The organism is Nocardia sp. bgisy134, from assembly GCF_965341865.1.
In the GTDB taxonomy this organism is placed as follows: domain Bacteria; phylum Actinomycetota; class Actinomycetes; order Mycobacteriales; family Mycobacteriaceae; genus Nocardia.
Genome location: NZ_CBDQZP010000006.1, coordinates 165400 through 276088 on the forward strand (window position 1 = coordinate 165400; position 110689 = coordinate 276088).

The window sequence follows — 110689 nt, forward strand, 5'->3', positions numbered from 1 at the left end:
CGAGCTCGGCGGCCTCGACCGCGCTGCACCGGGTCAGCGCCATCACACCGGCCTTGGCCGCGGCGTAGTGCGCCTGCCCGTACTGCGCGCGCCAGCCGAGGACGCTGGCGTTGTTCACGATGACGCCGCCGTGGCCCGCCGAACGGAAGTAGGCCAGCGCGGCGCGGGTGCACCGGAAGGTGCCGTTGAGCGTGATGTCCAAGACGCGGTCCCACTGCTCGTCGGTCATGTCGACCACCGGCGTCTCACCGCCGAGGCCCGCGTTGTTGACCATGATGTCGATGCGGCCGAGCACTTCCGCCGCGCCGCGCACCAGCGCGTCCACCTGCTCGGTGCTCTGCACATCGCAGGCGATCGCGGCGACCCGGCGATCCGGGAACTCGCCCTTCAGCTCGACCTCGGTCTCGGCGAGCCTGCGCTCGTGCCAATCGGAGACGACCACGTCGGCGCCCTCGGCGAGCAGCCTGCGCGCGGTCGCCGAGCCGATGCCGGTCCCGGCGGCCGCGGTGACGACGGCGACGCGTCCGGTCAGCAGGCCGTGCCCGGCGACGGGCTCAGGGGCGACCGAAAGGGGCCGCGCCGTCACGGCCGGGCCTCGCGCGGCAGACCGAGCACGCGCTCGGAGATGATGTTGCGCTGCACTTCGTTCGAACCTCCGTAGATGGTGTCGGCGCGGGTGAACAGATACAGCCGCTGCCATTCGTTGAGATCGTCGTCCTCGTCGGCCACCAGGCCGCGCGCGCCGAGCACGGCCATGGCCAGTTCGCCGAGGCCGCGGTGCCAATTGGCCCAGAGCAGCTTGGCGACCGAGGCCTGTCCGCCGTCGTCGACGCCGGTGCCTTCCATGGTGCGCAGCGCGTGCGCGCGCAGCACCCGCAGACCCACCCAGGCCCGGTCGATCCGGTCGGCGATGAGCGGGTCGTCGGCCACGCCGATGCGGCGGGCCAGCGCCTCGATGTCGGCCAGTTCCCTGGCGAAGCGGATCTGCTGGCCGAGGGTGGAGATGCCGCGTTCGAAGGTCAGTGTGCCCATCGCGATGCGCCAGCCGTCGCCCGGCGCGCCGACGACCAGGTCGGCGGCGGTGCGCGCGTCGTCGAAGAAGACCTCGTTGAATTCCGAGGTCCCGGTGAGCTGGATGATCGGGCGCACCTCGATACCCGGCTGCTTCATGGGAACGAGCAGGTACGACAGGCCCTTGTGGCGGGACGAGCCCTTCTCGGTGCGCGCCACCACGAAGCACCAGTCGGCCACGTGGGCCAGCGAGGTCCAGATCTTCTGGCCGTTGATGGACCATTCGTCGCCGTCGAGGTGCGCGGCGGTGCTGATGGCGGCCAGGTCCGAGCCCGCACCCGGTTCCGAGTAGCCCTGGCACCACAGCTCGGTGACGTTGCGGATGCCGGGCAGGAAACGGTCCTTCTGCGCCTGGGTGCCGAAGGCGAGCAGGGTCGGGCCGAGCAGCTCCTCCCCCACGTGCGAGACCCGCGCGGGCGCGTTCGCCTTGGCGTATTCCTCGTGGAAGATCACCTGCTGACGCACGGTGGCCTCGCGACCGCCGTACTCCTTGGGCCAGCCGAGGCAGGTCCACCCGGAGGCGGCCAGGTGCCGGTCCCAGGCCAGGCGCTCGTCGAACGCCTCGTGTTCGCGGCCTGGACCGCCTAGTCCGCGCAGTTCGCGGAATTCTCCGTCGAGATTCTCGGCCAGCCATTCCCGCACTTCGGCGGAAAACCGCGCGTCCTGCGCGGCAGTGTCGGAATCTGAGGTCTGGATCGCAACCACGACGGTAGGATAACCTACCAAGCACTTGCTTTGTAGAGTGCATGCATAAGTACTCGCGTGAACGGTGAGGAACGCCCGTGACAACCCCTGCACAAACGACACCGATGGCCCTGCACGATGCCGCTCGGACGTTCGGTGCCGCCCCGGCGCTCGCCGACGGCGACGTCCGTCTCGACTGGACCCAGCTGTTGGCCGTGGTCCAGCAGACGGCGCGTGCGCTGATCGCCCGCGGCGTGCAGTCCGGCGACCGGGTGGCCATGTGGGCGCCGAACACCCACCACTGGGTGGTCGCCGCGCTGGCCGCGCACTACGCCGGCGCGGCGCTGGTACCGCTGAACACCCGCTACGTCGCCGACGAGGCCGCGGACGTGCTGTCGAGAGTCGACGCGAAGGCGCTGTTCATCGCGGGCGCCTTCCTCGGCCGCGACCGGCTGGCCGAACTGCGCGCCGCCGCGCCGGAATTGGCGATTCCGACGATCGTGGTGATCCCCGTCGAACCGGGCGGCGAGACGACGAGCACCGATCCGAGCGTGCTGAACTGGTCGGATCTCGCGGTGATCGCCGAGACCGTCCCGGTCGAGGACGCCGAGAAGCGCGCCGCCGCCGTCGACGCCGAGGACATCTCCGACATCCTGTTCACCTCGGGCACCACCGGCCGCAGCAAGGGCACGCTCGTCGCGCACCGGCAGGCGCTGTCGGTGGTGCGCGCCTGGGCCGAGTGCACCACCTTGAACAGCGACGACCGCTACCTCGTCGTCAGCCCGTTCTTCCACAACTTCGGCTACAAGGCAGGCATCCTCGCCTGCCTGGTCACCGGCGCGGCGATCATCCCGCAGGCCACCTTCGACGTGCCGCAGACGATGCGGCTGGTCGGCCGGGAGAAGATCACCGTGCTGCCCGGCCCGCCGACGATCTACCAGACCATCCTGGACTTCCCCGACCGCGGCTCCTACGACCTGAGCACGCTGCGGGTGGCCGTCACCGGCGCCGCGACGGTGCCGGTGGTGCTGGTCGAGCGGATGCGGTCCGAGCTCGAATTCGCCGTCGTCATCACCGGTTACGGCCTGTCGGAGGCGGCCGGGTTCGGCACCATGTGCCGCGCCGACGACGACGCCGAGACCGTAGCCAACACCTGCGGCAGGCCCATCGCGGGCTTCGAGCTGAAGCTCAGCGAGGCGGGCGAGGTACTGCTGCGCGGCTCGAACGTCATGCTCGGCTACCTCGACGATCCGCAGAGCACCGCCGAGACCATCGATGCCGAGGGCTGGCTGCACACCGGCGACATCGGCGCGCTCGACGAACGCGGATACCTCAGGATCACCGACCGGCTCAAGGACATGTACATCTCCGGCGGCTTCAACGTCTATCCGGCCGAGATCGAGCAGGCGCTCGCCCGGCTCGACGGCGTGGCCGAGTCGGCGGTCGTCGGCGTGCCCGATACCAGGATGGGCGAGGTGGGCAAGGCCTACGTGGTGCGCAAGTCGGGCTCGTCGCTCACCGAGGACCAGGTGCTCGCTCACGCCACCACCGTGCTGGCCAACTTCAAGGTGCCGCGCTTCGTCGAATTCCGCGACCAGCTGCCCTACAGCGCCGCCGGGAAAGTGCTCAAGCGTCAACTACGTGAGGAGAAGTCGTAATGTCAGACCAACCGGAGAACGGCGCCGTGCCGGACGAAGGCGAGGTCGTCACCTACGAGCGCCGCGGCCGGGTCGCGATCGTCACGATGAACCGGCCCGACTACCGCAACGCGCAGAACTCGGTGATGACCTACGCGCTCGACGCCGCCTTCCAACGCGCCGTCGAGGACGACGAGGTCGGCGTGATCGTGTTGGCGGGCAACGGCAAACACTTCAGCGCCGGGCACGACATCGGCACACCGGGCCGCGACCACCACGTGCGCTACGACAACAAGGCCGTCCTGTGGTGGGACCACGTCGACAAGCAAGGCGGCGACCAGCGGTTCGCCAGGGAGTCCGAGGTGTACCTCGGCATGTGCCGTCGCTGGCGGGAGATCCCCAAGCCGACCATCGCCATGGTGCAGGGCGCCTGCATCGCGGGCGGGCTGATGCTGGCGTGGGTGTGCGATCTGATCGTCGCCTCCGACGACGCGTTCTTCTCCGATCCCGTGGTGCGCATGGGCATTCCCGGCGTCGAGTACTTCGCGCACCCGTGGGTGATGGGCCCGCGCGCGGCCAAGGAGTTCCTCTTCACCGGCGATCGCTTCGGCGCGGCGCAGGCCAAGGAGTGGGGCATGGTCAACCGGGTGGTCCCGCGCGCCGAACTGGAGGCCGAGACCATGGCGCTGGCCGAGAAGATCTCCGCCATGCCGCGTTTCGGCCTCGCGCTCACCAAGAAGGCGGTCAACCAGGCCGAGGACCTGATGGGCATGCGCACCGGCATGGACTCGGTCTTCGGGCTGCACCACTTCGCGCACGCGCACAACGCCGAGGTCGGCGCGGACTCACTGGGCGGCATGAACGCCAAGACGATGAAGGCCAGTGCGAGCACGGCCGAACAGAACAGGACGACGTAGTGGATCTGGATCTGGACCAGGCGACCCAGGAATTCCAGCGGGAGGTCCGCGAATTCCTGGCCGCCGCGAAACCCTCGGCGCCGCTGCCTTCGATGGACACGAAGGCCGGGTTCGAGGCGCACCGCGACTGGGAGCGCACCCTGGCCGACGCGCGGCTTTCGGTGGTCTCCTGGCCGCAGGAGTACGGCGGGCGCGACGCCTCGCTGCTGGAGTGGGTGCTGTTCGAGGAGGAGTACTACGCCGCCGGTGCGCCGGGGCGGGTCAGCCAGAACGGCATCTTCCTGCTGGCGCCGACGTTGTTCGAGCACGGCACCGCCGAGCAGCTCGACCGCATCATGCCGCGGATGGCGCGCGGCGACGACATCTGGGCGCAGGCCTGGTCGGAGCCCGAGGCGGGCAGCGACCTGGCGGGCATCCGGTCGACGGCGCGCCGCACCGAGGGCGGCTGGCTGCTGAGCGGCCAGAAGACGTGGAGCTCGCGAGCGGCGTTCGCGGACTGGGCCTTCGGCCTGTTCCGCAGCGATCCCGAGGCGGAGCGGCACAAGGGCCTCACGTACGTGATGTTCCCGCTCACCGCCGACGGCGTCTCGGTGCGGCCGATCCCGCAGCTGGACGGTGAGCCCGGCTTCGCCGAGATCTTCCTCGACGACGTCTTCGTGCCGGACCGCGACGTGATCGGCGCGCCCGGCGAGGGCTGGCGGGTGGCCATGAGCACCTCGAGCAACGAACGCGGGCTCTCGCTGCGCAGTCCCGGCCGGTTCACCGCGACCGCGCGACGGCTCGCCGACCTGTGGCTGGACAGCGGCGATCGCACCAACACCGCCCAGCGCGATGCCGTGGTCGACGCGTGGATCCGCAGCGAGGCCTACCGCTTGCACACCTTCGGCACCGTCACCCGGTTGAACGAGGGCGGCAAGCTCGGCGCGGAATCCTCGATCACCAAGGTGTTCTGGTCCGAACTCGACATCGCCATGCACGAGACCGCGCTCGACGTGCTCGGCCCGGCGGCCGAGCGGTCCGGACCGTGGACCGACGGCTACCTGTTCTCGCTGTCCGGCCCGATCTACGCGGGCACCAACGAGATCCAGCGCAACATCATCGCCGAGCGCATCCTCGGCCTACCCCGCGAAGCCCGGCGGGAGAAATGAGCATGATCATGCAGGTGACATCCCTCGCATTGCGACACCGCGGGTACGCCCAACGTTTGGTTTCGAGCGAAGCGAGACCGAGCATCGCCGTTCGTGGCCCGGCTCGGCGTTCGGCTGCCGCCGCGTACGCGACGAAGGAGCAAGCGGCGGTGGCCGAACGCCGAGCCACCCGAGGGCCACGACGCGCCGCCGAAGGCGGCGCCATCGAACACAGGAACGGCCGATGAGATTCGCGCTGAGTCCGGAACAGACCGATTTCGCCGCAAGCCTGCGCAAGCTGCTGGACGCCGGGCGCACGCCGACCGCGGTGCGCGCCTGGGCGAGCGGCGATTCGCGGCCAGGCCGCGCGCTGATCGGGCAGCTGGCGGGCGCGGGCGTGCTCGGCCTCGCGGTCGACGAGGCGTACGGCGGTGTCGGCGCCGATCCGATCGACCTCGTGGTCGCGTTCGTGGAGATCGGCCGGTCCGCCGCGCCGGGACCGTTGGTCGAGACCGCCGCCGCGATTCCCGTTCTGCTCCAGTCGCTTCCGAAATCCGACGCGGCCGAGCGCTGGCTGCCCGGGCTCGCCGAGGGCACCGCGCTCGGCACGGTCGCCTTCGCCACCCCTGGACTCGATCCGGTCGCGCTCGACGCCGACGCCGCCGATGTGACGCTGCTCGTCGACGGCGGGCAGGTGTTCCTCGGTGAGCGCGGCGCGGCGATCCGCTCGGTCGACCCCGCGCGGAAGTTGTTCGCGGTGACGGCCGCCGAGCTCGTCGCCACCGACGACCGGGTGCTGGAGGCGGGCGCGGTCGCGTTCGACACCGGCGCGCTCGCCGCCGCCGCCCAGCTGCTCGGCGCGGGCCGGGCGCTGCTGCACGCGGCGACCGAATACGCCAAGCAGCGCAAGCAGTTCGGCAAGCCGATCGGCGAATTCCAGGCCGTGAAGCAGAAGCTCGCCGATGTGCTCATCGCGCTCGACCTGGCCGAGCCGCTGCTCTACCGCGCCGCGCTCACCATGGGCGAGCCGACCCGCAGCCGTGACGTGTCCGCCGCGATACTGGCCTGCGGCGACGCCGCGCACACCGCCGCGCGCGCCGCGTTGCAGGTGCACGGGGCGATCGGCTACACCGCCGAGTACGACCTGTCGCTGTGGCTGACCAAGGTCACCGCGCTGCGCGCCGCGTGGGGAGCGCCGGATCTGCACCGCGCCAGGATCGCCCGCGCCCTGCGCGACGAGGCCGTCCGGGACCGTGCGCTGCGAGGCACCGCATGACCGCCGCCGAACACCAGGAATTCGCCGCCTCGGTACGCGCGCTGCTCACCAAGCACGCGGGACGCGACGCGGTGCGCGCCGCGATGGACACCGAACTGGGCTACGACCCGAAACTCTGGCGGCTGCTCTGCGAGCAGATCGGCGTCGCGGCGCTGGCCGTGCCGGAGGAGTACGGCGGCTTCGGCGCGTCGCTCGTCGAATCCCTGCTCGTGGTGGGCGAATTGGGCCGGACGCTGGCGGGTGTGCCGATGCTCGGTTCGGCCGTGCTCGGCGCGCAGGCCGTGCTGCTCTCCGGTGACGAGGAAGCCTGCGCCCGGTTGCTGCCCGGCGTCGCGGAAGGCACGACCACGCTGGCGGTCTGCTGGGCGAACGCGACCGGCTGGGATACGCCTGGCGTCCACGCCGAGGGCGAGTCTCTCTCCGGCACGGCGCATTACGTGCTCGACGGGGCCCACGCGGACACGCTGATCGTGCTCACGCCGACCGGGTTGTTCGAGGTCGAGGCCACCGCGGCGGGCATCACCCGGCGTCCGGTCGCGACCATGGACCCGACGCGCAAGCTCACCGAGATCGGCTTCGACGGTGTGGTCGCACACAAGCTCGGCACGAACGATCCGGATGCCGTCGCGGCGCGGCTGCGCGAGATCGGGTGGGCCGCAGTGGCCGCCGAGCAGGTCGGCGCGGCGGAGCAGTGCCTGGAGACGACGGTCGAATACACCAAGTCCCGGGTGCAGTTCGGGCGAGTGATCGGCAGTTTCCAGGCGCTCAAGCACCGGATGGCCGATATGTACGTGCTGCTGGAGTCGGCCAAGTCCGCGTCCTACGCCGCCACCGCCGCGGTGGCCGCCGACCTGCCATCGGCCGCCGAGGACGTGTGGGTCGCGCGGGTGCAGTGCTCGGAGGCGCTCACCGAGATCGTGTCCGAGACCGTGCAATTGCACGGCGGCATCGCCATCACCTGGGAGCACGACGCGCACCTGTTCTTCAAACGCGCGCACGGCGACGCCCAGCTCTTCGGCACGCCCCACCGCCCCCTCACTCACAGCAACTGAACCAATCCCGAAGGCCCCGGCTGTCCGCCGGGGCCTTTGTCATTCCCAGTGGCTGCTCACCTCGGTTCGCACAGGCACTGTCCGTGTACGAAACCCGCGCGAGACCGGTGTGTCGGCGACGGTGGGCTATCTCACGGGTAATAGATAGTTAGCTTATGTAATAATATTTCCGTGCAGCATGCTCCCGTGACGACTTCAGACATCGTGGTCGATCTTCTCGTGACCGCGGGCAGGCTGACCCGGCTGGCCGGGGTGATCGGCGACGACGATCTGCCGCGCGCCGTCCTGCGGGCCCTTGCCGTTCTCGACGAGCGTGGCGCGGTGCGGGTCAGCGAATTCGCCAGGATCGACCGATGCTCCCAACCGGCGGCAACGGCGCTGCTCGGCAGGCTCGTCGAGGACGGATTCGCGACAAGGACCAAGGACCCCGAGGACTCGAGGGCGGTCGTCATCGACCTCACCCCGGCCGGACGCGAGCGACTGGCACAGGCGCGCGCCGCCTACGGCACGGCCATGGCCTCCCGGCTCGCCGAATTCGACGTCGAACGACTCGCGCGAATGGAAACCGATCTGAACGAACTGCTGGAAGCGCTGAAAAAGAGTGCGCCCCAGCACTATCCGTCGAGGGAAAACCGATGAACACCCTAGTGGACACCGGCGCCGCCACCGGCGCGCCAGCGTCGACCAAACAGCCCAAAGCGGTCTGGGCGGTCGCCTTCGCCAGCGTCATCGCCTTCATGGGCATCGGCCTGGTCGACCCGATCCTCGAGCCGATCGGCGAACAGCTGCACGCCTCACCGTCGCAGGTGTCGCTGCTGTTCACCAGCTACATGCTGGTGACGGGCGTGGCGATGCTGACGACCGGCGTGGTCTCCAGCCGGTTCGGCGCGAAGAAGACACTGCTGGCGGGCTTGGCCATCATCGTGGTGTTCGCCGCGCTGGCGGGCATGTCCGACACTGTCGCGCAGATCGTCGGCTTCCGCGCGGGCTGGGGCCTCGGCAACGCGCTGTTCATCGCCACCGCGCTGGCCACCATCGTCGGCGCGGCCAGCGGCGGCGTCGCACGCGCCATCATCCTGTACGAGGCGGCGCTCGGCATCGGCATCGCGACCGGCCCGCTGGTCGGCGGCGTGCTCGGCGGAATCAGCTGGCGCGGCCCGTTCTTCGGCGTCTCGGTGCTGATGGCCATCGCGTTCGTCTGCCTCGTCGTCCTGCTGCCCGAGGGCCCGAAGCCCGCGCACCGCACGTCGCTCGCCGCGCCGTTCCAGGCGCTGCGCCACCGCGGCCTGCTCACCGTCAGCATCACCGCGCTGCTCTACAACTTCGGCTTCTTCACCCTGCTCGCCTACACCCCTTTCCCGCTGGACATGGGCACCTACGCGATCGGGTTCATCTTCTGCGGCTGGGGCATTCTGCTCGCGCTGGCCTCGGTCTTCCTCGCGCCCGGTCTGCAACGCCGCTCCGGGACGCTGCCGATGATGGCTCTCGCGCTCGGACTGTTCGCGGCGGACCTGGCGGTGATGGCGCTGTTCGCGGAGAACAAGACGGTGCTGATCGTCGGCACCGTGCTCGCTGGCCTGTTCCTCGGCGTGAACAACACCCTGATCACCGAGGCCGTGATGATCTCCGCGCCGGTGGAGCGGTCCACCGCCTCGGCGGCCTACAGCTTCGTCCGGTTCGCGGGCGGCGCCGCAGCGCCGTGGCTGGCAGGCAAGCTCGGGGAGCACAGCATCGCGCTGCCGTTCTGGGTGGGCGCGGCCTGCACCGCGGCGGCCGTCCTCGTCCTCGTCGTCGGGCGCGCCGCGCTCGCCCACATCGACGACCACGATCCCGCGCCGCACTCGGTGGAGGAGGCGCAGGCGATCACCGTCGGCGACTGAATTCCGATACCTCACGGGCCCCGCTGTTCCGGCGGGGCCCGTGGGCGTTTCGCGATCCGACGCCCCGGAACCTGTCACCTGGTCGGCGTACCGTCGAGAATATGACCGAAGAGCAGCGAGGCCGCGTCAAGATCGCGACCAGCCAGAAGCGCGTCCGGGTGTACCTCGGCGGGCACCTGGTGGCCGATACGGACCGCCCGGTGCTGGTGTGGGAGATCCCCTACTACCCCACCTACTACCTTCCCGTCGCCGATCTGCGCGCCAAACTCGAGCCGAACGGCGAGACCACCCACTCCCCGAGCCGTGGCGAGGCCATGGTGTACGACGTGATCGTCGACGGCGTCACCGCGGCCGGCGGCGCCCTGCGCTACCACGATTCCCCGCTACCGGAACTGAACGAACTGGTGCGGCTGGACTGGGACGCCATGGACGAATGGTTCGAAGAGGACGAGCCGGTGTACGTCCACGCGCGCGATCCGTACTCGCGCATCGACATCCTCGGCAGTTCGCGGCACATCCGGATAGAGATCGGCGGCGTCGTCGTCGCGGACTCCCACACCCCGCGCATCCTCTTCGAAACCGGCCTTCCCGCACGCTATTATCTGCCCCTCACCGACGTCCGCCTCGACCTCTTGCACCCCTCCGACACCCACTCCCGGTGCCCCTACAAAGGCACCGCCGACTACTGGACCGTCCGCATCGGCGAGAAGGAATACCCCGACTTCGCCTGGATCTACCGCACTCCGCTACCAGAGAGCCAGAAGATCGCGGGCCTGGCCTGCTTCTACAACGAGAAGGTGGATGTCTGGATCGACGGCGTCCTCGAAGAACGCCCCCGCTCCCCGTTCAGCTGAAAACCTCGACGCCGTATATATCACCTGATATCTTCGATATACGCGGAGATATCAGGAGGTGCGTCATGGCACGGACAGTGATCGACCTCGATGACGAACTCGTCGCCGATGTCGCCAAGGAACTCGGCACCGGAACGAAGAAGGACACCGTCAACGCGGCTCTCCGGGAAGTCCTGGAAAACCGCCGCCGCGCACTGGCTCTCACCCGGCTGCAAGACGCCGTCGCGGAGGGTGCTTTCGATCTGGACATCCTCGAGAACAAGCGGAACTACCGGCGGTGAGCGCGGCGCGCTTCCTCCTCGACACGAGCGCACTGGTTCCGATCATGCGCCAAGACCCGGAGGCCTTCGCCTGGCAGCGCGCCGTCGCCGCGGGACTCGTCGCCATCTGCCCGATCGTGGAACTCGAATTCTTCTACACCGCCCGCTCCCACGCCGACCGCGAACGCACGATCGACGACATGCGCGTGCTCTTCGGCTGGGAGCCGGTCGACGACCGCGCCTACACGCGGGCCTGGGAAGTCCAGGGCGAATTGACCAAACGCGGAAAGCACCGCAGCGCAGGCCCGGTCGACCTCGTCCTCGCCGCGACCGCCGAACTCCGCGGCCTCACCCTCCTGCACCGCGACCACGACTTCGACCAGATCGTCGCGATCACCGGCCAAGACCACCGCTGGCTCGGCACCGGCGACAACGACCTGGACTGACCTGGCCCGGTATCAGCCCCGCTGAGGAATGCCTCGCCACCGCGATGCTCGGCGATGACCACCCTGGCGCCCCGGGAGAACCAGCGGCTAAACCCAGAGGAACCGGCGTGACAGCCGCACCCAGCTGACCAACTGCACGAGGTACAAGAGAACGCCGCCGGACCAGGCGAGCCAATGCCATACGGTCCGCAGGGTAGGCGCGGCCCAGATGAGGCCGACCAATGGCACGATCGGAATGATCAGCATGAAGGCCATACGCATAGGGAATTGGCTCCACCCGGTCTGGTAGACAGTCGCCCGGATATAGTCCTCCCATCCGAAAACACGCTCGTCCCCGGACTTTTCGACGATGACCGGACGAAGGCGACCGTTGATGTACTCGCCCATGTGCTGCGCGTGGATCGTGTAGGTCTGGTAGAGCAGGCCGAGGGCCACCGACACGTAGGGGATCGCCAGCAGCAGTTGCGGCGCACCCCGCTCCGACAGCACGAACGCGGCGATCGCGGTGCTGAGCGTGATGTTCAGATTCATAACGGTCCGCTGGCCGCGTCCGATTTCGTCCAGCTCGTTGCGCAACGCGACGAATTCGGCCAAGGCGGCGTCCAGTACCCGCCGCGCCGAATCGTCCCGAGCATTCGTGCCCATGGGATCTCCCCTCCCCGAGCGGGCGGCGACCCATTCGCACCGCTCACACCATGATGCCGGACAACTTCCCGACTGGGGTTCACTTTCCGCCCGCAGTCGTCGCCGAACAGCGAGCACGATGCAGGGGAACTGCTACCGCGGCATCACACGGCGATCGGGGGTTGGGTCGGGGTGTGGCGGTATTGGCCTGGGGCCTGGCCGTATTCGCGTTTGAAGGCTTTGGCGAAGGCGAATTCGGAGGTGTAGCCGACTCTGCGGGCGATGGTGTGCAGGGCGGCGTCGGTGTCGCGGAGGAGGCGGGCCGCGGTGAGCAGGCGCCAGCGGGTGACGTAGGAGAGCGGGGGTTCGCCGATGGTGGCGGTGAAGCGGCGGGCCAGGGTGGCGCGCGAGACGCCCGCGATGTCGCTGAGGTCGGGCACGGTCCACGGGCGGGCCGGGTCCTCGTGCACGGCGCGCAGCGCGGCGGCGACGGCCGGATCGGCGAACGCGCCCGCCCATCCGGTGGTGTGGGCGTCGGCCTGTTCGTCGAACCAGGCACGCAGGATGAACAGCAACATGGTCTCGAGGAGCGTGGCCACCGCGGCATCGCTGCCCTGACGGGGTTCGGCGATCTCGGCGAGGAGCAGGTCCACCGCGCCGCGCAGAGCCGGGTGGCGGCCGGGGCGGGCGGGCAGATGGATGAACTCGGGCAGTTCGTCGAGCAGCGGGTGCGATCGCTGCCTGCCGAGTTCGTAGGCGCCGCAGAGTAATTCGGACCGAACGCCGGGACCGGGAAGTTCGCGCGGCTCACCGGGCAGCGCGGTTTCGGTGACGGGCGAGTCGAGACTGTCGACCAGATCGTGATCGGCGCCGCGCGGCATGAACAGCACGTCGCCGACGCCGAGCGCCAGCGGCTCGCCGCCGGGCGGGACGAGCCAGCACGACCCGCGCAGCACGACGTGGAATCCGGCACCGGGCACCACCGGATAGCGACGGCCCCACGGCGCGTGCCGGATGAACAGACCGGAGGCGGGATTGCCCGTGCGAATCGCGGCGATGGTCTCGCTGAGAACGTCCACGACACAACCATACGCTCAAATAGTGAGCGTTTCAGATATAAGTACGAGCATCTAAGCCATTCATATGCTCACATTGCCGCAATAAGTTGTGAATCATGACAACGCAGACCAGCTCCCCCACCATCGCCGTCTACGGCGCCACCGGCCACACCGGCAGCTACCTGCTCGCCGAGCTGCACCGCCGCGGCCTCACCCCGATCCTGGTGGGCCGCAACGCCGATCGCCTGCGTGCCGCCGCCGTGGCCGCGAATCTTCCGGACGCCGAGATCCGCGTCGCCGAACTCACCGACCACGCCGCCCTTGTCGCCGCGTTCACCGGCGCCGACGCCGTGATCAGCAGCCTGTCGGCCTACGTGCGCAACGGCGAACCGGTGCTGGCGGCCAGCATCGCGGCGGGCGCGCACTACACCGACATCTCCGGCGAGCAGCTGTTCTTGAAGAAGGTCTTCGACGACTACGCCACGGCGGCGGAAGCGGCGGGCGTCACCGTCGTCGCCGGCAGCACCGACAACAACGTGCCCGCCGACCTGCTCGCCCACCTCGTCGCGCGCCGGGTGAACGGCCCGGCCGAGATCGTCGTCAGCCACCTGAGCAAGAGCAGGGGCAACGGCTCGAAGGGCAGCGCCAAGACCGTGTTCGCCAGCCTGGACTGGTTCCGCGACGGCGGTTGGCACTTCGCCGCCGGAGAACTCAGGACCGGCTCCACCGCAAAGCATTCCGAGATGACCTTCCCCGGCGAGTCGGCGCCGACCTCGGTCGGAAAATTCCCGCAGCCACCGGTGCTCACCATCCCGAGGCACACCGAAGTCGCGTCCGTCGAGGGCGTGCTGGCCGCGGACATCCTCGCCACCCTCGGCTCGTTCACCGAGCAGCTCATCGAGCAGATCCCGGATGCGCCGAGTTCGGACCTGCGCTACGAGGTGATCGTGGACGCCCACGGCACCGACGGCCGCGTGGTGCGCGGTGTCGTCGAGGGCGTCGACTCCTACCGCGACTCCGCGCTGCTCGCCGTCGAGATCGCGACCAGGCTTGCCGCGGGGACGACGAAGCCGGGCGCACTGGCGGTGGCCGAAGCGTTCGACCCCGCGGAGTTCCTGGATTCCCTGGCCCGCTTCGACATCACCTGGCGCATAGAGGAATTCTGACCTCAGGCCGTGGCGAGTTCCGCCAGAGCACGTGGAGTATTCGCTCACCGCGCTCGGGAAATCGTTGGAAGAACCGCTTGCCGCGATCTGCGTGTGGGCGGTCGAACACGGCGACGGGCATAGAGTCGGGGTATGACCGACGACCGGCCTGCCCTGGCCATCGCACTCGACCTGGCGCCACACCCCGAGGGGGGCTGGTATCGCCAAACATGGCGAAGCCCAGTGGAATTCACGCCACCCGGCTATCCGGGAGCGCGAGCTGCCGCCACGATGATCCATTTCCTGCTGATGCCGGGAGAACGCTCGGCCCCGCACACGGTGCGCTCGGACGAGCTGTGGCTCTGGCACCGCGGCGGACCACTCGCGCTCGACATCGGTGGCGAGGAAGTCGTCCTCGGACCCGATGTCGAGCGCGGTCAGCTGTTGCAAGCCGTGGTCCCCGGCGGAGTAAGCCAGGCGGCGCGGCCGCTCGGCGACGAGTACGTCCTGGTCAGCTGCCTCGTCGCGCCGGGCTTCGACTTCGAGGACTTCCGGCTCGACTGAGATTTACTTCGGAACGTCGATCACGCCCTCGTCGACCGCCCACTTGATGGTCTTCTCCAGCTGCGGGCAGGTGTCGGGACGACCCGGACGGCTGCCCGACGCGGCGAGCTCGGCGAAGACCGGGCAGTGCGTTTCGGGCGGCTCGGTCCACTGCACCGAGGTCTGGTGCGAGCTCGATTTGCGCACCAGCACCTCACTGCGGCAGGCCTGACACCGCAACGGCGTCAGGCCTTCCTCCAGATAGGTCTGCTTGTCGACCACGGTCTGGGCCTGCACCGCCGCCCGCCGCGCGGGCTGATCGGCGAAGTCCGGCGCCTTGGCCCAGGTCGCAGCCATCAGACGCCTGCCTCGGCTTCCTTCGTCGCCGCTTCTTCGGCTTCGTGCTTGCGCCGCAGATTCTCCGCGACCTCGGCCTCCCACGCCTCGTTCGCCTTGGTGGTGTCCACCTCGAACTCGAAGCGCTGGGTCATCTTCTCGGTCACGTCGGCGACGTCGACGTAGAACTGGTCGTACCAGCGGCGCAGCTGGTAGACCGGCCCGTCCTCCTCGCACAGCAGCGGGTTCTCGACCTTGGACTTGTGCTTCCAGATCTCGACGTCCTGCAGGAAGCCGACGCTGATGCCCTCGGTCATCTTCTCGGCCAGCTTGTCGGCCATCGCGCCGTCGACGCCCTTCGGCTTCTCCAGCGAGATGCCCCACTGCAGGACGAAGGAATCCTGTGTCACCGGGTAGTGGCAGTTGATCAGGACGCTCTTGACCTCGTAACCGCTGTAGATGTTGACCAGCGGGTTGATCATGTACGAGGGCCCGAAGTACGAGGCTTCCGACTTCAGCAGGGTGTCGCCGCCGTACTTGGAGGCCATGCCGATGTCGGGACGGCCCTTGGTCTCCAGGAACTGGGTGGCGATGTGTCCTTCGAAGACGTTCTTGAAGTACGTCGGGAACGCGAAGTGGATGTAGAAGAAGTGGGCCATGTCGACCACGTTGTCGATGATCTCGCGGCAGTTGGCGCCCTCGATGAGCATCGAGTTCCACGTCCAGTCGGTCCACCCGCTGTCGAGCTCGTCGGTCGGGTTGCCGTTCGCGTCGGTGTACGGACCCTCGATGTGCGGGATGGTGATCTCCGGCGGCGGCTCGTTGCCCTCGTGGTCGTGCCAGACGAACAGCTGACCGTTGCGCTCGAGCGTGGTCCACTTCCTGGTGCGCGCGAGCGGGGGGACGCGGCGCGCGTAGGGGATCGAGCTGCACTTGCCGTTGACGCCGGACCAGCGCCAGTCGTGGAACGGGCAGGCGATGTCGTCGCCCTTGACCTCGCCCATGCTCAGGTCGCCGCCCATGTGCCTGCAGTAGGCGTCGAGCACCCGCAGTTCGCCCGCGCTGTCGGCCCAGATCACCAGTTTGGTGCCGAACACGTTCACCGCGTGCGGCTTACCGTCCCGGTACGTCTTGGCCAGGCCGAGGCAATGCCATCCCCGTGCATAGCGGGTAGGCGCCGAGCCGACATCCAGCTCCCTGGGCTTGCCACCGCTCCCTTTGGGGGTAACTGCCATCGCGATTCCTCCTCCTTCTGTACTAGAACACGTTACAAAAATGTCGCGTTCCATGCCAGCGATTCGGGTCACTTCCTGCGCATGTCCATCCACGACCTGCGATGAACGCCGGTTCTCGACATAAATAAGAACCTGTTCTAGTCTCAGAGGCAAATGAGTACCGGTTACCAATCCGACCAGGCAGGAGCAGGTCCCGAGATGACGCAAGAAGTGACCGAGCGGGTCGAAGCGCTGTTGCCGACGCTGCGTGAGCGCGCGCAGGAGGCCGAGGACCTGCGGCGCATCCCCGACGAATCGATCAAGGCGCTCCAAGAGACCGGCTTCTTCCGGCTGCTACAGCCCAAGCAGTGGGGCGGATACGCCGCCGATCCGGTCGTCTTCTACGACACCGTCCGCAAGCTCGCCAGCGCGTGCGGGTCCACCGGCTGGGTGGCGGGCATCGTCGGCGTGCACAACTGGCACCTCGCGCTGTTCGACCAGCAGGCGCAAGAGGACGTGTGGGGCGAGGACACCGAAGTGCGGATCTCCTCCTCCTATGCCCCGATGGGCGCGGGCACGGTCGTGGAGGGCGGCTACATCGTCAAGGGCGCGTGGGCCTGGTCCTCGGGCTCCGACCACGCCACCTGGGCGGTGCTCGGCGGTCCGGTCATCAAGGACGGCAAGCCGGTGGACTTCGGCAGCTTCCTCATCCCCCGCACCGAGTACCGCATCGACGACGTATGGAACGTGGTCGGCCTGCGCGGCACCGGCTCCAATACCGTTGTCGTGGAAGACGTTTTCGTGCCGAAGCACCGGTTCCTCAGCTTCCGGGCGATGAGCGAGCTGAAATCGCCCGGCCTGGAGCAGAACCCGGATCCGGTTTACAAGATGCCGTGGGGCACCATCCATCCCACCACCATCTCCGCGCCGATCGTCGGCATGGCCTACGGCGCCTACGCCGCGCACGTCGAGCACCAGGGCAAGCGGGTGCGCGCGGCCTTCGCAGGCGAGAAGGCCAAGGACGATCCGTTCACCAAGGTCAGGGTCGCCGAGGCCGCCAGCGACATCGACGCGGCCTGGCGCCAGCTCTCCGGCAACGTCGCCGACGAATACGCGCTGCTGACGGCGGGCAAGGAGATTCCGTTCGACCTGCGGGTGCGGGCCCGCCGCGACCAGGTGCGCGCCACCGGACGGGCGATCGCCTCCATCGACAAGCTCTTCGAAGCCTCGGGTGCCACGGCGCTGGCGAACGGCACTCCGCTGCAGCGCTTCTGGCGCGACGCGCACGCGGGCCGGGTGCACGCGGCCAACGATCCCGAGCGGGCCTACGTCATGTACGGCACGCACGAGTTCGGGCTCCCGGTCACCGACGGCATGGTGTAGGCGGCATCGTGACCACCACTGCTGAACTCACCTTCGAATCGACCTCGCGTTACGCGCAGGTCCGGCCGGATCTGCGCCTGCACTACCACGAGGCGGGCAGCGGCAACGGGCCGACGATCGTGCTGCTGCACGGCGGCGGGCCCGGCGCGTCGTCCTGGTCGAATTTCGCACGGAACATCCCCGTGCTGGCGCAGAATTTCCATGTGCTCGCGGTGGATCAGCCCGGTTTCGGCAAGTCGGACAAGCCGGTCGATCATCCGCAGTACTTCGCGCACTCCGCGTCGGCGCTGAAGGATCTGCTCGACCACTTGCAGATCACCGACCGGGTGCACATCCTCGGCAATTCGCTCGGCGGCGGCGCCGCGGTCCGGTTCGCGCTCGACTACCCGGACCGCGCGGGCAAGCTGGTGCTGATGGGCCCCGGCGGGCTGAGCCTGAACGCCTTCGCGCCGGACCCGACCGAGGGCGTGAAACTGCTCTCGCGCTTCAACTTCGAGCCGACCAGGGCGAATCTCGAAGCGTTCCTGCGGATCATGGTCTTCGACCAGAAGCTGATCACCGAAGAACTCATCGACCAGCGCTTCGAATCGGCCAAGACCCCCGAGGCGCTGGCCGCGACCCGCGCGATGGGCAAGTCGTTCTCCGGGCCCGATTTCGAGCTCGGGATGCTCTGGCGCGACGCCTACAAGCTGCGCCAGCCGGTGCTGCTCATCTGGGGCCGCGAGGACCGGGTCAACCCGCTCGACGGCGCCATCATCGCCACAAAGATGATTCCGCGGGTGCAGCTGCACGTGTTCGGCGGCTGCGGGCATTGGGCACAGTTGGAGAAGTTCCACGAATTCAACCGGCTGGCAACGGACTTCCTGTCCGGATCCGGCAAGGAGAAGTAGATCATGGGCATTCGATCGCTCGGCTATCTGCGCATCGAGGCCACCGATATGGCGGCCTGGCGCGAGTACGGCCTCAAGGTGCTCGGCATGGTGGAGGGCAAGGGTTCGGTCCCGGACGCGCTCTACCTGCGAATGGACGAATTCCCGGCCCGGCTGGTGATCGTCCCCGGTGACAAGGACCGGCTCCAGGTCTCCGGCTGGGAGACCGCCAATGCCGAAGAACTGCAAGACATCCGGAATCGGTTGGACGCCGCGGGCGTGCCCTACAAGGAGGGCAGCGCGGCGGAGAAGGCCGATCGGCGCGTCTACGAGCTGATCAGCTTCGAGGACCCGTCGGGCAACGTGCTCGAGGCGTTCCACGGCGTCGCGCTGGAGCACCGGCGGGTGGTCAGCCCGTACGGGCACCGGTTCGTCACCGAGGAGCAGGGTCTCGGCCACGTGGTGCTCAGCACCTCCGACGACAAGGCCGCGCTGGAGTTCTACCGCGACGTGCTCGGGTTCCGGCTGCGCGACTCGATGCGGCTGCCACCGCAGATGGTCGGCCGTCCCGCCGACGGCGAACCAGCCTGGCTGCGGTTCTTCGGCTGCAATCCGCGCCACCACTCGCTGGCGTTCCTGCCGATGCCGACACCGAGCGGCATCGTCCACCTGATGCTCGAGGTGGAGAACGCCGACGACGTCGGCCTGTGCCTGGATCGCGCGCTGCGCAAGAAGGTCAAGATGTCGGCCACCCTCGGCAGGCACGTCAACGACAAGATGCTGTCCTTCTACATGAAGACGCCGGGCGGCTTCGATGTCGAATTCGGCTGTGAGGGACTGGAAGTCGACGACCACGACTGGATCGCCAGGGAGTCCACCGCCGTGAGCCTGTGGGGCCACGACTTCACGGTGGGCCAGCGCCAGCAATGACGGACGGGGTGAGCGAGCCTGTGATGGAGACGAAACCGACCGTCGACGCGCATCCGGTGATCGATGCGCGCCAGTTCCGCAATGTGCTCGGGCAGTTCTGCACCGGCATCACCGTCATCACCGCCTTCGGCGACGACGCGGCGCCGATCGGCTTCGCCTGTCAATCGTTCGCCGCCCTGTCCCTCGATCCCCCGCTGGTGCTGTTCTGCCCCACCAAGGCGTCGCGCTCCTGGGCGGCGATCGAGAAATCAGGACGCTTCTGCGTCAACATCCTCGCCGAGGAACAACAGCAGCTGTGTGCCCGCTTCGGCTCCCGCGAACCCGACAAGTTCGCCGGAACCCCGTGGCACACATCGGAACTGGAGCTCCCGGTACTGGACGACGCGCTGGCCACGATCCAGTGCACGGTGGACAGCGTCGTCGACGGCGGCGATCACTACATCGTGATCGGCCGCGTGCAGGTCCTGTCGGAGTCCACGGACTCCGGCAGGCCCCTGCTGTTCTATCGCGGTCAGTACACCGCCATCGAGCCGGAGAAGACCGTGCCCGCGCCGTGGCGCGCCGATCTCGACCACTTCCTCACCACGACCACGCTGGACACCTGGCTGTGAGGCCGGTTCAGCGGTAGGGCGTACCCCCGGCTGCGCTAATAGACGGTTCCCTCCACGGTGGCGGCGTATTGCGCCCACTTCTGCACGCCGTCGGCGTGGTCGGGGCAGGTGTTGTCGCCCGCACGGAAGCCTCGCGCCACCTTGCCCGGCAAGGGAAGCCGGACGATCCGGCGGGGGCGCGACCGCTCGGCGCGCCACACCTCCGCCAGCTCCGCCATGGTCAGTACCTCGGGGCCGCCGAAATCGGGGGCGCGACCGAGCGGCGGCCCTTGGATCAGTTCGGCGATGCGCGCCGCGACGTCCACCGTGGCGACCGGCTGGAACCGGAAGTCCAACGGCAGCGGGGCGATCGGCAGACCTTCGACGCGCTGCAGGATCTCGGCGATCAGTTCGTGGAACTGCGTCGCACGCAGAATCGTGTGCGGCACGCTGCTTTCGGTGATCACCTGCTCGCAGGCGAGCTTGTTCCGGTAGTAGCGGAACGGGATGCGGTCGATGCCGACGATCGAGACGTACAACAGGTGGCCGACGTCCTTCGCGGCCGCGAGGAGATTGCGGGTCTGCTCGATATCGGGTCCGCCGAATTTGCGGAAATCCGAGGCCGCGTGCACCACGGCGTCCACACCGGCCACGGCCTCTGCCACGCCTTCCCCCGTTTGCAGGTCGCCCACGTGCGTGCCCGCGCCAGGGCGGCGCGAGAGGACCCGCACGTCGTGCCCCTCCTCGCGCAGCAACGACACGATGTGCCTGCCCAACGCTCCGGTTCCTCCGGTCACAAGAATGCTGCTCATGACTGACGTCTACTCCGCAAACATGGGGCGACACAAGGTCCCGGCCGCGCGAGTTCGGTAACAAACTGCTCAATCGGTGAGCGCTTTAGAGCGGATGATCGACAGGTGAGACCACCCCTCGCACCCTGGGAGACCACGATGAACCAGCTCACCGAGATCCACGCTTTCGCCGACTCCGCGCAGTGGGAGTCGTGGCTCGCGGCCAACCACGACCGGTCGACCGGGGTCTGGCTGAAGATCGCGAAGAAGCACACGGCGGGCGCCGCGATCTCCATCGCCGAGGCGCTCGACGGCGCCCTCTGCTACGGCTGGATCGACAGCCACCGCCGCGGTCTCGACGCGGACCATTACCTCCAGCGCTACTCCCCGCGCCGCCCGAAGAGCCCGTGGTCGCTGGTCAATGTCCGCAAGGTGGAGGCGTTGATCACCGCGGGACGCCTGCGCGATCCTGGCTGGGCGGCGGTTCGCGCGGCGCGCGCCGACGGACGGTGGTCCGCCGCCTACGAACCCCAGCGCAGCGCGACAGTTCCCGCGGACCTTTCGGCCGCACTGGCGCAAAACCCGCTGGCGCGCACCAGGTTCGACGGTCTCGGCCGGTCCGAGCAGTACGCGCTGTTCCTACCGTTGATGAAGGCGCGCACCGACGCCGAACGCGCCGCCCGACTCGGGCGCGCGATCGACGAACTCGGTCGCGCCGCCGACTGACTCCCTCGGCGTGTGTCGGCCAAGGCGTCGACGCGTACGCGAACGGCGATCAGCCGCTGCTCGGCACCGGCACTCGAACACGGCGTCACTCCTCGGGCGGTTCGAGCAAGAACGCCGACGCCCGGGCGACCACCTCGCGACGACTGCGATCACCGTGATCGGCGGCCAGGAGGTGTTTGCCGACCGCGAGGCAGAAGGCGAGCATGCTGCGTGCCTCGATCTCGTCGGGGTCGGTGCAGTAGGTGCCGAACAGCCGGCGCAGATAGCCCATCCGTTCGTTGTCCACCCGACGCAAGCGCGCGGCGACCGCCGCGTCGCGCCGGGCCCAGTCGCGCACGGCGAGGTCGATCGGCCGCAGGCGATCGTCGGAGAAGGTGAGCAGGCCCGCGCGCTGGATCTTCGTCCGCGCGTCGCCGCCCTCCTGTTCGACCTGCTCGATCACCGCCTCGGTGCTCTCTCGCTCCCAGGTGTCGAGCATTTCCTCCAGCAGGGCGTTGCGGTCGGCGAAGTGCCCGTAGAACCCGCCCTTGGTGACGCCGAGCGCCGTGGCGAGGTTCTCGATCCGCACGGCGTCCGGGCCGCCCGCCGCGAGAGCGGTGAGCCCCTGCTCGATCCATCGGCTGCGGGGTGTCCGTGTGACGGCGACCATGCCTTCAGTATCGCCGAGGGTGTCGACACCGCCTCGCGAGCGGTCTACTATCGATTATGTACGCCATCGTATATTTGAAAGCTGTTGCGGCATAAGTCGATTGACGATGCCGTCGGCTGTCGTGAGAGGAGGCCGACATGACGGTCGGCATGTGGACGTCGCCTTCGACGCCCAGGAGCGACGCCCGCGCGAAATCCTGAGACTCCGTTCCCTGTCCTGAGAGCGAGGCCCGAAATGAAGATCCCCAACACCGCGCACACCGAGCGCCCATGGCGCATCCATGAGATCGCCCCCGATTTCGTTGTGGAGGATGTGTGGGCGCTGCCGACACCGGGCGGTCCGGACGACCTGCCGCGCCTGGTGCGGCTCATCACGACCGATCACGACACCCCGCAACCTCTCGTCTTCCGCGTCCTGTTCGACATCCGCTGGAAACTCGGCGCGCTGCTCGGCTGGGACGACCCCGATTCGGCGGTGGGCGCGCGGGTCGTCTCGCTGCGCGAGCGGCTGCCCGACGACCTGCGCGACGGCCCGTGCGGTCCCGACAACGAGGGGTATCCATTCACCTCGGTGTATCTCACCGAGAACGAGTGGGCGGCCGAGATGGCCAACCGCACCGTCCACACGGTGATGCATATCGGCTGGGTGCCCGACGAATCCGGCGGTTATCGCGGGCAGATGGCGGTGCTCGTCAAGCCGAACGGGCTCTTCGGCAAGGCGTACATGGCCGCGATCGCGCCATTTCGGTACGTGCTGGTGTATCCCGCGCTCATGCGGATCTTCGAGCGCGGCTGGCAGCGGCAGTCCGCGTAGCTCGGTTCGCGATTCGGTCGGCGGACTCGCGGCGGGCCGCTTCGAGGAGGGAATCCAGCAGGCGGACGCGGCGGTCGAAGAACTGGACGGCGGCGACCGGCTCCTCGGCCTGCGCAGCGATGTCGCCGACCTCGACGACATCGACGCGCTGGCGGACACCCTCCGCGACCGCTACGGCCGCCTCGACGTGCTCTTCGCCAACGCGGGCGTCGCGGCCTTCCAGCCGACCGCCGACATCACCGAAGCCGAATTCGACAAGGTCGTCGACATCAACTTCAAGGGCGTCTTCTTCACCGTTCAGAAGACCCTGCCGCTGCTGGCCGACCACGCGGCCGTCGTCGTCAACGCCTCCTGGGCCCTGCACCGCGGCGTTCCCGGCGCGTCCCTCTACTCCGCGACCAAAGCCGCCGTGCACAACCTCACCCGCGCCCTCGCCGCCGAATTGGCCCCGAGGGGAATCCGCGTCAACTCCGTCAGCCCCGGCTACATCGAAACCCCCTCCTACCGCGACAACGTCTCCCCTGAGGCCAAAGCCGCCGCCATCACCGCCGTGGCCGCGGGCCGCCTCGGCACCCCCGAAGACATCGCCGACGCCGTAGCCTTCCTCGCCTCCCCCGAAGCCTCCTACATCAACGGCCAAGATCTCCTGGTCGACGGCGGCCTCATCACAGCCATCCCGGAACGCATGCTGTAGCCGGGGCCGCATCGCCCTCCGCGAAGGCCGGTGCGGTGCATCGTAAACAATTCGATTCGATGCACCGTCGGCACTGGATAGAGTTGAACCATGTCGCTACTCGGTCGCATCACCACAGACCCCGAGATCTGCCACGGCAAGCCCGTGCTCCGGGGGCTGCGGTATCCGGTCGAGATGCTGCTCGAGCTCTTGGCATCGGGGATGCGCCCTGACGAGATTCTCGGCGATTACCCGGATCTCGAGTACGAGGACATCCTCGCAGCGCTCGAGTACGCCGCCGTGGTGACGGCGCAGCGGACAACCATCCCCTTCGACGCCGCGTGAATTTCCTCGTCGACGCACAGCTTCCCCGCCAGCTCGTCACTTTGCTGTCGCCTGCTGGCCACGACGCCGTGCACACCAGCGACTTCCCGCTGGGAAACCGCACGCCGGATTCCGTGATCGCGACCCGCGCCGACCGAGAGGGCCGGGTTGTCATTACGAAGGATCGCGACTTCTGGGTCAGCCATGTCATCAAGAAGTGCCCCAAGCCGGTACTCATCGTCGCGACAGGCAACACGACCAACAAGGCACTCTTGGAAATCTTTGCCGTGCACCTCGGCGAAGTGGTGGGTCTGCTGGAATCCTGCCCAGTCGTGGAGATGGGGCGAGATCGGCTGATCGGCCACGGATACCGAGACGAGCCGCGGCAAGACCTCGGCGAGTGAGGACCACTCCTGTCACGCGACGAGGCTGCGCTACTCGCGGATCGCGGGCGCGATCAATCCCGCATCCTTCCAGCTCTGAGAGCAGGTCCAGTCCGAGAGAAGCGTAGCTATCACAACTGCTCTTCTCGGCCTTCGCCTGGGTGGGACTCTCCGATACCCGAAGGCATCACCTCGTACGCAGGCGCGTGTCTACGGATTCGCAGGCGCGGGCACGTGCATCCGCTAATATAAGCTCCAACTTATCAAAGGAGGTTGTCATGCCCTTGTTGACTGATCCCACGGGGATCGCCGGGCTTGTGGTTCGTGAGGTTCGTACCGGGTCGAGGGGTGGGGAGACGACGCGGATCGCGGTGGCTCGGCGGAGTTATCCGACCGATCAGGCCGATCTGTGGGACGCGTTGACGAACGGGGAGCGGATTCCGCGGTGGTTCCTGCCGGTGAGCGGGGAGCTGGCGGTCGGTGGGCGGTATCAGCTCGAGGGGAACGCGAACGGGGTGATCGAGGAGTGCGAGGCACCGCGGCGGTTCGCGGTGACCTGGGAGATGGGGCCGCAGGTGTCGTGGCTGACGGTCACGCTGAGCCCGAACGAGGACGGGACGCTGCTGCAACTGGAGCACGAAGCGCCGGTGGATCCCGAATTCTGGGCGCAGTACGGTCCGGGCGCCGTCGGCGTCGGCTGGGATCTCGCGCTCATGGGTCTGGGTCTGCACCTGGCGAGTTCTGCGGTGCTCGACGCCGCCGAGGTGCTGACCTTCCACACGACTCCCGAGGGCATCGCGTTCATCCGGGCGGCGGCCGAGGGGTGGGCGGACGCGGCGGTGGCGGACGGCGACGACCCGACCGCGGCGATCACGGCAGCGAACCAGACGGTGACCTTCTACACCACCGAGCCCGAGGACGGCGCCGAGTCCTGATGGCCGCTTCTCCGGCGAAGATCTTCGAGGCGCTCGGCGATCCGATCCGCCGCTACATTCTCGAACTGGTCGCGGCGGGCGAGCAGCCCGCGGGCGCGGTGGTCGCCGCGGTGCAGCAGTACACCTCGATCTCCCAGCCCGGCGTCTCCCAGCATCTGAAGGTGCTGCGCGACGCCGAGCTGGTGAGCGTGCGGGCCGAGGGCACCCGCCGCCTGTACGCCCTCGACCCCGCGGGCGTGGACGCGGCCCGCGCCTGGCTGACCGCGCTGACCGAACCGCTCCACCAGTTCACCCAGCCGCTCGACGCCCTCGCCACCGAAATCGCACGCGGAAAAAGGGCCCGCCGCACCACCGCATCGCCTGGTGCCGAGGCGCAGCGGAATGCCGTCACGCCTGACGAACGCACAGCGGGATGACATCGCCGCCGATCGACCGGCGGCCAAGTGGAGCAGCGCTCGAATCAGTAGGCGATGAAAAGGATCTCGTCGCGCGAGTAATCGTGCCCCGGGTGGTTCTCCGCCAGATGCGCCTTCGTCTTCGCGACGAGATCGTCCTCGTCGGTCCCGACGATGGCCTCGCCGCAGGGGCAGTTCAGGTTTCGCTTCATCATCCGTCCTAGGTCGTAGTCGACAGGTCGCGCGGACTCGACGCTACCCGCCGCGTGCCGCCAACTGAATGAGCAATCGTGTGAACAGGGGCAATTCGGATACGAGATCTACGGCTTCCTGGCCAGGCCCGCGACGATGAGCTGCTCCCAGACCGTGAGTTCGCGGACGGCGGTCGGGCCTTGGACGGGCTCGGGCCGCCACTGCGAGACGGGGACGATGCCGGGCTCGAGGATCTCGAGATCACCGAACAGCGCGGCGATCTCCTCGTCGGTGCGCCAGCGCCCACGGCCGAAGGTGGCCTGCAACTTCGCCTCGACCGCCGCCGTCTCGGCGTTGTGCCCCGAGCGGAAGTGCGAGATGAATACCGCGCTGCCGGAGGGGATCTGGTCGCTCCAGAAGCGAACGACGTCGGCGGGATCCTCGTCGTCGTTGAGGTGATGCAGGATCGCGCTGAAGATGACGGCGACCGGCTGATCGAAATCGATCAGCCCGGTGACCTCGGGATGCTCGCGAATCGTCTTCGGGTCGCGGACGTCGGCCTGGATGACGACCGTCCGCTCGTCGGCCGCCAGCAGCGCGCGTCCGTGCGCGAGCACGATGGGATCGTTGTCGATATAGGCCACCTTGGCATCGGGAATGTGCCGCTGCGCGACCTGGTGCACGTTGTCGGAGGTGGGCAGACCGCTGCCGAGGTCGATGAACTGCCGCAGGCCCGCCTGTGCGAGTTCGCCTACGGCGCGCACCAATACCTGCCGGTTGGAGGTGGCGATCACCACCGAACCGGGGAGGTTGTTCTTGAAGTGGTCGCCGATCTCCTGGTCGACGGGGTAGTAGTCCTTACCGCCGAGCAGATAGTCGTAGACCCGAGCGATGCTGGGCTTGGACTGATCGATCGCGTTGGAGCTGTCGGTCACTTTCGCACCCCCGATTCACCGGACAATGTGTGCCCAATAGTAGGAGATGGCGACTGCCGTGACAGGCGCTCGGCGTCCGACTGTCCAGAACCGCAGACGAATTCGACCGCCGAAGGCCTCGGCGAACCGAAGCGGGCGGTCGGGCGACCGGGCCCGCGAGCGATGGCGAACCACCCGCGGGCCGGTCGCTTCACTGGTCAGGCGGAGACGGCCTGCTGTTCGCGCTGCAACTCCAGCGCGATATCGATGAGCTGGTCTTCCTGACCGCCGACGAGCTTGCGCTTGCCCGCGCGCACGAGCATCTCGGCGGCGGAGACGCCGTAGCGTTCGGCCTGACGCTCGGCGTGCTTGAGGAAGCTGGAGTAGACACCGGCGTAGCCCATCATCAGGGCCTGGCGGTCCAGCAGGCATTCCTGCGGCATGGCCGGGCGGACGACGTCCTCGGCGGCGTCGGCGATGGCGAAGAAATCGATGCCGGTGCTGATGCCGAGCTTGTCGCACACGCCGACCAGTGCCTCGACCGGCGTGTTGCCCGCGCCCGCGCCGAAACGCCGTGCGCTGCCGTCGATCTGGGTGGCGCCCGCGCGGATGGCGTAGATGGAGTTCGCCACGGCGAGGTCGAGGTTCTCGTGGCCGTGGAAACCGACCTGGGCATCATTGCCGAGTTCCGCGACGACGGCCGCGACGCGGTCGGAAACCTGCTCCAGGACAAGAGCTCCCGCGGAATCGACGATGTACACGCATTGGCAGCCCGCGTCGGCCATGATGCGCGCCTGCGCGGCGAGCACCTCGGGCGGCTGGGTGTGCGACATCATCAGGAAGCCGACGGTTTCCAGCCCGAGTTCACGGGCGAGGCCGAAGTGCTGGATGGAGACGTCGGCCTCGGTGCAGTGGGTGGCGATGCGGCAGATGGACGCGCCGTTGTCCTGGGAGACCTTGATGTCCTCCTTGACGCCGACGCCGGGCAGCATGAGCACCGCGATCTTGGCCTGCGTGGCGGTCTCGGCGGCGATCTTCACCAGCTCCTGCTCGGGAGTCTTGGAGAAGCCGTAGTTGAACGAGGAACCGCCGAGCCCGTCGCCGTGGGTCACCTCGATGACCGGAACGCCCGCGCCGTCGAGCGCCGCGACGATGTCACGCACCTCGGTGGCGGTGAACTGGTGGCGCTTGTGGTGCGAGCCGTCACGCAGCGAGGTGTCGGTGACGCGGATATCGAGTTCTGCTGAATATGCCATGGGGAACGCTCCTTACACCCGGGCCGATCGTGCTGTGTCTGATTCGTCGCCTCGCTGCGCTCGGCTCACCTGCTTCGCGATGACCTCGCCGACCTGGGTGGCCGCGGCGGTCATGATGTCGAGGTTGCCCGCGTACGGCGGCAGGAAGTCGCCCGCGCCCTCGACCTCGACGAAGACCGAGACCTTCGCCAGGCCACCGGAAACCACCGACGGCTCGTCGAACTGCGGTTCGTTCAGCAGGCGGTAGCCGGGCACGTACTGCTGGATGTCGGCGACCATCCGGTGGATGGAGTCGGCGATCGCGTCGGTGTCGGCGTCCTCCGGAATGGCGCAGAAGATGGTGTCGCGCATGATCATCGGCGGCTCGGCCGGGTTCAGGATGATGATCGCCTTGCCGCGCTCGGCGCCGCCGATGGTCTCGACGCCGCGGCTGGTGGTCTTGGTGAACTCGTCGATGTTGGCGCGGGTGCCCGGCCCGGCGGACACCGACGACACCGAGGCGACGATCTCGGCGTACGGCACCGGTACGACGCGGGAGACGGCCGCCACGATCGGGATGGTGGCCTGACCACCACAGGTGATCATGTTGACGTTCGGCGCGTCCAGGTTGGCGCCGAGGTTCACCGGCGGCACCACGGCGGGGCCGACCGCAGCCGGGGTGAGGTCCACCGCGCGGATACCCGCCTCGGCGTACCTCGGCGCGGCGGCGCGGTGCACGTAGGCGGAGGTGGCCTCGAAAACCAGGTCGGGCAGTTCGGATTGGCCGAGCAGCCAGTCGACGCCCTCGTGCGAGGTCTCCAGCCCGAGCCCGCGGGCCCGCTTCAGGCCCTCGCTCTCCGGATCGATGCCGATCATCCAGCGCGGCTCGATGGCCTCCGAGCGCAGCAGCTTGTAGAGCAGATCGGTGCTGATGTTGCCGGACCCGACGATCGCGGCGGTTACGGTCCTGTCGGACACGGTTGGCCTCCTTGGGGATGGCGGCCGGCGAAGCCGGCGGGGGTGGGCTCTGGGGGTTGGCAGCCGGCGAAGCCGGCGGGGCGGGTGGGCTCTGGGGGTTGGCAGCCGGCGAAGCCGGCGGGGCGGGTGGGCTCTGTGGTGGACTCAGGTGAAATGCAGTCGGACCGAACCGAGTCCGGCGAACTCGGCGTGGAACTGGTCGCCGGGACGGGCGTCGATGGCGCGGGTGCAGGAGCCGGGCAGCACGACGTCGCCCTTTTTCAGCCGCACCCCGAACGAGGCGACCTTGCGCGCCAGCCAGGCCACCGCGATGACCGGGTCGCCGAGCACCGCGTCGCTGCGGCCCTCCGCGACGACCTCGCCGTTGCGGGTGAGCACCGCGTCGATGGCCTTGATGTCGATGTCCTTCGGCGCGACGCGCTCGGGTCCGAGCACGTAGCCCGCCGAGGACGCGTTGTCCGAGATGGTGTCGCACAGGCCGATGTTCCAGTCCTTGATCCTGGAATCGATCAGCTCGATCGAGGGCGCGTAGGCGACCGTCGCGGCGAGCACGTCCTCCTCGGTGCAGTCCGCGCCGGGCAGGTCGGCGCCGAGCACGAACCCGACCTCGACCTCGACGCGCGGGAACAGGTAGCGGCCCGCCTCGACCGGAACGTCTTCGAACACTTGCATTTCCGCGAGCAGATGTCCGTAGTCGGGCTCGTCCACGCCCATCATCTGCTGCATGGCCTTGGACGAGAGGCCGACCTTGTGGCCGACCACGCGCGCGCCGCTGTCGAGCCTGCGGCGGATGTTGATCAGCTGGATCTCGTAGGCGTCGACCACGTCGATGTCGGGGTATCGCGCGACCAGCGGGTCGATGGCGACCCGATCGTTCTCGGCCCGCGCGAGTTCGTCGGCGAGTTCGGTTCGTACCGCGTCGGTCAGCACGCTAGTTTCCTTCCACTGTTGCTTTTTCGAGGACGGCCTGTTCGCTCGCCGCGGACCGTCCCGCGCGGCGACCGGAGAAGACGCAGTCGGCCAGCGACAGACCGCTGACATAGGAGTCCGAGCAGATGCCGACGGCGGTCCGGCCCGCGGCGTACAGGCCGGGAATGTTGTCGCCGTCAGCGGTTTTCACCGCGCCCGTCCGCTCGTCGACGACCACGCCGCCGAGGGTGAGCATCGGGCACGGGTTGGTCAGGCTCGGTTTGATCCCCACATCCAACAGCCAGTACGGGCCGCTGCGCACGGGTTCGGTGAACTCGGCGGGCTTGCCGGCCGGATCGGGCGCGCCGTTCGCGATGGCGGCGTTGTGCGCGTCGACGGTCGCGCGCAGCCCGGCCGGATCGATGCCCGCCTTGGCCGCGGCGACTTCCAGCGTCGCGCCGCGCACCGCGCTGCGGCGCATCACCTCGAACTGGGCGCGCTGGAACCAGGTCGCCTGGGTGCGGATCTGCCGGATCGCGGTGCGCATCAGGTTCGCGTCGGCGAGCAGCCAGCCTTTGCCTTCGTGCTCGTTGATCAGCGCATGGCCGACCGCCGCGCCGTAGCGGGTCTCGTCGATCACCCGGCGACCGTGCGCGTCGACCAGCACCGAGCCGGTGAAAGCGCTGGGCGGCAGGATGAATCGCCAGGCCGAGACGTTGCCCATGCGGTCGGTGGCCGCACCGGCCGTGCGCGCCATCAGGATGCCGCTGCCGTCGTCGCCGGTGGTGCCGAGCGCGAGACCGGCGCGATACTGCGGGCCGTATTCGGCGAGCATGGCGCGGTTGGCGATGAAGCCGCCCGCGCTGACGATCACGCCGCGCCGCGCCTGCACGCGAATCGTCGTGCCGTACCGGCGATCGAGCACCTCGAGGCGCTGCTCCATCGACTTGCGCAGCGGCGGATAGTAGATGCCGGGCTTGGCGGCGAGCTTGGCCATGCGGCTGTAGCGTTCCCTGATCCGGCCGGGCGCATCGCGCAGCGACCGGCACTCGACGCCGATCACCGCGCCGTTACTGTCGGTGATCAATCGCGTTGCCGTGGTGAGTGTTTCGACGCGCACACCGCGACGCGAGGCCGAGGCCGCGAGCGGACCGGTGAGCTGCTTGCCCGAGGTGCCCTTGCCCTTGACGCGGTGGCCGCGCTGCGCGGGTTCGGCGACCTCGCGGCCGTAGCCGGAGACCTCGCTGCCGGAGTAGTACAGGTAGTAGCTGTCGTTCGGATACGAGGTCTTGTACGGGCAGAGCGAGGCTTCGAAGGGCACGCCGTGCCCCTTCAGCCACTCGATCATCGCCGGGCTCTCGTCCACGAAGCGGCGCAGGGTGGCCGGTGTGACGGCCGCGCCGACCTCGCGTTCCAGATACGCGAGCATCTGCTCCGGGGTATCGTCCACCCCGGCCTCGCGCTGCACCGACGTACCGCCGCCCGCGTAGATGATGCCGCCGGACAGCGCGGACGCGCCGCCGCCGGTGAACCGTTCCAACACCAGCACCTGCGCGCCCGCCTCCGTCGCCTCCAGCGCGGCGGACGCGCCCGCGGCGCCGTATCCGACGACGACAACGTCAGCGGTCAGGTCCCATTCGAGGCCCATGTACTTCACTCCGGTCCGAAACTGAAACAAGTTTCCTCGACAAATGGAACGCCGAGCAAGTCTTCTGCCACACAACATAGACCAATGGCGCGTCCATTCTATAACGTGTTCTACATGACAGATCCGGTTCTCGAGCCACACAGCTACGACGTGGTGGTCGTCGGCAGCGGCGCCGCGGGTATGACCGCCGCCCTCACCGCCGCTCACCACGGCCTCAGCGCGGTCATCATCGAAAAGGCCGCGCACTACGGCGGGTCGACCGCGCGCTCCGGTGGCGGCGTGTGGATCCCTGGCAACAAGGCGCTGCGCGCGTCGGGTCGCCCCGACGATCGCGAGGACGCACGCACCTACCTGCACAGCATCGTCGGCGATGTCGTGCCCAAGGATCGGATCGACACCTACATCGACCGCGGCGCCGAGGCCTTCGACTTCGTGCTCGACCACACCCCGCTGAAGATGAAGTGGGTGCCCGGGTATTCGGACTACTACCCGGAGGCGCCCGGCGGTCTCGGCGAAGGACGCTCCTGCGAGCCCAAGCCGTTCAACCTGAAGGTCCTCGGCGCGGAGCGGGAAAACCTGGAACCGCCCTACGCCAAGGCGCCGCTGAACGTGGTGGTCATGCAGGCGGATTTCGTTCGCCTCAACCTCATTCGCCGCCACCCGAAGGGCATGATGCGGGCGATGCGCGTCGGCGCGCGCACGTACTGGGCCAAGTTCACCGGCAAGCACATCGTCGGCATGGGCCAGGCCATCATCGCCGCCATGCGCAAGGGGCTGCTCGACGCGAACGTGCCGGTGCTGCTGAACACTCCGATGACCAAGCTCATCGTGGAGGACGGCGTGGTCACCGGCGTCGAGGCGATGCGGGACGGCAAGCCGGTCGTGTTCACCGCGCGCCACGGCGTCGTGCTCGGCAGCGGCGGCTTCGAGCACAACGCGGAGATGCGGGCGAAGTACCAGCGCCAGCCCATCACCACCGAGTGGACGACCGGTGCGACGGCGAACACCGGCGACGGCATCCTGGCGGGCATCGAGGCGGGCGGCGCGATCGACTTCATGGAGGACGCCTGGTGGGGGCCGACCGTTTTCAAGGGCGGCAGGCCGTGGTTCGCCCTGGCCGAGCGCAATCTGCCCGGCTGCGTCATCGTCAACCACGACGGCAAGCGATTCGGTAATGAGTCCGCTCCTTACGTCGAGGCTGGGCACACCATGTACGGCGGCGAATACGGGCAGGGTGAAGGTCCCGGGGAGAACATCCCCGCGTGGCTGGTGTTCGACCAGCGCTACCGGAACCGCTACATCTTCGCCGGACTACAGCCTGGTCTGCGCTTTCCGTCCCGCTGGATGGAAAACGACAACATCGTCAAGGCCGACAGTCTCGAGGAGCTGGCCGCCGCGATCGGCGTGCCCGCCGAGAATCTGAGCGCCACCGTCGCGCGGTTCAACACCTTCGCCGAGACGGGCACCGACGAGGACTTCGGTCGCGGCAACAGCCACTACGACCGGTACTACGGCGACCCCACCGTGAAGCCGAACCCCTGCCTCGCCGGCCTGGTCCAAGGGCCGTTCTACGCGGCCAAGATGGTGCCCGGCGACCTCGGCACCAAGGGCGGTCTGGTCGCCGACTCCGCCGGCCGGGTGCTCCGCGAAGACGGCAGCACCGTCGAGGGCCTCTACGCCTCGGGCAACTGCTCGACACCGGTCATGGGCCACACCTACGCCGGGCCCGGCGCGACCATCGGCCCCGCCATCGCCTTCGGCTACCTCGCCGTCCTCGACATCGCCGAGCGCAAACAGGACCAGCCCGCCGCGGCGACCTCCGAGGCGTAGGGCAATGCCTTTGCCACACGGGTCTCACACGGTTCACACAGGCAGCGCCTCTGCGAACCGTGTGCGCCGTCTGTGGCAGCCACCCTCTCGCCTGGGGCGAAACCATGTCGTGTCCTCGCAGACGTTTCGCACGCTTCGCACAGGTTGTACGCCCTGCGAAGCGTGCGGAGGGTCTGCGAGGAACTGATCGGGGCCGGCTCCGTGGTAGCCGGGGTCGCTCGGTTACAGGCGGCGGGCCGCTGTCGCGCTGCGCGGTGGCCGGGCGTGGTTCGGTTCCGTTCGAGGGGCCGCTGTCCCGGCGAGTGGGTATGGCATTGCTAGAGAGGCGCGCCTGGCCGCAGGATCGATTCGTGGGCCGGGCGGCCGAATCCGTCCACAACCATGCACAAGGAGAACTGATGCCCATCGACCCGAAGATCGCACTCGGCGCGGAGCTGCCGAGCCGGGAGTTCGCGTGGACGCCGTCGGATGTGCAGCTCTATCAGCTCGGGCTCGGCGCGGGTGCGCGGTGGACGGAGGCGGACGAGCTGCGCTACCTGGACGACCGGGAGCCGCAGGTGCTGCCGACGTTCGCGACCGTGGCGCAGACCTTGCACGAGACCGAGCCGCCCAAGGTGAGCTTCCCCGGCATCGACATCGACCTGGCGAAGGTGGTGCACGGACACCAGGAGGTGGAGGTGCACCGGCCGATCCCCGCCGCGGGCAAGGCGACGAGCACCGGGCGGATCAGCGAGATCTGGGACAAGGGCTCGGCCGCGGTGGTCGTGCAGGAGCACACCATCACCGGCTCCGACGGCGCGCCGCTGTGGACTACCCGCTCCTCCATCTTCGCCAAGGGCGAGGGCGGTTTCGGCGGCGAACGCGGGCCGAGCACCAAGTCGGAACTGCCCGATCGCGCCCCGGATTTCGACGTCACCACGCGCACGCTGCCGCAGCAGGCGCTGCTGTACCGGATGCTCGGCGACCGCAATCCGCTGCACTCCGATCCCGAGTTCGCTCGCGCCGCCGGTTTCCCCAATCCGATCCTGCACGGCCTGTGCACGTACGGAATCGTCTGCAAGACCGCCACCGACACCGCCCTGGATTCCGACGCGACCCGCGTCACCGGTTTCCGCGCGCGCTTCGCCGGTGTGCTCTACCCGGGCGAGACCATCCGGACCCGCATCTGGCGCACCGACGGTGAGCTCGTCATCGCCGCGACGGTGGTCGAGCGCGAGGACGCCCCGGTGCTCGCGGACGTCAGCCTGAAGTTCAGGTAGACGCCCGCGCGGCTCGTTCGGACGCCCGCCGTCGCAAACCTTGCGATCGCGTTCGGTGCCGCCGGGCGAGCCACTTCGGCCGCCGTCGCGTGGGTACGCACGACGGCGGCCGGGGCAAGGGCCGGTCGATGCCTGTGACCGACCCAGCCGACGGCCCGACTACCGCGAACGCAGCGGATACCGACGACTCAGCCAGCCGGCGGTCCGACTATTTCCTCGACCCTGTTGCGGCGGGGCCCGAGTCCTTGGATCACCAAGGCGTACAACATGATTACGACGACCGGCGCGATCGCCGGGGCCCAGGCCAGACGCAGCGGGAGCAGGGCCGCGCCCACCGCGCAGGCTGCGAAGCCGACGGCGCCGACGACCGAGGGCAGGGTGGTCGGGACGACGCCGATCGGTGCGGTCACGGTGGCCGCGTTCAGCAGGTAGGTGGTGGCGACCAGACCCGTTGCGGCGGCGGCGAGTACGCCGGTGTCGGCCCAGGCGAGCGCGCCGATCGCGACGAGGACGGCGGCGACCGCGGCGGGTCTGAACCACCAGCCCGCGACCACCAGGATCAGCGCGGGAATGCCCGCGAGCGGCGCCATCAGGATCACCGAGGCGACGAGCAGGACGCCGGCGAGGACGGCGAGGAATCTGGTCATCGGCGCACCCGCACGGTGCGACGGTGTTCGGGCAGCAGGCGCATGATCTCGTCGAGCCTGGCGTCCTGCGCCCACGGCACGATGTCGACGCCGACCGTGCCCATGTCGCGGTACATGGAGGCGCGTTCCAGCTGCCACATGCGGGCCAGCGTCGGGTCGAGGCCCTCGCGAAACGGCGTGCCGCGCAACACGTCCACCACCACCACGACGTGCCCGCGCTTGCGCAGATCGATCAGCGCCAGCGCGAACTGCGTGTCGAGCAGCGTGGTGAACGCCACCACGATCGCGCCGACCGGCACCGCGGCGTGCGGGGCCAGGGTGCCGGTGGTGGGGATGTGCTCGTCGCCCACGTCGAGCACGGTGTCGACGATGCGGTAGAACTGACGCCGCCCGATGTCGGGGCGCAGCCAGCGCGGACGCTGGCCGAGGCAGACCACGGCGGTCCGGTCGCCCGCCTGCAGAGTGGACTGCACGACCTGGGCCGCGCCGCGCACCGACAGCTCGAGCGAATCGGTCGCCGGGCCGGGCGCCTGCTGCGAGGTGTCGACCAGCACGACGACGTCGGCGGACCGGTTGGTCAGCCGCTCGGTGACATAGAGCCGACCGCGCCGGGCGCTCACCGGCCAGTTCACGATCCGCAGCTGATCGCCCGGCGCGTAGGCGCGGATGTCGGCGTACTCCACGCCGGGCCCGTGGCGACGGGTCAGGTGGGTGCCGAGCCGTTCGGGAAGTTCGGTGCGCGGCAAACGCATTCGCTGTGGATCGGTCACCGGGTAGACGAACAACTGTCCCGCGGGCAGCGTCGCGGTGGCGATGGCAAGTCCCGCCGGGCTGAGCGCGGACACCCGCACCGACACCGGGTAGCGGCCCCAGCGCCGGGCCTCCAGCGCCAGCCGCAGCCTGGCGGGCGCCGCCCCGGAGTCGCTCGCCTCTTCGATCTCGACCCCGAGCTCTGGTGCCGCCTGCGGTTTCAGGCGCAGCAGCGCGTGCCCCGACTCCACGAAGGCGGCGACGGTGAGCACCACCTCCTCGGTCTCGAAGCAGCGCAGGGTGCCGCCGCCGTCGACCTGAATCCTGGTCCGCGACTGCTGCCACGACGCGGTCGCGAGCACGCCGAGCAGCGGCGCGGCGAAGACCACCAGCTGCCAGCGCGCGGCGATCACTGCGACCACCAGCGCCACCGCGGCGCAGCCCGCCAGCATGTACACCAGAGGCGCGGGACGCCACCGCAATTCGGCCTCGACGGTGGCGCTCGCGTCGCGGTGCCTGGAGCGGGTCATGTCTGGGTGGCGCGCGGGACCGGCAGGCGGCGCAGCAGTTCGGCGATCACGTCCTCGCCGCGGATCCGGCGCACCCACATCTCGGGGCGCAGTGTGATCCGGTGCGCCATGGCCGGAATCGCGAGCGCCTTGACGTCTTCCGGGATGACGTAGTCCCGGCCGAGCAGCAGCGCGCGGGCCCGCGACATCTGCACCAGATCCAGTTCGGCGCGGGGACTCGCGCCCACCTCGACCTGCGGATGCCCGCGGGTCGCGCCGGCCAGGGCGACGACGTAGCCGACCACGTCGGGGTGCACCGTGACGTATTCGACCGACTGCCGCATCTCCAGCAGCCCATTGGCGTCCACCACCTGCCCGACCTGCGGCGGCGTCGCGCCGCGTTCCAGGCGCCTGCGGATCATCTGGGTCTCGTCGTGCTCGGAGAGATATCCGAGCCGCAGCTGGATGGCGAAACGGTCCAGCTGCGCCTCGGGCAGCGGGTAGGTGCCCTCGTATTCGATGGGGTTGTCGGTGGCGAGCACGATGAACGGCTGCGGCAGCGGGAAGGTCTCGCCGTCGATGCTGACCTGTCCCTCCGCCATCGCCTCCAGCAGCGCGGCCTGGGTCTTCGGCGGGGTGCGGTTCACCTCGTCGGCCAGCAGCACGTTGGTGAACACCGGACCGCGACGGAAGTTGAACCGCCCCGAGTTCATGTCGTAGATGGTCGAGCCGAGCAGGTCGGCGGGCAGCAGGTCGGGAGTGAACTGCACCCGGGTGAAGTCGAGGCCGAGCGCGGCGGCGAAGGACCTCGCGATCAGTGTCTTGCCGAGTCCGGGCAGGTCCTCGATGAGGACGTGCCCACCGGACAGCACAGCGATCATGATCAGCTGCATTTCGTCGCGTTTGCCCACGATGACGCGGGACAGCTCCCGCAGCACCGCATCGGTGCGCTGGACGGTCACGTCCAGTGGCATCGTCATTTGTCTACTCGCACTTGCTCAACCCATTTCACATTCTCTGCAGACGGCGCAGGATCTCGTCCAGCGCCGCCCGACCCGGTGCGCGCGTCGTCTGATCGCGCAGTGCCGAGTTCGCCGGATCCACCCAGCGCCACAGTTCCGGTCCGAACTGCAGAATCCCGGCCGTTTCGGTCGCCCTGCGGTTCTTGGCTACCCGCATGCCCGTGGACAACTCGAATTCTTTGGCAAGTAGTGGACGCAGGTGCCGATCCCAGTCGGCGCGGCTGCCGTCGGCCCGGTCGGCCAGCATCTGCGCCCGCGCCTGCCAGCGGTTCAGCATCTCCAGCGGGCCGTTCTCGATGTCGTCGGCATGGTCGTCGCGCTCCGCGTTCTCGCGCTCGCGCAACGTCCAGATCAGCTGGAAGAGCGCGAGGGCGACCGGGACGGCGGCGAGCAGCAGCATGGCGCCGCGCGCTTTGCCGAACGCGATCAGTTCGAGCACCACCACCGCGAGTATCGCGGCCGCGGCGATCCCCGCCCTGTTCATTCGGCCATCACCTCCCCTTGCAGATCGGCGAGCACGATGCGCAGCAGTTGTTCGGCGCGCATGCGCTGCCACTCCAGCATCGAGTGCGGGCTGAATCTGGCCTCCTCGAACAGCGAGACCAGCTCGCGCGCGGAGGCGTCGTGCAGCGCGCCGCGCTCGAACGCGCGCGCCAGCACTTCCATCGGGGTGTCGGAAGCCAACGGGGCGGCGGCCCGGTCGACGGTGAGGCCGCGCTCCATCGCGACGTAGCAGGCGATGATGGCGGTGCGCGGGTCCTGGCCCGGCGCGTTCATCGCGGCCAGACCCATTTCGGCGGCCCTGGCCAGCGAGTCGACCACGGTCGCCGGGGTGGGAGCCTCCGGCGGCGGCGCGGGGACGGGCTTGCGACGGGCCGTCGCCGCGACCACCACGAGGCCGACCAGCGCCACGCCGAGCAACACACCAGCGGCGACGATCGTCAGCACCAGGCTGGTGCCGGTCAGGCTTTCCGCTCCGCCTGGCTGGGGCGGCGGTGTGGTCGGAAGGTGTTCGGGCGGCGCGCCCTCCCCAGTGGCGGGCGAGGGCTCAGCGGGCTGAACTTGCCTGCCCGCGCCGACGAAGAACACGGCGGAAGCCGCGGCGAGCACCAACGAGAGACCGGCCAGCGCCGCGAGCACCAGCAGGCCGACGCGACCGAGCTTCCACTGCCGACGCTCGCGCTCGCGATCCGGTTCGGGCATGGCGAGCGGCAGCCGGTGCTGGCTGGCGATCACACCCGCCAGCAGGATCACCACGGAAACCGTGAGCAGCACCGGCATCAGGGCCACGGCGAGCGCGTTGGGCCCCGAGCCACGATCGGCGGTCTCGACCGCGCCGGGGATGTGCCCACGCAGCGTGATCGCGGCAACGGCCAGCAGCGTGATCAGCACGATCACGCGCGATATCGCCGCTCGCGCCCGGACCACCAGCGTTACCACCAAACCTGAGTACTGCTCGAAACAGCCACATAGTTACATGCCGAGCGGTCCGCTCGGGAGGGAATCGAATACTTCGGATCGCCTCCGTTTTAACTGGGTTACCGGCGAGTCGCCGCAGGTCGGCCCACTACCAAGCGGCGGCGGTCACCGGTTGTGAGATCTCACAGAGACGGCTGGCGGTGCGCGAAATATCCGGAACGCCGACCACGCCGTCGACCAGCTCCGGCAGCGGCGCGGCGGCGCACAGCGTCAGTTCCAGATCGGCGTCGTAGAGCACGTCGACGAGGTTCGCCAGGCGCATCGCCCAGTCCGGCGGCACCTCCCGCAACCGGGGCACGTCCTCGATCGTCCAGCGCCGGAAACGCTGAGCCAGCAGCACGTAGTCGGCGGCCGAGGTGGCGGCGCCGCAGAGCGCGGTGAAATCGACGGTGATCGCGTCGCCGTCCACCGCGCGTGCCCGCAGCGTGCGGTCGCCGATCGGGACCTCGACCACGCCCTCGGTGGGCGCGCACCCGATCAGGTAGCGGCCCGCCCTGAAACCGCTCGCAGCGTCGCGCAGATGCAGCGTGCGGTAGTCGGTGGGTCCGTCCACCGAGATCACGTCCAAGCGCTCGACGATGCGCGCGATGGTCGGCAGGAACCGATCGTGGAACAGCGGATTCGGCAGCAGCTGCTCGGGCGGGTAGTTCGAGGTGAGCACGAGCGCGATACGGCGGGCGAACAGCGCGTCCAGCATGCGGGCGATGAGCATCGCGTCACCGATGTCGTGCACGTGGAACTCGTCGAAGCACACCAGGCGGGCGGCGCCGAGCAGGCGCTCGATCGCGGTGTCGATGGATCCGGATTCGTGTGCGGCGGTGTGTAATTCGGCGAAGAACCGGTGGAAATGGTAGCGCTTCACACGGTCGGGAGCGACGGTGGCGAGGAAGCGGTCCATCAGCATGGTCTTGCCGCGGCCGGGTCGTCCGTACAGGTAGACCCCGCGCGCGCCCTTGACCGGACGACCGCGCCCGTCCACCAGGCGAGCCAGCCGGTCGGCGGCCGCGCGCTGATCCGCGTCGAGTTCGATCGTCATCCGAGCCTCCCATCTCTACAGATGTAGAGTCCTCTACAGTTGTAGAGCACGGAGCGGGACTCGACCAGGGAAGGTGACGATGTCCACAACCGACCGGCGCATCCTGATCGTCGACGCGGCCATCGAACTGATCGCCCGCCGCGGGATTCGCGCGCTGACGCATCGCGCGCTGGACACGGCACTGGAGCTGCCGCCCGGATCGTCCTCGTATTACTTCCGCACCAAACGCGCGCTGATCGAGGCGATCGCCGACCGGATCTCCGCCCGTTCCCGCAGCGATTTCGTCGGGGCGGAATTCGCCGCACCCGAGACGGCCGACCTGCCGTCCGTCGCCCACGGCATCGCGGTCTGGCTGGACCGGCTCCTCCTCGAACGCCGCGACCATCTGATCGCCCGGCACGCCCTGATCGTCGACCTGATCGGCGATCCAGAACTGCACACTCGGCTGAGCAACAGCCTCTTCTCACTGGAAGGCGCGCGGGAACTGTTCCGCGCCAACGACTTCCCCGACCCGGACACCGCCGCCGCCGACTTCATCGCTGTCCTGGAGGGCGCGGTCTTCGACCGCTTCGGGGGCAACCGCAGCAGCCTCCCGCCCGGCACACCCGCCAGCGTCAGCCAGCTGACCACTCTCCTATCCACCTACCTCCACCGCTGACCTGCCACCTCGCAGACCCTCCGCACGCCTCGCAGACCGCACAACCTGCGCGAAGCGTGCAGAAGGTCTGTGACGTCGATGTATATGGGCCACAGCGACGCTTCGTCAGGCTCCGCTGCGACTGGCCACACATCTTTCGCACTCTTCACATAGGCACCGCCTATGCGGGGCGGGTGGTGGGTGTGTGGGAGCTAGACGGACCAGCCGCGTTGGGAGTAGGTGGCGCCGGTGAAGTAGGCGCGGATGCCTGCGGCGGGGTACTCGATGAGGTTATGGGGCAACGCGGTCAGGGGGAACCAGGCGAGCTCGTAGCTCTTGTCCGGCTCGCGATTGATCGGCTCGCCGGACCAGGTCACGGCTTCGAAGAAGAGGCCGATGCGGGCTTCTCGGCCCGGGGAGACGACGTGCGCGGTGTGGATGTGGCGCAGATCCGTGGGATCGACGACAACGCCGATCTCCTCCATCGCCTCGCGGGCCGTGGCCTCGGTGGCCGACTCCCCCGTCTCGAGCTTGCCCGCGGGCAGGTGCCAGCGCCCGTCGAACTCGTCCGCGCTGCGCCGCTTGCTCAACAGCACTTCGCCCGCGCGGACGAGCAGGATGTGGACGTCGACGATGTGCCGGTCGGTCATGAGACTCCTCCCGTGGCGGCGAGTGTGCCGCTCCAACCTACGGGTTGGACCCTCCGTCGTTCCGGCGAACGCCGGGCACCGGTGGGACAGCCGACGCCGTGGCGGGGCCGGACCCCGGCGTTCGGCGGAACGACGGAGGCGATCCGAATCAGTTGGCGCTGAGCACCAGACCGGAGGTCGGCACGCCGGTGCCCGCGGTGACCACGATGTTGCGCAGCGCGTCGACCTGGTTGACCGACGTGCCGCGAATCTGGCGCACCGCCTCGGCGATGCCGTTCATGCCGTGGATGTACGCCTCGCCCAGCTGGCCGCCGTGCGTGTTGAGCGGCAGCCTGCCGCCGAGCTCGATCGCGCCGTCCTTGACGAACTCCTTGGCCTCGCCCCGACCACAGAACCCGAGTTCCTCGAGCTGCATGAGCACGAACGGGGTGAAGTGGTCGTAGAGGATCGCGGCCTGCATGTCCTGCGGGCCCAATCCGCTTTGCGCCCAAAGCTGTTCGCCGACGAGGCCCATCTCCGGCAGGCCGGACATGGCGTCGCGGTAGTAGCTGGTCATCACGTACTGGTCCGCGCCGGAACCCTGCGCGGCTCCGGCGATCACCGCGGGCCGCTGCGGCAGGTCGCGGGCCCGCTCCACGCTCGTCACCACGATGGCCACGCCACCGTCGGACTCCTGGCAGCAGTCGAGCAGGTGCAGCGGTTCGGCGATCCAGCGCGAATTCTGGTGGTCTTCCAAGGTGATCGGCTTGCCGTAGAAGAAGGCGTCCGGGTTCACCGCGGCGTGCTTGCGGTCGGCGACGGCGACCCGGCCGAAATCCTCGCTGGTCGCGCCGTAGACGTGCATGTAGCGGCGCGCCACCATGGCGACCTGGGCGGCGGGCGTGCCGAGCCCCTGGGGATAGGACCAGCCCGCGTCGATGCCCGACGAGGTCGGCGCGGTGGCCAGCGCCGTGGAGAACTGGCCGAACCGCGACACCGAGCGCTCGTTGAAGGCGCGGTAGGCGACCACCACCTCGGCGACGCCGGTGGCCACCGCCATGGCGGCCTGCTGCACGGTCGCGCAGGCCGCGCCACCGCCGTAACCGATGTGGCTGAAGAACTTCAGCTGCGGAATGCCCGTCGCCCTCGCGACCGCCGCCTGTGTGTTGGTGTCCATGGTGAAGGTGGTCAGCCCGTCCACGTCGGCGGGCGTCAGGCCCGCGTCCGCGAGGGCGGCCGTGACCGCCTCGGCCGCCAGCCGCAACTCGCTGCGACCGGAGTCCTTGGAGAAATCGGTGGCGCCGATGCCGACGATGGCGGCGCGTCCCGACAGAGCCTCAGTCATTCGTACCCCGCAGAGCGATGACGACTTTCGCCGTGATGTGGTCGCCGAGGCTGTCTCGCCCGACGACGTCGATGTGGACGTCCTCGCCAACGACCGCGCTCACCGTGCCGGTGAGGGTCAACGTGTCGCCCGCGTACAGCGGCACCCCGAGGCGCAGCGCGATCGACTTCACGATGGCGCGCGGGCCCGCCCAGTCGGTGACGAAGCGCTGCACCAGGCCGGTGTCGGTGAGGATGTTGACGAAGATGTCCTTGGATCCGCGCGCGACGGCCTTGTCCCTGTCGTGGTGCACGTCCTGGAAATCGCGGGTGGCGATGGCCGTGCTGATCACGAAGGTCGGGTCGGCGTGCACGACCAGTTCCGGCAGCGTCGCGCCGACCTGCGCGGCGGTGGGCTCACCCGTCACCCGACCACCACCCCTCACCGAATCGCTTCGCGATGCTGTCGTCATTTGTTCACCGTCCAATACGGCAGGACGGCCTCGTCGTCGAGCTTCTCGAACTCCACCCGCACCGGCAGGCCGACCTCGACCTCGGCCGGATCGATGCCACGCAGTTCACCGAGCATGCGCACGCCCTCCTCCAATTCGACCAGCGCGACCACGAACGGCAGCTGCCGCCCCGGCACTTTCGGCGCGTGATGCACGACGTAGCTGAACACCGTGCCGCGCCCCGAGGCGACCACGTACTCGGTCGGCTCGGACTTGTCCTGCCACAGCGCGGGGACCGGCGGATGCCTCAGCGTGCCGTCCGGCAGCTTCTGGATCCGCAGTTCGCCGAGCTTCGTTCCTTCCCAGAAGAATTCGGTGTCGTGCGAGACCAGCGGCTTGACCCGCTCGCCCGCGGGCTGCGCCGGAGCGGCAGCCGTGCCCGGCGCGAATTTCAGGATCCGGAACAGCATTTCGGTGACGAGCTCGTCGCCCACCCGCCACGAAGTGCGGAAGGTGACGAACCAGCCGTCGCCGAGCCCGGTGCGCTTGGGTCCCGTGATGGTCTCCAGCCGACTGGTGACGGTCACCTGTTCGCCGGGCACCAGGTAGCGGTGGTAGATCTGCTCGCAATTGGTGCCGACCACCGAGGTGAAGCCCGCCTCGTCGAGCAGTTCGGTGGTGGCGCCCATCGGATCGTCCTCCGGGCGAACACCGTTGAGCCCGAACATGGTCCACACTTGCGCCATCGCGGGCGGCGCGACGATGCCAGGGTGGCCCGCGGCGCGAGCGACGGCCTCGTCGACGTAGATGGGGTTGGTGTCGCCGATGGCCTCGACCCAGTTGTTGATCATCGGCTGATTCACCGGGTCGCGCGCGAGGCGCGGCGCGCACTCGCCCGCCGCGATGATCTTCTCGGCGGCGGCGACGATCGCTTCCGGCGTTGACGTGTCCGGCACGACGCGGCTCCTTCTTCCTATCGGGGTACTCGCGGCAGGTTCAGTCCGGCGGTGGCGACGAGCTCGCGCATGATCTCGTTGACGCCGCCGCCGAAGGTCACCACGAGGTTCTGTTTGGTGCGCCGGTCCAGCCAGGTGAGCAGTTCGGCGGTGGCGGGCTCGGCCGGATCGCCGTGGCGGCCGACGATCTCCTCGGCCAGGCGGCCCGCTTCCTGGAGTGACTCGGTGGAGAACACCTTGGTGGCCGAAGCGTCGGCGATGACCTGCGACTGGTCGCCGTCCGGGCTCTTGTCGGCGGCCGCGACCTGCCAGTTCAGCAGTTCGTTCAGCCGGACCATGGCGTGCATACGGCCCAGCGACCGCTGCACGTCGGATTCGACGAGCAGCCCGCGCGGTCGCGCCCAGTCGCGCACCCGGTCGTAGAGCTGTTCGATCTTGCCGGACGGGCCGAGGCTCACCCGCTCGTGATTGAGCTGGGTGGTGATCAGCCGCCAGCCCCGGTTCTCCTCGCCGACCAGCATGTCGGCCGGGACGCGGACGTTGTCGAAATAGGTGGCGTTGGTGTGGTGGGCGCCGTCGCAGGTGATGATCGGCGTCCAGGAGTAGCCGGGATCCTCGGTGTCCACGATCAGGATCGTGATGCCGCGGTGGCGCGAGTCCGCCGTGCCGGTGCGGCAGGCCAGCCAGACGTAGTCGGCTTCGTGCGCGCCGGTGGTGAAGATCTTCTGCCCGTTGACGATCCAGTCGCCCGAGGCATCGCGGACGGCGCTGGTGCGCAGCGAGGCCAGGTCGGTGCCCGCCTCCGGCTCGGAGTAGCCGATCGCGAAATGGATATCGCCGGAAAGGATTCCGGGCAGGAACTTCTGCTTCTGCGCGTCGGTGCCGTAGGTCTGCAAGGTCGGTCCGACGGTCAGCAGCGTCACCAGCGGCAGCGGGACGTCGGCCCGTACCGCCTCGTTGAAGAAGATCTGCTGTTCGACGGGCCCGAAACCCTGCCCGCCGTATTCCTTCGGCCAGCCGACCCCGAGCCAACCGTCGCGGCCCATGCGCCGCACGACGGCGCGGTAGGCGTCGCCGTGCCGGTTCACCGCCATCTCGGCCTCCTCTTCGGGAGTGACGAGATCGGCGAAGTAGGTGCGGAGTTCGTCGCGCAGCGCGCGCTGCTCGGCGGTCAGATCGATGAACATCTTGCTCCTAAGCGATCCAGACGGAACGACGCGCCGCCGAGCCAGCGGGCGATGTCCTTGGCCTGGGAGTAGTAGCGGTGCATCGGATGGGTCACGTCGACGCCGAGACCTCCGTGCAGGTGATGACACTTCTGCATGGCGGCGGGCAGCTCGGAGGCCACGGTATAGGCGAGCACGTCGAGGTCGTCGTCGACGCGCTCCAGGTGCGCGGAACCGGTGTCGGGCTGCGAAAGCGCCCAGTTCGCCGAGACGGCCGCGGCGTGCAGGGTGCGGGAGACCACGTACAGGTCGGCGATCTGCTGGGCCACCGCCTGGAATTCGGCCAGCGGCCGGTCGAACTGGCGGCGCACCCGCAGGTGTTCGGCGGTGAGCACCAGTGCGCCCTTCAGCAGGCCGTCGGCGACCGAGCCGATGCTCGCGACGGCCAGCCGGTGCAATCGCGGGAGGCCGCCGGGGAGCAACTGCTCGGCCGGGATCTCCACGTTGTCCAGCAGGACACTGCCCTCGGGCAGGCCGCCCGAGGACGGTGAGGGCGTCACGGTCAGTCCGGCGGCATCGCGGTCGACGAGCGCGATGCCGGAATCGGTGGGGATCAGCAGCCAGCGCGCCTGCTCGGCATAGGGCACCGCGACCTTGCGCCCGCTGACCCGCACGACGGACCCTTCGGCGACCGCGGTCGTCTTCGGTGTCGCGGCGAACGGCGCGCCGGGTTCGCTGAGCGCCGCGGTGAGCACCGCGCCCTTCGCGACCTCCGGATAGATCCGTTCGGCCACCGCGTCGGGCAGCACGGGCAGCAGCGCGAGCAGCCCGAAACCGAGCGTCGGCAGGGCGGGCACCGCCACCGCGTCGGTGGCCAGCTCGGTGAGCAGCACGGAGATCTCCGGCAGGCCCATACCGTCGCCGCCGAAGCGCTCCGGCAGCGCGACCCCGAGCAGGCCCGAGTCGACGAGGCTCGGCCACAGCTCGATATCGCGTGCGGATTCGCGCTCCAGCAAACTCACTACCACTTCGGCGACGGCGTCCTGGCCCTCGTCCCTGGTGAAGTCCACGATGTTCTCCAGTTAACTCGGTATCGCCCGGTGATTCCTTGGGGGGTGGTCGGGCGACGGGTGGGCTCGTCGACTAACTGTCCGCATCGCGAGGCAGCCCGAGAATCCGCTCACCGGCCACGGTGAGCAGGATCTGCTCGGTGCCTCCCGCGATGGAAAGACAACGGGTGAGCAGGAATTCGGTCACCTCGTCCGAATCCTGCGCACCGTTCGGTCCCGCCGCCTCGACGGCGAACTCCGCCACCGCCTGGCGGTGCCGCACACCCACCAGCTTGCGCACACTGCTCTGCGCGCCGGGGTCGGCGCCCGCCAGCATCGCGACGGCGGCCCGCTGCTCGAGCAGCAGCCCGGCGATGGCCTCGGCGACGAAGCCGCCGAGCCGGTCGTTCCTCAGCTCCGCGCCGGGCCCGGTGGCGGGCAGCTTGGCGATGAGCTCCTCCAGCACCGGCCCGATCCCGTTGCCGCCCATCGCGACTCGTTCGGTGGACAGCGTGGAGCGGGCGATCTTCCACCCGTTGTTCAGCGCACCGACCAGGCAGTCGTCCGGCACGAAGACGTCGTCGAGGAACACCTCGCTGAATCGCGCCTCGCCGGTGATCTGCACCAGCGGCCGGACCTCGAGCCCCTTGCTGCGCATGTCGACGAGGAAGTAGGAGATGCCGCGATGCTTGGGCGCGTCGGCGTCGGTGCGCGCCAGGCAGATGCCCCAGTTCGCCTTGTCGCCCAACGAAGTCCAGACCTTCTGGCCGTTCAGCACCCAGCCGCCGTCGACCCGCTTGGCGGTGGTGCGCAGGGCGGCGAGGTCGGAGCCCGCGCCAGGCTCGCTGAACAGCTGGCACCACACCACCTCGCCGCGCAGCGTCGGCCAGGCGAAGCGATCGATCTGCTCCTGGGTGCCGTGCTGCAACAGCGTCGGGATGGCCCAGCCGCCGATGGCGAGGTCGGGCGCGGTGAGGCCGGCGCGGCGCAACTCCTCGGAGATCACGAGGCCGGTCATCGGATCGGCGCCGCGACCGTAGGGCGCGGGCCAGTGCGGCATCGCCAGTCCCGCGTCCACCAGGGCGTCGCGCCGCTGGCCGACCGGGAGAGCCGCGATCGCGGCGACCTCGGCGGCCAGGTCGGTGGCGGCCGAGCCGTCCACGCCCTCGGCGGCGAAGACCCGGTCGGCGCCGGTGGTGCGGCGCATGCCCGACCGCGTCAGCTCGGTGACCCTGGCCCGCCAGCGGGCCGAGCCGCCGAGCAACTGGCGCAGCGCCGTGGCCCTGCGCAGGTAGAAGTGGGCGTCGTGTTCCCAGGTGAAGCCGATGCCGCCGAGCACCTGGATGCAGTCCTTGGCGGTCTCCACCGCGGCGTCCAGCGCGATGGCCGCGGCGATGGCGGCCGCGATCGGCAGTTCGGCGCCGCCCTCGTCGACGGCCGCGGCGGCGTCCAGCGCGACCGAGCGGATCAGCTCGGTGCGGCACAGCATCCACGCGCAGATGTGCTTGACCGCCTGGAAGGAACCGATCTTGCGGCCGAACTGCTCACGCACCTTGGCGTATTCGACCGCGGTGTCGAGGCACCAGCCCGCCAGACCGGCGAGCTCCGCGGCGACGAGTGCCACGAGCAGATCTTCGACCCGGTGCGCCGAGGCGAACATCCGCTCGGCGGGCACCGCGACCTCGGCGCAGTGCACCCTGGCCAGCGGGGTGCTCGGATCGGCGGAGGCCAGTACCTCGATCCGCAGCCCCGCGGCGTCCGGCGGCACCAAGCACCAGCGCGGACCGTCGGGACTGTCGACGGGAAGCAACACGGCGGTTCCCGTGGCGGCCCCGAGCACGAATTCCCAGACACCGGTGAGCAACACCTCATCGGCGCCTGCGGGTACGCTGACACCCGTCACGGACGAAATGTCCGGACCGGCAACGACGTCGAGCGCGATACCGCACGGCAGGTCCTCGGCGAGGGCGCCCGCGGTGACCAGGTTGGCCAGGGCGGTGCTGAGCACCGGCCCGCCCACCAGATCGTGCGCCGCCTGCTCCAGCAGCACGGCGAGATCGGCGACCGACCCACCGGCGCCACCCGCGTCCTCGGCGACCGCGACCCGGAAGATCCCGAGTTCGGCCAGCGCGGGCCAGTACGCGCGCCAGAACCCGACCGGCTCGGCTCGCATCGTTGCAATCGGACGGACCGATCCGGCCCAGCCCCGCATCGACTCCTGAACGGCTTTATGCTCGTCAGTGGTGGCGATGGTCACACTCCAACCCGCCTTTCCGGCGTGACTCCCACACCTAGAACATGTTCTAATATCCTTGCCGTGCGGAAGTCAAGAGACGGCCATCCGTATCGGTCAGCACCGCGCGCCAGGCCGACGTACGACGTTCGAGGAAAGGACCCTTTTCGATGGCCAGCCCCTCCCGCTCGCAGCCCGCCGACGCGAGCGCCGCCCGCCCAGCGACCGTCACGACGCTCAGCGAGGACGATCTGAGCTCGGCCGCGCAGCGCGAGCGACGCAAGCGCATCCTGGACGCGACGCTGGCGCTGGCCTCCAAGGGCGGATACGACGCGGTGCAGATGCGCGCCGTCGCCGAGCGCGCGGATGTGGCCGTCGGCACCCTCTACCGGTACTTCCCGTCCAAGGTGCACCTGCTGGTCTCGGCGCTGGCCAGGGAGTTCGAGCAGATCGAGGGCAAACGCAAGCCGCTTGCCGGAACGACGCCGCAGGAGCGCATGCACCTGCTGCTCACCCAGATCACCCGGATGATGCAGCGCGACCCGCTGCTCACCGAGGCCATGACGCGCGCGTTCATGTTCGCCGACGCCTCGGCCGCGGCCGAAGTGGATCGCGTCGGCAAGGTGATGGATCGGGTTTTCGCCCGCGCCATGAACGACGGAGAACCGACCGAGCGGCAACTGGCCATTGCTCGCGTCATCAGTGACGTGTGGCTTTCCAATCTGGTGGCGTGGCTCACTCGACGGGCTTCGGCGACCGATGTCACAGACCGTCTCGAACTGACCGTGGATCTTCTGCTCGGAGACCAAGCGGCGAAATAGCCGGATGCGATAACTCGCTCCCTCTGAATCGGATCGACGAGTCCGGTCGCCGGGCAGACTGCCCGCGACCGGACTACCGTGGTGTTATGCCGCGCTTGCCTCTGCACGCGGAGCAGACCGCGAACCGTCATGTCCGACAAAGCGACTCATATCCGGCCGATCCGCCGGAAGGAAACGGCTCGGCCGTGACGGCCCTCGTGATCGCCGTGCGACCCGACTCCGCTCGGGTCCGCGGAAAGTTACTTGCTGGTTACCTGTGCGTTAACTGGGCAAATCCCGATAACCGGGTTGCAATCGTGCGCACGCATACCGGCGCACTGCGGTGCGGTGAATTCAACCCAGTATTGTTTTGCCCGCCCCTGAAACAACTCCTCCGATCACTAGGTTGGATGCGTGAGCGCACAGGATCTGCCACAGGAACTTCGACGAGCTTTGTCGACGGTCGCGCGCGAGCCACGGCTCTTGGTCGCGTCGGACTACGACGGGACATTGGCCCCGATCGTGTCCGACCCGACCAAGGCGTATCCGCACCGAGAATCGGTGAGCGCGCTACGCGCTCTCGCCGGACTCACCGGGACGACGGCGGCCGTGATCTCCGGCCGCGCGCTGCGTGATCTCGCGGCACTCTCCCGGCTTCCGGTCGAGGTGCAACTGATCGGTAGCCACGGTTCGGAGTTCGACGTCGGCTTCGTGCACGCGATCGACAACGACGCCAAACAGCTGCTCCAGGAAGTGCAGAACTCCCTGTCGCAGATCGCCGCGGGCAATCCGGGCGTCACCGTCGAGATCAAGCCGGCCAGCATCGCGCTGCACGTGCGCAACGCCAGCCCCGAGATCGGCCGCAGGGCGCTGACCACGGTGCGCCAGGGTCCGGCCTGCTGGGTCGGCGTACAGGTCACCGAGGGCAAGGCCGTCATCGAGCTGGCCGTCGTCCCCACCGACAAGGGCAACGCGCTCGACACCATCCGCCACCAAGAGGGCGCGACCGCCGCGGTGTTCTTCGGCGACGACGTCACCGACGAGAAGGCCTTCCGCGTGCTCTCCGGCCCGGACGTCGGCATCAAGGTCGGCGAGGGCGACAGCATGGCCAAGTACCGGGTGGCCAGCACGGAGGCGGTCGCGTGCGCGCTGGCCTTCCTGCTGGAGGAACGGCGCACCTGGCTGGCAGGCGCGAGCGCGCCGCGCATCGAGCGACTGACCATGCTGTCCAGCCCGCGCTCGTTGGCGCTGCTCACCCCCGATGCCACGGTCACCTGGTTCTGCCACCCGGAGCCGGATTCCGCCGCGGTGTTCGCGCACCTGCTCGGCGGACCGCAGGCGGGCCACTTCACCGTCGCGCCGGAGCGGCCGGGGCTGCCGCTCTCGCAGCGCTACGTGGACGGCACCATGACCGTCGAAACCCGTTGGGCCAGTTTGCAAGTCGTCGACTACTTGCCGCACGACGTGACGCCGAACCGTACCGATCTGACCCGGGTGATCTCGGGCGTGGCCAAGGCGGTCGTCACCTTCGCGCCGCGGCCGGAATTCGGCCAGGTGCCGGTGTCGCTCGAACCCGATCCGGCGGGCCTGCGGGTGCGCGGTACCAACGACCCGATGGTGCTGCGCTCCCCCGGTGTCCGGTGGGAGATCGAGAGCGACGGAACGCACGATGTCGCACGCGCCGTGGTCGACCCGGCGAACGGCCCGATCGTGCTGGAACTGCGCTGCGGCACACATGATCTCGCGCCCGCGATGACCGGCGAGCCGGAACGCCGCAGGGAGGCGCAGCGGTATTGGTCGGAGTGGTCGAGCGCGCTGGAGCTGCCGCCGCTGAAGCCGGATCTGATGAAGCGCTCCGCACTCACCCTGCGCGGGCTGGTGCACGCGCCGTCCGGCTCGATCCTCGCCGCGGCCACCACCTCGCTACCCGAGGACATCGGCGGCATCCGCAACTGGGACTACCGCTACTGCTGGCTGCGCGACGCCGCGCTCACCGCGCAGGCGCTGGTCAACCTCGGCTCGCTCGCCGAGGCCGAGCAGTTCCTCGGCTGGGTGCACCGCGTGCTGGAGACGCTGCCCGGACCCGAGCGGCTGCACCCGCTGTACACCATCTACGGCGAGACGCTGCCGCCCGAGGCCGTCATCGACCAGCTCCCCGGGTACGCCGGGTCGCGCCCGGTGCGCGTCGGCAACGCCGCGAACATGCAGGTGCAGCTGGACGTCTTCGGACCGATCGTCGACCTGATCGCGACGCTGGCGCACGCACGCGAGCGCAAGGGCGTCACCGATCCGGCCAAGGCGCTGCCGGACGCCGACTGGGAACTGGTGCACGCCATGGTCTCGGCGGTGCAGCGTCGCTGGACCGAGCCCGACCACGGCATCTGGGAGATCCGCGGCAACCCGCGCCACCACGTGTACTCGAAGGTGATGGGCTGGCTGACGGCCGACCGGGCGCTGACGCTGGCGCAGAAGTTCGACCGGCAGGTCGAGCCGGAGTGGATCGAGCTGCGCGACACCATCGCCGAGGAGGTCAAGACCAAGGGCTGGAACGACGAGGTCCAGTCGTTCACCGCGGCCTACGACGGCACCGACCTGGACGCGGCCACCCTGCACATCGGCCTGAGCGGGCTGATCGATCCCTCCGACCCACGCTTCGCCGCGACGGTCGTGGCCACCGAGGCCGAGCTGCGCAGCGGGTCGACCGTGTACCGCTACCACCACGACGACGGCCTGCCGGGCGGAGAAGGTGGATTCCACCTGTGCGCGGCCTGGCTGGTCGAGGCGTACCTGCTGATCGGCAAGCGTTCGGACGCCGAGGCGCTGTTCGCCCAGCTGGTCGACGTGGCGGGACCGACCGGGCTGCTCAGCGAGGAGTACGACCCGGTGGCCGAGCGGTCGCTGGGCAACCACCCGCAGGCCTACAGCCACCTCGGTCTGCTGCGCTGCGCGCAGCTGCTGGCACAGCCCGTGGAGGTGCTCGTCTAGAGGTCACGGACCGGCCGTCGAGGCCCGCGGACCATCCGGTTCGCGGGCCTCGGCGTTTCCCGGGGCGGCTTTCGGCAGCGATGTGGCGGTGGCCGGGCGGTGGCCGGGTTGCACGGGGCTGATAAAGTCAAACGGTAACGATTTCCATTATGTTCTGGAGCACTCATCCTGCTCTGTTCGTATCGCCAGGAGTGCTTCCGCGTGAGTAGCCGAATTGCCTCGAAGTTCGCCGGCATCGCCGTGGGGGTGGCGACCGCCCTCGCGCTGACCGCCTGCGGCAGCTCCGATGACTCGGGCAAACCGCAGGTCGTCGCCTCGACCGATGTGTGGGGCGATATCGCCGCCACCGTCGCCGGTCCCGACGCGACCGTCACCTCGATCATCACCGACCCCGCCGCCGACCCGCACTCGCACGAGACCTCGGCGGTCGAGTCGGCGAAGATCAGCGACGCCGACCTGATCGTCTACAACGGCGGCGGCTACGACGAATTCATCGAGAAGGCCATCTCCGGCAAGGGCAAGCGGGCCGTCGACGCCTTCGAGTCCCGCGCCGACAAGAGCGACGAGAACGAGCACGTCTGGTACGACGTGGCCACCGTCGGCACGGTCGCCGACATGATCGCGGGCGCGCTCGGCGAGATCGACTCCGCGCACGCCGCCGACTACACCGCCCGTGCCGCCGCCTTCAAGTCGCAGCTGGGCGGGATCACCGCGGCCACCGGCGCGCTCGCCGCCCAGCACCCGAAGACGCCGGTGTTGCAGACCGAACCGCTCGCCTACTACCTGCTGCGCGCCGCCGGCGCGGAGGACCGCACCCCGCACGAGTTCCAGGAGGCGATCGAGCAGGAGACCGATCCCGCGCCCGCGGCCGTCGCGGAAACCCGGGATCTGCTCACCGGCAAGCAGGTTCGCGCGCTCGTCTACAACGTGCAGACCCAGGACAAGATCACCCGCGACCTGCGCGAGCTGGCCGTGACGAACGGCGTCGCCGTCGTCGAGGTGACCGAAACCCTCCCCGAGGGAATGGATTACATTCAGTGGCAGACCAAGAACACCGAAGCGCTGGCCGAAGCGCTGGGCTGATCGACGAGCAGCTGATCGAGATGTCCACGAGCAAGGGAGCCGCGCTGACCGAGCACACCGCACCGGTGCGTCCGCGGCTCGTCGACACCGACGGGACGGCGGCCGTCCGCCTCGACGACGCCCGGCTGTCGTTCGGCGACCGCACCCTCTGGCAAGGGCTCGATCTCGAGGTGGCTCCCGGCGAGTTCATCGCCGTGCTCGGCCCCAACGGCTCCGGCAAGACCTCGCTGCTCAAGGTGCTCCTCGGCCAGCTCGCCCTCGGCTCCGGCCGGGCGTTCGTCGCCGGATCGCCTGCGCGCGCGGGCAATCCCGATATCGGCTATGTGCCGCAACAGAAGACGATCGACGCGGGCGTGCAGCTGCGCGGCGTCGACCTGGTCGGCCTCGGCGTCGACGGGCACCGCTGGGGCCTCGGCCTGCGCGGGCGGGCCGAACGCAAACGCAAGGTGGACGCCGCCATCGCGGCCGTCGGCGCGGAGAAGTTCGCGAACGCGCCACTGGAATCCATGTCGGGCGGCGAGCAGCAGCGCCTGCGCGTGGCGCAAGCACTGGTCGGCGACCCGAAGGTGCTGCTCTGTGACGAACCGCTGCTCAGCCTCGACCTGGCCAACCAGCGACTGGTCGCCGAGCTCATCGACCGGCGCAGGCGCAGCCACGACACCGCGGTGCTCTTCGTGACCCACGAGATCAATCCGATTCTGCCGCTGGTGGACCGGGTGCTGTACCTGGTGGACGGCCAGTTCCGGATCGGCGCGCCCGACGAGGTGATGACCTCCGAGGTGCTCTCCGAGCTGTACCAGACCGAGGTCGACGTGCTGCGGGTGCGCGGGCGGCTGGTGGTGGTCGGCACCGGTGACACCATGGACGCCCTCGGCGCGGCAGGCGCGCAGCACTGCCACGCCGAACCCGATACGAGAGGGGTTCGGGCATGAGCGAACGCAGTGAGCGAATCATGTGCCAGCGCGCCTCGCGCATGCTGGAGCCGAGCGTCAGCGAGGCGAAGGCATGAGCGAACGCAGTGAGCGAATCATGTGCCAGCGCGCCTCGCGCATGCTGGAGCCGAGCGTCAGCGAGGCGAAGGCATGAGCGAACGCAGTGAGCGAATCATGTGCCAGCGCGCCTCGGGCATGCCGGAGCCGAGCTTCAGCGAGGTTCGGGCATGACCGGCAAACTCGCCGATGTCTTCTCGAAGATGTTCGACCTGTCCACCACGGTCGATCTGCTCTCCTACGACTTCGTCCAGCAGGCGGTGCTGGCGGCGGCCCTGCTCGGGCTGCTCGCCGGGGCGATCGGTCCGCTGATCATCAGCAGGCAGATGTCGTTCGCGGTGCACGGCACCAGCGAGCTGTCGCTCACCGGCGCGGCCGCGGCGCTGCTCGCCGGGATCGGAGTCGGGCTCGGGGCGATCATCGGGTCGGTGGTGGCCGCCGTGCTGTTCGGCGTGCTCGGGACCCGTGCGCGGGAACGCGATTCGGTGATCGCGGTGGTGCTCTCGTTCGGGCTCGGGCTCTCCGTGCTGTTCCTCTGGCTCGGGCCGGAGCGCGCCGGATCCAAGTTCTCGCTGCTGACCGGTCAGGTGGTCAGCGTCGGATACAGCGGTCTCGCGCTGCTCATCACCTGCACGGTGCTGGTGCTCGGCGTGCTCGCGGTGATCTACCGGCCGCTGCTGTTCGCCAGCTCGGATCCGGAAGTCGCGGTGGCGCGCGGTGTGCCGGTGCGTGCCCTCGCGGTGATCTTCGCCGTGCTGCTCGGCATCACCGCGGCCTTCGGCGTCCAGATCGTCGGCGCGCTGCTCGTGCTCGCGCTGCTCATCACCCCCGCAGCGGCCGCCGCCCAGCTCACCGCCAACCCGGCCCGCGCGACGATCCTGGCGATCGTCTTCGCCGAACTCGCCGCGGTCGGCGGCATCCTGCTGTCCCTGGCCCCCGGCGTTCCGGTGTCGACCTTCGTCACGGCGATCTCGTTCTCGATCTACGTGGTCTGCCGGGTGATCGGCAACCGCCGCCGCCAGCTGGCGCGATTTCGCTGAATCGGTGCCGATCGGTCGGGTAGGCCGCCGATCGTGCACAGCACGTCGTATACGGCTTGATGCGACACCGCATCTGGTTCGACGGCCCCAGTCGGCGATCGGATTTGAGCCGATTTGTCACCGACCGGGGTCGCTGGCACGCTGTGAGGTGCCGACGGCATCCGAGCGGCGTGGGGGATGGCGATGACCACGGAGATGAACGCAGAAGCGCGCGCGGAGCGGGCCGAACTGGCAGACCTGTTGGCGAGCCTCTCCGACAACCAGTGGCAGGCGCCAAGCCTCTGTTCGCAGTGGCGGGTGCGCGACGTGGCGGCGCACGTGATCGGCTACGGCGAGCTGACGCCGATGAGGTTTGCCTGCCGCCGCGCCCGCGGCTGGTCGCTGGCTCGGATCAATGCGGCCGATGTCGCGAGATACCTCGACGCGAGCCCAGAGCAGTTGGTCGAGCTGATCCGCGCTCGGCAGCAACCAGTCGGCCTGACCGCCTGGTTCGGCGGGCGGGTCGCTCTTGCCGAGGCGATGATTCATCACCAGGACATTCGGCGGCCCTTGGGACTGGCGCGAACAATCCCGCCGGTTCGACTGCGCGCGGCACTCGACTTCGTCCGCTTCGCACCGCTGATCCGGGGTGCGTGGCTGGTGCGTGGACTGCGACTGGTCGCCACCGACATCGACTGGACCTTCGGCGCCGGGCCGGAGGTACGCGGCACCGGTGAGGCGCTGCTCATGGCGATGGCAGCGCGGCCCTCGGCCCTCGATGATCTGACCGGTCCCGGACATACGCGACTCGTGCGGCGCGTCTGAGTCCCCGGACAGGTCGACCGCCTCGTCGTGCCGCGCTGAGCTGCGGCCCGACATACCGTCAGCGGCGGCGCGCCTCATGGCGATTGCGCTCATCATGTCGTTTGGGCAATGCGGCCGTGGACGTTACAACGCCGGTAATGGGCGGGGCGTGGGTCACTGGTCGGTGAGGCCTACCGCAGTGCGGAGGCGGGCTAGGGCTTCGGCCCTCGGTAGGGTCGCGCCATGATGGAAGGCGGCTTTGTAGGTTTCCTGACCTAGTCGGTCGGTGAGGGAGTTCGCCAAGGTGGTGAGGCGGGGTTCGCCCGCGTCGAAGTCGCCGCGGAGGGACGCGCTGAGGCCGAGGGCTTCCGCGGCGTCCTCGGGGGCGTTCTCGAGTGTGCGCAGTTCGGCGAGCAGTTCGGCGACGTGGGCGGTGTTGGCGGCGTCGGCCCAGGCGAACAGGCCCGCGGCAGCGCGGGGAAAGAGCGCGCGGGCCGCGGTCGCATCGCCCTCGGCGAGACGGTTGGCCAGGCGGGCGGCGGTGACGAGATCGGCGGCCATGGCGTCCGGGAGGCCGAGCCGGTCGGCGATCGCCGCGAGCTCGTCGATCGTGCGGTCGGCGGCGGGCACGTCGCCCGCGCGACGGTGCCATTCGGCGAGCGCGAAGAGGGTCTCCGCGGCGCTGCGCCGGTGGCCTCGCTCGGTGGCCTGCCGTCGCATCGCCTCGATATCGCGCAGCGCGCCGTCCAGGTCGCCCGCGCGCATGCGTTCGGCGGTGAGCCGGGCGCGGCAGTGGAACAGATCGTCTTGGCCGCCGAGTTCGCTGCTGACCGCGACGCCCTTCTCGAAGACCGCGATGGCGTCGTCGTGTTCGCCGCGCAGCGAGTGATCGCGGCCGACAGCCAGCAGCGCCATACCGAGCCCCCAGCGATCGCCCACCGCCGCGAACCCGCGCAGCGCCGCGGCACGGTCTTCGGTCCCCGCACGCCGATCGCCCTGTTCTGTCCACACGTGATCCCGGGCCCAGTGCGCGCAGGACCGCACCCACGGGTCCGGCGCGGCCAGCGCCCGATCGAGCACGCGTGCGCCGAGGTCGTCGGCGCCCGCCGACGCGGCGAGCAGCGGAACCCAGAGCAACAGGGCCGGGTGGAAGTCGAGCGCGCCCGCCACCTCGCCGTCCTCGATCAACGTCCGCACCGCGACGCTTTCCGTGATCGGCGCGCCCGCGAGCAACTGGATCAGCCGCAGTGCGGCCCGCTCGCGCTCGGGCAGCGCGTCGTCGAGGCGCAGTACGGCGGCGAGGAAGGTCTCGAACTGGGTGCCCATGCCGCGGATGCCCCAGTACCAGAACAACGCGCCGACGAAACGCGATGCGCGCAGGCCGTCACCGTTGTGGAGCGTGGATCGCAGTGCGGCTACCAGATTTTCGTGTTCCGCGTCGAGAATCGCCATGGCGCGCAGCTGGTCTCGGGTGCGCAGCGACGGCTCGTGCCGCTCGGCCAGCGCCAGGTAGTGTTCGGCGAAGCGATCGGCGAGGTCGTCACCGGTCTCCTCCAGCCGGTCGGCCGCGTAGGCGCGGATGGTCGCGAGCATGCGATAGCGCGGCTCGGGGTCGCCGGAGACCGTGAGGACGGACTTCTCCACCAGCGCGTCGGCCACATACAGCACGTCCTCGCCGGGCAGGGTCGCATCGGCGCAGATCTCCTCCAATGCCTCCAGCTTCGCGCCGCCGGGAAACAGCGAGAGTCTGCGCGCCAGTGTCCGTTCCGGCTCGGTGAGCAGGTCCCAGCTCCAAGCCACCAGGGCGAGCAGCGTGCGCTGGCGCGGTTGTGCGGTGCGGCTGCCCGAGGTCAGCAGCCGGAAGCGATCGTCGAGTCTGCGCGCGATCTGCTCGACGCTCATCGAACGCAGCTTGGCCGCCGCGAGCTCGAGCGCCAGCGGCAGGCCATCGAGCTGACGGCAGATGTCCACTACCGGCCCGGCCGTCTCGGCGTCCAAGACGAAATCGGGGCGGGCCGCGATCGCCCTGTCCAGGAACAGCCGCACCGCGGCGGCATCGGCGACACCGGCGAGTTCGACTGCCTCGCCGGGCAATTCGAGCGGACCGAGCTGGTACAGCGCCTCGCCGGCGATGGCGAGCGGCTCACGGCTGGTCGCGAGAATCCGCAGCTGCGGAAGCCTTTCGAGGAGGCCGTCGGCCAGTTCCGCGGCGGACTCGATCAGATGCTCGCAGTTGTCGAGCACCAGCACCGCGGGACCGACGTCGAGCAGTTCGGCGATACGGTCGGGTCCGGTGAGCGGCTGCGTCGGCCGGTTGTCGGACACCCGCAGGTCCCAGGAACCCAGCGCGCCGAGCACGGTGTCGGTCAGCTGTTCCGGGGTACTCACGCCGGCCAGCGGGACGAACCAGACCCGGCCGCGTTCGTGAGCCCGGTGCCGGGTGACCGTTTCGACCGCCACCCGGGTCTTGCCCGCCCCGCCGGGGCCGACCAGCGTGACGAGACGTCCCGCGTCGAGCAACTCGGCGACCCGCGCCAGCTCGCGTTCCCGTCCGACGAAATTGGTGAGCGGCAACGGAATTCGGTTCACCGTCGGCTCCGGTCGCGGCGCGGGGCGATCAAGCTCGCCGCGCAGCAGGGCCAGGTGGACCTCCCGCAGTTCGGCGGACGGATCGACGCCGAGTTCGTCGCCGAGCCGCTCGCGAATCTGTTCGTAGACGGCCAGTGCGTCGGACTGGCGGCCCGCGGCCGAGAGCGCGCGCATGCGCAGCCCGGCCAGTCGCTCGGCGAGCGGGCGTTCGGCGGCGGCCGCTTCCAGGTCGGCGAGGACGTCGGCGTGCCTGCCGAGTCGGATCTCGATGTCGTAATTGTCCTCGGCGACGGTGGATTTCAGCTCTTCCAGCCGCGCGACCGCGAGATCGGCGAACGGGGCGTCGCGCACATCGGCGAGCGCGGGCCCCCGCCAGAGCGCGAGCGCGTCGGCCAGCGTGGCTCCCGCCGCCGCCACCTTGCCCGCCGCCAGGTCGCGGCGGCCGTCGGCGGCGATGGACTCGAAGCGGTGCGCGTCCACATCCTCGGGGCGCACCGACAGCCGGTAGCCGCCGGGACCGAGTTCGAGTGTGCCCGCGCCGCGTAAGGCCTTGCGCAGCCGGGAAACCAATGCCTGCAACGCACCGGCCGCTTCGGCGGGCGGCTGCTCGCCCCACAGCCCGTCGACGAGCGCGTCCACCGAGACCGGCCGTCCCGCCTCCAGCGCCAGCCTGGCCAGCAGCATTCGCAGCCGCACACCACCGAGATCGAGAGGCGACCCGTCGTCGGCGAAGGCGGCGATCGGACCGAGCAGAGCAACACGCACGGCGTCCAGCCTGTCAGAAATGTCCGGGGCTGGATGACACACACCTTCCGAACGCCTCACACAGGCGGTGCCTATGCAAGGCGTGTGCATGGTGTGCGACAACGTCAGCGGTGAGGTGGTCGGGGATTGACCGTGCGCTGCCGGCGCATTGCAACCCGCTACGGCGACGCCGGCCACCACGGTGGCCGACTGTGGTGGCGGAGGGAGCTGGCTTGGTGGGCGGAGGCGGAGGCTGGGGTCCTGGATGCGACGAAACCCGGTCCCGCGCAATGCGGAACCGGGCTTCGGGTCGAGGTGCGTCAGGCGGCGATCAGAGCGACGAGGACCAGGATCGAGCCGCCGAAGACGATCGCGTGGCGGGCGTTCTGCAGCCACGGCATCACCCAGCGCGGGAAGGCGTTCTCGGCGGCCGCGAGGAAGCGGCGGGCGTCGATGCGGGCGAGTTCCGGGTCGCCGGTTTTGGCGAAGGCGTGCTCGATGCTCTTGGCGGCGGTCAGGTTGCTGTAGAGGATGACGATGTTGACGATCACCACGAGCACCTGGCAGATCCAGGTCAGCGTCTGGCCCCACGGGACGGCGGCCAGGTTCAGTCCGGCCAGCGCGACCATGACCAGCGCGATGGACAACGGCGCCCAGGTCTCGTGGCCGCCCGCGTCGAAGCGCATGCCGTGTTCGGCGAGCACGCCGGGCCGGACGCCCTGGCGGTTCAGTTCCGCCTCGGCGGCGGCCTTCGCGGCGGCGCCGTAGCGGTGGCGCACCAGGGGGATGCTCACGAAGGCGGCGGCGATCAGCAGTTGGGCGATGGCGGCGACGGTCAGCATGGTGGTTCTCCTCATCCGGTTCTTCGGTCCTGCGGGGCGGGGCCGGTGGGGCCCGCGCTCTCGATGAACCAAAGATGCGCGGCCCGGCTGACAGGCCGCCGACATCGCGCCGACAGGGCTTGTCAGTGCAGGTAGACGGGTCGCGACGCGCTATCGAACCTCTGTGATGGCAGCCGCCTTCAGTCAACGGCGGCGGGTTTCGTATGCTCGGACTCACCCGCCGCCGAACGAATGGTGACCAACGATGATCGACTTTTCGATTCCCGCCGAACTCGCCGCCGAACGCGACCGCGTCCGCCAGTTCGTGATCGACAAAATCGTCCCGTTCGAGCGCGATCCGCGCCTGACCGCGCACGGGCCCACCGACGAACTCCGCCAGGAGCTGGTGGAACTCGCCCGCGCGGAGAAGCTGCTGACGGTGCAGGCCCCCGAGGCGCTCGGCGGGCGCGGCCTGAGCCACGTCGAACAGGCCGTCATCTACGAGGCGGCGGGCTGGTCCACCCTCGGCCCGATCGCGATGAACTGCGCGGCGCCCGACGAGGGCAACATGTTCCTGCTGTCCAAGGTCGCGAATCAGGAGCAGATCGACCGCTACCTGATGCCGGTGATCAACGGACACCAGCGCTCGGTCTTCGCGATGACCGAACCCGAGGGCGCGGGCTCCGACCCGGCGCAGCTGGCCACCGAGGCCGTTTTCGACGGCGAGAACTTCACCGTCAACGGCCGCAAATGGCTGATCACCGGCGCCAACGGCGCCAAGACCTGGATCATCATGGCCCGCCTCGCCGCCAACCCGCACCTGCCCGAAGGGCCCACGCTGTTCCTCACCGACGGCGACCAGCCCGGCATCGTCATCGAGCGCACGATGAACACGATGGACCGCAACTACGTCGCGGGGCACGGCGTCGTCCGGTTCGACAACCTGGTGCTGCCCAAGTCGGCGCTGCTCGGCGAGGCCGGGCAGGCGCTGCGCTACGCCCAGCTGCGGCTGGCACCGGCCCGGCTCACGCACTGCATGCGCTGGCTCGGCGCGGCCGAACGGGCACAGAGCATCGCGATCCAGCACGCCAAGACCCGCACCGCGTTCGGCAAGCCGATCGGCGAACACGAGGGTGTGTCGTTCATGTTGGCGGACAACGAGATCGCGCTGCACCAGTGCCGCCTGACCATCTGGCACGCCTGCTGGCTCATGGACCAGGGCGAGAAGGCGCGGCACGAGAGCTCGATCGCGAAGTCCTACGTCTCCGAGGAACTGTTCAAGGTCGCCGACCGCTGCGTGCAGGTGCTCGGCGGCATCGGCATCAGCGACGAGACGGTGGTCGAAATGATCTTCCGCGACATGCGCGCCTTCCGCCTCTACGACGGACCCACCGAAGTCCACAAGTACGCGATCGGCCGCAAGATCCTGCGCTGACACTCCACTGGTAGCGCGGCACGCCCAAGGACCCAACGCTGTGTCCTCCGCGCTCCCCAACCATCGCGAGGGCGAGTCTGACGAGCCCGTTCGCGGCCGTCTCGCTTCCCAGCGGCCGAGATGCATGCGCCGCAGGCGCGAATCTCGGCTGCTGGGACGCGAGACACAAGGGGCCGCGAACCCGCGCGCGCCAGCGCGCCAACAGCACAGTGCCAGCGCGCCGACAACACACCCGTTACCATCCTGTGGCATGAGTTCGGAATTGCTCGTCGATGTCTCTTCGGGCATCGCCGTCCTCACGCTCAACCGGCCCGCCCAGCAGAATGCCTTCACTCCGGCCATGGCCGCTGAGCTCGGTGCGGCGCTGCAACGCTGCGACAGCGAGGATGCGATCCGAGCGGTCGTGATCACCGGGACGCCGCCCGCGTTCTGCGCGGGCGCGGATCTATCGAATCGGGTGGGCGAGGTCAGCGCCACCATCGAGCCTGCGCCGTGGCGGGTGCGCAAGCCCGTGATCGCCGCGGTCAACGGGCACGCGGTCGGCATCGGGCTGGCACTGGCGCTGCAATGCGATCTGCGGTACATGGCGCGCGACGCGGTATACGGGCTGAACCAGGTGCGCCGCGGTGTGCTCGCCGACGGCTACGCGCACTGGACCCTGCCCAGGCTGGTCGGCATGGCCAATGCCGCCGACATCATGCTGACGGGCCGCACCTTCGACGGTGACGAGGCCAAGGCGATGGGCCTGGCCAACGCGTGCCTCGCGGGCAGCGAGGTGCTGGATACCGCGCTGTCGGTGGCGCACGATCTGGTCAACGGTTCGGCGCCGCTGCCCGTGGCGTTGTCCAAGCGCCTGCTCTGGGAGGGCCTCGGGATGAGCCCTGCCATGGTCGGTCAGCTCGAGTCGGAACTCAACGCCCACGTCGGCAAGAGCGTCGACGGCGGAGAGGCGATGGCCGCGTTCCGCGACCGAAGGCAGCCCAACTGGACCGGGAGCATCAGTTCCGAATGGCCCACCTGGGACAGCAGCGCCGACGCCGAGCGGCCGATCCTCGACTGAGCTGGGGCCGTGACGGACTACATCCGGCAGTCGCTAAGCGTTGCCGCCCAGCGTGATCAGTAGGAACGCGATCGCCATCAGGACCATCAGCACGGTGCCGACGACGCCGAGGATGTAGCCGACCAACACCTGGGCGCGGCCGCCGATCGCGCCGCCGGACTGCTCGATCTGGTCGAGGGCGCGCTTGCCCAACGCCCACGCCACCGGGCCGAGCGCCCCGCAGCACAGGATGCTTGCCGCGCCGAGAAACAACACGGCCGTGGCATTCGGATGCTCGACCGGCGAACCGATGGGCTGGTTGGGTATCACCACTCGCCGAATTCTACGGGGCTCCCAGGGATCTCCGCGTATTTTGCGGATCGCGCAAGGCACGGGGCGTTTCGCCGCGGCCTGGAAGTGGGCCATCCGGCGCGGTGGCCCCTCCTCCTCGAATCATTTGTCGCGTACGGGCTTTCGGCCCCGCGCGCGAATCGTCAAGCGCGGCGCTGACGAGCGATCTCGGCGAGCACGACGCCTGCCGCCACCGACGCGTTCAGCGACTCGACTGCCCCCGCCATCGGGATGCTCAGGATGCTGTCGCAGTTCTCCCTGACCAGGCGCGAAAGCCCCTTGCCCTCGGAGCCGACCACGATCACCGTCGGCGCGGTGCCGTCGAACTCGTCGAGCGTGGTGTCGCCGCCCATGTCCAGGCCGACCACCTGGAAGCCCTGGTTGGCCCAATCCTTCAGCGTGCGAGTCAGATTCGTGGCCCGCGCGACCGGGAGCCTGGCCGCGGCGCCCGCGCTGGTGCGCCACGCGACGGCGGTGACGCTGGCGCTGCGCCGCTGCGGGATGAGCACGCCCTGGCCGCCGAACGCCGCCACGGAGCGGATCACCGCGCCGAGATTGCGCGGATCGGAGATGTTGTCCAGCGCGACGAGCAACGCGGGCTCGGCCGAGCCGCGCACCCGGTCCACCAGATCGTCCGGGTGGGCGTAGCGGTACGGCGGCACCTGCAGGGCAACACCCTGGTGCATGCCGCTGTTGCTCATCCGGTCCAGATCGGTGCGCGGCACCTCGAGGATGGAGATGCCCGCGTTGGCGGCGGTCTGCACGCTCTCGGTGAGCCGCTCGTCGTTCTCGGTGCCGACCGCGACGAACAGCGCCGTCGCCGGGACGCCCGCGCGCAGACATTCGACCACCGGGTTGCGGCCGAGCACCAACTCGGGACCGTCCTCGGTCTTGCGACCCGCGGGGCGGCCCGCCGCACCCGCGCGACCGGTCGGGCGTCCCTGAGCCGCCGCCTTGGCCTGGGCCTTGGCGCGTTTGGCCGCGGGATGCTTGGTCCGCGCCTCGGCGGGCGGTGTGGCGCCGCGCCCCTCGAGCCCGCGCCTGCGCTTGCCGCCGGAACCGACGACCGCGCCCTTCTTGCTTCCTGTCTTGCGCACCGCGCCGCGGCGCTGCGAATTCCCTGCCATCAGTTCGCCTTTCCGCGCCCGCTGCCCAGTGACCACTGGGGTCCCTCGGCGGTGTCGGTCACCTCGATGCCCGCGGCGACGAGGCGGTCGCGCACGGCGTCGGCGGTGGCCCAATCCTTGTCGGCGCGGGCCTGTTGACGACGGTCGAGCTCGGCGCCGACCAGCACGTCGAGCGCCTCCTGCGCCGCCGAGTTGTCTTCCGGGCTGTACCACTGCGGGTCGAACGGGCACACCCCGAGGATGTTCAGCATGGCCCGCACCTGCCCGGCCAGCTCCCGCGCGGTGTCGACCGCACCCACCTCGAGCGCCTTGTTGCCCTCGTGCACCACGTGATGCACCTCGGCAAGCGCGCGCGGCACGGCCAGGTTGTCGTCCATCGCCTCGGCGAACGCGTCGGTCCACTTGCCGACCGGGATCTCGCCGACCCGCTCGGTGACCCGGTGGATGAACGCCTCGATGCGCTGGTAGGAGGCCGCGGCGTCGTACAGCGCCTTGTCCGAGTACTCCAGCATCGACCCGTAGTGCGCGCTGCCGAGGTAGAACCGAAGTTCAACGGGGCGAACCTTTTTCAGCACGTTCGGCACGGAAAGCACATTGCCGAGCGACTTGGACATCTTCTCGCCGCCCATGGTCACCCAGCCGTTGTGCAGCCAGTACTGCGCGAATCCGTCGCCCGCGGCCTTGGACTGGGCGATCTCGTTCTCGTGGTGCGGGAACACCAGATCCATACCGCCGCAATGGATATCGAATTCCGGACCGAGGTAGAACTCGGCCATGGCCGAGCACTCCAGGTGCCAGCCGGGGCGGCCGGGGCCCCACGGCGAGGGCCAGCTCGGCTCGCCGGGCTTGGCCGCCTTCCACAGCGTGAAATCGCGCGGGTCGCGCTTGCCCGCGCCCGCGCTCTCGCCCTGGTGCACGTCGTCGAGCCGGTGGCCGGACAGCTTGCCGTAGTCCGGGTAGCTCTGCACGTCGAAGTAGACGTTGCCCTCGGAGGCGTAGGAGTGCCCGCGGTCGATGAGCCGCTGCATCAGATCGACCATCTGGGTGATGTGGCCGGTGGCCCGCGGCTCCGCGGACGGCGGCTGCACGCCGAGCATCTGGTAGGCCCGGTCGAAGGCGCGCTCGTAGGTCGCCGCCCACTCCCACCACGGACGGCCCGCCTCGGCGGCCTTGTTCAGAATCTTGTCGTCGATATCGGTGACGTTGCGGATGAAGTACACGTCGTAGTCGTGGGCCAGCAGCCAGCGGCGCAGCACGTCGAACGCGACGCCGCTGCGCACGTGACCGATATGAGGTTCCCCCTGCACGGTGGCGCCACAGAGGTACACCGAAGCACGGCCGGGAACCAGCGGCGCGAAATCGCGCATGGTTCGGCGTTCGGTGTCAAAAAGGCGCAGTGTCACGGCAGCCGATCTTAGCCGGTCGTAGCAGGGCGTTCGTCCCCCGGCTCGACCAAACCCCGCTGTGGTGCTATATGCGGGCTTGTAGCAACGCGGTGGCGATCGAGGCGACACCCTCCCCGCGTCCGGTCAGACCGAGCCCGTCGGTGGTGGTTCCCGACACCGAGACCGGGGCGCCGAGCAGTTCGCCCAGCACCCGCTGCGCCTCGGCGCGACGCGGCCCGATCTTCGGTTTATTGCCGATGACCTGCACCGCAGCGTTGACGATGTCGAATCCTGCCTCGTCGAGCAGCCTGCGTACCTCGGTCAGCATCGTCGCGCCGGAGACGCCCTCCCACTCGGGGCGGCCCGTACCGAACACCGCGCCCACATCACCCAGCCCGGCCGCGGAGAGCAATGCGTCACAGAGCGCGTGCGCGGCGACGTCGCCGTCGGAGTGGCCCGCGCAGCCGTCGGCGCCGTCGAACAGCAGACCCGCCATCCAGCACGGACGACCGGGTTCGAGGGGGTGCACGTCGCTGCCGATACCAACTCGCATGGTCACGACGTTCTCATACGCTGCGCGCCGCGTTGCACACCGTCTCGGCGAGCATGAGGTCCAGCGGGGTGGTGATCTTGAAGGCCATCGGGTCGCCGGGAATGGTGCGCACCTCGGCACCGAGCCGCTCGACGAGTCCGGCGTCGTCGGTCGCGAGCACGTTCGTCTCGTAGGCGGCGTGCAGGAGCTCGGCGGCGAAGCCCTGCGGGGTCTGGATCGCCCGCAGCGCGGCGCGATCGGGGGTGCCGGTCACCACGCCGTCCGGGTCGACGGACTTGACGGTGTCGACGACTGGAAGGGCGGGAACCACCGCTCGATGACCCGCCCGCAACTCGGCCGCGACCCGGGCGATCAACTCGGGCGGGGTGAGCGCGCGGGCGGCGTCGTGCACCAGGAAATATCCCGCGTCCGGCGCGGCGGCGAGACCGGCGCGCACCGAATCGGTGCGCTCGGCGCCGCCGACGACCACGCGCACCGCGTCCGAGGGCGGCAGCAGGGCGACTGCGCTCTCGGCCAGTTCGGCGGGGACGATCACGATGATCCGGTCTACCGCCCCGGAGGCCAGCAGGCCGTCCACGGCCAGCCGGACCATGGGTGTACCGCCGACTGCGACGAACGCCTTGGGCATGTTCTCGCCCAAACGAACGCCGCGGCCGGCGGCAGGAACCAAGGCAACGACAGGACTGTCGCTGTCAGAGTTGTTCACGGTCAGGAAGCCGCTGCGAGAACCTCGTCGAGCAGCGTCTCGGCCTTGCCGTCATCGGTACCCTCGGCAAGCGCGAGTTCACCGACCAAGATTTGGCGGGCCTTCGCCAGCATGCGCTTCTCGCCGGCGGACAGCCCACGATCCTGCTCCCGACGCCACAGGTCGCGGACGACCTCGGCCACCTTGTTCACATCGCCGGAGGCGAGCTTCTCCAGGTTGGCCTTGTAGCGGCGAGACCAGTTGGTCGGCTCCTCGGTGTGCGGCGCGCGCAGCACCTGAAAGACCCGGTCGAGACCCTCCTGGCCCACGACATCGCGCACGCCGACATATTCGGCGTTTTCCGCGGGTACGCGAACAGTCAGATCGCCTTGGGCGACCTTCAGGACCAGATACTCTTTTTGCACACCCTTGATGGTGCGAGTCTCGATTGCTTCGATCAGCGCCGCTCCGTGGTGGGGGTAAACGACGGTGTCTCCGACCTTAAAAATCATGTGTCCCGTGCCCCTTTCGATGTTCACAGTTTAACATGCGACTCGATAACGGCGCGATCAACTGTGCAGGTCAGGGCCACAACGAGCGGACCGAGGGGGTTGACAGAACCCGGTCGTTGTGCATTACGTTGTGCCAGAACGAGTTATCCACCGGCGCCACCTTGCCCGTGTCCCGCCAGGCGCCTCCGCACTCGGCCCGCAACCGCACCGCCGGGCCACCGAACCGTTATGCAACGGATGCCGACCGTCGGCGGTGTCGCCGGGCCGAGATCCCGGCCCGACCGATGGGTCCCCTGGGTCGACTACTACGCTGCCTAGTTACTACTCTCCGTAGCGGAGTGATCCCGGTCGACATGGAGGACAACCCGTGACTGCCCTGAAAGCTGTGACCGCCTCGTCGGTGGCGCGGAAGCCCCGTCTCATGGTGACTGTCGCCGCACTCGCCGCGGGCGCGGCGCTCGCCCTGTCCGGCTGCGGCGCGGGTCAGGTCTCCCAGACCGCGAACCAGGCCCCGGCGGTCAACGGCAACAACGCCGAGGTCGAGGACATCTCGCTGCGGAACGTGCACATCGTGTACCCGTCCGAGGGCTACACCAACGTCAAGGGCGGCAAGGCGCTCATCGCGCTGTCCATCGTGAACAACAGCGAGACCGTCACCGACGAGCTCACCAGCGTCACCACCGACCTCGGCCCGGTGAAGATCACCCCGCCGTCGGGTCAGTCCGCGGTGAAGCTGGAGCCGCAGCAGACCGTCGTCGCGGCGTCCGCCCAGCACAGCGACAAGAGCGCGACCGACTCGCACGGCACCGACACCCACGGCACCGACACCCACGGTTCGGACAGCCACGGCGCGCAGCCGACCGGACAGAAGACCGCCGATCCCGAGGCCAAGCCCGCCACCATCGAGATCACCGGTCTGACCAAGGACATCACCCCCGGCCTGACCTACACCGTCTCGTTCAACTTCAAGGAGAACGGCACCGTCCAGGTCCAGGTGCCGGTCGACGCGGGCACCGAGGCCGAGCGCCACGAGTCCGACAAGTCGGGCCCGGCCGAAGGCGGCGCCCACGGCGGCGGCCACTGAGCCGTCCGTCCGACGCGGACCGAGAACGAAGGCTGTCGCACCCGGTGCGGCAGCCTTTTCTATACCCGCCACGTCCGGCGGGGATCTGTCGGGCCCGGTACGTAAGGTGCGCCTGTGGCAAAGATAAAGCCGATCTTCCGGTGCTCCGCCTGCTCGCACGAGGTGGCGAAGTGGGTGGGCAAGTGCCCGGACTGCGGGGCGTGGGGCACGGTGGACGAGGTGGCCGTCTCGGCCGCGTCGGCCGCTGCGCCGGGGAGGCGCGCCATGCTGCCGAGCACCGCGGCGGCCCCGATCTCCACAATCGATTCGAAGGTCACCAAGGCGAGGCCGACCGGTGTCGGCGAGCTGGACCGGGTGCTCGGCGGCGGGGTGGTCGCGGGCTCGGTGGTGCTGCTTTCCGGCGAACCCGGTGTCGGCAAGTCGACGCTGCTGCTCGAGGTCGCGCACCGGTGGGCGAAGCAGCGCGACGAGAAGTCGCTGTACGTGACGGCCGAGGAGTCCGCAGGGCAGGTCCGGCTGCGCGCGGACCGCACCAGCGCGGTGCACGAACGGGTGTACCTGGCCGCTGAGTCGGATCTGTCGATCGTGCTCGGACACGTCGAGCAGGTGCGGCCGACGCTGCTGGTGGTCGACTCCGTGCAGACCATGCTCGCGCCGGACGTGGACGGGGTCATCGGCGGCGTCACCCAGGTGCGCGCGGTGACGGCGGCGCTCACCTCGCTGGCCAAGGCGAGCGGAATCGCCGTGCTGCTGGTGGGGCACGTGACCAAGGACGGCAACGTGGCGGGCCCGCGCACCCTCGAACACCTGGTGGACGTGGTCTTGCAGTTCGAGGGCGACAGGAACTCCACGCTGCGCATGGTGCGCGGCATCAAGAACCGCTTCGGCAGCGCCGACGAGGTGGGCTGCTTCGAGTTGCACGAGGACGGCATCGCGGGCGTCGACGACCCGTCGGGGCTGTTCCTGCACCACCGCACCGATTCGGTGCCCGGCACCGCGGTCACCGTCGCGATGGATGGCAAACGGCCGCTGGTCGGCGAGGTACAGGGCTTGACGGTGAAGACCGAGATTCCGGCGCCGCGCCGCGCGGTCAGCGGGCTCGACTACAACCGAGTCGCCATGGTGCTCGCGGTGTTGCAGAGCCGCGGCCGGGTCTTCCTCGGCAAGCACGACGTCTACGCGGCGACAGTCGGCGGGATGCGGCTCGTCGAACCCGCCGCCGACCTGGCCATCGCGCTGGCCATCGCCAGCGCCGAATCCGACACCGCGCTGCCGCCGGGCTGGGTGATACTCGGCGAGGTCGGCCTCGCGGGAGAGGTACGCAAAGTGACCGGCCTGGCACGTAGGCTTGCCGAGGCTCAGCGACTCGGGTTCACCACCGCGCTGGTGCCGCCGGGGCTGGATCGAGTGAAGGGCGGGGGCATGAAGATTCACGAGGTGACCGACGTCGGCTCGGCGTTGCGGATCAGCGGTCTGCGGGCGCGGCGGGCGGCACGGACCGAGGCGGCCGAGTGATTCCGGGGCGGTGGGCCGCGTATCTGCTCGGCAAGCCGGCCCCCGTCGCGCCCCGTCCTCAGGTCCCGGTCACCAGGAACCGGCTCGCCGAGATCGTCACCAGGCTCGCGCCGGGCACGCCGCTGCGGGACGGACTGGAACGCATTCAGCGCGGCCGCACCGGCGGCCTGATCGTGCTCGGCCACGACGACGACGTCGAGCGCCTCTGCGACGGCGGCTTCGAGCTGGACGTCGAATTCGCGCCGACCAGGTTGCGCGAGCTGTCGAAGATGGACGGCGCGGTGGTGCTCTCCACCGACGGCGCCCGCATCCTGCGCGCCAACGTGCACCTGGTGCCCGATCCGAACCTGCCGAGCGCGGAATCCGGCACCCGGCATCGAGCCGCGGAACGGACGGCCGCCCAGACCGGCTACCCGGTGATCGCGGTGAGCAAGTCGATGCGCACGGTGACGCTGTACGTCGACGACGTGCGCCATCTGGTCGAGCCCTCGGCCACCATCCTGGGCAGGGCGAACCAGGCGCTCGGCACGCTGGAGCGCTACAAGGCCCGCCTGGATCAGGTGTGCGAGCAACTCTCCGAGAGCGAGATCGAGAACGTCGTCACCCTGCGCGACGCGTTGTCCGCGGCCCAGCGCCTGGAACTGGTGCGCCGCCTGGCCAAGGAGATCGAGCAGAGCGTGCTGGAACTCGGGGCGGACGGTCGCCAGCTCGCGCTGCAATTGGAGGATCTGGTCGGCGACAGCGCGTGGCTTCGCGAGCTGCTCATCCGCGACTACCTGGCGGACGAGCCCGCCCCGGCCACGGTGGATCGCGCGCTGGCGGGCCTCGACCTGCTCACCGACGCCGAACTGCTCGACCTCACCAATCTGGCCGCGCCGTTCGGCCATCCGAACACCATCGAGGCGCTCGACCTGCCGATGCGTCCGCGCGGCTACCGGGTGCTCACCCGGATCCCCCGGCTGCGCTTCACCCACATCGAATCGCTGGTCGACTCGTTCGGCTCGTTGCAGGGGCTGCTCGTGGCCACCGCGAGCGATCTACAGTCCGTCGACGGGATCGGGGTGCCGAGGGCGCGGCAGATTCGCGAGGGACTGACCCGCCTCGCCGAAGCGGGCGTGGACAATTCGTTCGACCGGAACCGGTGAAGCCGCTCAGGCGATGTTGAACGGCTCGGCCGCGCTGCGCACCGAACCTAATTGCGCGACAACCGAATACGCCCCTGGCGGGACCGGAACACGCTCGCCCGCGCAATTCGGTTGCGAGGTGGAGCCGGACCAGGTGACCTGGAACGCGGCCTGTTCACCGCGATTCATGTTGCGCACGTCGGGCTGACCGTCCGGGTAGCAGTCCGTGCTCGACCACAGCCTGCGGCTGCCGTCGAGGGTGTACACCGAGATCTGCTGCAGCCCGGAGCCGACATCGCGCGAGCAGGTCACCGAGGAGATGTTGGTGATCACGATGCCGAACACCGGCTGCTCACCCGCCTTATAGGTGGGCTGCTCGACGGTCACCTTCACCGCGAGCGATTGATCGGGGCACTGCCCCGCCGCCGCCGGAACCGCGCTCGGCACCGGACTTCCCGAAGACTTCGGCGCGTCGGCCGGGGACTTGGCCGCATCGCCCGACTTCTTCACCGACGAGGTCGAACTCGACGCGACCGGTTTGGCGTCACCGGGCGAGCCGCCACCGCGGACGGCCATCACCGCCAGCCAAATCACCAGCGCGAGCGCCACGACCAGGATCCCGATGGCGAAAACGCGACGACGCCAGTAGATCTCCGGAGGCAGCGGTCCAGTCGGTTCCAGCACGATTCAAACTTACGGGCAGCACCGGGCGCGGTGTCTCAGGACCTCGGCGTGTCGGATGGGACGACGCCACGGTGCCGGGTGTATGACACCCGGCACGCTGGGGAAACTCCGCACGGAACCGGTTCAGACGACCTCGCCGATGTTGCCGACGACACGCTGCAATTGGACCTGACCTTCGGCCAGTTTGTAAGTCACACAGGCGATGGCCAGCTCGCCGGTCGCGACCCGCTGGGAAATGATCATCGACCGCTGCATCAGCAGCCTGCTGGTCTCCACGACGTGCCTGGCCTCCATCTCGTCCACGCTGGAGAGGCCCTCGCGGCGGCCGATCAGGATGGAGGGCGACACCTTCTCGACGACGCTGCGGATGAATCCGCCTGGCACCTCGCCGCCGTCGAGCGCGTCGATGGTCGCTTTCACCGCGCCGCAGCTGTCGTGTCCGAGGACCACGATCAGCGGCACGTTCAGGACCTGCACGCCGTACTCGATCGAGCCGAGCACCGAACTGTCCACCACGTGGCCCGCGGTGCGCACGACGAACATGTCGCCGAGCCCTTGGTCGAAGATCAACTCCGCCGCCACACGCGAGTCGCCGCAACCGAACACGATGGCGGAAGGATGCTGACCGCCGACGAGCTTCGCCCGGTCGGCAGCCCCCTGACTAGGATGCAACAGCGTGCCGTTGACGAAACGCTCGTTGCCCTCGCGGAGGGACTTCCAGGCGCTGATCGGGTTTGAATCAGACATACCGACCATTGTGCACAACGCGTTCGCTACCAGCGAGTCGGTTTCGTTACGGGTCGGCAAATATGGACTGTCCGCCGAGCGGCGGAGACGGTGAGGGCAATGCGTAGCGGCACTGGTCGGGCCACCCCGGCCCGGCAACAACCCGGCGATCGCGGCATCGACCCCGACGCGCTGTTGGACTGGTACACCGAGACCGCCCGCGACCTGCCGTGGCGACGCCCCGGCGTCACCGCGTGGCAGATCTTGATGAGCGAGATCATGCTGCAGCAGACGCCGGTGGTGCGGGTCGAGCCGATCTGGCTGGAGTGGGTGGCGCGCTGGCCGGTGCCGTCGGCGATGGCCGCGTCCTCCCAGGCCGAGGTGCTGCGCGCATGGGGCAAGCTCGGCTATCCGCGGCGGGCGCTGCGGCTGCACGAGTGCGCGCGGGTGCTCGCGGCCGAACACGGCGACGAGGTCCCCGCCGACGTGGACGTGCTGCTCGGGCTGCCGGGCATCGGCGCGTACACCGCGCGGGCGGTCGCCTGCTTCGCCTACGGCCAGCGCGTGCCGGTGGTGGACACCAACGTGCGCCGGGTGGTCGCGCGCGCCGTGCACGGCCGCGCCGAGGCGGGCAACCCCGCGGCACGCGACCTGGCCGAGACCGAGGCACTGCTGCCCGCGAAAATCGACCGCGCCGCACGGTTTTCCGCGGCGCTGATGGAGCTCGGCGCGACGGTGTGCACCGCGCGCACGCCCGACTGCGCGCGATGCCCGTTGCCCGTCTGCGCCTGGGTGACCGCGGGCCGTCCGGTGTCGGAGGTGGTGCGCCGCACCCAGAAGTACGAGGGCACCGACCGCCAGGCGCGCGGCCGCCTGCTCGATGTGCTGCGCGCCGCGAGCGGCCCGGTGGAACGGATGCGCCTCGACCTGGCCTGGACCCGGGATCCCGGCCAACGCGACCGGGCGCTGGATTCGCTGCTGATCGATGGGTTGATCGAGCAGACGGCCGACGGGCTGTTCGCACTCGCCGGTGAGGGAGATAGTTAGCGGCGCCGCAGGTCGCGGCGCGGATCAGGCCAGAACCCGGCCGAGAAAGCGCTCCACCTCGGCGCGGTAGCGCTCCGGCTGATCGTCGTGGACCAGATGCCCGGCGTCCGGGATCAGCACGTACTCCGCGTTCGGATTGGTCGCGGCCATCTCTCGCATCTGCCCGGCCGGGGTGATGGTGTGCTCGCCCTCGATGAGCAGCACCGGGACGCGCACCGCCCGCCACTGCTCCCAGAAATGGCGGGTGCCCCACTCTTCGGAGATGTCACGGAAGGTCGCGACCGAGCCGTGCAGCCGGTACCCGTCCGGCCCGTGCTCGAAGGAGTTCAGGAAGTAGCGCCCGGCGACCGGCCCGAAGTACTCGAGCACCGACTCGGCGTCCGGGAACGGCTGCGGCCACGCCTCGATCATGGCGGCCCAGTCGGCGGCGGTGCGGCCGGTGAAATCGGGGGCGATGTCCTCGACCACCAGCGCGCGCACCCGCTCCGGATACTGCGCGGCGAAGACCCAGCCGTGCAGCGCCCCCATCGAATGACCGATGACCACTATCGGCTCGGTGATCTCCTCGGTGGCTTCGGCGAGATCGGCGACGAACGCCTCGGTGGTCAGTTCCTGCGGCGCCGGCCGACCATGGCCCGCCGCGTCGAAGGTGTAGACGTGCCCGTGGCGGCGCAGCCAGTCCAGCTGATCGCCCCAGGTGCGTGCGCTGCCCATCAATCCGTGCAGCAGCAGGATCGGGACGCCTGCTCCGCCTTCGTCGTACCACATCGGCTCGATTGTGCCCCCGGGCTCGTCCCGGCGCGCGCCCGCCCGCGCACGGGCGACGTATTGTCGAGGTCATGGCTGTTGTGAAGATCAACGCGATCGAGGTCCCCGAAGGCGCAGGACCCGAGCTGGAGAAGCGCTTCGCGCACCGCGCGCATGCGGTGGAGAACTCGCCCGGCTTCCTCGGCTTCCAGTTGCTGCGCCCGATCGCGGGCGAGAACCGCTACTTCGTCGTGACCCAGTGGGATTCCGAGGAATCCTTCGCCGCGTGGCGGGACGGTCCCGCGCGCGCCGCACACGCGGGCAGCGGCGACAAGAAGCCGGTCGCCACCGGCGCTTCGCTGCTCGAATTCGAGGTCGTCCTCGACGTCGCGGCCAAGCCCGCGTCCTGAACCGAACGGGTAACGACTCGCCCACACCGTGGTCAACAGGTTTCGATCGTGTTGACGACGGGCGCACGATGGTGTCACAGTTCGAGGTGACCAAGCGAGGGTGATGCGGTAATTCCGGTGTGATTCCGGAGCGGTCGCGCCACTGTGTTCCACGCATCGAGTCCGGTCCCAGCCGTGCAGGCCGGGGCGGGCGCGGTGCCGGAAAGCCAGACACCGGCACCGTCGCACCACCCATCTCACGGGACGCGAAAGCGTTCCCCCGGACGCGAAGTCCGGTCGGGACGTATCCCTAGGAGGACTCGAATGGCCATCGCGCATACACCGAGCCGGGCAACCGAATCTCTGGCAACCGTGCTCGTCACGGTAGGTGTCGTTCTTCTCGCACTGCTCACGCTGTACCTGGTCGGCTTCGATCAGGGCGCCATCTCGCGCAGCGGGATGTTCATGCACGAGCTGATGCACGACGGACGTCACTTGCTGGGTGTTCCGTGCCACTGAATCAACCCACCCCGCCGACTCCGTCGGCTGCCGTCCCCCCGGCAGATTCCCTCAAAACCCTGCTGCTGCGCGGCCTGCTCGCCGGTCTGATCGCCGGCCTGCTGGCCGCCACAGTGGGCTATTTCGTCGGCGAACCCAAGGTCGACGCCGCCATCGCCATCGAAGAGGCGAACGCGGCCACCGAGGAGTCGCACCACGCTCCCGAAGAACCCGCCGCGGGCCACTCCCACGGTGACGAGGAGGAGCCGCTGGTCAGCCGGTCCGGACAGAAGTTCGGGCAGTTCCTCGCGCTCGGCCTCAGCGGTCTCGCCTTCGGCGCGATCTTCGCCTCGGTCGCGCATTTCGCGCGGCGCCACACCGACCTGTCCGGTCCGAAACTCGCGATCGGACTCGGAGTAGCGGGTTGGGCCGCGATCGTCGCGGTGCCGTTCTTCAAGTACCCGGCGAACCCGCCCGCGGTCGGCGATCCGGAGACCATCAACGATCGCACCCTGCTCTGGGTGGCCTCGGTGCTGCTCGGCCTCGCGGCCGTGGGCGCCGCGGTGTACGCGTACAAGCTGCTGCGCGGGCAGCTGGACACCGTCCGGCTGATCGCGGGTGCGGCGGCGTTCGCGCTGATCACCACGCTGGGCTACGTCCTGCTGCCCGGTGTCGACGAGGTGGCCGCCGACTTCCCGCCGAGCCTGCTGTGGCAGTTCCGGGTCGCGTCGCTGGCCGTCTCCGCCACGCTGTGGGCGGCGCTCGGTCTCGGATTCGCGGCGCTCACCGAGTTCGCGCAGCGCACTAGCACCCCGGTACGGGGTGAGGTCGCTACCGCGGGCTGATCCGCGTCCAGAAGATCTGGGGCAGTGTCGGTTTCATGACCGGCACTGCCCTTTTTCGTTCCACCCGCGCTGTACCGCGTCCGGTGGCGCTGGCCGCCGCGGCTTTCGTCGTCGCCCTGCTCGCCGGGGTCGCCGAGGCGCTGGCGCGGGCGGCGATGACGCTCGATCGCCCGGACGCCGACGTATCGGGCCTCGCCCTCGAATCGGCTGTGCGCGGCGCGATCTACCTCGTCGTGTTCACGGTCGTGGTGCGGATGACGCGCGGCGGCCGGATCGCCAGGCTCGCGCTCGCGCTCGGCCTCGGCGTCCTCGGTCTGGCCTCGCTGCTCGTCGAACCGCTGACGACGCTCGCGGCCGACGGGCTCGACCTTTCTGTCACCGCGAGCTCGCTCACCCTCGGAACCCTGCGCGCGATCCACGTGCTCGCCGTGCTCGTCGCGATTCCCGCCATGTACGCACCCGGCGCTCGCGAGTACTTCGCCCGCCGCGCGACCCCATGACTCCCCGCACTTCCCGCCGACGCGAGAGGTGCGGAGAATCAAGCGGTCACGCCAGGGCGGCGTCCAGGCTGATGGTGTCCACGCCCGCCAGCGCCTTGGAGACCGGGCAGCCCGCCTTGGCGGCCTCGGCGGCGGCCAGGAATCCGGCGGCGTCCAGACCGGAGACCCGGCCGCGGACGGTCAGCTTGATCGCGGTGATGCGGAAGCCGCCCGCCGGGTCGGGGCCGAGGGTGACGTCGGCGGTCACGTCGAGGCTCTCGGGAGTGCCGCCCGCGTTGCCGATCTGCGCCGAGAGCGCCATGGCGTAGCAGGAGGAGTGCGCGGCCGCGATCAGTTCCTCGGGGCTGGTGGTGCCATCGGCGAACTCCGCGGAACGCTTCGGGAACGAGACGTCGTACTTGCCGACGCCCGAACTGGCCAGCTCGACCTGACCGGAGCCGTCCTGGAGACCACCGGTCCATGCGGTGCGGGCGGTACGTGTTGGCATCATTGTCCTTTCACCAAGTGAGCCGAACTTCGCACGCTAGAACCTACCCGCACACCCGAGACCACGGGCACCGCTTCGGCGAGCCAGCCGTCAGCCGATCGCGCCGAGCTTGCTGTCGAGCTGCTCGAGCACCTGCGGCCACGCTTCGCGGTGCCGGTCTCGGGCCGCCTCGCTCGCAAACCCGGCGTGGCGCAGGCGAAGCCGGATGCCGCGCGGTTGTTTGAGGAACTGCACGCTCACCACGGTCTCGGCGCCCTCGGTGCCGCCTTCGCCGGTGACCCAGGTCAGCTCGACGAGGCGCTCGGGCTCCAGCCGCAAGAAGCGCCCGTAGTGCGGGTTGCGCCTGCCCTCGAATTCGGTCTCGAAGAAGAACGGCTCGTTCACCTCGGGCCTCATCCGCACCGAATCCGGGGCGGCGAACCAGATGTCGAACCCCTGCGTCCACGCGGCGTAGAGCAGGCCGGGCGATGACTTCATCACCCGCTCCACGGTGAGCTCGTGGGGCCGTGTGGACAGATCCGGGAGGCGAACTGACTGGTCGACCATCACCGGACCATACCCGCGCGGCCCCAGCCCCCACAGCATTTGCCCCGTGACCGGCTGCGGTCACTCGGGATTGGTCACCCTCGCCAGCACGATGCCGCCGAGGATCAGCGCGAGCGCGAGCACCCGGCCCGCGCTGAGCGGGTCACGGTGCACGACGATGCCGAGACCGATCGCGCCCACCGCGCCGATGCCGGTGAACACGGCGTAGGCGGTGCCGACGGGCAATGTCTGCATGGACCTGGACAGCAGATACACCGCCAGGCTGCCCAGCGCGAAGCACACCAGGGTGGGCAGCGGCCGGGTGAAGTTCTCGGTCGGTTTGATGCTCTGCGACCAGACGATCTCGACCAGACCCGCGAGACCCAATGTCAGCCAGTTCATTTCAGTACATCCCGCCGAGCGATCGCGCGGTGTCGAGCGCCTTCGCGTAGGAGCCGTCGTGTTCGGCGCGACGGTCGGCCAGCGCGGGGTCCTGGCGCGAATTGGCCAGTTCGGCGTGCACGAAAACGGTGTCGGTCACCGCGAAGTGGCCCGCGAAGAAGTCGCGCAGATAGCGCTCCTGATAGTCGAAGGCTGCCTTGGGCGCACCGGGCGAATAGCTGCCGCCCCGCGCGGAGACGACCACGAATCGACGGTGGCCCAGCGACATTCGCGGGAAGGTGAGCTGGTCCAGCCAGGCCTTCAGCGCGGCGGGAATCGAGTAGTTGTACATCGGGGTGCCGATCAGGATCACGTCGGCGGCGAGCACCTCGTCCAAGAGCGGGCGAAGAACCTCGAGCGCCGCGGCCTGCGCCGGAGTCGTCACCAGTGCGTCGAGCTCGGCAGGGTCGAAGCCGCCGCGCGCGAGCACCGCGTCGCACAGCTCGGTCCACGCCTCGCCGATGAACGGCACGGGTCGCGCGGCGAGATCCCGGTATCGGTACTCGCCGTCCGGGTGTTCGGCCCGCCAGGCCGCGGCGAACTCCGCGCTCAGCTCCCGGCTGATCGAGCGCCGCCGGGCGCTCGCGTCGAGGTGCAACAAGGTGCTCATGATTCAACCCTTCAATCAAACGGACACATCGTCCAGTTGCGACGCTAACAATCAACCGGACAGATTGTCCACTTATTCCGGATTCGGCTAGAGTCGCTGTCATGGATGCCCGATCCGACCTGCTCACCGGCGCTCCGCTCGACCATCCGCCGAGCGAACGCGCGGACGCGGCACGCAACCGCGCCAAGGTCCTCGCCGCCGCCGCGGAGCTCTTCGCCCGGCGCGATCCCCGCACGGTGACCATGGACGACATCGCCAAAGCCGCCGGCGTCGGCCGCGGCACGCTGTACCGCCGCTACCCCGACACGAATTCGATCGCCATCGCCCTACTGGACGAGCACGAGCGCGCCCTCCAGGAGCGCCTGCTGCACGGCGACCCGCCGCTCGGGCCCGGCGCACCCCCCGCCGAGCGCCTGGCCGCTTTCTACGAGGCGATGGTCGAACTGCTCGACAATCACGCCCACCTGGCGCTCGGCGCCGAAACGGGCGGTGCGCGCTTCACCACCGGCGCGTACGGCTTCTGGTACGCCCACGTCCGCGCACTGCTGCTGGCGGCGAACATCGACGAACCAGACGCGCTGATCGATCCCCTGCTGGCCCCGCTCGCCGCCGAGGTCTACACCGCACAACGCGAGCGCGGGCTCACGCCGTCGGCCATCGCCCAAGCCCTGACCCACATCGCCCACGCACTCCTGAACAAACCCCGATAGACCCCGATAGACCCCGCCGCGCTTCGGCAGCGCGGACCTGGGTGGGCCGACTGTCGATGGAAGAACAAGCACGGCGCGTCGCACATCGAATACACGCCTCGCGGACCGTGGAAGGCCTGCGAGGCGCGGAAACCCTTTGCGAAGCTGGGCTTCCCGATCAGGTCAGGTCGCGGCGGTGGATGAGGGTGAGGGTGGCCGCCGCGAAGAAGACAGCGTAGAGGGCCAGCAGAGTCAGGGATTCGGTGCGGGACAAGGTGTCCAGGACGCCGGGGGTGGCCGGACCGCCTACCGTGCGCATGGCCCCGGCGAGGGAGCCCGCGGCGGTTCCGGGGAGGCGGTCGGTCAGCGCGGCGATCGGGGCGAAGATCGCGGACGTCGCGCGCAGGAGGTTCTCCACGACCAGCACCCAGACCAGGCCGAGACCGACGGCGAGGGCGGGGCCGCGGGCGAGCGCGCCGATCAGGGCGCCCGCGAGTGTCCACATGCCGAGAATGGCTGTGCCGGTGAGGAGTCCGTCGAAGACGCGGGCCGCGCTCGGCAGCGCGAGGGATTGCGACTCAGTGCTCGCGATCAGGGCGGCCACTCCGGTGTCCACCGCGAACGCCACGCACACCAGCGCGACGACCACCAACGCCAGGCCGATCAGCAGTCCGCCGACCGCCGCCGACCGCGAGGGCCCTTGGGTGAGCACGGTCTTCCAGGTGCCCCAGCCGTATCCGCTCCCGACGGCCAGCGCACCGAGGATCAGCATGAGCGCGCCGCCGAACATCGCCATGCCCTGGGTGAACACCTCGGGCACCGCCGCGGGCAACATCTGTTGCAGCAGCACGTCTTTCGGAAGCCCGTCGGACATCGCGCTCTGCTCGCCGGAGGTGTAGGCCAGATAGTTGAACAGGTAGGAGAACGTGAGGTTCAACAGAATCCACGTCCCCAGCACGATCCAGAACGCGGGCCAACCGCGCAGCCGCAACAGTTCCGCGCGGGCGCTCGCCACCAGGTCGGTCATCGCATCGCTCCTTCGGTGATCTCGAAGAACACTTCCTCCAGGGACCTCTCGTCCACGCGCAGCTCGAACAGATCGGCTCCGGCATCGATGACAGCGCGGGCGACCACCGGCGCGGCACTCGCGTCCACCTCGATGCGGATGCCCGCGCTGCCGAGCAGTGCAGCTGCGTCATCGGAAAGCGCCACCCTCCCCTCGCGCAGCGCAGATTCGCCGCGCAGCGCTACCTCACCCCTGCTCAGCTGCAATTCGCTGCCGCGCAGCGCTCTCTCGTCCTTCCGCAGCGGCAGTTCGTCACTGCGCCGCGCGGATTCGCCGCCGCGGGGCGCTATATCGGCAACGCGTAGCACCACCTCCGCGCCGAGCGCGCCCCGCACCGCCGCGATCGCCGATTCCATCGGCTCCGCGCGCAGCAACAGGGAAGCGGCGCCGCGTAATTCGGCCACCGTGGACTCGGCGATGAGCTTGCCGCCGGAGATGACGCCGACTCGATCGCAGATTTCCTGCACCTCGGTCAGCAGGTGGCTGGACAGCAGCACGGTGTGCCCGTCGGCGGCCAATTCCGTGATCAGCTCTCGCATTTCGGCCATTCCCGCTGGATCGAGGCCGTTGGTGGGCTCGTCGAGGATCAGCAGATCGGGGCGGCCGAGCAGGGCCGCGCCGACTCCCAAGCGCTGCTTCATGCCGAGGGAGTAGGTGCGGAACTTGTCGTCGGCGCGATCGGCGAGGCCTACGCGGTCCAGCGCGTCCGCCACCTCAGGGCGGCCGAGCCCGCGATATTTCGCGAGAACTCGCAGGTTGTCGCGGCCGGAGAGGTACGGGTAGAAACCGGGGCTCTCGATCAGGGCGCCGATCCGGCGCAGCACCGCGGGGTCGCCCGGTGCGCCGCCGAGCACGGTCGCGACGCCCGCGCTCGGCCGGATGAGCCCGGCCAGCATGCGCAGCGTGGTGGTCTTGCCCGCGCCGTTCGGGCCGAGGAAGCCGTAGATCTCCCCCGCGGCGACGCGCATGCCGACATCGTCGACGGCGAGGTGCTCTCCGTAGCGTTTGGTCAGCCCGGAGGTGACCACGATGGAATTCGTCATGCCTCGAGAATCCCGCGCTGAGCTGGTGCGACGCATCCGTCGCGCGGCGATGCCCGGCGTACGTATCGCGACCTGATCCACCCGCCGCCTCCGTCCGCGCCCCGGACGTAGGCGGGGAATACGTGCGGTGACGGACGCCGATCGGCGGTCGGCCGCTTAGGCTGCAAGGGTGAGTGCGCCAGGCATAGCGAATCGTGGCTCGGTCGTATGGGACTGGGGCCTCGCGTTCATCGTCGCGGTAGTCCAGTTGGCCGGGAGTCGCGGCGCCAATATGCACCAGACCGGCACGCAGTCGCTGGATGTGCTCGGCTACCTGCTGCTGCTCGCCGGGCCGATCGCATTGCTCTTCCGGCGCACTCAGCCGTTGCCGGTGCTGGTTGTCACGCTCGCCGCGTGCGGGATCTACCTGGCCCTCGGCTACGGATACGGTCCGATCTTCCTTTCGCTGGTGATCGCCTTCCTCACCGCCGCGACGATCGGATCCCGTTGGTGGACATATCCGCTCATGCCCGTCGGCTACGCGGCCTTCGTCTGGCCGCTGCCCGCGCTGCTCGGCAAATCGGTGAACGGCTGGCAGATCTTCGGGATCATGGCGTGGCTGATCGTGCTCGTCGGCGCGGCCGAGGGGTTGCGCCAGCGCAAGGTCGCGCTGGAGGCCCGCAGGCAGCGCGTGGAGGCCGCCCGGCGCGACGAGCAGCTGCGGCGCGAACGCCGCGCCACCGAGGAGCGGCTGGCCATCGCCAGGGAACTGCACGACGTGCTGGCTCACAGTCTTTCGCTGATCAACGTGCAGTCCTCGGTGGCGCTGGAACTGTTCGACAAGAGGCCGCAGCAGGCACGGACGGCGCTGGCCGCGATCAAGGCGGCAAGCAAGGAATCTCTCGCCGAGGTGCACACGCTGCTGGAGACCATCCGCACCGGTGCGACGATGGATGACCCCGAACCCGAAGCGAATTCGATCGAGGCGGCCCGTTCCTCGCGCGGTCGCCGCGGTGTCCGGCGCGGCGCGGCCGGCGAACGGCGGGAATCCGACGCGGCGGACTCCGGCAGGCTGCCGCGCAACGCCGCACCGGCCCGCAAGCAGGAAGCGCCGCGCGCGCCCGCCCCCAGCATCGCAGATCTGGACACGCTGCTCCAGCGGGCTCGCGACGCCGGACTGACCGTGCAGACCCGCGTGATCGGCGAACCGCAGAAGCTGCCCAGTGTGATCGATGTGGCCGCGGCCCGGATCATCCAGGAATCCCTGACCAACGTGGTGCGCCACGCACCCGGCGCGAGCGCGACGGTCACCGTCCGCTACGCCGCCGGTTCGGTGGATCTCACCATCGACAACACCCGTCCCACCGCGCCCGTGCTCCGGTCCGGTTCGAGCGGCGGCAACGGCATCATTGGCATGCGCGAGCGGGCACACGCCCTCGGCGGCGCGCTCACCGCGGGCCCGCGGCCCAGCGGCGGATTCCGGGTCGCGGCCCGGCTGCCCAGCCAGACCGAGCCCGTGCAGCGTCCCGCACCCCGGCCCGCCGAACCATCGTCCCGGCCCGCCGAACCCGCGCCTCCGGCGACCGGGTCAACGACCGGGACCGAGACCGGGACAACGACCGCGACTGGGACCGGGACAACGACCGCGACTGGGACCGCGACAGCGAGGAACGGGGTCTCGGCGGACACTACAACGGAACAGAAGGAGCGCAACGGCTCCGCCTCGGCCTCCTCCGGCGGCGCGGATATCTCGTCCCCAGGCAAGGCGACCGAACCGGCAACGCAGAACGTCACCGCGTCCGTCGCCGACTCCGCGGACCCGAATGTTCGCAACGGCTCCGCGCGCCCGGTCCCCGACGACGCGGAGGCCCCGATCGGGCCGCGAACGCAGAACGACGCCGCCACCGAAGACACGAGCCCCGCGACCGACGACCCGCAGGCCCGCAACTGCACTGCCACCAAAGCCACGGATCCCGCGACCGACGACCGGAACGCCCGCAACAGCACCACCGTCGCAGACTCGAACACCGCGACCAACAACCCGCAGGCCCGCAACAGCGCCGCCGCAGGCTCGGACACCGCAACCAACGACCGAACAGCCTGCAACGGCACCACCGACGGAAACTCGGGCGCCTCGACCGACCACCCGAAGGCCAGCAACGGCATCACCGCCGCAGATACGAACACTGCAACCAACGACCGAACAGCCCACAATGGCACCACCGACGCGGACTTGGACACCACAACCGACGACCGAACAGCCCGCAACGGCACCACCGCCGCAGACTCCGACACCCCGACCAACGACCGAACAGCCCGCAACGGCACCACCGCCGGAAACTCCAACACCCCGACCAACGACCGAACGGCCCCCGACGACGGAGACTCGGACGCGGCGACCGACGACCGGAAGGTCCGTACCGGCTCCGCGCCGGCGTCCCCCAGCCACGCGAGCGCGACCGAACAGAGTCCGCGCAGCTCAGCGCCTTCCGGAGACACCGCGGAGACATGATGGACGAGCGCGCACCGCGATGGGAGGCACGATGAGCATTCGGGTGCTGGTCGCCGACGATCAGGCGCTGGTGCGCGGCGGCTTCGTCGCGCTGTTGAACGCGCAGGACGACATCGAGGTGGTCGGCGAGGCCGACAACGGCGAGCAGGCGGTGCGCATGACCCGCGCGCTCCGGCCGGACGTGGTGCTGATGGACATCCGCATGCCCGTGCTCGACGGACTGTGCGCGACCAGGATGATCGCCGAGGACCCCAAGCTCGCCGAGGTCCGCGTGGTGGTGCTGACCACCTTCGAGCTGGACGAATACGTCTTCGAGGCGATGCGTTCCGGCGCGACCGGCTTCCTCGTCAAACACACCGAACCCGCCGATCTGCTGCGAGCCGTGCGCGTGGTGGCCGCTGGCGACGCCCTGCTCTCCCCTGGCGTCACCCGCCGCCTGATCGCGGAATTCTCCGCGCACGCCAAACAACCGCCGCCCGCCGCGCTGAACGAACTCACCGACCGCGAGCGCGAGGTGATGACCCTGGTCGCCGAGGGCCTCACCAACGCCGAAATCGGCGAACGCCTGTTCATGAGCCCCGCAACGGCCCGCACTCACGTGAGCCGCATCCTCACCAAACTGAACGCCCGCGACCGCACCCAGCTGGTCGTCCTGGCCTACGAATCCGGCCTGGTCCGCCCGGGCTGGCAGTAACCGCTCCCAGCCCGCCCCGGGGCGGCAGCCCCGCTATGAGTGCCCGGTCGTGGACGTGGTGTTGGGGTGACCGCACAGGAACGCCGCTGCCACTTGGGCGGCGTCGTGCAGGCGGGAGGGGGCGTAGGGGGTGCGTTCGAGGACCCAGACGCCTTGGAGGAAGACCAGGAGGAAGCGGGCCAGCGCACGTGGATCGCGGTCGGCGGCCAGTTCGCCTTGCTCGGCTGCGCGCGTGAACGCCGAGGTGAACGCGGTTTCCCAGCTTGCCCAACCGGATTCGACCAGTTCGGCGATATCGGGGTCTCGGGCGGCGAGTTCGACGGCGGTATTGGACACCAAACAGCCCAGGTAGCGGTGTTCGACGCAGGCTTCGGTGACGAAGCGGTCGATGAGCGCTCGGATGGCGGGCAGGGCAGGACCCGGCTGCGAGAGTGCGGTGGTGATCCGTTCGTCGGCCAGTTCCAGATAGCGCTGCAGCGCCTTGGTGAACAGTTCGTGTTTGCAGCCGAAGGCGGCGTAGATGCTGGCCTTGGCTATGCCGAGATGTTGCACCAGATCTGCCATCGAGGTGGCTTCGAACCCGCGCTGCCAGAACAGATCCATGGCGAGGTCCAGTACGACGTCCGGGTCGAATTCCTTGGTGCGCGCCATGTTTCGAGATCCTACTATTGCGACCGATCGGTCAAATATGTGAACATGGGCCGTCACACACACCGCTGACACGCGCGCGGTTCAGCGTCCACGTCACGCGGCATGGCGCGTCTGTGCCGCGTGACTCGGCGTCTGCGTCGGGCGTAATGCGCACGCAGTGAATGTCGGGCAATTCATGAGCGGCGGATATCGGCAAACCGCCAGTTGTTCGGGGTTGCCGGGTCGAGGAGTACGTCGGCAGGCGTAGCTGGATCAGGGACGCGCGGCCGATGTGTCGGATGGGTTACGACGCGCACGCTCGGAGCATGACTCTTTTCACGCAATCGGAAGCACTCACTCTGCTGGCGGACCATTATGACGGCGGCTGGCATCCGTGGCCGTTCTTCTGGATCTTCCCGCTATTGTTCTGGCTCACCTTCCTCGTCCTGATATTCCTGGCGCGCAACCGCTTCCGCCGACACACCGGAATCGGCGTGCTGCGCGACGCTTTCGCGCGCGGTGAGGTCACCGAGGCGCAATATCGGGAGCGGTTGGCCGTACTCCGCGAGACCGGGCGCTGAAAGGCGACGTGATGAAGTTCGGCATGATCGTCACCCCGCGTTCGGGTGCGCAGTGGGTCGACGCGGTGCGGGCGGCCGAAAAACAGGGCTACCGAACGATTCTGCTGCCCGACACGTTGTACACGCCGTCGCCGCTGCCGATGCTGGCGGCGGCCGCTGCGGTCACCGGCACGGTGCGGCTGCGTCCCAACGTGCTGGCGGCCCCGCTGCGACACAGTGCCGCGCTGGTGCGAGAAGTGGCTGCGCTACAGCTGCTTTCGGACGGACGCTTCGAGCTCGGCATCGGCGTGGGCCGTCCGGATGCGGCGGGCGAGGCCGAGAGGCTCGGCATGCCTTGGGGTTCCGCGCAGGGGCGTCGCGAGCAGCTGCTCGAGGCGGTCGCCGCGGTCCGCGCGGCCGTCGATCCCACCCCGGAGATCGTGGTTGCGGCGAGCGGTCCACGCATGCTCGCCGCCGCGGCCCAGATCGCCGACCGCATCGTGCTCGCGACCCAGCCCGGCGCCACCGAAACGGAATGGGCCGAGATGGTGCGCGTCGTGCGCGAGAACACCGACCGCGACATCCCTTTCACCCACCAACTCTTCGGCATCGGCGACCGCGTGCCGTTCTGGCTCGAAAAACACCTCGGCCTCACCACCGACGGACTGCGTGACGCGGGCGCGGCCGCACTGCTGCCGGAAGATCCGGCCGAAGCCGCCGACCTGATCGAATATCGAAGGGAGAAGTACGGAATCGACGAGCTCGTGGTCCCCGACGAACTCGCTCGAGACTTCGCACCGAACCTGCACCGCTGCGACACATCGGCCGCGGATCGATAGGCGGCGTGCACTACACGGCGCTGGGCCGCCCGATCGGCTCGGTCCGAAGCGTCGCACTCTGCGGGCCCGTCCGTCTCCCGGCGAGACCTGTCGGTCGAGTCGATTACATTCCGTCTCGATCATCGAGGAAGACAATCGGATCGGAATTCGGCGGCCCCGGCGAATTCCGTGGGAGCGGGGAAGCAATGGGAGTGATCCTGTCGTTCACCAAGGTCACGAGCGAGCAATTGAGCTGCCTGATCGTGGCGAGTCCACAAGCGCAGGAGGAGCTCTCGCAGCTCGAGCGGACCGACGGCGATCCCAGCGGCTATCTGGACAAGGCCTGGGACGGGCTGCGCTACCTGCTCGAGGCGGCCGCGACAGGGGTTGATCTGTGCGATGACAGCCTGCCCCTCGACGAGGACGAGGAGTACTACGGATGGCCCGCCGAGTTGGTCGGCCGGACGGCCGAACGGCTGCGGGCCACACCGTTCACCGCGCTCGCCGCGCACTACGATCCCGCCGCCATGGACGAGGCGAACATCTACCCGCGCATCTGGACCAGGGACGGCGACGCGGGACTCGGCTATCTCCAGTTCCACTACGCGACTCTCGCCGCCTTCTTCGCCGACGCCGCGAAGTCGGGCTCCGCGGCGGTCATGCACTTCGGCTGAGCGAGAACACGGCAAAAGGCCCGCCCCCAACGAATTCGTTGGGGGCGGGCCTTCTCGTCGTTACTTACTCGCCGGAGGCGGCCTCGGTGGCGTTGCCCTCGCCCGCGCCGGTCAGCACGACCTCGGGCTTCTCCTCGACGGCCGTCTTGGTCAGCTTCGCCTTGCCGGTGAAGGTGAACTTGGCGTCCTCGCCGGAGCCCTCGCCGTCCCAGCCTTCCACATCCACAAGGATCGTTTGGCCTGGGCCGATCTCGCCGAAGAGGATCTTCTCCGACAGCTGGTCCTCGATCTCGCGCTGGATGGTGCGGCGCAGCGGCCGGGCACCGAGCACGGGGTCGAAGCCACGCTTGGCGAGCAGGCTCTTGCCCTTCTCCGTGAGCTCGATCGCCATGTCCTTGTTCTTCAGCTGCGTGGCGACGCGGCCGATCATCAGGTCCACCATCTCGACGATCTGATCGGTCGTGAGCTGGTGGAAGACGATCACGTCGTCGATGCGGTTGAGGAACTCGGGGCGGAAGTGCTTCTTCAGCTCGTCGTTGACCTTGAGCTTCATCCGCTCGTAGTTCGAACCCTCGTTGTTGGACTGGGTGAAGCCCAGGCCCACGGCCTTCGAGATGTCCGAAGTGCCGAGGTTCGAGGTGAAGATCAGCACCGTGTTCTTGAAGTCCACGGTCCGGCCCTGGCCGTCGGTGAGGCGGCCGTCCTCCAGGACCTGCAACAGGGTGTTGTAGATCTCCTGGTGGGCCTTCTCGATCTCGTCGAACAGCACGACCGAGAACGGCTTGCGGCGCACCTTCTCGGTGAGCTGGCCGCCCTCCTCGTAGCCGACGTAGCCCGGAGGGGCACCGAAGAGCCGCGAGGCGGTGAAGCGGTCGTGGAACTCGCCCATGTCGATCTGGATGAGCGCGTCGTCGTCGCCGAACAGGAAGTTCGCCAGCGCCTTGGACAGCTCGGTCTTACCGACACCGGACGGGCCGGCGAAGATGAACGAGCCGGACGGACGCTTCGGATCCTTCAGGCCGGCACGAGTGCGGCGGATCGCCTTGGAGACGGCCTTGACGGCGTCCTCCTGGCCGATGATCCGCTTGTGCAGCTCGTCCTCCATACGGAGCAGACGGGTGGTCTCCTCCTCGGTGAGCTTGAACACCGGGATACCGGTCCAGTTGGCGAGGACCTCCGCGATCTGCTCGTCGTCGACCTCGGCCACGACGTCCAAATCACCGGAACGCCACTGCTTCTCACGCTCGGCGCGCTTGGCGACGAGCTGCTTCTCCTTGTCACGCAGCCGCGCAGCCTTCTCGAAGTCCTGCGCGTCGATCGCGGATTCCTTCTCACGGCGCGCGTCGGCGATCTTGTCGTCGAACTCGCGCAGGTCCGGCGGCGCGGTCATCCGGCGGATGCGCATCCGCGCGCCCGCCTCGTCGATCAGGTCGATCGCCTTGTCCGGCAGGAACCGGTCGTTGATGTAGCGGTCGGCCAGCGTCGCGGCGGCGACCAGCGCGCCGTCGGTGATGGACACCCGGTGGTGCGCCTCGTAGCGGTCGCGCAGACCCTTGAGGATGTTGATGGTGTGCTCGACGGTCGGCTCGCCCACCTGGACCGGCTGGAACCGGCGCTCCAGGGCGGCGTCCTTCTCGATGTACTTGCGGTACTCGTCGAGCGTGGTGGCGCCGATGGTCTGCAGCTCGCCGCGGGCCAGCTTCGGCTTCAGGATCGAGGCCGCGTCGATGGCGCCCTCGGCCGCGCCCGCACCGACCAGCGTGTGCAGCTCGTCGATGAACAGGATGATGTCGCCGCGGGTGTTGATCTCCTTGAGCACCTTCTTCAGGCGCTCTTCGAAGTCACCGCGGTAGCGGCTGCCCGCGACCAGCGAACCCAGGTCGAGGGTGTAGAGCTGCTTGTCCTTGAGCGTCTCGGGCACCTCGCCGTTGACGATCGCCTGCGCGAGGCCCTCGACGACGGCGGTCTTGCCGACGCCGGGCTCGCCGATCAGCACCGGGTTGTTCTTGGTGCGGCGGCTCAGCACCTGCATGACGCGCTCGATCTCCTTCGAGCGGCCGATGACCGGGTCGAGCTTGCCCTCCAGCGCGGCCTGGGTCAGGTTGCGGCCGAACTGGTCGAGCACCAGCGAGGTGGACGGGGTCCCGGCCTCGCCGCGGGAGCCGGACTCTACCGGCTCCTTGCCCTGGTACCCGGACAGCAGCTGGATGACCTGCTGGCGGACCCGGTTGAGGTCGGCGCCGAGCTTGACGAGCACCTGCGCCGCGACACCCTCGCCCTCACGGATGAGGCCGAGCAGGATGTGCTCGGTGCCGATGTAGTTGTGGCCGAGCTGCAGCGCCTCACGCAGGCTCAGCTCCAGCACCTTCTTGGCGCGCGGGGTGAACGGGATGTGACCGGACGGGGCCTGCTGACCCTGGCCGATGATCTCCTCCACCTGGCTGCGCACACCCTCCAGCGAGATGCCAAGAGACTCCAGCGACTTCGCCGCGACACCCTCGCCCTCGTGGATGAGGCCAAGCAGGATGTGCTCGGTGCCGATGTAGTTGTGGTTGAGCATCCGGGCCTCTTCTTGGGCCAGGACAACGACACGCCTCGCGCGGTCGGTGAACCTCTCGAACATCGCTCCCTCACTCTCCTGCTCAGACCTTCAGTGGCGTCCGACGCTTCAGTGCTGTGCGCAACCTGTGGTCGTCAGCCTGCCATGAAGCCCGGGGCTTGCGGCCCCCGCCATCCACTCTAGTTGGCGGGGGTTCGCGCCGCCTCCAGTCCACCCTATTGGGGACCAGCGACAGCACGGTCATTCACTCATAACGTGAGCGTTGCGGGTTTCGTTTCCGATCCGGTTTTGCCAACAGCGAACAGTCGCAGACCCCGCCGGTGCCGCCCCGATCCAAGGCCGTCGTCGCCCTTGAACGCCCGTTGCAGTGAAAACGACCGAATCCGTCCCGGTGTTCCCGAGAAGCCCGGCCCTCGGCGAAAGCGAAGCCGCGCACGTCGAACGCCACCGGTCTTCCGCCCCTCGAACCCCACCCTGTCCGACCGTAGGCGGACGCACGACCAGCATCGCGAGGGTCCCGCGCTCGAACCGGACACCGCCGTGGCGGAGGCGCCGACAGGGCATCACCGGAGGACCTCCGGCTACCAACCCAGCCACAGCTGAAGCGGGACCACCCACGCCCGTCGAACGCTCCGAGCCGAAGTTCGTTCGTCAACCAGCGTGTGGCCGAGGCGAGCGCGCAGGCACGCACGACAAGACCGTGCGCGGCCGGAACGAAGGCGAAAGACCGCCTAGCCCGTGAACGGCGGGACGTACTCGCACGGCACCTGCCGCGGGTGGGACGGGTCGAGCGCGTTCAGGACGAATTTGGCCGCTCGCGGGCTGCCCGCGATCCCCGCGTGTTCGGAGTAATCCTGGGCGCATCCGTCCTGGACCACGACATTGGTGACATTCGGCCCGGGAACCAGGCCTGCCGTGTACGGGACGACCGACTGGTCGAGCCGGGTCGCGATATTCGTGTAGTCGACGGCGGGGTGATAGACGCCGTCGGCGTTCATCAATTTCAGGAATGGGGAGCCCGCGATGACCTGGGCGCAGGCCTGGCACCACCAGGCGCCCACCGCGAGGTCGAACGCCGCGGTCACGCCGAGGCGGGCGGCGTAGGCGGCCGCGTCGCCGAGACCCGCCGCGTTGCTCCCGAGCCACGGTGGCGCGAGGCCGACCAGCTTGTCCACCTTGCTCGCGCCGCCGAGCCGCTTGATGTAGTAGTTGCCGATGAAATTGCCCTGCGAGTGGCCGATGAGGTCCACCTTCGCGGCACCGGTCGCGGCAAGCACACGGTCGACGAAGGCGGCGAGCTCGGGCCCGCTCTGCTCCATCGGCCGCAGACCACCGACCGCGGACATCGGCCATGGCAGGGGATGCGCACCGTAGGTCAGTGCGTACACGCAGTAGCCCTCGTTGGCGAGCAAGGGCGCGTACACGCCCCAATTCGTCTGCGCCCCACCGCCGGTGCCGTGCACGAGGACCACCGGATTGGGGTGCTGGGCATTCGGACGGCAGGACCAGTTGTTCGAGCCCGGCAGCGATCCGCCCGGGCGGGACAGCTCGGCCGGGATGCCCGAGAAGAAGTCGTAGACGACTGGATAGCGATCGGCGTTCGCGGAGCCGGCCGCGCTGATCCACAGCGCGGCCAACATGAAGACAACAACGAACGGAACTGGAACACGTCGCATGGAGCCTCCAATTCTGGAAGTTGCTGAGAAGAAGCTACCGAGGACGTGTCCCAGTTACTGCCGATACCGGCGGGTAACTTTCGTAACCCGCCTACGGCCTGCGAATCAGCCGAGCCGGTGCGTCGCCGCGGCCGGCGCGGCGAAGGCGGTGACGCGCCGCGCGTCGTCCGAGCCCGCGGCTTCGCTCTTGCCCTGCTGGACGCCCGCCGCGAACAGCGCGCCGCACAGCACCAGGAAGGCCAGCGTGTGCACGACCGCGCGGATCACGTTGTAGCGCACCCAGGCGGACTCGTAGTCGGCTCGGACGGCGGCCATGTCGGCGATCTGCGACGGGTCGCCCGCCGCGGCCAGCTGGTCGTTGAGCGGGACGTTGAAGCCTGCGGTCACCGCGAAGGCGATCACGTTGAGCACCACGGCGATCGCGATCCAGACCAGGGTCGCCCGGTGCTCCTTGCCGAGGTGCAGCACCGCGGCGAGGATGGCGAATCCGACGGCGCCGAGGAACGCGATCATGAACCAGGGATTGATGATGACCACGTTGATCTTCTGCATCAGGTCGACGATGGTCCGGTCGTCGGAGCGGTTCAGCGCGGGCATCACCGAGATGGCGTAGGCGTAGAACACACCCGCGGTCAGACCCGTCGCCAGCACGGCCGCCACCAGCGCGGTTATTCTCAGCGCGAACATTCGATTTCTCCTGCCTCACAGTCCGGTCCGAGTCGTTCGGTCCGGCGTCGAGGACAAGTCAACCGTGAACGGGCCCGCCGCTCCATCTTCGAGACGCTCGGCTGCTTAAGCGGGCGTCCACGGGCGCGATGCGGTTCAGAGATCCCGGTCCGAGATGATGCCGCTCTGCATGGCCAGCGCCGCCAGCCGCACCCGCTTCTGGTTCTGCGGCAGGCTCTCCACTCCGAACTTGGCGAACAGCGCGCGCAGGTGGGTCTTGATGGCGTCGACGCTCAGGAACAGTTCCTCGGCGATCTGCTGATTGGAGGCCGGGGTCGCGAAGCCCGTGCCGTTCTTGTACGGACGGCACAGCGCGACGAGCACCGAGCGCTGGGTCTCGGTGAGCGAACGGAGCGTGGGAATCGAGCCGGTGGAGGTGCGGGTGGCGTCGTCGGCGACGGCGCCGAAATCGTGGAAGGAGACCAGCGAGGTGCCCACCCGGATCTTGTCGCCGGCCATCAGCCGGCGCCTGCCGACCACGCGCTCCCCGTTGACGAAGGTGCCGTTACGGGAAAGACCGTCGTCGACGATCGTCCAGTGCGCGCCCAAGTATTCGATCGACGCGTGCAGCCGGGACACCTCGGCGTCCCAGCGCAGCGCCAGATCGGCCTGCGGTGAGCGGCCGATGGTGACGCGCTGCTGATCCGGGCTCAACAAGAGCTCCTGCTGACGGCCCGAATCATCGGTGAATCGCAACAATGATCCGACGAATCCAGTCACTGCGCCGATACCTCATCTCTCCATACCGCCAGTGACGACCTTCGCACGTTTCCATGGTGCCCCGTCCGGGTATCACGAGCAAGATCGTCAACCCAGTCGACATCCTCGTCTCGCCCGCGGCCCGAGCGAATGCGAAGGTGCGCCTGACCGGCGCCGCCGGACGAAGTCCGTCCCGAGCCTCGCGCATGGCCGGAGCGAATGCGAAGGAACGCCCATATCGAAGAACTATCACAAACGCTGCTGCCGCCCGGGCGTCGCACGATTCGCCCAGGCGGCAGCGGTCGGAAAAGAACTAGCCCTTCGCGGCCTTGTTGTACGCGTCGGTGATGTCGGCGGAGATACGGCCGCGGGCGGAGACCTTGTGGCCATTCCGGCGCGCCCACTCGCGAATTGCCGCACTTTGTTCCCGGTCGATGGAGACCCGGCTCTTCGGGGCGGCGGCGGTGCCCGCGGCGGCCTTCACGCGGCGGCGGCCGCTCACCCGACGCGCGCTGGAAACCCACTGCTCCAGCCCGTCACGCAGCTTCGCGGCATTTGCCGACGACAGGTCGATCTCGTACGACACACCGTCGATCGCAAACTCGATGGTCTCGTCCGCGATGGACTCACCGTCGACATCGTCGATCAGGCTAACGGTGACCTTCTTTGCCATGAGATGAACGTCCTCTCGAAATCGTGCGACCCGCATACTAGGCCGATTACCCGAGGCAAGAATACCTCGAATTCGGAAAATTCCAAGACGAGACTTCGGCTATCGAAACGAACCCGACTCTGTTTGATTTGCGTGTTCGCCTGCCGCTGCCTGGTTACGCTCCGGCACCGTCTCCGCGCCGGTCGCTCACACCTCGCTGAGTGACCGGACGCACAATTGGGAACAGTATCGTTTCGCGGATTCCCAATCCCGTCAGTGCCATCAACAACCGATCGATTCCCATACCGGTTCCCGTTGTCGGCGGCATGCCGTGCTCCATCGCGGCAAGGAAGTCCTCGTCCAGCGCCATTGCCTCGTCGTCGCCCTGCGCGGCCAGCCGCGCCTGATCCACGAACCGCTCGCGCTGGATCACGGGATCCACCAACTCCGAATAGCCGGTGGCCAACTCGAAGCCACGGACATACAGATCCCACTTCTCGGTAACTCCGGGCTTGCTGCGGTGCTGCCGAGTCAGCGGTGAGGTCTCGACCGGGAAGTCACGCACGAATGTCGGCGCATAGAGCTTGTCGCCGTACTCGTGCTCCCACAGTTCTTCGACAAGTTTGCCGTGACCGTAGCCCTTGCCCTCCGGAATTTCCAGTCCAACCCGATCGGCGAGTGCCAGCAATTCCTCGACCGAAGTTTCCGGGGTGACTCGGACACCGAGCGCATCGGACAGCGAAGGGTACATCTCGACGGTTGCCCACTCGCCCCGAAGATCGTATTCGGTACCGTCCGCGAGGGTTACCACCTGTGTGCCGAAAGCCTCTTGCGCGACTTCCTGCACCAATTCCCGGATCATCTTCGCGGAGTCGTCGTAGGTGCCATAGGCCTCATACGTTTCCAACATTGCGAACTCCGGCGAATGCGTGGAGTCGGCGCCTTCGTTGCGGAAGTTCCGGTTGACCTCGAAGACCTTCTCCAAACCGCCGACCACGCAGCGCTTCAGGAACAGTTCCGGCGCAATGCGCAGGTAGAGGTCCATATCGAGGGCATTGGAACGGGTGACGAACGGCCGGGCCGCCGCGCCGCCGTGCAGCGTCTGCAGCATCGGCGTCTCCACCTCGAGGAACCCGCGGCGTTCCAGCGCGGCGCGCAGCGCACGCACCACAGCGACCCTGGTGCGGGCCATCTCCCTGGCCTCGGGACGCACGATCAGGTCGACATAGCGCTGCCGGACCCTCGACTCCTCGTTCATCTCCTTGTGCGCCACCGGCAACGGCCGCAGCGCCTTCGCCGACATGGACCAGGAATCGGCCATAACGCTCAATTCGCCCGTGCGCGAGGCGATGACCTCACCGTGCACGAAAACGAAGTCACCGAGGTCGACATCGGCCTTCCAGGCCGCCAGCGCGTCCGCTCCGACGCCGTTGAGGCTGATCATGGCTTGCAGCTTGGTGCCGTCGCCCTCCTGCAGCGTGGCGAAACACAGCTTGCCGGTATTGCGCAGGAAAATGACGCGCCCCACGACGCCGGCCTGCTGACCGGTCTGGGTGTCGGCGGGCAGATCGGGAAAGGCGGCCCGAATATCGGCCAGTGTGTGCGTCCGCGCGACGACCACGGGGTACGCCTCGACGCCGCTCGCGAGCAGCCGCTCACGCTTCTCCCTGCGAATCCGCATCTGTTCCGGAACGTCGTCTGCTTCCGGGGCGGGACGGCTGGTTTGCGCCGCAGGAACCGAACCCGCGGAGCGACCGGACGAGGGCGTGTTCGGGGTGCTCACATCGGACAACCCTAGCGTGCACCGGAAATCGTTTTGCGGCCTGCCCGGGCTCCGCCCGATAGTAACGAATCGGCATCGGTTTTCGGCACGCACCCCGGGCGCGTTTCAGCGGGCCGCCTTCGGAACGAAAGCCGCCGGAAAACCGAAACCGATTGCGCTACCTCCTATTTCGAGATAGAAGGAATCGCGCGGTGAATTACAACGAGGCGAGCGAGGTGACCTCACGAGCGAAGTGCGGCGCCCGGCTGGCAATGGTGAGCAGGCCCGCCGCCTTGAGCGCCTGGTAACCGCCGATCAGATCGGTGGCCCTGTGTAGCCCGAGTTGTTGCAGCGAGGCGGCGGCCAGGCTGGAGGTGTAACCCTCGGAGCAGACGACGATCCATTCCACATCGTGATCCGCGGCCAGTGCCAAACGCGCCGAACTGGTCGGATCGAGCCGCCATTCCAGCACATTCCGTTCGATCACCAAGGCGCCGGGCAGCGTTCCCTCCCGGCCCCGCTGCGCCTGCGGACGGATGTCCACCAGAATGGCGCCCCTGGCGAGCGCCGCGGGCAATTCGAACGCGTAGATCCTGTCGAGTTGAGCACGCGCGTTGTCGAGCATCTGATCGATGGTCAAACTGCTCATGCCTGCACCTCGCTGGCGCTCGGTTCCGGCATGCGCAAGGCGCGCTGACTCATGGTTCGCTCACTTCGTTCGCTCATCAGATATCACCTTCGGGCTGGTCGGTGAGGACGGTTCGGGTGCGCCGCAGGGTGCCGTGGCCGGTCACCTCGTAGTAGGACATGGCGGTCAGCGGCGGGGAATACGCGTGCACGCTCAGCGTCGGGTCGAGCGGGCCCGCGGATTCCGCGGCGGCCGGTGCGCGCATCACGTCGTGCACCCAGCCGATGGGGAAAGAAGCCTGATCGCCCGCGGTCAGCGTGCGGCTGCGCAATTCCGTTCCATTCCAACGGAATTCCGAGAGAGCGCCACTGAGCACGGTGAGCGCGCCCAGCGATCCGGCGTGATCGTGCAATTCGGTGGACTTGTCCGGCGTCCAGCTGATCAGCCAGACGTCGACCTCGTCGTCGGAGAGCAGCCGGGTCGCCCAGCGCTCGTCGGCGGGCCAGACGCCGCCCGTGGGCAGCAGATGGTCGTAGCGGCCCGCGAGCACGTCCTCGGCGCCCTCGTCGGTCAGCCGGAGCAGATCGGCGGGGCGAAGCCGGGTCGGGAGTGCGGGCGCAACTGCGCGATCCACCGGCGGCCGGGCCGACAGGCTGTCACGTGCTGACGTAAGGGAAAGAACAGAGGAACGCATGAGCGCATCTCCAGGAGGTGGGGATCGGTCGAGGGACTCGCGGTCGGCCTCGATCGGTCGAGGCCGGAATCAGCCTCGACAACACTCCTGGGTGCTCACACGGAAAGACACGTCGGCGAGTCTAGCAGCGGTGTTCGCGGGAGCAACAGTCCCTCCCGGGGTGATCCACACCCCACCCCGGGTTCCGCGATCAGGATTTGCGGCGCTGCTGGTTGCGTTCGTAGACCAGGCGCAGGCCGGTCAGCGTCAGGTGCGGCTCGTGGTGTTCGATCGTCTCCGATTCCGGCACGATCAACGGCGCGCTGATGCCGGTGGCGACCACGGCCACATCGTCGCCCGCGAAGGCGTCGAGTTCGTCGCGGATCCGGTCGATCAGACCGTCCACCAGCCCGGCGAATCCGAATACCGCACCGGACTGGATCGCCTCCACGGTGTTCTTGCCGACCACCGAACGCGGGCGCGCCAGCTCGACGCGGCGCAGCGCGGCTCGCTCGATGAGCGCTTCACTGGAGATGGCGACGCCCGGCGCGATGACGCCGCCGAGGAACTCGCCCTTGGCGGAGACCAGGTCCACGGTGGTCGCGGTGCCGAAATCGACCACGATCGCGGCCGAGCCGAAGCGCTGCTGGGCGGCGAGCGCGTTCACGATCCGGTCCGCGCCGATCTCCTTCGGATTGTCCACCAGCAGCGGAATGCCCGTCCGCACACCGGGTTCCACGACCACGTTCGGCACGTGCGACCAGTACCGCTCCAGCATGGCGCGCAGTTCGTGCAGCACCGGCGGCACCGTCGACAGTGCCGCGACGCCGATCACCTCGTCCAGCTGGGCGCCGACGAGTCCGCGCACCTGCATGGCGAACTCGTCCGCGGTCAGCAGTGGATTGGTGTGCATCCGCCAGTGCCGCGCCAGCTTGGCGTGCGAGCCGCTGCCGGAGAACAGGCCGAGCTCGATGCTGGTGTTGCGGACGTCGATGGTCAGCAGCATTGCTCACCCGACTTTCGAATTCGGCGCCGTCAGGCGAAAACCACGGGGATGGCAGCCGGCGAAGCCGGCGGGGCGGGTGAGCGCAGCGAGCGTGGCGAGGTGAGGCCGGAGCCCTCAGGGGCGTGCGCCGGATCGGAGCCGAGCTCGATCGGGCGGTTGCGCTCGTCGACGAAGACGACCTTGGGGTCGTATTCGGCGATCTCCTTTTCGTCCATCATCCCGTAGGCGATCAGGATCACCAGGTCGCCGGGGTGGACCAGGTGCGCGGCGGCGCCGTTGATGCCGATGACGCCGGAACCGCGCTCACCCGCGATCACGTAGGTCTCCAGGCGGGCGCCGTTGTCGATGTCGACGATGCAGACCTGCTCGCCCTCGAGCAGATCGGCGGCGTCCAGCAGATCCTGGTCCACCGTCACCGAGCCGACGTAGTGCAGGTCGGCGTGGGTCACGGTGGCGCGGTGGATCTTGGACTTCATCATGGTGCGCAACATCTTCGTCGTCGCCTTTCTAGAAAGCTGCCGGTTCCGGCTGGGATGCGAGAGTGGGGTGGCCGTCGATCGGGGCGCCGAGGGTGACGGCGACGTTGTCGATCAGCCGGGTGGCGCCGACCTTGGCGGCCACCAGCAACCGGGCATTGCCGGAGACAGGGGCCGGGCCGAGGGTCGAGGAACGCACCTCGAGGTAGTCGACGTCGACGCCGGGCACGGCATCGAGCACGGCGCGGGCGGCGGCCACCACGCCCTCGGCGCCCAGGCCGCCCGCGTGCCTGCCCGCCGACAGCGCCGCGGAGAGGGCGAGCGCGGCCTCGCGCTGCGCCGGATCGAGATAGCGATTACGCGAGGAGAGCGCGAGACCGTCCTGCTCGCGCACGGTCGGCACCGCGACGATCTTCACGTCGAAGTTCAAGTCGCGCACCATCTGCCGGATCAGCGTGAGCTGCTGGTAGTCCTTCTCGCCGAAGAACGCCTCGCTCGGCCGCGCGATCTGCAGCAGCTTGGCCACCACGGTGAGCATGCCGGCGAAATGCGTCGGGCGGCTCGCGCCCTCCAGCTCCGCGCCGACCGGGCCGGGCTGCACCGTGGTGCGCGGACCGTCGGGGTACATGTCCGACGCGCTCGGGGCGAACACCAGGTCGACGCCCTCGGCGCGCAGCAGCTCCACGTCGGCGTCCAGGGTGCGCGGGTACTTGTCCAGGTCCTCGTTCGCGGCGAACTGCAGCGGGTTCACGAAGACGGAGACGATCACCACCTGATTGGTCCGCTTCGCGCGGCGCACGATCTCCAGGTGTCCCTCGTGCAGCGCGCCCATGGTCGGCACGAGACCGACGGTGCGGCCGACGCCGCGCAACGCCTTCGCCACCGCGGCGACCACGCTCGGGTCGTGGTGCACGGTCAGTTCGCCGGCCCGGTAGGCGCTCTGCTCGATTCGGCGCTCCCGGGGCCCTCCGTGGTTACGCATGCTGCCTCCTCCGGGCCCGTCGCTCGCGCCGGGCAACTTCGGATCCATCAACGGCGTCCTTCCAGAAGCTCGATCAGGGCGGGATTGGTTTTGGCTCGTTCGGCGGTGCGCAGCGACATGGCGCGATACCCGGCGGCGAGCCTGCCGTCCACGGCGGCAATGGCGTCGAGGTGGGCCGCGACGGCCTCGGCGTCACCGCGCGCCACCGGGCCGGTCAGCGCGGCCTGGCCGCGGCGCAGCGCGTTGTCCAGCGCCGCCGACGCGAGCGGGGCGAGCAGCCGCTCGGCCAAGCCGTTCGGCTGGTCGTCCACGATCTGCTGCCCGAGCAGACCGGGACCGGACAGTGCCTCGCGCAACGCGTCCACCGCGTCGAGCACGACCGTCACCAGATGATTGCTGCCGTGCGCGAGCGCCGCGTGATAGAGCGCCCGGTGCTCCTCCGACACGCGCACCGGCTCGCCGCCCATCTCGATCACCAGCGACTGCGCGATCGCATAGCCGATGTCGTCGGCGGCGGTGATGCCGAAGCAGGCATTGCCCAGCCTGCTGATGTCCTCGTCGTGGCCGGTGAAGGTCATCGCGGGGTGGATCGCCAGCGGCAGCGCGCCGACCTCGGCCAAGGGCGCGAGCACGCCGACGCCGTTCGCGCCCGACGTGTGCGCCACGATGGTGCCGCGCCGCACCACGCCCGCGGACGCCAGACCGCGCGCCAGCCCCGCCAGCTCGGTATCGGGCACCGCCAGCAGCAACAGCTCACTGCGCGCGGCGACCTCCTCGACCGGCAGGATCTCCGAATCGGGCAGCCGGAGCCGGGCACGATGCTTGGAGGCATCGGAAATGGCCGAGACGCCGAATACGACGTGCCCGGCTCGCTCGAGCGCGGCGCCGAGCGCGGAACCCACTCGTCCCGCCGAGACGATTCCCACCGTCAGGCGTGCGGGCGCAGGGTCGAAGCCCGAAGCCGCGTTGTCAGAAGTCACACTTCTCGAGGTCAACACTGTCCTCTCGATGTCGTTCCAGTCCCGCGCCGCGGGTACCAGACGTTACGACCCGAGGATATCGGCCCGAAGTTTGCCGATGCCATGCCCCCCGACCGTGATTTGAAGAACAGTGTCTTTGGCGCGCTGGCGCGCGCGGGTTCGTAAGACTCGCCCTGGGGGTGGCTGGGAGTCCGGGGGTCGGCCTGTTTGTTCCTAGGTTTCGCGACTGGCGTGCGCAGCGTTCGTGTCGCTTGCCAACGGTCGTGAAGGTTGTCAGCCGTGGCCGTTCTGTTCCGACTGGAGGTTGGCCATGATCTCCGCGACCGAGAGGCGGCGGGAGGCGTTGCCGGAGTCGGTGTCGGGGTCGACGCGGCGGCGACGGCGGGAACTCGCGGTGCCGACGGTGGGTGCGGGCTGCGGGGTGGGTAGTGGTCCGATGGTCGGGCGCGGGGCGGAGTCGCCGTCCATCGGGGGGAGGCGCGGCGGGACGGACGATTCGGCGGGCGCTTCCTGGCGCTCGACCGGGTCGGTGAAGGCGTCGGACCAGCCGCCGGGGACGCTCGCCTGCTCGGGAGTGTGGGTGCGGTGGTCGGTCGCGTCGTTCCGGTACCCGTTCTGGTACTGGGCGTTCGGGTATCCGGCGTCCTCGTAGTCGGCGTACTCGTCGTCGCGGTAGTCGCCTTCGGGGTAATCGGCTTCGGAGTAGTCGTCTTCCGGGTAGTCGTCGACCGAGACGACCGCGGTCTCGGCGGTGACCGGCTCGTCGAAGGGACTTGCGAAGACGGGGGGCGCCGGGTGACCGGGTTCGAAGATCGGGGTCACCGCGCTGCGCGAGTGCTGCTGGTGCGGACCGGCCCATCCGTTGGCATTCGCGGAGCTATCGTTCGCCGGATCGCCGTAACCGCTCGTCAGCTCCTGGATTCGGGTGGCATCGGCGCGCAGTGCCGGGCGATCCATCGGCAGATCGCCGTCGAAGAGGCGTTGCAGACTCTGCCGCAACACCGTCAACTCGGCCCGCAGCGCGGCCATCTCCGCCGCGTCGGCGCCCACTTCCTCGCGCACCCTGGTCTCGACCCCGAGCTCGTATTCACGCCGCGCGGTGATCTCGCGCTCGAGCTGCAGTTCGTACACCGTCTGCAGATCACGCACCTTCGCCTTGTCGACATCGGCGTCTTTGCGGTACTTGGTGGCGGCCAGCGCGCCGATCGCGGCCGCCCACAGGGCGGCGATCAGACCGATCCTGATGAACTGCAGGCTATTGCTGAACACCAGGAAAACACTGGCAATCAGACCGAGCAGTATCACAGCGCCGACGAACAGTTTTCCCGCTTGATCCCGTCGTGGACGGGAAGTGCTGCTACGGGAGGGTGAAACCATGCACGCCAGGGTAGCGGGGTTGGCGGTCCACGCCCAGAAACTGGTCTGTCGCTTCCATTCGGAATATTCGCTAAGTAGTTGCCGGTTCGTCCGGCGGCTCGTCGGGCGCCCGGCAGCAATACTCGAGCCACAGCGCGGCGGCCACCAGCGCGATGCCTGCCAGCATGCCGACGATCGCGCCGGGCGAATCGGCGGCGGCCGCGCGCAGGGTGCCGCGCTGCGGGAAGACCCAGCACAGGAAACCGAGCCAGACGCCTGCCGCGATCGAACCCACCTGTAGCGACGCCTTCGCCAGCGCCACGGCGCGCGCCACGGTGATCGGATGCAGCTGGTGCCGACCGTCCCCGATCTCTTGGTCGTTGACCCTGGCGCGGATGACGAAGGCGAGCGCCACCTCGATGGCGGCCACCGGATACAGCGAAGCGCCCGCGTAGACGGAGATCGGCGGGAAGTTCGCGTAGGCGACCCTGGTGGCGATCCACGCGACGACCGCGGCGATCAGCACGTTGGCCCCGAGATCGAGCGCACGGGTCGGCTTGAGTTTCACGACGCGGCTCCCCCCGCGGTCCGGTGCAGCGACAGCTCGGTCCGGTGCACGCCTGCGCGCTCGTCGGCGGCGAGCGCGGCGAGCCATTCCCGGATCGGCCGGTCCACGCCCTCGACGGTCAGCCGCGCCTCGGGTTCCACGTCCAGCCACGGGATCAGCACGAAGGCTCGGTTGTTCGCCTGCGGATGCGGCAGCGTCAGCTCCGGATCGGCGCTGACGCACGGCACCGGCCCCGACGGACCAGGCTCGGCGCACCACACCACGTCCACGTCGAGAGTGCGTGCGCCCCAACGCACCTCGCGCACCCGGTGCGCGGCCCGCTCGAATTCCTGTCCACGGCGCAGCCAGCCGAGACAGTCCAGCTCCGGATCGTCCACCAGCACTACGGCATTGAGGAAATCGCCTTGGTCGACGCCGCCCCACGGCGCGGTCGAGTAGACCGGCGACACCGCGACGACGCGATCCGCGAGCCCGTCGACCACACTGCGCAGATGCGCGAGGCGATCCCCCATGTTCGAGCCGATCGACAGGACGGCGCGACTCATTCGGCGCCCTCGCGGACGCGTGCGGTCACCACGCGAACATCGGCGAAGGTGTGCGGGATGGGGGCCGACGGCTTGTGCACCACCGCCTCCACCGCACGGATGCGCGGATCGGTCATCACATCGTCGGCGATCTCGGCGACCACCGTCTCGATCAGATTGCGCGGTGTGCCCTGCACGATCCGCACCGCACGCTCGGCCAGCGCGCCGTAATCCACCGTGGCGGCCAGGTCGTCGGAGGCCGCGGCCGCCGTGAAATCCACCCACACGGTGAGATCGACCACGAACTCCTGGCCGTCGCGGCGCTCGTGCTCGAAGACCCCGTGGCGTCCGAACGCGCGCAACCCGCGCAGCTCGATCCGGTCCGGCCCGGACGGTAGAGCGCGATGCTCCCCCGGTCGGCCCTCGTGGGTCACCGGTGCGGTGGGCGGGTTCATCCGAGGGCTCCTCGCGAGGTCGGCCGGGCGGCACGCTGCCAGGCGTCGGTGACGGCGATCGCGTCCAGCGAGGCGCGCACGTCGTGCACGCGAACTCCCCAGGCGCCGTGCAGAGCGGCCAGGGCCGAGACCGTGGCGGTGGCGACCTCCCTGCCGTCCGGCGGCCGCGGGCCGTCGGCGTCGGCGAGCAGGGCGCCGAGGAAGCGTTTGCGTGAAGCGCCGATGAGTATCGGCAGGCCGTCGGCGACGAATTCGGGCAGCGCGCCGAGCAGCGCCCAGTTGTGGTCGGCGTTCTTGGCGAAACCGAGACCGGGATCGAGGATCAGCCGCGACGGGTCGACCCCCGCGGCGGCGGCCAGCTCGACCTGCGCGGTCAGCTCGGCGCGCACCTCGGCCACGACGTCGTCGTAGTGATCCGCTGGGCCGGTGTGCCGGTAGTCCGCGCCCGCCCGCCAGTGCATGAGGATCCACGGAACATCAGCGGCGGCAACGACTTTCACCATCTCGGGATCGGCGCGACCGCCGGAGACGTCGTTGATCACCGAGACGCCCGCGTTCAGCGCCGCCTCGGCCACACTCGCCCGCATGGTGTCCACGCTGGTCGGCACGCCCGCCGCCACCAGACCGCGAATGACCGGCGCGACCCTGGCCGCCTCGGTCTCCGGGTCGACGCGGTCCGCGCCCGGCCTGGTCGACTCACCGCCGACGTCGATGATGTCGGCGCCCGCCCGGTACAGCTCGATGCCGTGCTCGATCGCGAGGCCACGATCGAGATAGCGCCCACCGTCGGAGAACGAATCGCTGGTGACGTTCACGACGCCCATCACCACGCAGCGGCGGCCGCCGCGCGCTATGACGTTCGTGCGACCGGACACCGCGGCCTCCCTCACCGGCGCAGGATCAGTTCGAGTGCCTCGGCGCGCGAGGCGGCGTTGGTCTGCAGCAGGCCGCGCACGGCCGACGTGGTGGTGCTCGCGCCCGGCTTGCGGATGCCGCGCATGGCCATGCACAGGTGCTCGGCCTCCACCACGACGATCGCGCCGCGCGGCTCCAGCTTGCGCATGATGGCGTCGGCGATCTGGCTGGTCAGCCGCTCCTGCACCTGCGGACGTTTGGCGTAGAGGTCGACCAGCCTGGCCAGTTTGGACAGGCCGGTGACCCGGCCGTGCTCGCCCGGGATGTACCCGACGTGGGCGACGCCGTGGAAGGACACCAGGTGATGCTCGCAGGTGGAGTACATCGGAATGTCGCGCACCAGCACGAGCTCCTGGTGTCCCTCGTCGAACGTGGTGTTCAGCACCGCGTCCGGCTCCTGGTAGAGCCCGGCGAAGGTCTCGCGGTAGGCGCGCGCCACGCGGGCGGGCGTTTCGATCAGGCCGGGACGGTCCGGATCCTCACCGATCGCGATCAGCAATTCCCGAACGGCAGCTTCGGCCCGGTCCTGGTCGAACGGCCGCCCCGTCTCGAGTGCGACCAGTTCGGACCGGGTCGGCACAGGCGCGGAATCGTAGCGCTCGACCTCGTCGCGACCGTTGAGCGCCGAGCCGACGGCTTGGTTGTTGGCCGACAATCGAGGACACCTCCAAAATCTCGGGCGCCGGCAATCACTCGGCACCCCGATGGTCGAGCGTAATCGGCGCCCGCTCAGCGCCGTCCGTTCGGTCCATCCCACTCATGGTTCTCGCCCTCGCCGCGCTGGCTGGAACGACCCGGCTCCTCGTAGCCGTCGTGGCCGTAGCCACCGCGCTCCTGGCCGGAAGCGTCCTGCTGCGGGTTGCTCCACGGCTGGTAGCCGTGCCGGGACTCGCCCGGCTCGCTCCAGCCGCCGCCGTAACCCGGCTGGCCGGCGGGCTGCTGCGATTCCTCCCGCGGCGGCCAGCCCGGGGCCGACCAACCGGCCGGAGCGCCGTAGTCCGGACGCGAGCCGTGCGTGCCGCCCTGACGCGGGTACGCCTGGGTCGGCGCATGCGGCGCCGGGTAGCCGCCGGACGCGGGCTGGCCCGGGTAGCCGTACTGCGGCTCGGGGTGGCGGCCGCCGTCCTGCGGATAACCGTTGGCGGGCACGGCCTCCCGCTGAGTGGCGGCGGCCAGCGACGGCTGCACCGGCTCCGGCGGCCAGGACTCGCCGCGTTCGGCGGCCATCTCGCCCGGCGTCTTCACCGGCGGCTTGTCCGAGGGGACGCGCTCGCCGAAGTCGTTGAACGCGGTGATCCTCGGGCGCTTCTCCACCGCGGCGAGGACCTCCTCGAGATCCTTGCGGTGCAGGGTCTCGCGCTCCAGCAGAGCGGTGGCCAGGTCGTCGAGCACGTCGCGGTACTCGTTCAGGATCGCCCACGCCTCGGTGTGCGCGGCCTCGATGAGGTTGCGCACCTCCTCGTCGATCTCGCGTGCGACCTCGTGTGAGTAGTCCGAGCCCATGCCCATCGACCGGCCGAGGAACGGGTCGCCCTGCTCCTGGCCGTAGCGGACGGCGCCCAGGCGCGCGCTCATGCCGTACTCGGTGACCATCGCGCGGGCGATCTTGGTGGCCTGGTCGATATCGGAGGACGCGCCGGTGGTCGGCTCGTGGAACACCAGTTCCTCGGCCGCGCGGCCGCCCATCGCCATGACCAGGCGGGCGATCATCTCCGAGCGGGTCATCAGGCCCTTGTCGTCCTCGGGCACCGTCATGGCGTGGCCGCCGGTGCGGCCGCGGGCCAGGATGGTGACCTTGTAGACCGGCTCGATGTCGGGCATCGCCCAGGCCGCCAGGGTGTGGCCGCCCTCGTGGTAGGCGGTGATCTTCTTCTCGTGCTCGCTGATGATGCGGCTCTTGCGGCGCGGGCCGCCGATCACGCGGTCGACGGATTCCTCCAGCGACTCACCGGTGATGACCGCGCCGTTCTCGCGTGCGGTGAGCAGCGCGGCCTCGTTGATGACGTTGGCCAGATCGGCGCCGGACATGCCGACGGTCCGCTTGGCCAGGCCGTCCAGGTCGGCCTCGGTGGAGATCGGCTTGCCCTGCGAGTGCACCCGCAGGATCGCGCGGCGACCGGCCAGGTCGGGGTTGCTTACCGGGATCTGCCGGTCGAAGCGGCCGGGGCGCAGCAGCGCGGGGTCGAGGATGTCGGGGCGGTTGGTCGCGGCGATCAGGATGATGCCGGTGCGGTCGCCGAAGCCGTCCATCTCGACGAGCAGCTGGTTCAGCGTCTGCTCGCGCTCATCGTGACCACCGCCGAGGCCGGCGCCGCGCTGGCGGCCGACCGCGTCGATCTCGTCGACGAAAATGATGCACGGGCTGTTCTGCTTGGCCTGCTCGAACAGGTCGCGCACGCGGGAGGCGCCGACACCGACGAACATCTCGACGAAGTCCGAACCGGAGATGGTGAAGAAGGGCACACCCGCCTCGCCCGCGACGGCGCGCGCGAGCAGCGTCTTACCGGTGCCGGGCGGGCCGTAGAGCAGAACGCCCTTGGGAATCTTCGCGCCCAGCGCCTGGTAGCGCACGGGGTTCTGCAGGAAGTCCTTGATCTCGTAGAGCTCTTCGACGGCCTCGTCGGCGCCCGCCACGTCGGCGAACGTGGTCTTGGGCATGTCCTTGGACAGCTGCTTGGCCTTGGATTTGCCGAAGCCCATCATGCCGCCGCGGCCGCCGCCCTGCATGCGGGCCATCACGAAGATGAACAGGCCGAGCAGGATCACCATCGGCAGCACGAACAGCAGGATCTGGGTGAACCAGCTCTCCTGCTTGACCTCGGTGTTGTAGGGCGCGCCGGACTTCTGCACGGCGTCGAAGATCTGCGCCGAGGTCTCACCGCCGCCCGGGTACTTCGCGATGATCTTGTTCTGGCCGCCGGTCGCGTCGTTGCCGTTGTTCAGCTCGATGCGCAGCTGCTGTTCGCGGTCGTCGATCTGGACGTTCTTGACGTTGCCCTTGTCGTCCAGCTGGCTCAACGCAACGGAGGTATCGACGCTCTTCCAGCCGCGCGTGTCATTGCCGAAGTAGCTGAACGCATAGATCACGAGCAAGATGCCCGAGACTATGGCCAGGGTGCGGAACACTGTCTTGCGGTTCATAGAGCGTAGGCCGGGCGGCCAGTCCTTTCCGGTGTCTCCGGGTTCTGCCTAGCGAAACGTCGGGCGCGTCGTGGTGCATTCCGCCCGGTCCTACCCGATTCCGGGAGGGTTCGGATGCGGACAAGCCACGTTACCGCGTACGGTCTACTCGATACATCGCGCAGTTCGGCAGTTGGTGCAGTTCGACAGGTAAACGGTCGGAGGACGACGGTGGTTCCCGATTCCTCGCTCCGGTTTACCTCGAGTGGTCACAATCATGGCATGTTCGGCCTATCGTGAGCGACGACACAACATCGCGGCGCGACCGACGGGCACAGAGGCGGACCCCAAAAGGCCCCGGGAGCGCCGCGCGAAACAACACAGCGGCGTGAACGATGGGCACGAAGGCGGCAGCTTGTGTACGACCCCGAAGGGCCTCGGGAAGACCGCGCAATACAACCGCACGCAATACCAGACAGCGGTGTGAACGATGGGCACGCGGCGCCGCGGAACAGAGACGACAGCGGCGCGCGAGCGACACAGGGACGTGACGGCTCGCATCACGACGAAGAGCCCCGGGAACACCGCACCTCGGACAAGAGCGCAGGGGGTATGGACATAGTCGAGCTACGGACACCCACAGCGATAGTGCGCCACGGCCGCGGACGGCTGATCGTTCTGCGACCGGGCAGCGAGGGCGAGCGCGTCTTGGACGTGCCGGTCACCGACCTGCTCAAGGTACGACTCAGCCGACGCGCGGACGATGCCGTCGTCATCGAGATCTATCTGCGCTATCCGACGCCGGTGCTCACGGGCGTACCCGCCGACCGCACGCCGCTTCCCGTACTGATCGCCGAGCACGACGTGCCCGCGGCGGCCGAGATCGTGGAGCGGATCAACGACCAGATCATGGCCGCCCAGCGCATCGACGTGGCGGCGCCCGACCTGAGCCCGCCCGCGCCGACCTGGACCAAGACCGGGCCGACCCGCGCGGACGTGGATCGCGCGGTGCGCAGGATGGCGCCGCGGCGGGAGGCCAAGCCCGCGATCGCGGCGCTGCATCGCTACGTCACGGCCGACGAGTACGTACTGGAGACCGCGGTCACCGTGGCGCACCCGCCTGTCGGCACCGGTCCCGGCCTGCTCGCCGTGACCACAGGACGCCTGCTGTTCATCTCGATCGGTCCGGGCGACCGCTACGCGCACGAGCTGCCCATCCCGGCGGTGCTGTGGGCCAGGTCCACCGAGGGCGCGCCCGTTGCGCCGGGCGAGATCGGCGCGGCACGCGGCGAGACCGGCGTCGAGGTGCACGACGGCAACCTCACCATGCACTTCACCGGCACTGACCGCGCCGACACCGAGCGGGTGACGTGCGCGGTGAACTTCGCGGTCCGCCGCGACTCCGCCGACGGCGCGGCCGGGCCCGCCGATCCCGGTGTGGCGCAGCTGTATTCGGAATGGGAACTGCTCGTCGAGCGGCATTCGCTCGGCATGGTCGACGACGGGCAGTTCCAGCGCTACGGCCGCGGAATCCTGCGTTCCCTCCCGGACTCCGTAGCGACTCCCTGACCGCTCATGCCTGCGCCTCGCTGACGCTCGGCTCAGGCATGCGCGGAGCGCGCTGGCACATGGTTCGCTCACTACGTTCGCTCACGCCTGGTCCGGCCCCTTGTCGTTCAGCGCGATGCGGCGCCAGGGGCTGGTCGGGCGGGTCCACAGCCGAAGCAGTTCCATGCGCCGGTCCACGCCGCCGTTCTTGAGTTCGGCCAGGTCCTCGCAGGCCTGCCAGTAGGTCCAGCCGGCGAGATAGGCGTCGCCGAACTGGCGCCAGTTGCGGTATTTGCGCTGCGCCAGCGGCAGTGCGCGCATGAGGTATCCCCAGGCCACGTCGGCTTCCAGATAGCCCGCCGTGAACGCCATGCGCGCGACCGCGACGACGCGAGCCAGATCCCAGGCGTGGATGTCGGTGGGCAGCGGGCGAGCCAGGTGGTCGGTGAAGCCGATCTTGATGGCCTGGGACCAGATGTCGTAGTCGCGGACCAGCGCCTCGGGGTTGTCCATGCCGCGGAACGAGCCGACCTGGCGCAGGAACGCGCGATGCCGGTCGGCGCGTTCGCCGAAGCGGTCGCGTTCGCTGGCGTTGATCGACGCCATGACGAGCGGATGCACCATCGCGTAAAGGGGAGCGTGCATACCGTCCAGCAACTGCTCCATCGACGCCTGCGCCTCGGTGCCGTCGGTGATGCCCCAGGCGCCGGTGAGGGTGTCGATGGCCAGCTCCCTGCGATCACCGAGCGGATGCTCCCGTTCGGGACCGAGCAGCAGGGCGTCGTGGAAGGCGTCCCAGCGGGCGGAGTAGAAACCGCCGAGCGAGAGGGCGCGCAGCTCGTCGTCGGATATCGCGGCACCGGACCAGTGGTCCTCTTCCCGCTTGTCGAGCTCTTCGTACGGGAAGGTCGTCAACGTGGGTATACCGCGGGGTGGCATGCCTCCGATTGTTCCCCATGGATCCGCTCTGGGCTGTGCTTATCGCCGACGCGTCCGCATCTTCGCGAGCGATGTCCCCAACTTCGCGAGAGAATTTCGACGCGCCTGTTTCTTGCCCTGACGCATCGGCGGACAGAGGGCTACTGTGCACGCATGTGTAAGAGCATCACCGTCCTGCGTGGCCTGGAACCTGCCGCTACCGAGCAGGAAATCTACGCTGCCGCACTGCAGTACGTGCGCAAGGTCGGTGGGGTTTCCGGCCTCAGCAGCACGACCAAAGCGGCCGTGGACAAAGCGGTGGCGACCATCGCCGCGGCGACAACGACGCTGCTCGCGGAGCTGCCGGACACCACAATCGCGCCGTCCACCGAACCGGCGGTGCGGCGATCCGAGCTGGACTAGACAGGGCCTAGACCCCGTAGGCCTCCACGCAGGCGAGCGCGACCTCCAACGGCAGGCTGCGCTGCTCGATCGGATGGCCGAGCAGTTCCTCGATCCGCTGGATTCGGTAGCGGACGGTGTTCTTGTGTACCCCGAGCAGTTTCGCCGTGGCCTCCGGGCTGCGATGACTGGCGAGGTAGGCGTGCAGGGTCCGGCGCAACCGGACCGCGTTGGCGTCGGAGCCGGCGAGCTCGCGCAGCTCGCGGTGGATCAGGCCGCGCATGGCGGCCTCGTCCGCTCCGGCGAGATAGGCGATCTCGACATCGCGGTAGGCGGTGACGCGCGTCCCGTCACCGGGGGCCAGCTCCGCGACGTGCCGCGCCGCGACCGCTTCCCGATGGCTGGAGCGGAAACCCTCCGCCCGCGCGGCGGGCACCCCGACAGCGATCCGCACCGGCGCGGACACGTGGGCGGCGAGGAGCTTCTCGAGCCTGCCGGGAGCGGCGAGATCGGAGGCGTGCGCCGCGTCGTCGAGACCGGCCCACGCCCACATCCCGCTGGCCCCGGAGGGCACGGTGAGCAGTAGCGCGCTGCCGAGTTCGGCGGCCACCCGCGCGGCTGCGCGGTCGAGCAGCCCGGTCGACTCCCCGTCACCGCCGGGTTCGGATTCGTCGGTCCACAGCACGAAAGCGAGATGCTGCCTGCCGAGCCGGTAACCGAGCCGGATCGAGGCCTGGTCGGCGTCGATGTCCTCCCCGGACAGCAGCGCGTGCACGGTCTCGGTGCGCCGGTTCAGCGCCGCGCGCAGCACCCGCTC

At 69.1% G+C, this 110689-nt stretch carries 116 protein-coding genes, 1 pseudogene and 1 riboswitch (2 of these 118 running past the window's edge); of the genes and pseudogenes, 51 read left to right on the plus strand and 66 right to left on the minus strand.

All coding sequences use genetic code 11. The annotated features are described in order from the left end of the window. Both ACRWNM_RS13350 and ACRWNM_RS13355 read right to left on the minus strand, forming a co-directional pair. A protein-coding gene (locus tag ACRWNM_RS13350; RefSeq protein WP_431967118.1) for an SDR family oxidoreductase crosses the window boundary here: on the minus strand, positions 1-586 show its 5' portion. 215 nt of this gene lie to the left of the window's left edge; the window shows 586 of its 801 coding nt (coding positions 1-586); it begins with the start codon at positions 584-586; its stop codon lies beyond the left edge, outside the window. After that, positions 583-1776: an acyl-CoA dehydrogenase family protein gene (locus ACRWNM_RS13355; protein ID WP_431967120.1), complete on the minus strand. Its 1194-nt coding sequence runs from the start codon at positions 1774-1776 to the stop codon at positions 583-585. Before ACRWNM_RS13355 ends, ACRWNM_RS13350 begins: the two co-directional genes overlap by 4 nt. Positions 1777-1853: 77 nt before the next feature. Here ACRWNM_RS13355 and ACRWNM_RS13360 point away from each other — a divergent pair, with 77 nt between their 5' ends. The 10 genes from ACRWNM_RS13360 to ACRWNM_RS13405 all read left to right on the plus strand — a co-directional run bounded on the left by ACRWNM_RS13360 (position 1854) and on the right by ACRWNM_RS13405 (position 11204). Continuing rightward, entirely contained in the window at positions 1854-3413 is a 1560-nt protein-coding gene (locus ACRWNM_RS13360) for a FadD3 family acyl-CoA ligase (protein WP_431967122.1), read from the plus strand. Beyond that, positions 3413-4309 (plus strand): enoyl-CoA hydratase, encoded by an 897-nt coding sequence (locus ACRWNM_RS13365; protein WP_431967124.1) that lies wholly within the window; start codon positions 3413-3415, stop codon positions 4307-4309. The genes ACRWNM_RS13360 and ACRWNM_RS13365 overlap by 1 nt, the downstream gene beginning before the upstream one ends. After that, on the plus strand, positions 4309-5457 hold the full coding sequence (locus ACRWNM_RS13370) for an acyl-CoA dehydrogenase family protein (protein ID WP_431967126.1): 1149 nt from the start codon (positions 4309-4311) through the stop codon (positions 5455-5457). Before ACRWNM_RS13365 ends, ACRWNM_RS13370 begins: the two co-directional genes overlap by 1 nt. Before the next feature lie 223 nt (positions 5458-5680). Continuing rightward, on the plus strand, positions 5681-6712 hold the full coding sequence (locus tag ACRWNM_RS13375) for an acyl-CoA dehydrogenase family protein (RefSeq protein ID WP_431967128.1): 1032 nt from the start codon (positions 5681-5683) through the stop codon (positions 6710-6712). Continuing rightward, the gene (locus ACRWNM_RS13380; protein ID WP_431967130.1) at positions 6709-7764 is read left to right on the plus strand and encodes an acyl-CoA dehydrogenase family protein; all 1056 of its coding nucleotides are present in this window, start codon (positions 6709-6711) and stop codon (positions 7762-7764) included. The genes ACRWNM_RS13375 and ACRWNM_RS13380 overlap by 4 nt, the downstream gene beginning before the upstream one ends. A 186-nt stretch (positions 7765-7950) precedes the next feature. After that, positions 7951-8403, plus strand: coding sequence for a MarR family winged helix-turn-helix transcriptional regulator (locus ACRWNM_RS13385; RefSeq protein ID WP_431967132.1), 453 nt, complete (start codon positions 7951-7953; stop codon positions 8401-8403). Next, on the plus strand, positions 8400-9644 hold the full coding sequence (locus ACRWNM_RS13390; protein WP_431967134.1) for an MFS transporter: 1245 nt from the start codon (positions 8400-8402) through the stop codon (positions 9642-9644). Before ACRWNM_RS13385 ends, ACRWNM_RS13390 begins: the two co-directional genes overlap by 4 nt. 101 nt (positions 9645-9745) lie before the next feature. Then, complete coding sequence (locus tag ACRWNM_RS13395) at positions 9746-10498, plus strand: DUF427 domain-containing protein (protein ID WP_431967136.1); 753 nt, start codon at positions 9746-9748, stop codon at positions 10496-10498. A gap of 65 nt (positions 10499-10563) precedes the next feature. Further along, positions 10564-10779: a type II toxin-antitoxin system VapB family antitoxin gene (locus ACRWNM_RS13400; protein WP_431967138.1), complete on the plus strand. Its 216-nt coding sequence runs from the start codon at positions 10564-10566 to the stop codon at positions 10777-10779. Next, positions 10776-11204, plus strand: a complete 429-nt coding sequence (locus ACRWNM_RS13405; protein ID WP_431967140.1) for a PIN domain nuclease — start codon at positions 10776-10778, stop codon at positions 11202-11204. Before ACRWNM_RS13400 ends, ACRWNM_RS13405 begins: the two co-directional genes overlap by 4 nt. An 87-nt stretch (positions 11205-11291) precedes the next feature. On the opposite strand, the gene ACRWNM_RS13410 is transcribed toward ACRWNM_RS13405, so the two are convergent. Both ACRWNM_RS13410 and ACRWNM_RS13415 read right to left on the minus strand, forming a co-directional pair. Then, the gene (locus tag ACRWNM_RS13410; protein WP_431967142.1) at positions 11292-11849 is read right to left on the minus strand and encodes a hypothetical protein; all 558 of its coding nucleotides are present in this window, start codon (positions 11847-11849) and stop codon (positions 11292-11294) included. 143 nt (positions 11850-11992) lie between these two features. After that, complete coding sequence (locus ACRWNM_RS13415; RefSeq protein ID WP_431967144.1) at positions 11993-12907, minus strand: AraC family transcriptional regulator; 915 nt, start codon at positions 12905-12907, stop codon at positions 11993-11995. A 95-nt stretch (positions 12908-13002) separates the two neighbouring features. On the opposite strand from ACRWNM_RS13415, the gene ACRWNM_RS13420 reads away from it, so the two are divergent. The 3 genes and pseudogenes from ACRWNM_RS13420 to ACRWNM_RS13430 all read left to right on the plus strand — a co-directional run bounded on the left by ACRWNM_RS13420 (position 13003) and on the right by ACRWNM_RS13430 (position 14595). Next, positions 13003-14052, plus strand: a complete 1050-nt coding sequence (locus ACRWNM_RS13420) for a saccharopine dehydrogenase NADP-binding domain-containing protein (RefSeq protein ID WP_431967146.1) — start codon at positions 13003-13005, stop codon at positions 14050-14052. Between the two features lie 28 nt (positions 14053-14080). Continuing rightward, a pseudogene (locus tag ACRWNM_RS13425) lies at positions 14081-14188 on the plus strand (winged helix-turn-helix transcriptional regulator); the annotation flags it as partial. After that, positions 14185-14595: a cupin domain-containing protein gene (locus ACRWNM_RS13430; protein WP_431967148.1), complete on the plus strand. Its 411-nt coding sequence runs from the start codon at positions 14185-14187 to the stop codon at positions 14593-14595. The pseudogene ACRWNM_RS13425 and the gene ACRWNM_RS13430, both read left to right, overlap by 4 nt. Before the next feature lie 3 nt (positions 14596-14598). Here ACRWNM_RS13430 and ACRWNM_RS13435 read toward each other — a convergent pair whose 3' ends face one another. Both ACRWNM_RS13435 and ACRWNM_RS13440 read right to left on the minus strand, forming a co-directional pair. Then, positions 14599-14931, minus strand: coding sequence for a hypothetical protein (locus tag ACRWNM_RS13435; RefSeq protein WP_431967150.1), 333 nt, complete (start codon positions 14929-14931; stop codon positions 14599-14601). Further along, positions 14931-16145: a Rieske 2Fe-2S domain-containing protein gene (locus ACRWNM_RS13440; RefSeq protein ID WP_431967152.1), complete on the minus strand. Its 1215-nt coding sequence runs from the start codon at positions 16143-16145 to the stop codon at positions 14931-14933. The genes ACRWNM_RS13435 and ACRWNM_RS13440 overlap by 1 nt, the downstream gene beginning before the upstream one ends. A 198-nt stretch (positions 16146-16343) precedes the next feature. On the opposite strand from ACRWNM_RS13440, the gene hsaA reads away from it, so the two are divergent. The 4 genes from hsaA to hsaB are packed head-to-tail and all read left to right on the plus strand — an operon-like array spanning position 16344 to position 19917. Then, a complete protein-coding gene (gene hsaA, locus ACRWNM_RS13445; protein WP_431967154.1) occupies positions 16344-17507 on the plus strand; it encodes a 3-hydroxy-9,10-secoandrosta-1,3,5(10)-triene-9,17-dione monooxygenase oxygenase subunit in 1164 nt (387 codons plus the stop codon). Positions 17508-17515: 8 nt separating this feature from the next. Further along, positions 17516-18397, plus strand: coding sequence for a 4,5:9,10-diseco-3-hydroxy-5,9,17-trioxoandrosta-1(10),2-diene-4-oate hydrolase (gene hsaD / locus ACRWNM_RS13450; protein WP_431967156.1), 882 nt, complete (start codon positions 17516-17518; stop codon positions 18395-18397). A 3-nt stretch (positions 18398-18400) separates the two neighbouring features. Beyond that, positions 18401-19306: an iron-dependent extradiol dioxygenase HsaC gene (gene hsaC, locus ACRWNM_RS13455; RefSeq protein ID WP_431967158.1), complete on the plus strand. Its 906-nt coding sequence runs from the start codon at positions 18401-18403 to the stop codon at positions 19304-19306. A gap of 23 nt (positions 19307-19329) precedes the next feature. Continuing rightward, positions 19330-19917, plus strand: coding sequence for a 3-hydroxy-9,10-secoandrosta-1,3,5(10)-triene-9,17-dione monooxygenase reductase subunit (gene hsaB, locus ACRWNM_RS13460; protein WP_431967160.1), 588 nt, complete (start codon positions 19330-19332; stop codon positions 19915-19917). Positions 19918-19952: 35 nt separating this feature from the next. Here the strand turns inward: hsaB and ACRWNM_RS13465 are convergent, their stop codons facing one another. Beyond that, positions 19953-20708 (minus strand): SDR family oxidoreductase, encoded by a 756-nt coding sequence (locus tag ACRWNM_RS13465; RefSeq protein WP_431967162.1) that lies wholly within the window; start codon positions 20706-20708, stop codon positions 19953-19955. A 105-nt stretch (positions 20709-20813) separates the two neighbouring features. Here ACRWNM_RS13465 and ACRWNM_RS13470 point away from each other — a divergent pair, with 105 nt between their 5' ends. Then, positions 20814-21413, plus strand: a complete 600-nt coding sequence (locus tag ACRWNM_RS13470) for a YdeI/OmpD-associated family protein (RefSeq protein WP_431967164.1) — start codon at positions 20814-20816, stop codon at positions 21411-21413. A gap of 85 nt (positions 21414-21498) precedes the next feature. On the opposite strand, the gene ACRWNM_RS13475 is transcribed toward ACRWNM_RS13470, so the two are convergent. Further along, the gene (locus ACRWNM_RS13475; protein WP_431967166.1) at positions 21499-22062 is read right to left on the minus strand and encodes a TetR/AcrR family transcriptional regulator; all 564 of its coding nucleotides are present in this window, start codon (positions 22060-22062) and stop codon (positions 21499-21501) included. A 234-nt stretch (positions 22063-22296) separates the two neighbouring features. Between ACRWNM_RS13475 and ACRWNM_RS13480 the strand changes: the two genes are divergently transcribed. The 6 genes from ACRWNM_RS13480 (at position 22297) to ACRWNM_RS13505 (ending at position 25606) form a co-directional block, all read left to right on the plus strand. Continuing rightward, positions 22297-22875: a DUF2867 domain-containing protein gene (locus ACRWNM_RS13480; protein ID WP_431967168.1), complete on the plus strand. Its 579-nt coding sequence runs from the start codon at positions 22297-22299 to the stop codon at positions 22873-22875. Beyond that, positions 22823-23569, plus strand: a complete 747-nt coding sequence (locus ACRWNM_RS13485) for an SDR family NAD(P)-dependent oxidoreductase (protein ID WP_431967434.1) — start codon at positions 22823-22825, stop codon at positions 23567-23569. The genes ACRWNM_RS13480 and ACRWNM_RS13485 overlap by 53 nt, the downstream gene beginning before the upstream one ends. Positions 23570-23659: 90 nt before the next feature. After that, positions 23660-23893, plus strand: coding sequence for a DUF433 domain-containing protein (locus tag ACRWNM_RS13490; protein ID WP_431967170.1), 234 nt, complete (start codon positions 23660-23662; stop codon positions 23891-23893). Beyond that, positions 23890-24276: a DUF5615 family PIN-like protein gene (locus ACRWNM_RS13495; protein WP_431967172.1), complete on the plus strand. Its 387-nt coding sequence runs from the start codon at positions 23890-23892 to the stop codon at positions 24274-24276. The genes ACRWNM_RS13490 and ACRWNM_RS13495 overlap by 4 nt, the downstream gene beginning before the upstream one ends. A gap of 257 nt (positions 24277-24533) precedes the next feature. Next, positions 24534-25190 carry an SRPBCC family protein gene (locus ACRWNM_RS13500; RefSeq protein ID WP_431967174.1) on the plus strand — a complete coding sequence of 219 codons (657 nt, stop codon included), beginning with the start codon at positions 24534-24536 and terminating at the stop codon, positions 25188-25190. Further along, a complete protein-coding gene (locus ACRWNM_RS13505) occupies positions 25190-25606 on the plus strand; it encodes an ArsR/SmtB family transcription factor (protein ID WP_431967176.1) in 417 nt (138 codons plus the stop codon). Before ACRWNM_RS13500 ends, ACRWNM_RS13505 begins: the two co-directional genes overlap by 1 nt. Positions 25607-25650: 44 nt before the next feature. Here ACRWNM_RS13505 and ACRWNM_RS13510 read toward each other — a convergent pair whose 3' ends face one another. From ACRWNM_RS13510 to ACRWNM_RS13535, 6 genes are all read right to left on the minus strand, one after another. Beyond that, positions 25651-25797, minus strand: coding sequence for a DUF1059 domain-containing protein (locus ACRWNM_RS13510; RefSeq protein ID WP_431967178.1), 147 nt, complete (start codon positions 25795-25797; stop codon positions 25651-25653). A gap of 108 nt (positions 25798-25905) precedes the next feature. Continuing rightward, the gene (locus ACRWNM_RS13515) at positions 25906-26712 is read right to left on the minus strand and encodes an SAM-dependent methyltransferase (protein WP_431967180.1); all 807 of its coding nucleotides are present in this window, start codon (positions 26710-26712) and stop codon (positions 25906-25908) included. Positions 26713-26909: 197 nt separating this feature from the next. Further along, positions 26910-27947 (minus strand): 4-hydroxy-2-oxovalerate aldolase, encoded by a 1038-nt coding sequence (dmpG, locus tag ACRWNM_RS13520; RefSeq protein WP_431967182.1) that lies wholly within the window; start codon positions 27945-27947, stop codon positions 26910-26912. 12 nt (positions 27948-27959) lie between these two features. Next, positions 27960-28904 carry an acetaldehyde dehydrogenase (acetylating) gene (locus tag ACRWNM_RS13525; RefSeq protein WP_431967184.1) on the minus strand — a complete coding sequence of 315 codons (945 nt, stop codon included), beginning with the start codon at positions 28902-28904 and terminating at the stop codon, positions 27960-27962. A 144-nt stretch (positions 28905-29048) separates the two neighbouring features. Then, positions 29049-29834 carry a 2-keto-4-pentenoate hydratase gene (locus tag ACRWNM_RS13530; RefSeq protein WP_431967186.1) on the minus strand — a complete coding sequence of 262 codons (786 nt, stop codon included), beginning with the start codon at positions 29832-29834 and terminating at the stop codon, positions 29049-29051. A gap of 1 nt (position 29835) precedes the next feature. Then, positions 29836-31461 carry an FAD-binding protein gene (locus tag ACRWNM_RS13535; RefSeq protein WP_431967436.1) on the minus strand — a complete coding sequence of 542 codons (1626 nt, stop codon included), beginning with the start codon at positions 31459-31461 and terminating at the stop codon, positions 29836-29838. 105 nt (positions 31462-31566) lie between these two features. On the opposite strand from ACRWNM_RS13535, the gene kstD reads away from it, so the two are divergent. Continuing rightward, complete coding sequence (gene kstD / locus ACRWNM_RS13540) at positions 31567-33291, plus strand: 3-oxosteroid 1-dehydrogenase (RefSeq protein ID WP_431967188.1); 1725 nt, start codon at positions 31567-31569, stop codon at positions 33289-33291. Positions 33292-33689: 398 nt separating this feature from the next. Next, the gene (locus tag ACRWNM_RS13545) at positions 33690-34550 is read left to right on the plus strand and encodes a MaoC/PaaZ C-terminal domain-containing protein (RefSeq protein WP_431967190.1); all 861 of its coding nucleotides are present in this window, start codon (positions 33690-33692) and stop codon (positions 34548-34550) included. Positions 34551-34738: 188 nt separating this feature from the next. Here ACRWNM_RS13545 and ACRWNM_RS13550 read toward each other — a convergent pair whose 3' ends face one another. The 6 genes from ACRWNM_RS13550 to zapE all read right to left on the minus strand — a co-directional run bounded on the left by ACRWNM_RS13550 (position 34739) and on the right by zapE (position 39993). Next, entirely contained in the window at positions 34739-35197 is a 459-nt protein-coding gene (locus ACRWNM_RS13550; RefSeq protein WP_431967192.1) for a hypothetical protein, read from the minus strand. After that, complete coding sequence (locus tag ACRWNM_RS13555; protein ID WP_431967194.1) at positions 35194-36477, minus strand: DUF58 domain-containing protein; 1284 nt, start codon at positions 36475-36477, stop codon at positions 35194-35196. The genes ACRWNM_RS13550 and ACRWNM_RS13555 overlap by 4 nt, the downstream gene beginning before the upstream one ends. After that, positions 36474-37436 (minus strand): AAA family ATPase, encoded by a 963-nt coding sequence (locus ACRWNM_RS13560; protein WP_431967196.1) that lies wholly within the window; start codon positions 37434-37436, stop codon positions 36474-36476. The genes ACRWNM_RS13555 and ACRWNM_RS13560 overlap by 4 nt, the downstream gene beginning before the upstream one ends. Before the next feature lie 28 nt (positions 37437-37464). Then, complete coding sequence (locus ACRWNM_RS13565) at positions 37465-37962, minus strand: hypothetical protein (protein ID WP_431967198.1); 498 nt, start codon at positions 37960-37962, stop codon at positions 37465-37467. Next, positions 37959-38918 carry a DUF4129 domain-containing protein gene (locus tag ACRWNM_RS13570; protein WP_431967200.1) on the minus strand — a complete coding sequence of 320 codons (960 nt, stop codon included), beginning with the start codon at positions 38916-38918 and terminating at the stop codon, positions 37959-37961. Before ACRWNM_RS13570 ends, ACRWNM_RS13565 begins: the two co-directional genes overlap by 4 nt. Before the next feature lie 127 nt (positions 38919-39045). Further along, positions 39046-39993, minus strand: a complete 948-nt coding sequence (gene zapE / locus ACRWNM_RS13575; RefSeq protein ID WP_431967202.1) for a cell division protein ZapE — start codon at positions 39991-39993, stop codon at positions 39046-39048. Positions 39994-40072: 79 nt separating this feature from the next. Between zapE and ACRWNM_RS13580 the strand changes: the two genes are divergently transcribed. Beyond that, the gene (locus ACRWNM_RS13580) at positions 40073-40651 is read left to right on the plus strand and encodes a TetR/AcrR family transcriptional regulator (RefSeq protein ID WP_431967204.1); all 579 of its coding nucleotides are present in this window, start codon (positions 40073-40075) and stop codon (positions 40649-40651) included. A gap of 191 nt (positions 40652-40842) precedes the next feature. Here ACRWNM_RS13580 and ACRWNM_RS13585 read toward each other — a convergent pair whose 3' ends face one another. From ACRWNM_RS13585 to ACRWNM_RS13615, 7 genes are all read right to left on the minus strand, one after another. Then, entirely contained in the window at positions 40843-41280 is a 438-nt protein-coding gene (locus tag ACRWNM_RS13585; RefSeq protein ID WP_431967206.1) for an NUDIX hydrolase, read from the minus strand. Positions 41281-41428: 148 nt separating this feature from the next. Continuing rightward, the gene (locus ACRWNM_RS13590) at positions 41429-42604 is read right to left on the minus strand and encodes a lipid-transfer protein (protein ID WP_431967208.1); all 1176 of its coding nucleotides are present in this window, start codon (positions 42602-42604) and stop codon (positions 41429-41431) included. Next, positions 42597-43055: a MaoC family dehydratase gene (locus ACRWNM_RS13595; protein WP_431967210.1), complete on the minus strand. Its 459-nt coding sequence runs from the start codon at positions 43053-43055 to the stop codon at positions 42597-42599. Before ACRWNM_RS13595 ends, ACRWNM_RS13590 begins: the two co-directional genes overlap by 8 nt. Continuing rightward, a complete protein-coding gene (locus ACRWNM_RS13600; RefSeq protein WP_431967212.1) occupies positions 43052-43990 on the minus strand; it encodes a bifunctional MaoC family dehydratase N-terminal/OB-fold nucleic acid binding domain-containing protein in 939 nt (312 codons plus the stop codon). Before ACRWNM_RS13600 ends, ACRWNM_RS13595 begins: the two co-directional genes overlap by 4 nt. Positions 43991-44007: 17 nt before the next feature. Then, positions 44008-45177 (minus strand): acyl-CoA dehydrogenase family protein, encoded by a 1170-nt coding sequence (locus ACRWNM_RS13605; protein WP_431967214.1) that lies wholly within the window; start codon positions 45175-45177, stop codon positions 44008-44010. Then, entirely contained in the window at positions 45162-46226 is a 1065-nt protein-coding gene (locus tag ACRWNM_RS13610) for an acyl-CoA dehydrogenase family protein (protein ID WP_431967216.1), read from the minus strand. The genes ACRWNM_RS13605 and ACRWNM_RS13610 overlap by 16 nt, the downstream gene beginning before the upstream one ends. A gap of 73 nt (positions 46227-46299) precedes the next feature. Continuing rightward, positions 46300-48462, minus strand: coding sequence for an acyl-CoA dehydrogenase (locus ACRWNM_RS13615; protein WP_431967218.1), 2163 nt, complete (start codon positions 48460-48462; stop codon positions 46300-46302). A gap of 146 nt (positions 48463-48608) precedes the next feature. Here ACRWNM_RS13615 and kstR point away from each other — a divergent pair, with 146 nt between their 5' ends. The 6 genes from kstR (at position 48609) to ACRWNM_RS13645 (ending at position 56139) form a co-directional block, all read left to right on the plus strand. Continuing rightward, a complete protein-coding gene (gene kstR / locus ACRWNM_RS13620; RefSeq protein ID WP_067842427.1) occupies positions 48609-49259 on the plus strand; it encodes a cholesterol catabolism transcriptional regulator KstR in 651 nt (216 codons plus the stop codon). A gap of 393 nt (positions 49260-49652) precedes the next feature. Then, positions 49653-52223 carry a trehalose-phosphatase gene (gene otsB / locus ACRWNM_RS13625; RefSeq protein WP_431967220.1) on the plus strand — a complete coding sequence of 857 codons (2571 nt, stop codon included), beginning with the start codon at positions 49653-49655 and terminating at the stop codon, positions 52221-52223. Between the two features lie 201 nt (positions 52224-52424). Further along, the gene (locus tag ACRWNM_RS13630; protein ID WP_431967222.1) at positions 52425-53306 is read left to right on the plus strand and encodes a metal ABC transporter solute-binding protein, Zn/Mn family; all 882 of its coding nucleotides are present in this window, start codon (positions 52425-52427) and stop codon (positions 53304-53306) included. A gap of 20 nt (positions 53307-53326) precedes the next feature. Beyond that, complete coding sequence (locus ACRWNM_RS13635; protein WP_431967224.1) at positions 53327-54238, plus strand: metal ABC transporter ATP-binding protein; 912 nt, start codon at positions 53327-53329, stop codon at positions 54236-54238. Between the two features lie 227 nt (positions 54239-54465). Next, positions 54466-55335, plus strand: a complete 870-nt coding sequence (locus ACRWNM_RS13640) for a metal ABC transporter permease (RefSeq protein WP_431967226.1) — start codon at positions 54466-54468, stop codon at positions 55333-55335. Positions 55336-55518: 183 nt separating this feature from the next. Further along, positions 55519-56139, plus strand: a complete 621-nt coding sequence (locus ACRWNM_RS13645; RefSeq protein WP_431967228.1) for a maleylpyruvate isomerase family mycothiol-dependent enzyme — start codon at positions 55519-55521, stop codon at positions 56137-56139. A 153-nt stretch (positions 56140-56292) separates the two neighbouring features. Here ACRWNM_RS13645 and ACRWNM_RS13650 read toward each other — a convergent pair whose 3' ends face one another. Together ACRWNM_RS13650 and ACRWNM_RS13655 are read right to left on the minus strand one after the other, a co-directional pair. Continuing rightward, positions 56293-59472 carry a BTAD domain-containing putative transcriptional regulator gene (locus tag ACRWNM_RS13650; RefSeq protein WP_431967230.1) on the minus strand — a complete coding sequence of 1060 codons (3180 nt, stop codon included), beginning with the start codon at positions 59470-59472 and terminating at the stop codon, positions 56293-56295. A gap of 299 nt (positions 59473-59771) precedes the next feature. Next, the gene (locus tag ACRWNM_RS13655; RefSeq protein ID WP_431967232.1) at positions 59772-60293 is read right to left on the minus strand and encodes a hypothetical protein; all 522 of its coding nucleotides are present in this window, start codon (positions 60291-60293) and stop codon (positions 59772-59774) included. A 244-nt stretch (positions 60294-60537) separates the two neighbouring features. Between ACRWNM_RS13655 and ACRWNM_RS13660 the strand changes: the two genes are divergently transcribed. Together ACRWNM_RS13660 and ACRWNM_RS13665 are read left to right on the plus strand one after the other, a co-directional pair. Next, entirely contained in the window at positions 60538-61707 is a 1170-nt protein-coding gene (locus tag ACRWNM_RS13660) for an acyl-CoA dehydrogenase family protein (protein WP_431967234.1), read from the plus strand. Between the two features lie 250 nt (positions 61708-61957). Next, a complete protein-coding gene (locus tag ACRWNM_RS13665) occupies positions 61958-62767 on the plus strand; it encodes an enoyl-CoA hydratase/isomerase family protein (RefSeq protein ID WP_431967236.1) in 810 nt (269 codons plus the stop codon). Between the two features lie 33 nt (positions 62768-62800). Here ACRWNM_RS13665 and ACRWNM_RS13670 read toward each other — a convergent pair whose 3' ends face one another. The 6 genes from ACRWNM_RS13670 to carD form a co-directional block, all read right to left on the minus strand. After that, a complete protein-coding gene (locus ACRWNM_RS13670) occupies positions 62801-63079 on the minus strand; it encodes a DUF4190 domain-containing protein (protein ID WP_431967238.1) in 279 nt (92 codons plus the stop codon). Positions 63080-63240: 161 nt separating this feature from the next. Continuing rightward, positions 63241-64224, minus strand: coding sequence for a 23S rRNA (guanosine(2251)-2'-O)-methyltransferase RlmB (gene rlmB, locus ACRWNM_RS13675; protein ID WP_431967240.1), 984 nt, complete (start codon positions 64222-64224; stop codon positions 63241-63243). Further along, complete coding sequence (gene cysS, locus ACRWNM_RS13680) at positions 64224-65627, minus strand: cysteine--tRNA ligase (protein ID WP_431967242.1); 1404 nt, start codon at positions 65625-65627, stop codon at positions 64224-64226. The genes rlmB and cysS overlap by 1 nt, the downstream gene beginning before the upstream one ends. Positions 65628-65694: 67 nt before the next feature. Next, positions 65695-66162, minus strand: a complete 468-nt coding sequence (ispF, locus tag ACRWNM_RS13685; protein WP_431967438.1) for a 2-C-methyl-D-erythritol 2,4-cyclodiphosphate synthase — start codon at positions 66160-66162, stop codon at positions 65695-65697. A gap of 13 nt (positions 66163-66175) precedes the next feature. Next, complete coding sequence (gene ispD / locus ACRWNM_RS13690) at positions 66176-66868, minus strand: 2-C-methyl-D-erythritol 4-phosphate cytidylyltransferase (RefSeq protein ID WP_431967244.1); 693 nt, start codon at positions 66866-66868, stop codon at positions 66176-66178. Positions 66869-66870: 2 nt separating this feature from the next. Then, positions 66871-67359: an RNA polymerase-binding transcription factor CarD gene (carD, locus tag ACRWNM_RS13695; protein ID WP_040686206.1), complete on the minus strand. Its 489-nt coding sequence runs from the start codon at positions 67357-67359 to the stop codon at positions 66871-66873. Between the two features lie 367 nt (positions 67360-67726). Here carD and ACRWNM_RS13700 point away from each other — a divergent pair, with 367 nt between their 5' ends. The 3 genes from ACRWNM_RS13700 (at position 67727) to disA (ending at position 71103) form a co-directional block, all read left to right on the plus strand. Beyond that, positions 67727-68443 (plus strand): hypothetical protein, encoded by a 717-nt coding sequence (locus ACRWNM_RS13700; RefSeq protein WP_431967247.1) that lies wholly within the window; start codon positions 67727-67729, stop codon positions 68441-68443. A gap of 114 nt (positions 68444-68557) precedes the next feature. Then, positions 68558-69958, plus strand: a complete 1401-nt coding sequence (gene radA / locus ACRWNM_RS13705; RefSeq protein ID WP_431967249.1) for a DNA repair protein RadA — start codon at positions 68558-68560, stop codon at positions 69956-69958. 23 nt (positions 69959-69981) lie between these two features. Further along, positions 69982-71103, plus strand: a complete 1122-nt coding sequence (disA, locus tag ACRWNM_RS13710; RefSeq protein WP_431967441.1) for a DNA integrity scanning diadenylate cyclase DisA — start codon at positions 69982-69984, stop codon at positions 71101-71103. 6 nt (positions 71104-71109) lie between these two features. On the opposite strand, the gene ACRWNM_RS13715 is transcribed toward disA, so the two are convergent. Together ACRWNM_RS13715 and ACRWNM_RS13720 are read right to left on the minus strand one after the other, a co-directional pair. Then, positions 71110-71766 (minus strand): hypothetical protein, encoded by a 657-nt coding sequence (locus tag ACRWNM_RS13715; RefSeq protein WP_431967251.1) that lies wholly within the window; start codon positions 71764-71766, stop codon positions 71110-71112. 123 nt (positions 71767-71889) lie between these two features. Beyond that, entirely contained in the window at positions 71890-72513 is a 624-nt protein-coding gene (locus tag ACRWNM_RS13720) for a carbonic anhydrase (protein ID WP_431967253.1), read from the minus strand. 99 nt (positions 72514-72612) lie between these two features. On the opposite strand from ACRWNM_RS13720, the gene ACRWNM_RS13725 reads away from it, so the two are divergent. After that, entirely contained in the window at positions 72613-73539 is a 927-nt protein-coding gene (locus tag ACRWNM_RS13725; protein WP_431967255.1) for an A/G-specific adenine glycosylase, read from the plus strand. Between the two features lie 24 nt (positions 73540-73563). Here the strand turns inward: ACRWNM_RS13725 and ACRWNM_RS13730 are convergent, their stop codons facing one another. Beyond that, positions 73564-74307, minus strand: coding sequence for an alpha/beta fold hydrolase (locus ACRWNM_RS13730; RefSeq protein ID WP_431967257.1), 744 nt, complete (start codon positions 74305-74307; stop codon positions 73564-73566). A 71-nt stretch (positions 74308-74378) separates the two neighbouring features. Between ACRWNM_RS13730 and mhuD the strand changes: the two genes are divergently transcribed. The 4 genes from mhuD to ACRWNM_RS13750 all read left to right on the plus strand — a co-directional run bounded on the left by mhuD (position 74379) and on the right by ACRWNM_RS13750 (position 76518). Beyond that, on the plus strand, positions 74379-74696 hold the full coding sequence (gene mhuD / locus ACRWNM_RS13735; protein ID WP_431967259.1) for a mycobilin-forming heme oxygenase MhuD: 318 nt from the start codon (positions 74379-74381) through the stop codon (positions 74694-74696). Between the two features lie 54 nt (positions 74697-74750). Beyond that, positions 74751-74932: riboswitch (cobalamin riboswitch) on the plus strand. 67 nt (positions 74933-74999) lie between these two features. Continuing rightward, positions 75000-75194, plus strand: coding sequence for a CbtB domain-containing protein (locus tag ACRWNM_RS13740; RefSeq protein ID WP_068055493.1), 195 nt, complete (start codon positions 75000-75002; stop codon positions 75192-75194). Continuing rightward, positions 75185-76018: a CbtA family protein gene (locus ACRWNM_RS13745; protein ID WP_431967261.1), complete on the plus strand. Its 834-nt coding sequence runs from the start codon at positions 75185-75187 to the stop codon at positions 76016-76018. The genes ACRWNM_RS13740 and ACRWNM_RS13745 overlap by 10 nt, the downstream gene beginning before the upstream one ends. Positions 76019-76053: 35 nt before the next feature. Beyond that, positions 76054-76518: a hypothetical protein gene (locus tag ACRWNM_RS13750; RefSeq protein ID WP_431967263.1), complete on the plus strand. Its 465-nt coding sequence runs from the start codon at positions 76054-76056 to the stop codon at positions 76516-76518. Positions 76519-76564: 46 nt separating this feature from the next. Here ACRWNM_RS13750 and ACRWNM_RS13755 read toward each other — a convergent pair whose 3' ends face one another. From ACRWNM_RS13755 to ACRWNM_RS13770, 4 genes are all read right to left on the minus strand, one after another. Then, a complete protein-coding gene (locus ACRWNM_RS13755) occupies positions 76565-77005 on the minus strand; it encodes an OsmC family peroxiredoxin (protein WP_431967265.1) in 441 nt (146 codons plus the stop codon). Positions 77006-77095: 90 nt separating this feature from the next. Next, on the minus strand, positions 77096-77551 hold the full coding sequence (locus ACRWNM_RS13760) for an SRPBCC family protein (RefSeq protein WP_431967267.1): 456 nt from the start codon (positions 77549-77551) through the stop codon (positions 77096-77098). 60 nt (positions 77552-77611) lie between these two features. After that, on the minus strand, positions 77612-77932 hold the full coding sequence (locus tag ACRWNM_RS13765; RefSeq protein ID WP_431967269.1) for a DMT family transporter: 321 nt from the start codon (positions 77930-77932) through the stop codon (positions 77612-77614). A 1-nt stretch (position 77933) separates the two neighbouring features. Continuing rightward, the gene (locus ACRWNM_RS13770) at positions 77934-78581 is read right to left on the minus strand and encodes an FMN-dependent NADH-azoreductase (RefSeq protein WP_431967271.1); all 648 of its coding nucleotides are present in this window, start codon (positions 78579-78581) and stop codon (positions 77934-77936) included. 101 nt (positions 78582-78682) lie between these two features. Between ACRWNM_RS13770 and ACRWNM_RS13775 the strand changes: the two genes are divergently transcribed. Continuing rightward, positions 78683-79291: a TetR/AcrR family transcriptional regulator gene (locus ACRWNM_RS13775; RefSeq protein ID WP_431967273.1), complete on the plus strand. Its 609-nt coding sequence runs from the start codon at positions 78683-78685 to the stop codon at positions 79289-79291. Between the two features lie 157 nt (positions 79292-79448). On the opposite strand, the gene ACRWNM_RS13780 is transcribed toward ACRWNM_RS13775, so the two are convergent. Next, positions 79449-80297 (minus strand): ABC transporter permease, encoded by an 849-nt coding sequence (locus tag ACRWNM_RS13780; protein WP_431967275.1) that lies wholly within the window; start codon positions 80295-80297, stop codon positions 79449-79451. Beyond that, on the minus strand, positions 80294-81379 hold the full coding sequence (locus ACRWNM_RS13785) for an ABC transporter ATP-binding protein (RefSeq protein ID WP_431967277.1): 1086 nt from the start codon (positions 81377-81379) through the stop codon (positions 80294-80296). The genes ACRWNM_RS13780 and ACRWNM_RS13785 overlap by 4 nt, the downstream gene beginning before the upstream one ends. Positions 81380-81548: 169 nt before the next feature. Between ACRWNM_RS13785 and ACRWNM_RS13790 the strand changes: the two genes are divergently transcribed. After that, the gene (locus ACRWNM_RS13790) at positions 81549-83870 is read left to right on the plus strand and encodes a histidine kinase (protein WP_431967279.1); all 2322 of its coding nucleotides are present in this window, start codon (positions 81549-81551) and stop codon (positions 83868-83870) included. Between the two features lie 31 nt (positions 83871-83901). Further along, positions 83902-84564 (plus strand): response regulator transcription factor, encoded by a 663-nt coding sequence (locus ACRWNM_RS13795; RefSeq protein ID WP_431967281.1) that lies wholly within the window; start codon positions 83902-83904, stop codon positions 84562-84564. 33 nt (positions 84565-84597) lie between these two features. Here ACRWNM_RS13795 and ACRWNM_RS13800 read toward each other — a convergent pair whose 3' ends face one another. Then, positions 84598-85215: a TetR/AcrR family transcriptional regulator gene (locus ACRWNM_RS13800; protein ID WP_431967283.1), complete on the minus strand. Its 618-nt coding sequence runs from the start codon at positions 85213-85215 to the stop codon at positions 84598-84600. A gap of 305 nt (positions 85216-85520) precedes the next feature. Here ACRWNM_RS13800 and ACRWNM_RS13805 point away from each other — a divergent pair, with 305 nt between their 5' ends. The 3 genes from ACRWNM_RS13805 (at position 85521) to ACRWNM_RS13815 (ending at position 87246) form a co-directional block, all read left to right on the plus strand. Beyond that, positions 85521-85775, plus strand: coding sequence for a hypothetical protein (locus tag ACRWNM_RS13805; RefSeq protein WP_431967285.1), 255 nt, complete (start codon positions 85521-85523; stop codon positions 85773-85775). An 11-nt stretch (positions 85776-85786) separates the two neighbouring features. After that, a complete protein-coding gene (locus ACRWNM_RS13810; RefSeq protein WP_431967287.1) occupies positions 85787-86593 on the plus strand; it encodes an LLM class flavin-dependent oxidoreductase in 807 nt (268 codons plus the stop codon). Between the two features lie 185 nt (positions 86594-86778). Then, on the plus strand, positions 86779-87246 hold the full coding sequence (locus ACRWNM_RS13815; protein WP_431967289.1) for a YfbM family protein: 468 nt from the start codon (positions 86779-86781) through the stop codon (positions 87244-87246). A 64-nt stretch (positions 87247-87310) separates the two neighbouring features. On the opposite strand, the gene ACRWNM_RS13820 is transcribed toward ACRWNM_RS13815, so the two are convergent. The 19 genes from ACRWNM_RS13820 to ftsH form a co-directional block, all read right to left on the minus strand. After that, a complete protein-coding gene (locus ACRWNM_RS13820; RefSeq protein WP_431967291.1) occupies positions 87311-89869 on the minus strand; it encodes an ATP-dependent Clp protease ATP-binding subunit in 2559 nt (852 codons plus the stop codon). Between the two features lie 668 nt (positions 89870-90537). Then, positions 90538-91482: an esterase/lipase family protein gene (locus tag ACRWNM_RS13825; protein WP_431967293.1), complete on the minus strand. Its 945-nt coding sequence runs from the start codon at positions 91480-91482 to the stop codon at positions 90538-90540. Between the two features lie 105 nt (positions 91483-91587). Beyond that, positions 91588-92169 carry a DUF1772 domain-containing protein gene (locus ACRWNM_RS13830; RefSeq protein WP_431967295.1) on the minus strand — a complete coding sequence of 194 codons (582 nt, stop codon included), beginning with the start codon at positions 92167-92169 and terminating at the stop codon, positions 91588-91590. Between the two features lie 135 nt (positions 92170-92304). Further along, on the minus strand, positions 92305-92928 hold the full coding sequence (locus tag ACRWNM_RS13835; RefSeq protein WP_431967297.1) for an FHA domain-containing protein: 624 nt from the start codon (positions 92926-92928) through the stop codon (positions 92305-92307). A 292-nt stretch (positions 92929-93220) separates the two neighbouring features. Further along, positions 93221-93580 carry a histone-like nucleoid-structuring protein Lsr2 gene (locus ACRWNM_RS13840; RefSeq protein ID WP_357461563.1) on the minus strand — a complete coding sequence of 120 codons (360 nt, stop codon included), beginning with the start codon at positions 93578-93580 and terminating at the stop codon, positions 93221-93223. Positions 93581-93734: 154 nt separating this feature from the next. Further along, positions 93735-95240, minus strand: a complete 1506-nt coding sequence (lysS, locus tag ACRWNM_RS13845) for a lysine--tRNA ligase (protein ID WP_431967443.1) — start codon at positions 95238-95240, stop codon at positions 93735-93737. Positions 95241-95538: 298 nt separating this feature from the next. Further along, positions 95539-95961: a rhodanese-like domain-containing protein gene (locus tag ACRWNM_RS13850; protein WP_431967445.1), complete on the minus strand. Its 423-nt coding sequence runs from the start codon at positions 95959-95961 to the stop codon at positions 95539-95541. An 85-nt stretch (positions 95962-96046) separates the two neighbouring features. Next, complete coding sequence (locus ACRWNM_RS13855) at positions 96047-96643, minus strand: cysteine dioxygenase (RefSeq protein WP_431967300.1); 597 nt, start codon at positions 96641-96643, stop codon at positions 96047-96049. Between the two features lie 190 nt (positions 96644-96833). Then, a complete protein-coding gene (locus ACRWNM_RS13860; RefSeq protein ID WP_431967302.1) occupies positions 96834-97628 on the minus strand; it encodes a type III pantothenate kinase in 795 nt (264 codons plus the stop codon). A gap of 29 nt (positions 97629-97657) precedes the next feature. Next, positions 97658-98119 carry an aspartate 1-decarboxylase gene (gene panD / locus ACRWNM_RS13865; protein ID WP_431967304.1) on the minus strand — a complete coding sequence of 154 codons (462 nt, stop codon included), beginning with the start codon at positions 98117-98119 and terminating at the stop codon, positions 97658-97660. A 16-nt stretch (positions 98120-98135) separates the two neighbouring features. Continuing rightward, a complete protein-coding gene (panC, locus tag ACRWNM_RS13870) occupies positions 98136-99086 on the minus strand; it encodes a pantoate--beta-alanine ligase (RefSeq protein ID WP_431967306.1) in 951 nt (316 codons plus the stop codon). A gap of 47 nt (positions 99087-99133) precedes the next feature. Then, positions 99134-100066 carry a Rossmann-like and DUF2520 domain-containing protein gene (locus ACRWNM_RS13875; protein WP_431967308.1) on the minus strand — a complete coding sequence of 311 codons (933 nt, stop codon included), beginning with the start codon at positions 100064-100066 and terminating at the stop codon, positions 99134-99136. A gap of 273 nt (positions 100067-100339) precedes the next feature. Continuing rightward, positions 100340-101335 (minus strand): DUF6779 domain-containing protein, encoded by a 996-nt coding sequence (locus ACRWNM_RS13880; protein WP_431967310.1) that lies wholly within the window; start codon positions 101333-101335, stop codon positions 100340-100342. Positions 101336-101513: 178 nt separating this feature from the next. Then, positions 101514-101990, minus strand: coding sequence for a DUF3180 domain-containing protein (locus ACRWNM_RS13885; protein WP_431967312.1), 477 nt, complete (start codon positions 101988-101990; stop codon positions 101514-101516). Beyond that, positions 101987-102535, minus strand: coding sequence for a 2-amino-4-hydroxy-6-hydroxymethyldihydropteridine diphosphokinase (gene folK, locus ACRWNM_RS13890; protein WP_431967314.1), 549 nt, complete (start codon positions 102533-102535; stop codon positions 101987-101989). The genes ACRWNM_RS13885 and folK overlap by 4 nt, the downstream gene beginning before the upstream one ends. Further along, a complete protein-coding gene (gene folB, locus ACRWNM_RS13895; RefSeq protein WP_431967316.1) occupies positions 102532-102969 on the minus strand; it encodes a dihydroneopterin aldolase in 438 nt (145 codons plus the stop codon). Before folB ends, folK begins: the two co-directional genes overlap by 4 nt. Next, positions 102966-103793 (minus strand): dihydropteroate synthase, encoded by an 828-nt coding sequence (gene folP / locus ACRWNM_RS13900; protein ID WP_431967447.1) that lies wholly within the window; start codon positions 103791-103793, stop codon positions 102966-102968. The genes folB and folP overlap by 4 nt, the downstream gene beginning before the upstream one ends. Positions 103794-103855: 62 nt before the next feature. Continuing rightward, positions 103856-104464: a GTP cyclohydrolase I FolE gene (gene folE, locus ACRWNM_RS13905; RefSeq protein WP_431967449.1), complete on the minus strand. Its 609-nt coding sequence runs from the start codon at positions 104462-104464 to the stop codon at positions 103856-103858. A 149-nt stretch (positions 104465-104613) separates the two neighbouring features. Further along, positions 104614-107025 carry an ATP-dependent zinc metalloprotease FtsH gene (gene ftsH / locus ACRWNM_RS13910; RefSeq protein WP_431967318.1) on the minus strand — a complete coding sequence of 804 codons (2412 nt, stop codon included), beginning with the start codon at positions 107023-107025 and terminating at the stop codon, positions 104614-104616. A 591-nt stretch (positions 107026-107616) separates the two neighbouring features. On the opposite strand from ftsH, the gene ACRWNM_RS13915 reads away from it, so the two are divergent. Beyond that, positions 107617-108573 carry a hypothetical protein gene (locus ACRWNM_RS13915; protein ID WP_431967320.1) on the plus strand — a complete coding sequence of 319 codons (957 nt, stop codon included), beginning with the start codon at positions 107617-107619 and terminating at the stop codon, positions 108571-108573. An 81-nt stretch (positions 108574-108654) separates the two neighbouring features. Here the strand turns inward: ACRWNM_RS13915 and ACRWNM_RS13920 are convergent, their stop codons facing one another. Then, a complete protein-coding gene (locus tag ACRWNM_RS13920) occupies positions 108655-109491 on the minus strand; it encodes a DUF1266 domain-containing protein (RefSeq protein WP_431967322.1) in 837 nt (278 codons plus the stop codon). A 153-nt stretch (positions 109492-109644) separates the two neighbouring features. On the opposite strand from ACRWNM_RS13920, the gene ACRWNM_RS13925 reads away from it, so the two are divergent. Then, a complete protein-coding gene (locus tag ACRWNM_RS13925; protein ID WP_431967324.1) occupies positions 109645-109893 on the plus strand; it encodes a DUF2277 domain-containing protein in 249 nt (82 codons plus the stop codon). Positions 109894-109900: 7 nt separating this feature from the next. On the opposite strand, the gene ACRWNM_RS13930 is transcribed toward ACRWNM_RS13925, so the two are convergent. Beyond that, positions 109901-110689 carry the 3' portion of a PucR family transcriptional regulator gene (locus ACRWNM_RS13930; protein WP_431967326.1) on the minus strand. The gene runs 525 nt beyond the window's last position, so the window shows 789 of its 1314 coding nt (coding positions 526-1314); the start codon falls outside the window, past its right edge; the stop codon is at positions 109901-109903.

Excerpts from the sequence above, each read along its gene's own strand:
- ACRWNM_RS13585 (WP_431967206.1), bottom strand. The coding sequence starts at position 41,280 with ATGACCGACCGGCACATCGTCGACGTCCACATCCTGCTCGTCCGCGCG.
- ACRWNM_RS13780 (WP_431967275.1), bottom strand. The coding sequence starts at position 80,297 with ATGACCGACCTGGTGGCGAGCGCCCGCGCGGAACTGTTGCGGCTGCGC.
- ACRWNM_RS13510 (WP_431967178.1), bottom strand. The coding sequence starts at position 25,797 with ATGAAGCGAAACCTGAACTGCCCCTGCGGCGAGGCCATCGTCGGGACC.
- ACRWNM_RS13840 (WP_357461563.1), bottom strand. The coding sequence starts at position 93,580 with ATGGCAAAGAAGGTCACCGTTAGCCTGATCGACGATGTCGACGGTGAG.
- ACRWNM_RS13830 (WP_431967295.1), bottom strand. The coding sequence starts at position 92,169 with ATGTTCGCGCTGAGAATAACCGCGCTGGTGGCGGCCGTGCTGGCGACG.
- ACRWNM_RS13720 (WP_431967253.1), bottom strand. The coding sequence starts at position 72,513 with ATGTCTGATTCAAACCCGATCAGCGCCTGGAAGTCCCTCCGCGAGGGC.
- ACRWNM_RS13490 (WP_431967170.1), top strand. The coding sequence starts at position 23,660 with ATGTCGCTACTCGGTCGCATCACCACAGACCCCGAGATCTGCCACGGC.
- ACRWNM_RS13765 (WP_431967269.1), bottom strand. The coding sequence starts at position 77,932 with ATGAACTGGCTGACATTGGGTCTCGCGGGTCTGGTCGAGATCGTCTGG.
- ACRWNM_RS13800 (WP_431967283.1), bottom strand. The coding sequence starts at position 85,215 with ATGGCGCGCACCAAGGAATTCGACCCGGACGTCGTACTGGACCTCGCC.
- ACRWNM_RS13475 (WP_431967166.1), bottom strand. The coding sequence starts at position 22,062 with ATGGTCGCCGTCACACGGACACCCCGCAGCCGATGGATCGAGCAGGGG.
- panD (WP_431967304.1), bottom strand. The coding sequence starts at position 98,119 with ATGTTGCGCACCATGATGAAGTCCAAGATCCACCGCGCCACCGTGACC.
- ACRWNM_RS13390 (WP_431967134.1), top strand. The coding sequence starts at position 8,400 with ATGAACACCCTAGTGGACACCGGCGCCGCCACCGGCGCGCCAGCGTCG.
- ACRWNM_RS13440 (WP_431967152.1), bottom strand. The coding sequence starts at position 16,145 with ATGGCAGTTACCCCCAAAGGGAGCGGTGGCAAGCCCAGGGAGCTGGAT.
- ACRWNM_RS13605 (WP_431967214.1), bottom strand. The coding sequence starts at position 45,177 with ATGTTCATCGATCTGACCGCCGAGCAGCGCGCGCTGCGCGACGAACTC.
- ACRWNM_RS13500 (WP_431967174.1), top strand. The coding sequence starts at position 24,534 with ATGCCCTTGTTGACTGATCCCACGGGGATCGCCGGGCTTGTGGTTCGT.
- ACRWNM_RS13915 (WP_431967320.1), top strand. The coding sequence starts at position 107,617 with ATGGACATAGTCGAGCTACGGACACCCACAGCGATAGTGCGCCACGGC.
- ACRWNM_RS13400 (WP_431967138.1), top strand. The coding sequence starts at position 10,564 with ATGGCACGGACAGTGATCGACCTCGATGACGAACTCGTCGCCGATGTC.
- ACRWNM_RS13660 (WP_431967234.1), top strand. The coding sequence starts at position 60,538 with ATGATCGACTTTTCGATTCCCGCCGAACTCGCCGCCGAACGCGACCGC.
- ACRWNM_RS13760 (WP_431967267.1), bottom strand. The coding sequence starts at position 77,551 with ATGGTCGACCAGTCAGTTCGCCTCCCGGATCTGTCCACACGGCCCCAC.
- ACRWNM_RS13860 (WP_431967302.1), bottom strand. The coding sequence starts at position 97,628 with ATGCTGCTGACCATCGACGTCCGCAACACCAGCATCGAGCTCGGCCTG.
- ACRWNM_RS13775 (WP_431967273.1), top strand. The coding sequence starts at position 78,683 with ATGGATGCCCGATCCGACCTGCTCACCGGCGCTCCGCTCGACCATCCG.
- ACRWNM_RS13380 (WP_431967130.1), top strand. The coding sequence starts at position 6,709 with ATGACCGCCGCCGAACACCAGGAATTCGCCGCCTCGGTACGCGCGCTG.
- ACRWNM_RS13815 (WP_431967289.1), top strand. The coding sequence starts at position 86,779 with ATGGGAGTGATCCTGTCGTTCACCAAGGTCACGAGCGAGCAATTGAGC.
- ACRWNM_RS13725 (WP_431967255.1), top strand. The coding sequence starts at position 72,613 with ATGCGTAGCGGCACTGGTCGGGCCACCCCGGCCCGGCAACAACCCGGC.
- ACRWNM_RS13740 (WP_068055493.1), top strand. The coding sequence starts at position 75,000 with ATGGCCATCGCGCATACACCGAGCCGGGCAACCGAATCTCTGGCAACC.
- carD (WP_040686206.1), bottom strand. The coding sequence starts at position 67,359 with ATGATTTTTAAGGTCGGAGACACCGTCGTTTACCCCCACCACGGAGCG.
- zapE (WP_431967202.1), bottom strand. The coding sequence starts at position 39,993 with ATGACGATCGAACTCGACGCGGATCAGCGCGCGGCCGCCGACCGGCTG.
- ACRWNM_RS13920 (WP_431967322.1), bottom strand. The coding sequence starts at position 109,491 with ATGCCACCCCGCGGTATACCCACGTTGACGACCTTCCCGTACGAAGAG.
- ACRWNM_RS13365 (WP_431967124.1), top strand. The coding sequence starts at position 3,413 with ATGTCAGACCAACCGGAGAACGGCGCCGTGCCGGACGAAGGCGAGGTC.
- folP (WP_431967447.1), bottom strand. The coding sequence starts at position 103,793 with ATGGGCGTCGTGAACGTCACCAGCGATTCGTTCTCCGACGGTGGGCGC.
- ACRWNM_RS13635 (WP_431967224.1), top strand. The coding sequence starts at position 53,327 with ATGTCCACGAGCAAGGGAGCCGCGCTGACCGAGCACACCGCACCGGTG.
- ACRWNM_RS13750 (WP_431967263.1), top strand. The coding sequence starts at position 76,054 with ATGACCGGCACTGCCCTTTTTCGTTCCACCCGCGCTGTACCGCGTCCG.
- ACRWNM_RS13770 (WP_431967271.1), bottom strand. The coding sequence starts at position 78,581 with ATGAGCACCTTGTTGCACCTCGACGCGAGCGCCCGGCGGCGCTCGATC.
- ACRWNM_RS13645 (WP_431967228.1), top strand. The coding sequence starts at position 55,519 with ATGACCACGGAGATGAACGCAGAAGCGCGCGCGGAGCGGGCCGAACTG.
- ACRWNM_RS13395 (WP_431967136.1), top strand. The coding sequence starts at position 9,746 with ATGACCGAAGAGCAGCGAGGCCGCGTCAAGATCGCGACCAGCCAGAAG.
- ACRWNM_RS13465 (WP_431967162.1), bottom strand. The coding sequence starts at position 20,708 with ATGAGCAGCATTCTTGTGACCGGAGGAACCGGAGCGTTGGGCAGGCAC.
- ACRWNM_RS13435 (WP_431967150.1), bottom strand. The coding sequence starts at position 14,931 with ATGGCTGCGACCTGGGCCAAGGCGCCGGACTTCGCCGATCAGCCCGCG.
- ACRWNM_RS13420 (WP_431967146.1), top strand. The coding sequence starts at position 13,003 with ATGACAACGCAGACCAGCTCCCCCACCATCGCCGTCTACGGCGCCACC.
- ACRWNM_RS13565 (WP_431967198.1), bottom strand. The coding sequence starts at position 37,962 with ATGAACAGGGCGGGGATCGCCGCGGCCGCGATACTCGCGGTGGTGGTG.
- ACRWNM_RS13730 (WP_431967257.1), bottom strand. The coding sequence starts at position 74,307 with ATGTGGTACGACGAAGGCGGAGCAGGCGTCCCGATCCTGCTGCTGCAC.
- ACRWNM_RS13535 (WP_431967436.1), bottom strand. The coding sequence starts at position 31,461 with ATGGGCCTCGAATGGGACCTGACCGCTGACGTTGTCGTCGTCGGATAC.
- lysS (WP_431967443.1), bottom strand. The coding sequence starts at position 95,240 with ATGCGGATTCGCAGGGAGAAGCGTGAGCGGCTGCTCGCGAGCGGCGTC.
- ACRWNM_RS13410 (WP_431967142.1), bottom strand. The coding sequence starts at position 11,849 with ATGGGCACGAATGCTCGGGACGATTCGGCGCGGCGGGTACTGGACGCC.
- ACRWNM_RS13655 (WP_431967232.1), bottom strand. The coding sequence starts at position 60,293 with ATGCTGACCGTCGCCGCCATCGCCCAACTGCTGATCGCCGCCGCCTTC.
- panC (WP_431967306.1), bottom strand. The coding sequence starts at position 99,086 with ATGCGTAACCACGGAGGGCCCCGGGAGCGCCGAATCGAGCAGAGCGCC.
- ACRWNM_RS13595 (WP_431967210.1), bottom strand. The coding sequence starts at position 43,055 with ATGACGACAGCATCGCGAAGCGATTCGGTGAGGGGTGGTGGTCGGGTG.
- ACRWNM_RS13550 (WP_431967192.1), bottom strand. The coding sequence starts at position 35,197 with ATGACCAGATTCCTCGCCGTCCTCGCCGGCGTCCTGCTCGTCGCCTCG.
- folB (WP_431967316.1), bottom strand. The coding sequence starts at position 102,969 with ATGAACCCGCCCACCGCACCGGTGACCCACGAGGGCCGACCGGGGGAG.
- ACRWNM_RS13505 (WP_431967176.1), top strand. The coding sequence starts at position 25,190 with ATGGCCGCTTCTCCGGCGAAGATCTTCGAGGCGCTCGGCGATCCGATC.
- ACRWNM_RS13820 (WP_431967291.1), bottom strand. The coding sequence starts at position 89,869 with ATGTTCGAGAGGTTCACCGACCGCGCGAGGCGTGTCGTTGTCCTGGCC.
- folK (WP_431967314.1), bottom strand. The coding sequence starts at position 102,535 with ATGAGTCGCGCCGTCCTGTCGATCGGCTCGAACATGGGGGATCGCCTC.
- hsaC (WP_431967158.1), top strand. The coding sequence starts at position 18,401 with ATGGGCATTCGATCGCTCGGCTATCTGCGCATCGAGGCCACCGATATG.
- ACRWNM_RS13480 (WP_431967168.1), top strand. The coding sequence starts at position 22,297 with ATGAAGATCCCCAACACCGCGCACACCGAGCGCCCATGGCGCATCCAT.
- ACRWNM_RS13640 (WP_431967226.1), top strand. The coding sequence starts at position 54,466 with ATGACCGGCAAACTCGCCGATGTCTTCTCGAAGATGTTCGACCTGTCC.
- ACRWNM_RS13555 (WP_431967194.1), bottom strand. The coding sequence starts at position 36,477 with ATGACCCGCTCCAGGCACCGCGACGCGAGCGCCACCGTCGAGGCCGAA.
- ACRWNM_RS13590 (WP_431967208.1), bottom strand. The coding sequence starts at position 42,604 with ATGACTGAGGCTCTGTCGGGACGCGCCGCCATCGTCGGCATCGGCGCC.
- mhuD (WP_431967259.1), top strand. The coding sequence starts at position 74,379 with ATGGCTGTTGTGAAGATCAACGCGATCGAGGTCCCCGAAGGCGCAGGA.
- ispF (WP_431967438.1), bottom strand. The coding sequence starts at position 66,162 with ATGCGAGTTGGTATCGGCAGCGACGTGCACCCCCTCGAACCCGGTCGT.
- hsaB (WP_431967160.1), top strand. The coding sequence starts at position 19,330 with ATGGAGACGAAACCGACCGTCGACGCGCATCCGGTGATCGATGCGCGC.
- ACRWNM_RS13375 (WP_431967128.1), top strand. The coding sequence starts at position 5,681 with ATGAGATTCGCGCTGAGTCCGGAACAGACCGATTTCGCCGCAAGCCTG.
- dmpG (WP_431967182.1), bottom strand. The coding sequence starts at position 27,947 with ATGGCATATTCAGCAGAACTCGATATCCGCGTCACCGACACCTCGCTG.
- kstR (WP_067842427.1), top strand. The coding sequence starts at position 48,609 with ATGGCCAGCCCCTCCCGCTCGCAGCCCGCCGACGCGAGCGCCGCCCGC.
- ACRWNM_RS13785 (WP_431967277.1), bottom strand. The coding sequence starts at position 81,379 with ATGACGAATTCCATCGTGGTCACCTCCGGGCTGACCAAACGCTACGGA.
- ftsH (WP_431967318.1), bottom strand. The coding sequence starts at position 107,025 with ATGAACCGCAAGACAGTGTTCCGCACCCTGGCCATAGTCTCGGGCATC.
- ACRWNM_RS13810 (WP_431967287.1), top strand. The coding sequence starts at position 85,787 with ATGAAGTTCGGCATGATCGTCACCCCGCGTTCGGGTGCGCAGTGGGTC.
- ACRWNM_RS13755 (WP_431967265.1), bottom strand. The coding sequence starts at position 77,005 with ATGCCAACACGTACCGCCCGCACCGCATGGACCGGTGGTCTCCAGGAC.
- ACRWNM_RS13545 (WP_431967190.1), top strand. The coding sequence starts at position 33,690 with ATGCCCATCGACCCGAAGATCGCACTCGGCGCGGAGCTGCCGAGCCGG.
- ACRWNM_RS13795 (WP_431967281.1), top strand. The coding sequence starts at position 83,902 with ATGAGCATTCGGGTGCTGGTCGCCGACGATCAGGCGCTGGTGCGCGGC.
- ACRWNM_RS13925 (WP_431967324.1), top strand. The coding sequence starts at position 109,645 with ATGTGTAAGAGCATCACCGTCCTGCGTGGCCTGGAACCTGCCGCTACC.
- ACRWNM_RS13855 (WP_431967300.1), bottom strand. The coding sequence starts at position 96,643 with ATGCGTTCCTCTGTTCTTTCCCTTACGTCAGCACGTGACAGCCTGTCG.
- ACRWNM_RS13580 (WP_431967204.1), top strand. The coding sequence starts at position 40,073 with ATGTCCACAACCGACCGGCGCATCCTGATCGTCGACGCGGCCATCGAA.
- ACRWNM_RS13430 (WP_431967148.1), top strand. The coding sequence starts at position 14,185 with ATGACCGACGACCGGCCTGCCCTGGCCATCGCACTCGACCTGGCGCCA.
- ACRWNM_RS13825 (WP_431967293.1), bottom strand. The coding sequence starts at position 91,482 with ATGCGACGTGTTCCAGTTCCGTTCGTTGTTGTCTTCATGTTGGCCGCG.
- ACRWNM_RS13560 (WP_431967196.1), bottom strand. The coding sequence starts at position 37,436 with ATGACGATGCCACTGGACGTGACCGTCCAGCGCACCGATGCGGTGCTG.
- hsaA (WP_431967154.1), top strand. The coding sequence starts at position 16,344 with ATGACGCAAGAAGTGACCGAGCGGGTCGAAGCGCTGTTGCCGACGCTG.
- ACRWNM_RS13665 (WP_431967236.1), top strand. The coding sequence starts at position 61,958 with ATGAGTTCGGAATTGCTCGTCGATGTCTCTTCGGGCATCGCCGTCCTC.
- ACRWNM_RS13805 (WP_431967285.1), top strand. The coding sequence starts at position 85,521 with ATGACTCTTTTCACGCAATCGGAAGCACTCACTCTGCTGGCGGACCAT.
- rlmB (WP_431967240.1), bottom strand. The coding sequence starts at position 64,224 with ATGGCAGGGAATTCGCAGCGCCGCGGCGCGGTGCGCAAGACAGGAAGC.